Origin of the sequence: Paenibacillus athensensis (genome assembly GCF_004514475.2) — a bacterium.
GTDB lineage: Bacteria > Bacillota > Bacilli > Paenibacillales > NBRC-103111 > Paenibacillus_AL > Paenibacillus_AL athensensis.
On the sequence record NZ_MYFO02000005.1, the window covers coordinates 346,029 to 461,371 of the forward strand.

Genomic DNA, 115,343 nt, shown 5'->3' on the forward strand with positions numbered 1-115,343 from the left:
TGCCACACACCACATCTTTGATCCGCAAATAGCCGCCAGCGAACGGCTTGGAATCCTTCAGCTCCTCCCACAAGCTGTGGTACGCGCACAGATCGTCCGTCAAGCAGACGACAAAATCCGTACAAGCCCCGCTGAACGCATCGGCATCAAAATACCGCACCTGCACCTTGCCCGCAGACCTCGCCACAGCAGCGTACATGCCGGCTGCATTCGCCCGCCGCTCCTCGCGCGACAACGCCAGCCAGGAGGCATCCACCTCCAGCAAAACCACAAAGCAAAACGTCATCGGAAAGCACCTCCTTATTAGTAGTTCTTTATAAGACTACTATAATTCCGGTTTCCATTTTTTGCAAACGTTTTTTTCTCTCGACACGTCGCTGTCAATTGCCAATCGCTCAGTTGTAACGCCACGGCCCCCGCACGTCGCCTTGGTCAAACCCCTGAATCGCGCTTTGCGTTCCCTTTCCTATCCGCCACAGCCCAAAACGCCCTTTGACGCAAAAATCCCCTCCTGCAAGATGGACTCCGCCACCCCTGCCGAAAGGGATTCCCGATACGTTTATTCCTCATCGATCAAATATTGATTCAAAATATCAACCAGCTCATGGACCGTCGTCGACGGATTTTGCATGCAGGGATCGTGCTTGCCATCGCGATGGAAATGAAATTTCCGCAGCTCCTTGGCCCAGCGAATCGCCAGATGCTGGTTTCCAAGCTCCGCCAGCAGCGCATAAATACCTGGGTCCGCCTTGCGGTATTCCTGACATAAATATTCGCTCAGCTTGTCTTTATATTGATCTCTGGACAACGCCGTATCGACAAAAGCAAAATGCAGCAAATACCACAGCTCAAACGCTTCATTCGTAAACGCGTAGCGAATTCGCTTGCGCTCGCACAGCGCGATCGCTTCATTAAACTGATCCTTGGAAAATGAATCGCGATCAAACACGCACCATACCTGCACATACGGCGTTCCCCGGTCCGCGGCCTGCTCCTGCAGCCTCACTGCTTCTTTAACGAGACTGAGCGTATTTTTCCCTTCCCCCTGAATATCCAGATCGATCACGTCGGTTTTGACCGGAAACGCCCGAAAATAATTCGGCTCCGTTTTTTCGCCCTCGCAGACGATCAGAAACCGTTCGCGCTTGGGCCGGCGATTGGCCCCGGAGCGGTCGTAGCCGTCTTCCTTTTGCCGCTTTCGCTTGTGATGCAAATCGTCCGTCCCCATAATCAGTACTCCTCCAAAAATCGATGCAGGTCGCCAATACGGGGAATACCGCCATATTTACCGAGCATGTAGTCCTTGCCGTAAGAGGCATCCTTACGGACCTTGCGGTCTTTTCTTTCCTGCGTTTCTTCTTCGTCCAGCTTGTAGTCGACGAGCGAATACAAATCGGTTGCGCCGTAACGGTCCTTTTCGGCAAACCATACTTGATCCCTGCGTAGCAGCTCCTTGGTCAGATTGGTCACATCGTGCGTAGCAAAAATCAACTGGGCATTTTTCGTATTCACATCGTAGGAGTGAAACATTTCAATGATTTTTCTTGTCAGCAAGGGGTGCAGCTTGGCATCAAATTCATCGACGACCAGCACGCCGCCCTCGGTCAGCTTCTCCAGAATCGGGCCGGCCATGCTCAAAAATTTCTTGGTGCCTTCCGATTCGCTGGCGTTCACATCAAAGATACTATGACCTACCGGCTGGTGATTGCCGTCAAATTTCGTGTGAGCGCTGACGAACATCTCTGCGGAAGACAACTGCTCCATCAGCTCTTTGGGAATTTCCATCCCCGTCGGCAGCCGCAGCTCGTCAACCTGCAGCTTCTCCATCTTCAATTCATCAATCGCAAAATCGGCAGCCTGAACAAAGCTGAGAATTTGACTGCGGTATTGAAGATTCTCCATCAATTTGAGCGTATACCCCATCGAATTATTCGAGGTGCCGGACAAAAAATTAAACTCGCGCATCCATTCCAGCAGGCTTGTCGCGATCGGACCGTTAAAATTCGCCACCACGGAAATAAACAGCGCGTTGCTGCGCGTTTTTCGCTCCATTCCCTTAGCTTCCTCGTAAAAAGGCGTGCGCGGCCGCACGGAAATGTCGTCGTTCTCGCGGACAAACAGCATCACTTCGCGATTTTTACTCAAATCCGGCCGGTAGAACAGCCACTCCTCATGGACGCGTTCCTTGTCGACCACAAAGCCATAGCGATACAAAACCTGATTCTGAATAAACACCATTTCAAAAAGGCTTGGCTTATGCTCCGTTTCCGTGCTCAGCCGGAAGGGCTCCACCTCCAGCTCTTCGCCTGCTTGCGAATCCTTCGAGGAATGAATCACCAGCCGTTTCATGCATGACATCGCCGCAAACAAATTACTTTTTCCACCGGCATTGGCGCCATACAGCACAGCGGATTTCAGCAGCCTGAACTTCCCCTGCCCAAACACATGCGTATCCTCGTGCTCGCTCACGGGGCCGGCCACCATGCTAAACGTCACTTTATCCTTGAAGGATAAAAAGTTTTCCGTACTGAATTGAAGGAACATGTATCAAGTCCATCCTTTATAACCGCCTATTTTAAAATCGAAATGTGGAACCTCTTAGTATAATTATAAGCCTCCGGATTAAAAAAATACAGTTTTGCGAGAAATTTTCTCACAAAACTGTACTTATTGCTGCGAAATCAGCGCTATAACCGAATCGCGCACAACCAGCTCATGCGCCAGCTCCGTCCGCAGCTCGCACGCTTCGCCGTCGAGCACCTTCAACAGCTTTTGCACCGCGCCATAGCCAATCCGAGCAATCGGCTGGCCCACCGTCGTCAGCGGCGGAATCGCCATCGACGCCATCCGGGTATTGTCGAAGCCAAGCACCGATACCTCAGCAGGTATCTTCACTCCGACTTCATGCAAATAGGACAGCGCGCCAAGCCCCATCTCGTCGCTCATGGCAAAAACCGCCGTCAGCTCGGGATAGCTGCGGTGCAGCCGCTTCATCGCCTCATAGCCGTGCTCGAACCGATAATCGCCGTACGCTACGCAGCGTTCGACATCCAGCTCCAGCCCGGCGTCGCGGAGCGCGCGGAGAAAGCCCTGCAGCCGCGGCAGCCCGGCTACCGTATCGGCAGGCCGGCCGCTGATCATCGCAATCCGCCGATGCCCTTGGCCAATCAGGTAGACCGCCCCGTCATACGCCGCCTGCTCGTCATTCACCTTGATCGAAGGAATGTCGTATTCCAGACTATGCGTTGCGGCCAGCACCAGCGGCAGCCCCGTGGCGCGCAGCAGCTCGTAATCCTCGGAGGATACCGGCTCACTCATGAAAATCAAGCCGTCTACCCGTTTTTCCGCCATGACCTGGAGCGAGTCTCCGAGCCGCTTTTTGTTTTTATCCGTATTGCTCAAAATGATGTTATGGCCCATCTCACGGGCCGCATCCTCCATGCCGCGAATCGCTTCGGCGTAATACGCGTTGGACACATCGGGCACAAGCACGCCGATCGTTTTCGTTTTTTTGAAAATCAGCCCGCGGGCCAGCGCATTGGGATGGTAGCGCAGCTGCTCGATCGCCTCCAGCACACGCTGCCGCTTCTCTGGGGCCACAATTTCCGGGCTGTTCATGACGCGGGAAATCGTACTGATCGAAACGTTCGCCAGCTTGGCTACATCCTTGATCGTCGTTTTCATGATTCACAATCCTAGCATTTAAAATGAAAGTCAGTCGTGCCGTACCGTCAGAATTGTCAAGTTTAGTAAAGTTATATCAATCATTCATCTGCATTCAGTCAAGTCTAGTCAACCACACCCTGCCTATACCGTCAAGGTTCCGGTTCGGCTTTTTTTAGGCGCTCCTGCGCGTCCTGCAAGCCGCCGTTGTCCCGATAAAGAAAAAACTGCCCAATGCTGGACAGTTCGGTAAGATAACAAATTCTGCGATGTCGGTTACCGTGAGCTCTTACTGGCTGACAAGCCGCGGAACGCTTGAACGATATCGGCCAAATCCTCCTGCTCCGCCAGCAGCATGGAATGGTGAAACACAATGCCGCATGCATGCGCCTCGTCGCAATGCGGCAGCTCCAGCTCGCCGGTTTGCAGCGCTTCGCGATAAAACGGCTCCAGCTCATGCACGCGCGGATGCGGCGCATACAGCGGATTTCGGTGCAGCGGAATGTATGGCGGATGGAGCATGAAATCCTCCATTTGCAGCAGCACCTTCAGTTGGGCAATCGCTTCCCCCGCGCTTTTGCCAAAACGGTCGGCATCGATCCGCACGACGTAGCCGTAGTACGTCTGCCGCTCGACACCCTCCCGGCGGCGCATCGTCAGCACGCCGGGAATGCTCCCGAGCTGCTCGTCCAGCCAGCGCGCGTTCCGTTCGCGCTTGAGATTCTGCGCGTCCAGCTTGCCGAGCTGGTCGAGCAGAATCGCCGCCTGGAACTCGGAGATGCAGCGATTCGTGGCGAAGCGCGAGCGCCCCGTCACGAGCTGCATCGCGCCAACAGGCGTCGCTTGCGGATCAAGCAGCGTGCGCGCGTTCCACGCCGACTGCTCGATCCGCTCCTTGAGCGTGGCGTCGTCGGTGAGCGCCGCGCCCCCTTCGCCGCAGGTCAGCACCTTGCCCTGCTGCATCGAAAACACGCCGATATGCCCCAGCGTTCCGGCATATCGGCCCTTATACACCGAGCCGTGGCTATGCGCGGTGTCTTCTACCACCGATAGCCCGTATTCGCCGGCAATCGCCATAATGGCGTCCATGTCGGCCATGCAGCCGTACATGTGCACGGGAATGATCGCCTTCGTGCGGGCGCTCAGCTTCTGCCGGATACTGTCCGGGCTGATGCAGAACGTATCCGGCTCGATATCGGCAATGACCGGAATCGCATTGACGGACAACACCGCAATCGCCGGGGCCACCCACGTGAAGCCCGGCACAATCACCTCGTCGCCGTAGCCGATGTCCAGCGCCTCCAGCGCCGCAATCAGCGCCGACGTGCCGTGGTCCAGCGTCACGCAATGCGCAGCGCCGTTATAATCGGCGAAAGCGCGGGCGAAGCGCTGCTCCATCGTCGCCTGGCCCATGAACGGGCCGCTGATCGCCCATCTGCCGCTGTCGAGCACCTCTTGCAGCTTGGCCAGCGTTCCTTGATCGGCTTCCGGCCAGCGGGGCCATGTTCGGATCGTTTTCATGTTCCCATCACCGCACTTTTCGTAGCGACTAGCTGCTCTTCGATGACTTCCAGAATCAGCTTGTTGTCGACCAGCGTCACATATGCTTCGCCGTCGCGCGCCAGCTCCCCGAGTCCGCTCAGCAGTATGAGCGCGGTTTTGCCCGACTCGGCTTGACGGTAGCCGCGTTTATTGTCTTTTTTCATATACGCCTCAATGCCCGGAAGCAGCTCGGCCGACGGCCGAATATCGACACCGATCGCGTCAATCAGACGGTCGTGCTGCTCGACCTCGGCGGGTGCGAGCAGGCCGATGCGGCGGGCAATTCGCGCTGCGCAGCGCATGCCGAACGCCACGCATTCGCCATGTACGAATTCGCCGTCGCTAACCAGCTCCAGGGCATGGCCGATCGTATGGCCGTATTCCAGCACGAGCGCTTCCTTTTTCTCATAAGGATCGTCGCGCATGACCGCCGTTTTGGCATCGATGCAGAAATCGATAAACGTCTGCAGCTCCTCGGCCGAATAGACATTGTCAGTACGCAGCAGCGGCTGCAGCGCCGGAATATGCCCCGGCTTGATCGTCAGCAGGTTCTTCACCAGCTCGCACATGCCCGCCCGCACCTCGCGCGCCGGCAGCGCTTCAAGGAAGCTTAGTTCGACGCAGACGAGCTGCGGCGTATAATAGAAGCCGGCAAGATTTTTGCCCGCTTGCAGATTCACCGCTTGCTTGAGCGACAGCACCGAATCGGAAGCCGCCATCAGCGTCGTCGGAATGTGCAGCAGCGGCAGCCCGCGGAACAGCAGGCCGGCGACAATCCCGGCCACATTGCCGGTCACGCCTCCGCCCAAAGCGACAATCGCCGTGCGCCGGTCCGCTCCCAGCGCAATCGTCTGCTCGGCCAGCTCCTGCACCGTCGTCAGATTTTTGCAGCTCTCGCCTGGCGCAAACCGCAGCACATCGGCAGGGGCCACAGCAGCGAATACCGCCTTCGTTCGCGCCACGATCCAGTCGGGAATGCCGGTATCGGCAATCAGGACAAAGCGGTCATACGGCTTGTCCGCGAGCCAGCCCGGCAGCGCGTCCAAGCTGCCCTCCCCGGAAACAAAATCATAGGCAAACGGTCCGAATTGCACCTTTCTGGATTTCATCATCCATCTCCTTTGCTTGTCCGTTTTTCGAGCGTTCGTCCCTCTAGCGTCCATGAGGCGCAGGCTGCGGCTCTGAATGCTGCTGCGCTTGCTCAGCCAGCCGAATCTCAAGCTCCGCTCCGACCTGCTCCAGCACGGTTGCCTCCAGGGAAATCAGCTTTTCATACTCCTCCAGCAGCCGCTCGTATTCCGCAGCCGAACGGCGGCCGACCGTCATCGGAACCATCATATTCACCAAATCCCAACGGGCAACCAGCGACTGCAGCGCCTCCAGCGCGTCCGGCTTCAGCCCGGCCTGTCCGGCCCACTCGGCGAATTGCTGACGGCTTTTGGTAATCAGGATTTGATGCCCCATAATTTTATAGATCTCGTCATGCAGATTCATCCCCGGCGCAGGCTCCAGATACAGCTCCTGCATCCGTGCAGCAAACGCCCGGCCAACCCGCAAGCTGATCTGCGGATCATAAGCGCGGATTGCAGCCAGCGCCAGCGCCGGCAAATGATCGCGGTCCAAAGCGGCTTGCGCCTCTTGCGGATCAGCGACGGGAATGACCAAAAACGGCGTAAAACGCCCCTGCTGCCGGTAATTAAATGCCGTGTCGATCATTTGACCAAGATAGCTGTCTTCCACCTTGTACAATTCCCCGTGATACTGGTCGTACATGACGAAACGATCCTCGGCCCAGTCCACGATCAGTTGGAAGTTCCAGTAATCGTTATCGAAATTCGTCGGGTCCAGCACCGAATAACGCAAATTAATCGCGGCCGGCAGCACTCCCTGCTCCCGCACGAAGCGTTTGGCGAACGCCACCGCGCCCTCCCGGCCGTCCATAGCCGGAAACGCCATGTCCGTTCCGATTCGCGTCAGAAATTGCCGCGCCGCCCCTTCGGGATGCAAGCCGACCAGCTTGCCGTCGAAATGACCGAGCTCAAAATAATTCGGTGCCATAAACACCGCTTCCGGCGCAAAACGCAGCCCGTGCACGTCGGCCAGCGTGTTATAGACACTTGCCAGCACGCAATTGAAGGCCGGCTTCAAGGTCTCTTTGCTCATCGGGCTCCTTCTCCTTCCAGCGCCGCGTTCCGCGCGGATAAGCTGCGCAGCAGCGTGTTTTCATTATTGATCAGCTGCGTATAAGCCAGCTCCAGACGGTCGAACTCGTCAGCCGTGCGGCGCGCCAAGGCCATGCCAAGCTGGTGGCGGTACGTTTCCCACAGCTCGCGCAGCTGCTGCACAGGCTGCACATCGGCCCAGCCCGCTTCCTCCAGCGCCGTCTGGAACATATCCCGACATTTGATGATGACATGATGATAGTTCATCAGCCGGTACATCTCGGTTTCATTCGGACGGCTTCCCGTGTAGCGGTGCAGCCCGCGGATAAACGAAACGCCGGCCTGCAGATTGTCCTCCAGCGGATAGTCGGCGGCAAATGCCGCCAGCTCCGCCCCGCTTCGCCGCTTGCTCTGCGCCTTGCGCCGCACCTCGGCTTCCGGCTCGATGCAATCGGCCAGCAAATACGGCGTAAACTTGCCCTCAAAGCGATAATTGAACGGCGTATCGATCGCCAGTCCCAGCTGCTGCTCGGGCATGAAATAATATTCATTTTCGAATTGGTCGAACATCCGAAAGCCGCCGGGCTCACGCGCAACAATCAGATGGAAATGCCAATAATCGTTATCGAACGGCAGCGGGTCCAGAATATCGTAGCGCAAATTGATGCTTACCGGCAGCACGCCGCGATGGGCCAAATGCCAATCGATATAAGCAAAAGCTTCCGGCAAGCCGGCAAATGGCGGATAGACGAAGCCTGCACCCACGTCATGCAAAAATTCCAGCGACACCTCCTCCGGCGACACGGTCATCAAGCAGCCGTCGGCGTGAATGACCTTGAAATAGGAGCGATTGAAGCTAACCGAACCGACATCGGCGGGAATGCCGTGTATCGTTTCGAGGTAATTGCAGACGGTCGCGATGACGCAGTTGAAGCCTCCCTTGAGCGGCGGCGTGTTCATACGGGCAGCTCCCTCCTTCCGGCGAAAATCCGCTCCATCAGCGCGAGCACGGCACGAGCCCCGCCGCGTCCCTGAAGATCGTCCAGCAGCGCCTTGCGGCGCGGTTCACCCTCCGTGGCGTGAAAACGGGCGATCGTCTCGCGGGCCAGCCGCTCAATCGTCTCCGGCGTCAGATCGGCTTCGCCGCCAACCGTTGCGAAGCCCGCTTCGGCCATCCGGGCCGCATTGTAGCTGCGCTCGAACATATCGGGAAACAGCAGGCACGGCACATTATGGCTTAACGCCGACATCAGCATGTTATGCGAAGCCGGAAAAATCGCCAGCTGCGCCTTCGCCATCACCGCTTCGCCCGGCACAAACCGCTCGAAGCGAATCCGTTCGCTCTGCGTCGGCAGCTCCAGCGAATCGGCAATTTCATTAAACTTACCCAATGCGAAAATGACCCGGAAGCCCGTCGCCTCAAGTCCCCGGTACAGCGCTTCGAACGCTTCCTTCGTGTTGATGCCGATCGGCAGCGAGGACAAATAGACGTAGACCGTCGGTGTGCCCTCCGGCTCCTTGCACCAGGCGTCGAGCCAGCTCGGCGTCTCGGCGAACAGCCCCTTGGGAGCGATCTGACCGACATAATGAACGCCGGTTCCGTTCGGGCCGGTTATGCCGCTCAGCTCCGCCTGTTTGCCTTGACCGGCCAACTGCGGCCGACCTGCTGGCTCGGACAATCCCACCGGACCAGCGGGACTGGCCTGACCGGACATTTCCACCGGACCAGCGGGACTGGCTTGACCGGACATCCCCGCCGGATCAGCGGGACTGGCCTGACCGGACAATCCCACCGGGCTGGCTGGACTGGCTTGACCGGACGTCCCCACCTGGCTGGCTGGACTGGCTTGACCGGACGTCCCTACCGGGCTGGCGGGATTAGCTTGACCGGACATCCCCACCGGGCCGGCCAGATCGGCATGCTTAGCCAGCTCGGCCAGCTCCGCCAGCTCCGGCTCCAGCAGCGGGCTCGTTGGCGCAACGCGCGCCTGGCTGCGGTCAAACAACAGCTCGCCCAGATGGCCGACCGGCGGCAAGCCGTAGCTCGTCAGCACGCGATTCCATGCGCTGCGCATGCGGCGCAACACCAGATTGCGTTGCGGCAACTCTTTTTCCACCTGCTTGTTAAAATCCGGATGCAGCGGCCACGTCACGAGCGAAACAACCTCAACCTGCTCCAGCGCTGCAGAAGCGCCAATCGTGTACTGCTCGTCGTTCCAGATCAGATCGGGACGGAATTCGCGAATCACCTCGCGCTCCCGCTCAATGGTCTCACGAATCGGCTTGTCGTCCCCGTAGCCGGAGACATACATGACGTCTTCATACGTATGAAAGCCGAAAAACAACTGCGTCTCGCTAATAAAATCCGGCTTCGGCGTCGTCGCGTAACAGGTTACGCCGGCAGGAGCCCATTCGTGGTACGAAGCGGGCGCGAGAAACGCAACCTCATGTCCGGCCGCCAAAGCTTGCTCGGCGACGGCAATCGAGCGCACCGCATGGCCAAGCGTTTCCGTCCAGCTGCTGGCAGCGAGCAAAATTCTCATCACGCGCCCTCCTTTGGCGAAAACACGACCAATTCCTCGATCTTGACCACCGTTTTACCGTTTACCGACGCTTCGGCCCGGCCTTTCGTAAACGGTCCTTTGCAAACCGTAATCTCAAAATACAAATCCAGACGATCTCCCGGCACGACCGGCGCGGAGAACTTGATCTCCTTGATCGATGCGATCATCCCTTTGCGGGGACCGCCGTCCCCGATCTCGGCAGGTGCGCCCGCAAACGCCCCCAGCTGCGCCAGCGCCTCCACAATCAGCACCCCGGGCATGATCGGATCGCCGGGAAAATGTCCGGTGAAAAACCATTCGTTATGGCTGACGTGCTTATAGCCCTTCGCCCACTGTCCCGGCTCGCGTTCCGTCACCCGGTCGACCAGCAGAAACGGATACCGATGCGGAAGCACGGAAAATATGTCGGTCATGATGCCGTCGCTCCTCCTTTTTTCACAAGCTGTTCATTCAGAAAACCGATCTCCTCGCGGAAATGGCGGACGGACGGCAGGCCGAACCATTCCAATGTTACCGCCCCGTCATAGCCGCGTTCCTGCAGCAGCGCCACCACAGGCTCCACATCGACGACGCCCTCCGCCAGCGGCGCCAAATCGCTGTACACACCCATTGGATGATAAACATTGGCCATCGCGAACTGCTCGGTGACGTTCATCGCATTTTTCAAATGGACATGCTTGACGTGCGGGAACCAGCGCTGCAAGCATTCCAGCGGTACGCCGAACTCCCAGACGTGAAACACGTCAAAGTTGAGGCCGATCTGCCGCCAGCGGTTGGAGGCAATCGCCTGTACGAAGCGGTCAACCGCTTCGGCGCGGTCGAGCAGCGTCCCCGGATGCGTTTCGAACGCAATCTGCACGCCGTACTCCTGCGCGAGCGTTTCGCTTTGACCGAGACGCTCCAACCAGCGCCGCCACGTCTGTTCATCCGCTTCCGCGCTGGACATCGTCCCGGTGAACAGCCGCAGTACCGGCACGCCCAGCTTGCGGCAATGGTTCAGCTTAACGCCAAGGTCGCGAGCCCATTTGTCCGCACTGATCGTAAAATCGGTGCCGTTCAAATACGCGCTCAGCACGTGCACCGGCAAGGCTCCAGCCGCCGGTTCCGCCGCTTGACGGTAAATCTCCGCTTCATGCCGCAGAAGATGCGGCTCCCACAGCTCGATGCCTTGGAATCCGCTCTGGGCGGCCAGCTCCAGCAGCTCCGTATACGAAAGCAAATGATAGCGAAACGACACCGTCGTCATCGTCCATTTCATAGCTGGACCTCTTTCGCCAGCCCGTCGACAAACTCGTACACCGTGCGGATCGTGCGAAAATGCTGCAAATCGACTACGCGGTAATCGATGCTGATCCTGTACAGCTCCTCCAGCTCCGAGATGAGCCACATGAGCGACATCGAATCCAGATTCAGCTCCTCGTCAACGCCCAGCTCCTGATCGAGCGAGACGAACAAGCTGGATTCCAGCACTTTTCGCTTAATATCATCGATGTGAACCATGCAAACACTCCTTTATCAGTTCCCCCTTATTGATCTTGCCTGCCGGAGAGACGGGAATCTGCTCAAGCGCCCGGAATCTCCGGGGCACCTTGTAGTCGGCCATCCGCTCGCGCAGCCATTGTCCCAGCTCGGAGAATTCGCCCGGCCGTTCCGGCTCCCGCCAAACGACGAACGCTTCCAGCACCGAACCGGCTACAGCATGCTCGTAAGCGACAACGCAGCTTTCCTTCACCAGCGGATGGTTGTTCAGCTCCCCCTCCACCTCCTTCAAATTGACCTTCAAGCCGCCGATGCTCACCTGATCGTTGCTGCGGCCCTGAATATATAAATAACCGTCTTCATCCAGACGAACGATGTCCTGTGTAAGCAGGGTCCCGGAAGGGCCAGTGCCAGTATCAATGCCGAAGGGGCCAGTTCCAGTGCCTGCTCCTGTCTCAACGCCAGCACCTTCGCACCAGTTTAACTGCTCAGTCGCATAGGGCGACTGCGGCAAACTGATCGCAAGTTGATTGTCCTCCAGACGCGCTGCGGCGATGTGCGGCGCTATGCGTCCCACGCTGCCGGGACGGCTGCCGGCAAAATCGACGGCGATATAGCCGACCTCGCTCATGCCATACTGCTGGCCAAGCGGCAAGCCGATCGTCTCGCTGTATTTGGCCGTCAGCTCGGCCGGCAACGGTCCTCCTGACGATAGCAGCAGCGGCTTCGCCGAAAGCGTCGGCTTGCTGCGCTCCAGCTCGCGGGCCAGCAGCTGGTAGTGGAACGCAACGCCGTACACGTGCGTGACCGCTTCGTGTTCCATCAAAGCGACGAGCTGCTGCGGCTTAGGGTCTTCGGCATACAACACGAGCCCGCCCTGGCGCAGCGTCGCCGCCGTTGCCGACAGCATGCCGAACGAATGGCTGACCGGCACGAGACACAGCACTCGGCTGTCCGCGCCCGGCGCCCCGTCCTCCAGCTGATAATGCGCCCATTCCCGCTCCAGCGAAGCGAAGGTGCGCACGATCATCTTGGGCAGGCCGGTCGAGCCGGAGCTGAACAGCACCAGCGCCGGCTGCGCCGTCACAGCGCCCTGTGCGGGCCGATCCGGCGACGTTCCGGCTGCGGGCCCCGCAGCGCCGGCCATAGCGCCGGTTGCCGCTGAGGCGCGCTCGTTCAGCGCCGGCACGTCGCCGCCCGCTGCCGCCACGTCGGCGTCAACAGCCGCGGTCTCCGCAGCCGCCGACGCCTCGCGCCGGAACGCCGCGTAGTCCGCGGTTGCCGGCGCCCAAGCAGCGACGCGATCCGCCACCTCGTGGCGGAACAGCGCCAGCAGCCCGCCGGCCGGCGGCTCCGCCGCTTGCACGAGCGTGTCCGGCGCAAACGCCGCCAGCCGCAGCTCCTTCTCGCTCGCTGTCAAACGCTGGTCGAGAACCAGGACGCACACTTCCAGCGTCCAAGCCGCCAGCGCCCATTCCAGCAGCGTAAACGAATCCGGCAGGTCGATGGCCAGCCGGGAAGCCCCGGCCGCTTCGCGCTCCAGCCGGCTGCGCTTCTCCGCGACCCGTCCGGCCAGCTCGCCATAGCTGACCGTGACGCCGCCGCAGCGCAGCGCCGGGCGCTCGGGTTGTCGGTTGTCGATGATCATCGCCATCGTCCTACCTCAACCCGCTCGCCATGCCGTGGTACGCCGGCTTGTCCCGCCCATCGGCGGCTCCGCCGTCCATCCAGGCCGCGAACGCTTCCAGCGTCATCAGCGGCTCGCAGCCGCGCCCGGCTGCCAAAGCTGCCGGCTCCAGTACGGCCGTGACCACACCGCCGCCGAAGCTGGCCCCCTCGCGGCCGCCGAACTGCTCAACCCACGCCTGAGCGCGCCATGAAGGCACGTCGCAGAACGTCACGGCCACAGCGTCGGCATCGCCGTCGATCAGCCAGTCGGCAGCTTGCTGCAGCGCCAGCTTGACGCCGTTGCGGCTTCCGCCGAGGCAAGTCATCGGCCCGTGAATATTCAGCTCCTTGGCGAGAAAGCCGATGATCGCGCTCGGCACCGACTGCGGGAACATGATCGGGCTGATCTTTTTGCCATTGATCATATCGGTCCATGTCTCCTGCTGCGTCACGGCATCGGTAAACATGCTGGCCAGCATGATGCCCCGGCGGTCGGTCGGCAGCGATTCGCGCGTCAAAGCCGCCTGCTCGGCCGCCATCTTCACGCTGTGATAGATCAGCGGATTAAACGGCGAACGCACAAACCCTCTCACATTCGGAGCAGGCTCCCCCGCACCCTGCTGGTGAAGTCCTGTTACCACGATTTGCCCAACCTCCGTCATTACGCCTCCTCCCTTCTGAACAGCAGCGTGCAGTTATTGCCGCCAAACGCGCTGGAATTGGACATGACCGTGCGCAGCCGCTGACGTCGCGCCCCGTCTACCACATAATCCAGATCAAGCTCGTCCTCCGGTCCCAAATAGTTGGCCGTTGGCGGTATCGTTTGCTCCAGCAGCGCCAAAATGCTGATCACCGCTTCCACGCCGCCCGTCGCTTCGAGCATATGGCCGGTTACCGATTTCGTCGAGCTGATCGGCACCACACTCGCATGATCACCAAATACCTGCTTATACGCCTTCGTTTCACTTCGGTCGTTGAGCGGCGTACCCGTACCGTGCGCATTGATATAGTCGATCTCTTCGATCGCGCAGCCCGACTTGCGCAACGCCATGCGCATCGAGCGCGCCAGCCCGTTACCGTTCGGCTCCGGCTGCGAGACGTGAAACCCGTCGGAGCTGACGCCCCAGCCGAGCATCTCGGCCAGCACCGTCGCCCCGCGGCGTTCCGCGCTTTCCAACGACTCCAGCACAAGTATCGCCGCTCCGTCGCCAATCAAAAGACCCGTGCGGCCCTCCGAGAACGGCCGGACCACATCGTCGGCCATCGCCCGGCTTGAATCGAAGTTGAAAAACACCTGCGGATGCAGCACGTTCAACCCGCCAACCAGCGCGCAATCCACACGTCCCTTGCTGATTTGGTCAAACCCGTAGCCGATGGCATTAGCCGAAGCAATACAGGCGTTCGTAAACGCCAGCTGCGGTCCTTCGGAACCGATATATTCGGCGATAGCCTCCGCATGCGCAAACGGATTGGCATCATGAATCGGCAGCATCTCTCCGTCCGCCGTAGCGAACGTCTTACGGCTCGCCGTCGCCTCGGCAGCAGCCGTGCCGTCCGCCGGACTCGTCTGCAGCACGGGCTGGAACTGCTCGTAGAACTCGCGCAGAATGGCCCCTTCGCCAAGATTCCCGACAGCCACCGCCGCCTGCCGCAGCACCTCAGCATCCCGCGTTACATCGAGTCCGGCCATCGCCAGCGCCTGCTCCGTGCAGTACTTGGCAAATGACCGATACGATCGCGGACTGACCGGCGCTTCTCCTCCCCGCTTGGCCACCGCCGTCGACGTGTCAAAGCTGCTGATCGGTTTAAAGCCGTGAATGCCTTGGAACGCGTTTTCTTTAATGACCTCTGGGCCGTATCCGAATGGCGTAATGACGCCAAAGCCCGTTACGACAACCCGTTTACTCATGTCCGACCGTCTGCCCCGTCAAATAGGCGCACAGCTCGGCGACGTTCATCTTGCCAATTTTCTCGATATCCGCATCCGGCACCTTGAGTCCGTATTTCTCCTCCAGATTGACGATCAGCTCGAACATGGAAATCGAATCGAGATTGTAAGCCGCTTCCACCGCCGCCGTTTCATCGATCTCGCCCGGCGCGTCCATATTCATCTTCTCCGTGCACACCTGCACAATAAATTGTTTAAGCTCCTGAATCTTCTCCATCTTCATTAATCTCCTCTCATGATTTGGATGTTGTTGAAAAGCTTTTCAAACCTGGTTGTCATCCTTCCCGACCGGAGCCCGTCTTGCTCACTGAAGCTGAAAAGCTTTTCAAAAAACGATTTCGCATATAGCATACACGAAAAACCGTAGCGCTTCCAGCAGCTCCCGGGCCAGCCTCTCTCTCCCAATCTAGGAAACTATTTTTCGAAGTCATTTTACCATTCATTTCCGCATAATTCAACAAATTATTAGAATTATCGAGTCATCGTCCAAAATCAAAAAAATTCGGCAAAATCCCCTTTAAATAGACAAAATACCAAGGTATCTGGATGTAGCCAAACGATAATTTGTTGATTATTAAAAATCGAGATTGCTTTTAATTTGCGGAATGTTGCAAAAAAACGCACAAAATGCGCAAGAAGGTTTGCGCGCTATTTTTTATTTTTAGCTGTATGATAAATTGTGGATAAGTTTTTATTAGGTAAGGAGTTGTGACAACATGATCAGAATCAAAATAATATCAATTTTGGCTGTAGCGAGTAGCGTAATTGTTTTTGTATTTGCGCTTAATTGCTCCTTGTACGGTACGCCTCGGGAAAAAGAGGAATTTCAAAATAGAGTAAGCACGTTTCTTAAACAAAAGTACCCTGAAATAAATATCACTACAAATTCTGTCAGCTATAGCTTTAAAGAGATGAACTATTATTCAACTGTTACTACCGGATCTGGACTTACTATTCATACAACCACTTACAATGATGTTTTGGAGGATGACTACTATGTTGCTCTCTGGGAACAACGATTGACTGACAACTTTCAAGACTATCTTCAACGGAACTCACTCCTGACCCCAAACGTTCGGGTAACAATCAACGCTAGCAACAAGGAAATGGAGAAATACAAAAATTATACTTCTTATAGCGAATTTAGTAAGGAAATTTCTGATAAAACTACAGCATACCTTAGCTTCGTTCAGCCACTAGAAACGAATGGGGCAATTCTACAACAGTGTTCTCAAGTTATACAGTGGATTAAAATGGAAAATTATAATCTTAATTTAACGTTTGTATTCGGGGATAACACGGTTCGTGGCATTTCCAATGCTGATATGTCAAGCATTGCTACTTTACAAGATGTGAAAGAACAGCTTGTAAAGTAAAAAAGAGCGAGCATGTACAGTTCCATGCACGGCAGGGCGTGCCGGCGGCTTGCCGATCTCGATTGAACAAGGCTGCGGCACGTGGCGCACAAAAAAAACCAGCCGCCGAATGATGTTCGGTGACTGGTTTTTTAATGCTATATTTTTCAAGCTCACATCACTCGTTAATCAAATCCGCCTCAATCAACAAACGGCGAACCATCACAGCCGTCTGCGCCCGCGTAATTTGCTGGGCCGGGGACAGCTTGCCGTCTGCGCCTTGCACAATGCCGAGCTTGATCGTCGAAGCCACTGCGGCTTGCGCCCAGCCGCCTACGCTCGCACTATCGCTGAAGCCGCTCAACAGAGCGGCCCGCTCGTCGGCAGACGCCTGCTCAAGCTGCGCCAGACCGGCAGCGCGATTGATCATCACCATCGCCTCGGCGCGCGTAATCGAAGCATTCGGCTGGAACGTGCCGTCCTCGTAGCCGTTAATCAATCCGTACGACGCCGCTGCCGTGACGGAAGAACGGAACCAGTCTCCGGTCCCTACGTCGCTGAAGCTTACCTGCGTGCCAGCTTTGTCGCTGTGCAAACCAAGCGCGCGCAGCAGAATCGCCGTAAACTCGGCGCGGGTAATCGTCCGTTCCGGCGCAAACGTATCGTCAGTCGCCCCTTGAAGGATCAGCCGCGAAGCCAGATCGTTCACCTCGCGCTTCGCCCAGTGCTGCTCAACGTCCGCGAACGTCTTGGGATGCCAGACGACGGCGTAGGTGCTGTTGGTCAAGCTTTTGATTTGCGCGTAATATCGGCCGTCCTTCTGCGTGATTTTCGTCGGCACGTGAACAAGATTGCCGCTTTCGTCCGCTACGACGCCGGTTGTGATTTGCGACGGGTCCACCCCGTCGGGAATGGCGATTTCCCGTTCCACGTAGCTGTTGAACTGGCTGACCTCCACTTTTTTATCCCCATAGCTGGCCTGCAATTCAAAATCGACCGGCGACGCGACCACGCTCATGCTGCCGCCCTTGGCCGAAGCCTGCACCTGCTGCGCCTTATCTGCCGATGCTTCGGAGATCGTGATACTGACCTTGATGTCCTGCAACGCCACTTCCTTGCCGATTTGGCCGGATACGTCGTCGATTTTGATTTGCGCTGCGGGCAGCGTATAGCTGGCCCGAGCCGTCTGAATCGCCAGCACCGCTTCCTGGCCTTCCATCGTTTTGACAAGTTGGCCGTTCAATTCGCCGACAACCACGTCGCTTTCGTCGCTAAACGGCAGCAGGAGCGTTTTCAGCTTGTTCTGATTCAACTGCTCGATCACCTTGTCCGTATCGACCTTTAACGTCGTGACGGTTTTGTTATCTTTCTTGACGGTTGTGCTCGTCGCCGAATTTTCCTGCTCCTTGCCGTTGACGACGACCTTAACCTTCTTCTCCTCGGTCCCGGTGATCAGCGGCGCGCTGGATGGCTGCATCACCGCCACCTTGCCGGGCGTCAGCGCAACCGACAGCGCGTGCATATCGCCGTCCGTGAACGTCAGACTCTCGGGATCGGACGTATTGATCGACAAATCCTTGCTGCCCGGCTTTGTCGCGCTTTTGGCCTGGATCTGGAGACGGAACAGCTGCTGCGTGTTGGCAATCAGATGATCGCCGCCTGAGGAGTCCACCCAAATGACGCGTACCCAGCCGTTCGTATTGTCCACATACGATTTGAAGCACCCTTGGGGCGACGTTGCGCAAGCCGTATCGTCCTCGACGCCATAGGTCGGCTTGACAGCCACAACCTGCAATGCCGTTGGATCAAAATCCACCTGCATATTGTACGATCCGACCGGCGTCGCAGGCTGCTGCAGCGTCACCGGGACGTAGGTCGCCTGGCCTGTCGTGACCGTCACGTTGCCAATCGTCACCTGAATGCCCGGCATCGGCGTGGCCCATGCCGTTGCGCTTGCGGCCTGTGCCGCTGACACCGTCAGCAGCAGCGCCAGCGACGCCCGTCGCAGGGATTTCATAAGCTTCCTTGTTTCAAGCATAGTGAGCCTCCATCTGTTTATTAGGTCTGCAAAAGGGTGCCGGAGGAACTCGCCTACGGCGTATGATTTCCGATTTTGTTAAAGGTATCGACCGGGAATACGTTCCATTGGGTCGGATCGTACGTAGACGTGTCGCCGACAACGCCGGACTTGCGCACCAGCGTCCCGCCGCTGGCAAGGAAGCTTCCTGGCCCCGTGGCATTCGGATCACCGATTACGTCGAGTACCTGGCTGCCTTTTTTCAGCACGAGCGCCTTGAGAACCCGCGGCGACATATCGTAAATCACGTCGTCTTGATTGAAATATTGATAGCCGGCAGAAAACTGCCCACTTGTCGTTATGTCCATGAAATCATAGAACGCTCCGTCGATGATAATCAGCGGCACGCCCTTATAGGCTTCCGCATTGATTTTGATTTCCGAAATCTCCATGCTCGACGTCGTGGTATTGTACTGATAAACAAATACCGAATACGTCTTGGACGGTGCCGGGTTTGGCAAGGAGCTTGTCGGATAATACAGCTCGATGGCTACCTGATGACTGCCCGAGCCGCGCAGGAATTCCGAGAAATACATATCCGTCGTCGCCGATGTCGTAAAGCTCCAGGCAGTCGAGGATGTAATCGGCTCACTGCCAAGGCCGTTGCCGTCGACAAATGCCCCCTGCTGCACCAGCACATAGTAGTTCGTGCCGCCGTTAAAAGCATTGTGCTGCACGGTAACGGTCGATCCGCTGACCGTCACCTTGCTCGTGTCGTTGGCGTTGATCGTCTGGATCACGGCATTGTCCGACTTGCGGTAGATCGTAATCGTTTTGCCGGCAACCGCCGTTACGTTGCGGTCAAAGGTCATCGACAGATTGGCCGATTTGTCAATGCCCGTAGCGTTGTTCGCAGGCGTTGTATTGACTGCGTAAGGCTCGGCCAGAGCCGCAATCGTCGCTACATCGGTCGTGAGCGTACCGCCGCCGGTCAGGGCCGAAGCTTTGGCCGTCACTGTGAAGTTGGTTACGTCCACATCGAAATCGGTGCTGTCAAAAGCCAGCGTAATCGTTGCATGGGTGCCATCGGTCCGTGCAACCGAGCCGATCGTCAATCCGGAAGGCGCATTGTCCAGTTGGAAGTCGGATGCGCCCAGCGAGCCGGAGAACGTATCTCCCGTCAACTCCAGCGTAATGACAGCTCCGTTCAAATTGCTTTCCGACAGCGGCGCTGCCGTCGTCATGTCAATGATCCGCGAGTCCGCCGCCTGGAAGTTCCAGACCGTGGTTCCGCTAACGCCGGTAAAGGCGTTGCCGGCTGCATCCACTACGGCTCCCGCTTCAATTTCCACATAGTAGTGGGTCAAGCCGATAAAGTCCGCGTGCTGAATAGTCAGCGTATTGCCGCTGAAGCTCACTTCAGGATCGGTGCCTATCGTGTATGTGGCAAAGGCCGAATCGTCTGCGGCGTTGCGGATGACAACGGTTTTGCCGTTGACAGCCGTCACTGGTTCGCTGAACGTTACGGTCAGATCGGCAGTGCGGTTTACCCGCGTGGCATTGTCCAGCGGCGTTGTGCTGCTGATCGTCGGCGCAATCGTATCCGGCGTCGTAAAGCTCCAGGCCGTCGTGCCGCTAATGCCGGCAAAAGCGTTGCCCGTCGGATCGGTGAAGGCCCCGGCGTCCACCTCCACGTAGAAGCTGCCGCCGTCGTCGAGATTCGGACTCAGCAGCGTAACCGTTGCGCCGGATATCGACACGCCGGTCGTATCATTCGCCGTGTATTGCTTCATAATGCTGTTGTCGCCCGCGCGGCGGATGGTTACATACTTGCCGCTTGCCGCGACTACCGGCTCGCTGAATTCGAGCGTCAAATCGGCCGTCCGCGTCACGCCCGTCGCATCGTCAAGCGGCGTTGTCGACACCAGCGTCGGCGCAATCGAGTCCGGCGTCGTGAACGTCCAAGCCGAGCTGCCGCTGAGGCCCGTATATTCATTGCCCGACATGTCGGTGAAAGCGCCCGCTTCAATCTCTACATAATACGAGCTGACTTCGTCCAGGCCCGGATTATGAATCGTGACCGTACTGCCGCTGATCGTCACCTTCGTGGTATCGTCGGCGGTGTACGAAACTTTTTCCGTATCGTCGGCTTTGTTGAAAATTTTCACCGTCTTGCCCGCTACCGCTTTAACCGGCTCGCTGAAGGCAAGCGTCAAATCGGCCGACTTGCTGGCTGTGGTTGCAAATCTGGCCGGACCGTACGTCCCCACGGTCGGCGCGATCGTATCCGGCGTCGTAAAGCCCCAGGCTGCGCTGCCGCTAAGACCGGCAAAGCCGTTGCCTGACGAGTCTGTAAACGCGCCCGCTTCAATCTCCACGTAATACGACGTTTCGTCAACAAGACCCGGATTCTCGAACGAAACCGTCGCCCCGCTGACCGTTACCTTGCTCGTATCCGTCACCGAATAGCTGACAATTTCGCTATTGTCAGACTGCTTGCGCAGCTTGATTGTATGTCCGGCTACAGCTGTAACCGGCTCGCTGAATGTGATTGACAGTGGCGTCGACAGCGACACGCCCGTCGCATCGTCGGCTGGTGTCGTCGAGCTGACTGTTGGCGCCGTCGTATCCGGTGTATCGAAGTGCCAGGCCGCATTGCCGCTCACGCCCGCAAAGCTGTTGCCCGCTGCGTCGGTAAACGCACCGGCCTCGATTTCCACGTAATAGCCGACGACCTCGTCCAGACCCGGATTGTGAATCGTCACCAACGCTCCGCTGATCGAAACGTTTGTCGTATCGTTGGCCGAATAAGAGGCTACGACGCTGTCGTCGCCCGTCTTGCGGATTTTCACCGTTTTACCGGCCGCCGCCACCACATTTTCGCTGAATGTAACGGACAAATCGGCCGATTTGCTGGCGTTGGTGACACCGTTGACCGGCGAATACGTCAACGCCGTCGGCGCAATCGTGTCCGGCGTAGCAAAGCTCCAGCCCGTTCCGCCGCTGAAGCCCGCAAACGGATTGCCCACCAGATCGGTAAATGCGCCGGCTTCCACTTCCACATAATAACCCGTACCGTCGTCCAGACCCGGATTCACGATCGTTACGGTTTTGCCGCTGACCGTCACCTTCGAGGTATCGTTCGCAGAATAGGAAGCCGCTACGGAATTATCGGAGGCATAGCGGATTTTGATCATTTTACCTGCCGCCGCCAGCACATCCTCGTTGAAGGTAGCCACGAGCGCGTCTGTGAAGCTGGCATTGGAAGCGCCAGATTGCGGTACGGTGACGCTCAGTTGCGGCGGCGTCGTATCCGGCACCATGTTGTCCGTATGGACGCGCATCGGCGTTCCGGCTTCACCCTCGGCGTCGACCGGCGTCACTTCAAAAAACACATAATGATCCACATCGTCGTCCTGCAGCGTGTAGGTTGTCGCTGTCGCGCCGGCGATTGCCGTGCGGTCGGAGCCGTCCTCCTGCAAACCGCGGTACCACTGGTACAGCGAAACGCCTTCGGCGTCGTTCTCGGCATCGAGGTAGCGATAGTCGCCCGTTACGGTCAGCCCCGTATGAGCCGTGCCGACAATCGTGCCCTGATCCGCTACCGGCGCATCATTGCTGCCCTTCAGCGCAACGATAAACGCCACGCCGCCGGTGACCGGCGTCTTGCCGACGTAGCTGCTCATGAGCAGGCTGGCGTCTGCGCTTGTGACCTGCCCGTCCCGGTTGATATCCAGCCGGTTTTTCACCTCATCGGTTAACGGCAGCTTGCTGTTGACCACCTTGGTAATGTAAAGCACATCGGTTGAATTCAGGACGCCGTCGCCGTTCGTGTCGCCCAGCAGCGTAACCGTAACATCGAGATTGTCCGTCAGCGCGGTAGCGCTTTGATCCGTTCCCTTCACGGCCAGACGGAATGTCCCTGGCGATTTGACCTGCACCTGCACAACGCCGCTCGTCGCGGAGGCGTCAGCGACAGCGCTGCTGCTGGAGCTGGCGCTGATCGCAACCGGCGTATTCGTCAACTGTGGGAAATGCCCGCTTGCATCAAACGAGAACGTATCATTGGCTACCGTAATCGGCGAGGCGATCCAGCCCAGATCACTGGACACCGGCGTCATCACCTTATTGGGCAGCGTTGCGCTGACCGTAGGAGACATGACCATCGGGACCGCCATCAGCAGCGCAGTAAGCGCACTGACCGTTCTGATCCTTTGACCGGCGTTGATCTGCTTCAAGCTTTTTTTCATGCTGCCTTCCCTTCCTTTGCCCTCAAGTTAGCTTTCGCTCTTACATCGATCGTATCGACGGCTTTCTTTCCGCCGAGCTCGCAAATGTACATAAGGATAGGTTTCGACAGCTTTTTTTAAATTCCTTGAAAAATGGTGATAATCGAAGTGATTTTTAGGCCTTTAGTATTAATCCCCTTTCAGATTTATCATACAAGCAACCAAACATCACGCTGTACGCACAAAAAAACCGTTGCTTTTCGTTAGCCCGAGGCACTTTCTCCTCCTAACAAAAATAACGGCTTGCCCGCTTTCAAATGCGGAAGCGATAGCCCGCTCCCCAAATCGTCTCGATATATTGCGGATTGGACGGGTCCTGCTCGACCTTTTCGCGCAGCTTGCGGATGTGCACGGTGACCGTAGCGATATCGCCCATCGAATCCATCCCCCAAATATGGTCGAACAGCTGATCCTTGCTGAACACCCGGTTCGGATTCACCGCCAAATACGTCAACAGATCGAATTCCTTGGTCGTAAAAACAACCTCGCGCTCGTTGACAAACACGCGCCGCGCCGTTCGGTCGATCAGCAAGCCGCGGATGCGCACCTCGTCGCTTTTCGTTTCTTTGCGTCCCATCAGCCGCTCGTAGCGCGACAGATGCGCCTTCACGCGGGCGACAAGCTCGCCCGGACTGAACGGCTTGATGATGTAATCGTCAGCGCCCAGGCCGAGCCCGCGAATCTTATCAATATCTTCCTTTTTCGCCGAAACCATGAGAATCGGAATATCCTTCTCGCTGCGAATCCGCCGGCAGATTTCGAAGCCGTCCACCTTGGGCAGCATTAAATCGAGAATAATCAGATCGTACGCCTGGGCAAGCGCCCGCTGCAAGCCGGTGTCGCCACTTCCCTCAATATCCGCCGTATAGCCGGCGATTTCCAGATAATCGCGCTCCAGCTCGGCGATGCTGCGCTCGTCTTCAATGATCAGTATGCGGCTGCTCATCGGTCTTGTCCCCTTCCCGTCCGCCGGCCAGCGGCAGTGCAATAAATACGGTCGTCCCTTGACCGGCCGTGCTGTCCGCCCAGATCAGGCCGCCGTGCTCGGCCACGATCTGCTTGGCGATCGCAAGCCCCAGCCCGCTGCCTCCGGTCGCGGAATTGCGCGACGGATCCGCGCGATAGAAGCGGTCGAAAATATGCGGCAGCGCCTCCGCTGGAATCCCTTGGCCGTTGTCTTCGACCTGAATGACCGCTTGGCCGTCGATCCGTTGCACGCTCAAGCGGATGCGGCTTTCCGCCTTGGCGTCATCGCGGTATTTGACCGCATTGCCGATGACGTTCAGCAACACGCGCTTGAGCTTCTCGCGGTCGGCTGTGACGTTCAGCGCCGCAGCCGGCAGCTCGGCCAGCTCAAAACGGATGTCCGAAGCCTCCATATCGTATTGCAGCTCCTGCGCGCAATCGGCAATATAGCGATCGAGCGCCACAGTCTCGAACTGGAACGGCAGCCGTCCCAGATCCAGCTTGGAAAACAAAAACAGCTCGTCAATCATCCGGTCCATATCGACCGCCTTCGTGTAAATCGTTCGCACATAGCGGTCCAGCTTATCCGGGGAGTTGGTCACGCCGTCCATAATCCCCTCCACATACCCTTTGATCGCCGTCACCGGCGTCTTCAGGTCGTGCGAGATATTGGAGATCAGCTCCTTGCGGTTCTCCTCGTATTGCAGCTGCAGCTCGACGGAATGCTTGAGCTTGCGGCGCATCTCCTCAAACGCCCTGCTCAGCTCGCCGATTTCGTCGCGCGACCGCGGCACAACCTCCATATCCAGATTGCCTTCCTTGATCGCTTCCGTAGCCCGCTGCAACGCGCGAAGCGGACGAATGATGCTGCGCGACACCAGATACGTCAGTGCCCCGTTCGTCAGCACCAGAATGACCACAAACGCAATCAGCACCGACCGGGCGAAGCCGGCCAAATACCCTTGCAGCGGCGAACCGTCCATCGCAATAAAAACCGTGCCCTGACTGCCGTCACTCGTCTGAAAATCCAGCTTGTGCGTCAGCCACAGCCCTTCCCCATGCTGGTATTCCGGCGAATCCAGCTCCTGGCCGTACACCGGCAGCCCGATTCCGGCCTTCGACAGCGCCGGCAAAATCGACGATTCATACACCACGTCCTGGCCGCTGCGCACAATGAGCCCCATATTGAACTTGCTCAGCGCCTCGTCCCACTCCGTCAGCGTCGCTCCGTCCAGCAGCGAATCCGGCTGCACCTCCGCCCGCTCCTTGATCGCGGCATAGACGACCGCTTCCTGCTGCATAATATGCTTCACGGGATTTCCCTTGAAATCCACCTTGTACAAGCTCCCGATATGACCGAGAAAAACAAGACTGAGCGCCGCCAAGGCCAGCCCGAACAGCACCAGCGGCACCAGCAGCATGGCGATATAGGAAAGCACCAGCCTCAGACGAATGGACATCCTCAAATCTCCTTTCTCTCGAACAACGCGTAACCCGCTGTAAAAAACAATATACTACACGCCGCCAAAAACATAAAGACGCCAGCGATATGTCCCGCCCCGGCCCCGCTGCCGATCCACAGCAGATGCCAATCGGTATACGCCGTAGGCGAATACGTGAGCGCTTGCGGAAAAAAGAACCCCGCCGCCTTCAGCGCGATATAGGCCAGCAAGCTGACCGTCAGCGCTCCGCTGCCGCTGGCGAACAGCTGCGCCAGCAGCGCAGCGCCCAGGCTCAGCGTCAGCAGCGGCGCAAACGCAGCGGCATAGGCGAGCAAGCTCTCCGCCAAGCCGCCGCCAAGCCCGGCTGCGCCGTTCAGCCACAGCCCTGCCAGCGCGGAAGCGGCGAGTCCCGCCGCCAGCAGCAGGGCGATAAAGAGCGCCAGCGCGAGCAGCTTGCCGGCGTAAACCTTGAGGCGCGTGATCGGCCGGGTCAGCGCCAGCTTCATCGTGCGGTCGCCGATTTCGCCCGCAAACTGATCCGCTGCTCCCATGAAGATGAACAGCGGAAAAAACAGCGTCGTGAACAAGCCCAGCATCACGACGGGGAAATCGCCGGCGCCGACGGACGCGATGCCGATGCCGCTTTGCAGCCGGCCCAGCAGCAGGCCGGCCGCCACCGGCAGCAGCAGCGTAACGCCGAGGAACCACAGCATCTTTTTGCGCAGCGTCAGCTTCATCGTTTCGTTCCAAAAGCTCGCATACAAGCTAGCCATGCGCCGCCAGCCCCCTCATCTGTCCGATTTCCCGCAAATACGCCGCTTCCAGCGTGCTGCCGTCCGCCTTCAGCTCGGCAACCTCCGCCTCGCGGATCAGACGCCCCTGGTGCATGATCCCGATCCGATTGCACATCAGCTCCATCTCATGGATCAGATGACTGGAGATCAGGAACGTAATCCGCTGCTCGCGCGCCAGCCGCACAATCAGCTCGCGGATTTGCACCATGCCTTCTATATCCAGCCCGTTCGTCGGCTCGTCGAGAATCAGCAGCCGCGGTCGGGACAGCAGTGCTGCGGCAATCCCCAGCCGCTGCTTCATCCCGAGCGAATACTGCTTCACCTTCTCGTCCGCAAACGGGGCCAATCCGACCAGCTCCAGCACCTCATCGATCCGTTTGCCGTCCGTCTGCGGATAAAACCGCGCTGCCAGCTCCAGATTGCGCCTTGCGCTCATATACGCGTAGGCTTCCGCCGTTTCAATCAGCGCTCCCGTCTGCGCCATCGCCTGCTCGTAATGCGTATCTATCGCCTGACCGAACAGCTTGACACTGCCGCGCTGAGCCCGGCTCAGTCCAGTCATGATCTTCATCACCGTTGTTTTTCCCGCCCCATTCGGTCCGAAAAATCCGTAAATATCGCCTTCCCGAACCGTCATCGTCACCTCATGAATCCCCCGGCCGTTGCGGTACACCTTGGTCAAGCCCTCTACTGCCGCAATCACGTCCATTCGCCTTTTCGCCTCTCCTTCGCCGGAATGCCGAAGAGCGGATCGCTCCGCTCCCGGTTCCGTTCTCTTTCACTCAGCCTATTCGTGATGCTTCCAGCCGCGGCTCTCTGGCAGCTCGACCTGTTCCACCTGCTTGCCGCTCAGATCCACCTTATCCGGCACCGTTGCATTCAGGCTCGACAAGCTCATGTCCATGCTCACGATAACAGCGTGGCCGCGGCCGTCGGCGTCTTTGCCGGAAATTTCGATTTGCGCCGTCTGGTTCGTAATGTGGTCGTCGGCATCCACCGTCGCATTCAGCTTCACTTCGTCGATCTTCACGTCCTGCGTCAAATGCGGCATCGCCTCGCGCAAGCTCGCCGTATCGAAGCCGAGCGTGTCGGACGGCGTCAGCTGATGCCCGCCTTGCGCCGCGGCGCCGTGCTTGATCAGCAGCGAGCCGATCGTGTTCACGACTGCCGGAATCTGGCTGCCGGACAATTGCACGCGGATGTCCTTCGTGCTGCCCGGTCCTTCGTCGAGCACGACGTAATTTTTCAGATTGCCGACCAGCGCGTCAAATACCTGCTCCGCTTCGTGTCCCGCCTGCGGATCGGCCGGTCCATTCCACTGAGGACGGTGGTCCCGTCCGCGCCCTTCGTCACCCGGCAGCAGCTTGTAAACGTCGGAACCGTCCGTTTTGACAATGTGCTGACCGTCCTGGCTGTAGAACGCCACCGTCTGCTCCACGCCTCCGCTCGTTACCGCCACCGCGGCGCTACCGGCGTCGCTTGCCCGGTCCATCTTGATCGTGGAGCGCACGTCGAGCAGCGATTGCCCGTTATCCTGCACCGACACGTTCACCTGACGCGTTACATTGTCGACAGCCGCCGTCTTGCGCACCGCTGTTTTCAACGCCTCGTAGCCCGGCGCGTCGCCTACGCCCGCATAAACCGACGATGCCAGCAGCATCGTGCCCACAACCGCTCCGATTCCGACCATTGCCAACTTTTTATTCATCTTCATTTCCTCCTCCGTATGTAGGGACGTTGTTCGCCTCCATGTATTCATCATAGCCCCCGCTCCTAAACTGCCGCTAAATCACTTCTAAACCCCCGCTAAAACCTTTCTTAAAATTTTCTAAACTCATCTGCCAACTCGCGCCGGCCGACGATACAATCTCCACCCGCCGCTCCAATGAACTTTCGAAACCGGCAAAAAAAAGACGCCAGGAGCTTTCGCCCCTCGCGCCTATTCGCTGTAATATTTGCTTTTGACAAAACGCTCGATCGCCTGCACCCGGTTTTTCACGCCGAATTTCTCGTAAATCCGCCGGACATAATTGTCGACCGACCTGCGGCTGGCATGGATTTGCTCGGCAATCACATCGTGCGTAGCGCCCTTGACGATCATCGACATAATCGTGACCTCGTCGTCGGTCAGCACGACCTCCAGAATAGGCGTCTCGCCGCCGATGCGCATCTGCCGGTACATCGCCAGCGGCACCATCGTGTAATTGTCCAGAATACAGTTGATCAGGTTACGGATCGTCTTCTCGCTCGCTTCCTTGGACATAATGCCGCTAATGCCAATCTCCAGCAACTGATTGTACACCTCGGATACATCGATTCCCGTAAAAATCACAATGTGCATATACGGAAACTTTTCCTTTAATCGCACCGCCACCCGACTGCCGAAATCGTCGGGCAGATGATAGTCCAGAAACACAATGTCCGGCTCGAATTCGTCCGCCATCTCCACAGCCTGCTGGCCGCTGTAGGCCGTCCCGACCACTACGATGCGATCCACCTGCTCCAGAATGTGCTTCGTCGCATTGGCCATCAAAGGGTGGTCTTCGACAATAAGCGCCTTCACCGGATTCATGCGGATAATCCCTCCCTGATCGGTATCGTAATCTGTATGCGAACCCCTTGTCCGCGCGCCGTATCCAGCTTGAAGCTGCCGTTCAAATACAACGTGCGGGTTTTGATCTGCTCCATGCCCATCCCCGAACCGCCGATTTCATGCACAACCGTGCGCTCGGAATCAAAGCCGACGCCATTGTCCCGATAATCGAGCGTAAACCTCCCGCCGCTGACCGACAAGCGGATGCTGACCTTGCTGGCGCGGGAATGCTTTTTGGCGTTATTGATCAGCTCCTGCACCATGCGGAACAAATGCCGCTTCGTGTCCAGATCCCGGCCTTCAATCGCCTTGGCCTGCTGACCGTTAAATTCCAGATCGAACGTGCTTTCATAGGATTCGCGTTCCACCAGCTTGCTAATCGTTTGAATCAAGCCGATTTCCTGCAGCAAATGCGGATGCAGATCAAAACAGCTTTGCCGCAAATTCGTATTGATGATCTCAATAAATTCAATTATACTCCGAAATTGATCGGAAATCTCCTTTTTGGGCTCCAGCCGGTCCACAAACGACGCAAACCGCTTTTTCAAAAAGAACAAATCCTGCATCGTCGTATCGTGCAGATCGGTCGCAATCCGCACCCGTTCCTTCTCCTGCAGCTCGAACATCAGCTTCCGGAACCAGATCAAATCTTGCCCGGCTTCTTCATTCGGCAGCTGCGCGGCCAATTCCTGCATTTTCAGCGTCAGCTTGCGAATCAAGTGAATGTTCTCCAGACTGACCGCCAAATACGAAATAATCAGACTCAGCCACTGGCTGTCCTCCAGCCCCAGCATCGTATTCGTCCGCTTGCGCGTCATCACCAGGTAGCTGCTGAACTCCTCGTGTCGGTTCACAATCATGCAGGTGTAAGAAGGATGATCTTCATGCCACTCCATCTTCACCACGCGCTCGACCTCTTCATGGTCAATATCGCCTTCACTAATAATCTCCACATGCTCCGGATAGCGGAACACAATCGCCCCGCCGTATACCTGCAGCGTCTGCACAATGTCTACGAGAATAATCTCCTTCATCTCGCGAAAGCTCGTGATCGATCCGAGATTTTTGGAAATCTGCCGCAGCGCCTTCTGCAGCTTGTGCTTGCGCGGAAACATCACCGGCTCGAATTTGGAGGTGAAGTATTCCAGGAAGTAGAGGACGAGAGATAAGACGACAAGTATAGTGAGAAATAAATAAACGGATTCTTTTAACGGTACATGCCCTTGCAAAATAGCTTCAGCTATACCGACGAGTGCTGCGCTTGGGAGAATGGAGATAACACCCGTCAAGAAAAAACGTCGAAGAAGAATATCAATATCGTACAGTTGCTTGGAGATGATTAAATATGCAAATGAAAGTGGGAAAAATAAAATAAACCACCCTGAGTAATACGGGTCGAGCCATGCAGCTTGTTTTAAAAGCAAAGGCAAAAAAGAAAAACAAGCAAACGGTAAAAAGGAAATCAGTAGGCATATCCAGATAGTTTTAGTCAAAATTGAAAAATACCCGCTACGCTGGCGGTACCTAATCGAAACAACAGCAAGATAAGAAAAAATCACTAACATGCCCAACAAAAAGAAGAAAATCGTAATTATATTTGTAGTTTGGGAGACCCTATACGCAACAGATGGAATAAAGTAGAGGATCTTGGTAATTGTTGCTACAACGACAACTCCTTGCATAAAGCGAACGAATTTAAATGAAAATTCCAGTTCCCCTTTTTCTTTGAAAAAAACAACTAAAAAATGAATAAACATAACTGGTAAAAACATTAGCGAAGTTCGATTTATAATGGAGCCGAAAATATTTCCTCGACTAGAGGCCCCTAAACTCATAAATACTGCTGCAATCGTCAGAAACACAAATCCTAATAGTTTGGCAGAGGGAGAGCGTTTAAGCTTTAACAACAAAGCAATTGACAAACCTAAACAAAGAATCCCCCCGAAAAATGGAAATAGATCAAGTTTATTAAGTTTGTTTTCAACTACAGAAACATCGATTACTTCACCTTGGGGGTGCATGATTCTAATGACAGCAGCCTGTTCAATGACTCTACCTGTTTTCAAAATAAAATTTTCTTCCGGAGATAGCCCGTCAATAGCAAGTATACGATCTCCCGGCTTTACTTGATTGAGAATAATAGGACTAGCCTGCTCAAGTTCGGAAACAAACCATGCTCCTGATACATTTTTCACATGAATTCCTATGTATGGATGAACCATTGTAATATATGAAAACCATAGCTGAAAAATTATAAATATTATAAACAAAAACTTAGATTTCATATCTATCACCACATTCATTTTTTTGATATATTAAAACTAAGATCAGAATACTAAAAGAAAAGGTGGTTGTTAAAATGAATAATTTAACTTGGTCTTCTGAAATTGCACCGGCGGTCCGCACAATTAAAAAATTACTAAAACAAAAAAATGTAAACCCTTACATTTCGGGTGAAAAGGTTGAAAATCTGGAACTTTCTTCATCAATCTTGGACACGATAACAAATGAACGCGTAAATGAGCGACCAAAACCTCTAAGACTCTGGTAATAATTCTACCAAACAGCATTCAAAATGTATATGTAAACTACTGCCGTTAAAACCTCGTGGAAAGTAATCTTATTTCACTCTATGCTATTCATAAAAACTCTAAAATATCAAATTAAATTAATTGTAAAAAAAGCTGTCATCCCAATTATGGATGACAGCTTTTTTACAATTATCTGTGCTTCCTACTATTCTTAATCAACGTCATCCGCCGCGAATGCCGCAGCCACGAGTAGTAGGAGCGCAGGTCGCGCAGTTCCATCGTCTCGGACATTTTGCCGAGGAAGGTGACAATGATCATTTTATGCAGCGGGTTACCCGCGATATCGGTTTTATTTTCCAGCGGACTGAATTCGGCAACAACGACGAGATCTTCGTCGATCAAGTATACATCCTGCTCGTTCCGGTAGTAGGAACGGATTTTGTTCGTTTTCAGCTTCTCCCACATGAAGGCGCTGATGTCGGCATAGGTCTCTTGTTGTTTGGCGATACGATCATTCCAGCGGAGGCATGCGTGATTGGTAACAACGATATCGGCGACTTTTTTATCACCGAGGGGTACATTGAACATCTCGTACGTACTCCATCTTTCCATCACTTTATCTTTCATGATTGCCAACCCCTCTCATGTGTTTGCTTAATTGTTAGGCAGATGGAAGATCGGGCTCCTGTTAGGGGGCTTTTTTCTTGTTTGCTGCTCCTAAGAATATAGTACTATTGTTTCGGAGGAATTTCAGTACACATTTGTTGCAATTTGTCGCAAACATTTTTGCATTCGGACGCAAGTTTTTTTACATTAACTTGAATTTCTGATTAGTCACTTGAAATACAACCATTTTACTTGGATTTAATTGACCATTGTAAAGCACTTGATAAACGTGCTATTACTCCTTTTCTCCAAAAGATGACCATTGTATACTTGATTCAGGCCGTTATGCCCGAAATTCTTTCGTTATTTGGCGTCTTTCCCCCATGCTCCTGACAATGTTTTCCTCTTTATCATACTTTGGACCTAACCAAACGGTGCACCTGCAAACCTGAACATAACCAAACAAATTTTGTGAGTTTCTCCAGAATCCTTTGTCGATCCTTGTGCGTATATAAAGGTTGCGTCGATTATTGCCGAAATTATATACATGACTTTGCAGGTCTTTTGGAGGAGCAGGATGAAAGTAAGATGGGTACAAGCTGTTCTGATTTTAGCTATAGTTGCGGTACAGGTGTGGTGTTCCAGCGTAAATTTTCGATATCCCTATGTGGGTATCTATCTCACTCCTACCGAACAGCAGGGCTGGGTTATCCAGGAAATTGATCAGGAAAGCCTCAGCGGAGCTTTTGATCTTCAGGCGGGCGACACGATTACACTCATCAATGGATTGCCTCCCGCGTTACATACACCAGTCCTTCAATGGCATGCATTGGAGCAAGTGCAGCAATTCAACGTTATACATCATGGACAGCTCCATCAATTTTCTATAAACAACCATAGCGCGGTAACCTTTGATTTACTTCCCTTGTTTCAGGAATTATTTTGGATGGCGATGGCCGTTCTGCTTTTTGTCAAAATGGGAGGATCAGCAGCGGCACGCAGTCTGGCTGCTGTCTTTGCAAGTGGGGGCATCATCTGGATGTCCTATGGAGCCTCGTTACGTGGAGACGCTACCGGAAAAATCCTGATCACGACATTTATGATGCTACTGCCTGTCGTTTTTGCACATTTCTTGATCGCTTTCTTTCGAGAAAAAGCACATGTTGATTTACCGAGTAAAGCGCTCAAATACGCCTATAGCTTTATCTGGCTATCCGCGTTGAGTAAGCTCTTTTATTACTACCCTCCTACGGCTTATAGCGTGTATCAATCCAGCACAATCATTACGCTCACGTTTTTCTGTCTTGGCTTTATGGCCAATATTGTGTTACTGGCCTATGTGTACGTGAAGTATCGAAAAAGCAATTCCTATATCTCCAGCGTCATCAGGAGTATTGTGACCGTACTTTGCATTTCCATTATTCCCATGATCGTATTTTCTTTTGTTCCGCAAATTATTAATAGTAGTTATGTTACGCCTGCCTTTTACTTAAATATCCTTGCCCTGCTCTTCCCCACATACTTCGCCTACCTGCTCAGCTCGAACCAGATCTTCAACATCGGGCTCGTGCTGCGGCGGTTCGCTTTTGCGACGGTTGTCGCCGTGGTGCCCAGCGCCGCGCTGGCGGCGGTGTACGCGTTTGTGTTTCAGAGCGAGGACAATCTGCGCCATTTGCTGTTTATTTTTTTCGGCAGCGTGTTCCTGATTTCGTTGATCCTTTACAGCATTGAGTATGTGACGACCCGGCTGGAGAGCTTTTTTTTCCCGAAAAAGTTCCTGCTCAACGCCGCGCTCAAAAACATCGCCAAAAAGCTCGGCGCCATCTCCAGCTTTCGCGAGCTGAAGGAGCTGGTCCTGATCGATATTGTCGAGACGCTGGAGACGGTCGGCGGAGCGATTATTTTCAAATACAACGACGGAATGAGGGAAATTATTCAGACGGGCGACATGGACGAAACCGGGCTGCTCGATGCGCCGGATTCGCTGGCTGCTTTTCCGCTGTACAGCTGTTTGCCTATCCATCATCATGAAGAATATCGCAGCTTTCTTGTACTTGGGCCCAAAAAAACCAACGCCCTGCTCGGCAAGGAGGAGCGTCAGTGGCTGCAGCTGATCATCTCGTACCTAGCGGTCAGTCTGGAGAACCTGCACCTGATCCGCAAGCAGGCCGCCAAGCTCAAGGAGTTGTCCGCCCAACTGCCGGACGAGCAGTCCGCGCAGGACATCCAGTGGTTTCGCAAGCTGATGTTCGAGCTGCAGGAGGAAGAGCGCGCACGTATTGCCTCCGATTTGCACGATACGACGATGCAGGATTTGTTTTTCCTCAAGCAGCGGTTCAGCACCATCGCCGATAAGTACGCGTGGAGCGCCGACGACCGGCGGCAGATCAAGAGCATCATCAACTTTGTGGAAATGATCAATGTCGGCTTGCGGCAGAGCTGCTTCGATCTGCATCCGTATTTGCTCAAGGAATGCGGACTGGTGCAGACGGTCGATTTGTTCGTGGAAAAAGAAAGCGTCGACAGCCCGTTCGCGATTGATTTTGCGGCTGAGCATATCGATGCGATTGAAGCGCTGGAGCTGGGCGCAAAGACGCATCTGTTCCGCATCGTGCAGGAGCTGCTGAACAACGCGCGCAAGCACTCGCAAGCAACGGCAGTCCGGCTGCGACTGGATGTGGCTGAGAGCTACTGCCGGCTCAGCTACGAAGACGATGGCGTTGGCTTTGCCGAGCCTGACGTCGACGCAGCGGCTGAAGCCGCCAAAGGCATCCGCTTGTCCGGGCAGGGACTGGCCCAGATGAAAACCCGCGTGCTGCATGTGAACGGGCGGTTTGAGTTGAGCTCAGCGGAGCAATCAGGCATGCGGCTGGATATTTGGATTCCGATGAGAGAGGTTGTCACTTTATGATTCCGAACTTGAAATACCGCATACTGGATGCTGTAGTCGTTGCTTTGTTTATAACTGCTCAATTGTGGTGTATATCCATCACCATGAAGTATCCTTTTGTGGGAGCCTATCTGCAAATGAATCAACAGCACCAGTGGTTTATTGAGGAGTTGACCGCTGGATCGGCTGGCGAACAAGTAGGTCTTCGGGTCGGAGATATGATCAAAGAGGTGAATCATACTGCGCCTGAGCGATTCGAACAGATTCAAAAATGGGCTGGCCTTGAGCAAACCCGGCAGTTATCGATTATTCGCGATGGTGTGGAGCATCATTTTGATATCAATAAGCCCGGATCGGTGAATTTCGATATTACGCCGTTTATTCAAGAAACGCTTTGGATGCTGATGGCTTTACTGCTCTACGTCAAATTGGGCCGTTCCCCGTCTGCCCGGCTATTGTCCTTTGTTTTTGCCAGCGGCGGTTGGGTATGGATGTCCATTGGCGCCTCAATCCGCGGAGACGTGGTAGGCAAAGGGCTGATTGCCACGTTCATGATGCTGATGCCCGTTATCATTTATCATTTTTTAGTCACGTTTTTTAAAGAAAAGCATGGTTTGGTCTTTCCTAAAATCTTTCTTCCCTATGTATACACGGGCGTTTTAACCGTTTCATTCCTCGAGTTCCTGATTACCTTATCACCGTGGGCGCATCGTTTTTATCGTATCAACGGCAATACGATTTTGATTGTGTTTACACTGGGCTTTCTCGGCAATCTTGTTTTTTTGATCGGACTGTTTATCAAATATCGGCGCGAGCAATCCCAACTGGCTTCTACCGTCAGGAACATTTGGCTGGTTATATTGTGCTCGATGATGCCAACCATCGTTTTTTCGTTTTTACCACAAATCCTATGGGGCACATCTAGCGCTTTCCACAATCATACCAGCGCTTTTCTGCTGCTCTTCCCGCTCTACTTCGCCTACCTGCTCAGCTCGAACCAGATCTTTAACATCGGGCTCGTGCTGCGGCGGTTCGCCTTTGCGACGGTTGTCGCCGTGGTGCCAAGCGCCGCGCTGGCGGCGGTATATGCGTTTGTCTTTCAGAGCGAGGACAATTTGCGCCATTTGCTGTTTATTTTTTTCGGCAGCGTGTTTCTGATTTCGTTGATCCTTTACAGCATTGAGTATGTGACGACGCGGCTGGAGAGCTTTTTTTTCCCGAAAAAGTTCCTGCTCAACGCCGCGCTCAAAAACATCGCCAAAAAGCTCGGCGCCATCTCCAGCTTTCGCGAGCTGAAGGAGCTTGTCCTGATCGATATTGTCGAGACGCTGGAGACGGTCGGCGGAGCGATTATTTTCAAATACAACGACGGAATGAGGGAAATTATTCAGACGGGCGACATGGACGAAACCGGGCTGCTCGATGCGCCGGATTCGCTGGCTGCTTTTCCGCTGTACAGCTGTTTGCCTATCCATCATCACGAAGAATACCGCAGCTTTCTTGTACTTGGGCCCAAAAAAACCAACGCTCTGCTCGGCAAGGAGGAGCGCCAGTGGCTACAGTTGATCATCTCGTACCTAGCGGTCAGTCTGGAGAACCTGCACCTGATCCGCAAGCAGGCCGCCAAGCTCAAGGAGCTGTCTGCCCAATTGCCGGACGAGCAGTCCGCGCAGGACATCCAGTGGTTTCGCAAGCTGATGTTCGAGCTGCAGGAGGAAGAGCGCGCACGTATTGCCTCCGATTTGCACGATACGACGATGCAGGATTTGTTTTTCCTCAAGCAGCGGTTCAGCACCATCGCCGATAAATATGCGTGGAGCGCCGACGACCGGCGGCAGATCAAGAGCATCATCAACTTTGTGGAGATGATCAATGTCGGCTTGCGGCAGAGCTGCTTCGATCTGCATCCGTATTTGCTCAAGGAATGCGGGCTGGTGCAGACGGTCGATTTGTTCGTGGAAAAGGAAAGCGTCGATAGCCCGTTCGCGATTGATTTTGCGGCTGAGCATATCGATGCGATTGAAGCGCTGGAGCTGGGCGCAAAGACGCATCTGTTCCGCATCGTTCAGGAGCTGCTGAACAACGCGCGCAAGCACTCGCAAGCAACGGCAGTCCGGCTGCGACTGGATGTGGCTGAGAGCTACTGTCGGCTCAGCTACGAAGACGATGGCGTTGGCTTTGCCGAGCCTGACGCCGACGCAGCGGCTGAAGCCGCCAAAGGCATCCGCTTGTCCGGGCAGGGACTGGCCCAGATGAAAACCCGCGTGCTGCATGTGAACGGGCAGTTTGAGCTGAGCTCACAGGCAGGCTCGGGCACAACGCTGACGATCAGCATTCCGCTGAAAACAGACCGGCATGCCGCCAATGCTGCGGCGTCCGTCTAAGACGAACCAGACGATTGTCACAACCGCATATACAGCAAAAGCCGCAACCTGAGCCGAAGGATGAACCGGATGGTCCATACCAGAAGCTGAGTGAGCGGCTTTTCTATTTGTAGCAATGGCCTGTCGGGCTGGCGTGTCTTCATTATGCAAGCTTGACGCGCTCCGTAAGCTCCTGCATCATTTTTCCGGCCAGTGACCGGACCCGGTACGAACGGCTGTTCAACTGCTCGCGAATGGCTTGCAGCGAAGCCCGATCGCCGAGCAAATACAAGCCGCGGTAGAGGTGCACCTTGACCCACAGCACCTTTTCGCGCTCCAGCGCCCGTTTCATCAGCAGCCGCATTTCGGCGCTCCGGGCCTCATCGCGCCTTGCGATATCGGCGGCAGCCGACGCCGCATGGCCCCGCACGAGACTGCTTTTATCGCGCAGCAGCTTGCCTTGAAGCAGCCGCAGCACCTCAGGCGAATGGCTATTTCTCAATGATTCGCAAGCGTTGGCGCGAACCTGCTCCGACTCGTCCTCCAGCAGCTTGAGCAGCAACCGTTCGGCACGTTCCGAAGCCGACACGATCAACACCTCCGCCACGCCCGACCGAAGCCGTTCATCTACCCCTGTCGCCAGCAAATCCAGCACTTTAAACACATCGTCCTGCAAAGTAAACACGGCCGTTGCCCTCGGCATTTCGCTCACATTCAGCTCCATCGTTTCCATTAATACCCCTCCAAACCGGACTGCACATGCAAGGAAAACGATCAGCTCCATGCATGATTGCAATAATTTGGGATTCCTAATAATTACCATACCACAGGTTGAACCAAATATTGACGCAAACTTCATTGCGCGGACATGCAGAAAAAATCCCAAAATTCTCTAAAAGTTTGCGTCCCTATCCATCTATTTGCTCTTGACAAGTGTAAACGTTCCCACAAATTTCCTGCATCTGCGTTCACGCATCCTTCTTTTCGAAAAAAATTTGAAATTTAGCATAAAAAGTTGTGTTTTTTCACAAAAATTTATTATCATGACGTGTATAATATATCTGAAAGTTATCAACAACCGATAGATTTGGAGAATTTATATGATGAAAAAATCAGGCACCGCGCTGGTGCTGGTCGTCGTTCTGCTTGCGCAAATATGGTGTTTGTATGTGATGATGCGTGATCCTTTTATCGGGATTAACGTCATACAAAATGAACAGCAGCAATGGGTCATTAAAGAATTGGATCAAGAAGGAATAGGCCAAAATCTGAGTGTTAAAAATGGTGATATTTTGAAGAAAATCGATGGTGTTCCTGCTGACGAGTTTCCTACCGTCCGTAAATGGCATTCTGTCGAGCGAGCACAAACTATGGTCGTCTCTCGCGACGGACATGAATTCACCGTGCTAATTAATAGTAAGAGTAGTGTAACGTTTGATTTGCTTCCCCTATTTCAAGAACTGATCTGGCTGCTTATGGCCGGCTTGCTGCATTTTAAAATGAACCGTACTGCTTCAGCCCGCCTGCTAGCGCTCGTTTTCCTATGCGGCAGTTTGATCTGGGTATCACTCGGCGGTTCCATTCGTGGTGAAGCGATAAGCAAAATCATCATAACCACTTGTATGCTGGCGCTTCCAGTTGTGTTTACACATTTCTTGATCGTCTTTTTTCGTGAAAGAAGTAGTGTTCGATTGCCTGTCCGTTGGCTGCCTTATGCGTACACCTTTATGTTGTTAATGGCTCTCTCCAAGGTAGTTTATTTCATCCCTTCTTATGCTTTCTTCGTATATCAGTTTAGCAATAAATCAACTTTGTTTTTTTTCAGCTCAGGCTTCGCCTATTGTATCACCCTGCTAATCGTGGTATACAGCAAATATCGCCATAAAGATGCTTATATAAAGCATGTCGTTCGCAACCTGGGATTGGTGCTCCTGCTCTCCTTCATACCTATGATTGGATTTTCGTTCATTCCGCAAATAATTACTGGGCACGGTATCAAAACCCTCTACACAAGCCTGCTCGCGCTCGTGTTCCCGATGTATTTTGCCTACTTGATCAGTTCCAATCAAATCTATAACATAGGTCTTGTGCTGCGCCGCTTCGCTTTTGCCGCTCTGGTGGCGATCGTGCCGAGCGCGGCGCTGACCGGCTTGTACGCGTTGCTGTTTCGCAGCGATAACGATTTGAAGCATCTGCTGTTTATTTTCGTCAGCTCGGGCTTTTTGATCTCTCTGATTCTCTATGGCGTTGAATATGTAACTACAAGATTGGAAAGCTTCTTTTTCCCGAAAAAATATCTGCTCAATACCGCGCTCAAGCAGCTGGCCGATAAGCTCGGGGCGATTTCCAGCTACCGCGATTTGAAGGAGCACGTCTTGACGGACATTGTGGAGATGCTGGAGCTCGAAGGCGCAGCAATTGTGTTTCAATACTCGCCCGACCTGTCGGAATCGATCCGCTGGGGACATCTGGACGAAGAAGCTTATCTCGCCCCGCTGCACTCGCCGCTGCGACATACGGCTTACAGCGTTTTTGACATTCAGCGTCAGGCGGAATACAGCAGCTTTCTGGTGCTGGGCGCGAAAAAAAACAACGCTACGCTCGCCAAGGAGGAGCGGCAATGGCTGCGGCTGGTCGTCTCGTATTTGGCCGTCAGTCTGGAGAATTTGCACCTGATCCGCAAGCAGGCCGCCAAGCTCAAGCAGCTGTCGGCGCAGCTGCCCGAGGCGCACGCCGCCGAAGACATGCACTGGTTCCGCAAGCTGATGTTCGAGCTGCAGGAGGAGGAGCGGCTGCGGATCGCGTCCGATCTGCACGATACGACGATGCAGGATTTGTTTTTTCTCAAGCAGCGGTTTTCGGCAATTGCCGATAAATATGCGTGGAATACAGAGGATCGGGGGCAGATCCGCAGCATCGTCAATTTTGTGGAAATGATCAATGTGGGCTTGCGGCAAAGCTGCTTTGACCTGAATCCGTATTTGCTCAAGGAAAGCGGGCTGGTGGAGACGCTGGAGCTGTACGTGGACAAGGAGCAGCAGACCGGGCCGTTTACGATTGCCTTTGCGGCGCACCAGCGAAGCGTGATCGAGAATCAATTGGAGCTTCCGGTCAAAAAACACCTGTTCCGCATCGTGCAGGAGCTGATCCAGCATGCGCGCAAGCATACGCCGGCTACCGAGGTCCGGCTAGGGCTATCGGCGGAAGGCGGGGCATGCCGCCTCGTCTACGAGGACGACGGCACGGAAGCCGACGGCTTGCTGGCTCTGGCGGCGGGTGGAGCCCGCCCTGACGGAACCGCGCCCGAGCGGATCGTCCGGGGCGAGGATTGGGCCACGCGCGACGGCTTGGCCGAAGCCGCTGACGGGGCAGCAGCAGCGAACGCCCAGGCTGCCGGAAACGGCGGAGCAGGCGAGGATGCGGGAGCAGGCGGCCACGGGCTGGCGCAGCTGCAAAGCCGGGTGCTGCATCTGGGCGGGCGGCTTGAGGTGCGCCCGGCGGCGGGCGGCGGCGTGACGATGACCGTGTTAATCCCAATGAAAGAGGCGGCGGCTGGATGAATAGAACGTATAAAGCGATCGTCGTTGACGATCATCCTTTGATTGCGCAAGCGACCAAAGGCTTATTGGAAAAAATCGAAGGCGTGCAGGTCATTGGCGTCGCTGCTACGGGTCAGGACTGTCTGACGCTGGTCGGCGAGCAGCAGCCCGATCTGATTATGCTCGACTATCACCTGCCCGATATGACCGGCACAGACGTCGCCGAGCAGCTCAGGCAATTGGCGCCGAATGCGCACATCATTGTGTTTACCGGCATTGAGGTGGCCAAGCTGTACAACAAATTCGTCTCGCTGAAGGTCAGCGGCGTCTTGAGCAAGGAATCGAGCGAGCGCACGATTCGGAATATGGTGAATTGCGTGCTGGACGGGCATACGATGCTGCCGCTGCATTTTTTCCACCATACCCAGCTTAGCGCCAACCTGATGGAAGCTTTGCAGCTTGATGAGGAAGAAGTGCAAATTCTGACCTTGCTCGTCGGCGGTCATACACATGAGAAAATGGCCGAAACGCTGTTCATGAGCCGGCGGACGTTCGAGAATTATTTGCGCAAAATTTACGACAAGCTGGGCGCAAAAACCAAAACGGAAGCGATTGAGAAATTTTTGCAAAGCGATAAATTCCGGACCTGACGCGCCCCCCGTCAGCCGAACCACAGACAAAAGCCCCGCGCAAGAAAGCGTCGGGGCTTTTGTCTTGCACAACTCTTTATCAGAATGTGCGAAGAATGATCACAAGCAGTACGTAAAGCACCAGAATCAACGCTGCATTCGAGTACCATCCGCCGGCATAAGACATGGTCATTCCTCCTTCCCAGGGAGCAGATCGCTGCTCTTCCTGCTTTATCGTATGCAGGGTTCGGGAAAGGGTATGGACGTTCGTCTACTGCTGAGGCAAAAACGGGGTCAGGCTCCCTGTATAAAACACATCGAGATGATGCAGCGCCCGGGTGCAAGCCGTGTAGAGCAGCTTCCGCTCGCGTTCCTCGGCGTAGACGGCTTCACTGGCGTCGTAGATCAGTACGGCGTCGAATTCCAGCCCTTTGGCCAGATACACGGGCAAAATCATCACGCCCGCCTCATAGCGCAGCGTGGCGGCAGTAATCAGCTGCAGGCCCGGCACGAGCGCCTGCAGCTGCACATAGGCGCGCTCGGTCTCGCGCGCCGTCTTGCACAGGACGGCGACCGATGCGGCACCGTCGTTCCGGCGGCTCAGCGCAGCAGCCGCCACCAGGCGGACGAGCTCCCCGCCGTCCGCCGCCGCCACGAGCCGCGGCGTTTCGCCGCTGCGGCTGAACGGCTCCGCGGGCTCGCCCTGCGGAAGCACGCGTGCGGCGAGCTCCATGATCTCGCGCGTGGAGCGGTAGCTTTTGCCGAGTCGGATCGTCTCGGCATGCGGCTCGCGCAGCAGATCGCCGATCGAGGCGTAGCCGCCCTGCCCAGCAGTAGCATGGGAGAAGATGCCCTGATTCCAATCGCCCAGCAGCGTAAAGCGCGCGCGCGGAAACAGCTTTTGCAAATAGGCGTAATGAAACGGCGTGTAGTCCTGCGCTTCATCGACCAGCACGTAACGGATCGTGCGGACGGTCATCTGTCCTTCGACCAGCCCTTTCAAATACACGAGCGGCGTCGCATCCTCGTAGTTGAGCGCGCCTGCATCCAGCCGCTCCAGCGTGTGTGCCGCGAGCGCCGCCAGCTGCTGCGGCGCGGGCAGCGTTTGCCCAGCCGCTTGCGCCAATTCGGCGTGCAACTCCAGGTTCGCAAACAGCTCGCGGTACATGCCTGGCACGTCGATATAGCCAAGCTGGCGGGCCCGCTCCTTGAGCGGCGCAACCGTCTTGTGCGCCCGGCGGCGGCTAAGCCGCTTCAGCTCCTGCTCGGCGCCGACATACGTCGTCTCCCGGGAGAGCTTGCGGTACCAGCGCCGCTCCGCTTCGGCCTCCAGCTCGTCGAGCCGCTCCAGCACCCATGCCGTCAGCTGCTCCATCCGGTCGCCGAGCGACCGGCCGACCGGACGGCTGTAGAACCGCTCGGCGATTGCTTCCGCCGACAGCAGCACGCGCTCGCCGACCTGAAAGCCGGTGAAGCGCAGCCCTGCGCAGGCGAGACGCTCGCCGTAGGCTTCGATCACCTGCAAGAACGCAGTCGAAGCCTTGTAGGCGATGCCAGCCAGCCGCGCCGCAGCGTCCGGGTCACGGCTCGGGTCGCTGACCAGCACAAATTCCAGCTGATCGTATGGGTCCTCCAGCGCGAGGCCCGTGTGCTCAAGCCGGAAGCGCAGATGCTCCTGAAACGTCGTCTGCTGCATGTTCGCTTCGCCCAGCTCCGGCAGCACGCGCGAGACGTAATCGCTGAACAGCGAGTTGGGCGAGAACAGCACCATCTGATCGGCGTTCAGCGTCAAGCGATGCTTGTACAGCAAATAGGCGATGCGCTGCAGAGCGACCGACGTTTTGCCGCTGCCGGCCGCGCCCTGAACCACCAGCACCTTGTGGGCGTCGTCGCGGATGATTTGATTTTGCTCGCGCTGGATCGTCGTCACAATGTTGTGCATCTTATCGTCGGCGCTGCGGCCCAGCATCGTCTGGAGCATTTCGTCGCCGATGCTCAGGCCCGTATCAAACATATCCTCCAGCTCGCCGTTTTTGACGATATACTGCCGCTTGAGCAGCAGCTCGCCGCTGACGTCGGCTTCAGGCGTCCGGTACGTCGCCGGTCCGGGCGGATAATCGTAGAACAGGCTGGCAATCGGCGCGCGCCAATCGTACACGAGAATCTCGTCGGACTGCGGATCCATAAAAGAAGCCAAGCCGATATAAATCCGCTCGATCTCTCCGCGCGCTTCTTCATCGGCAAAATCGATCCGGCTGAAATACGGCGCATCGACGATCCGCTCAAGCCGGCGCAGCGCGTCCTGCGCCAGCTGGAGGCTGCGCTCCTGAATGCTCAGTACCTGCGCCTGCTGCGTAATGCTGGCTGCCGTCTCGATCAAATCGTCTTCATTGTCGGTATTGACGGAAATATCCGACCAGAAGCTACGATTGATCGCCAGCACATCCGCACGCCGGTCGTCTGCCGTGCGGCCCAGCTCGCCGAGCCGCTTGCGAATCCGCCTGCGCACATCGGCCAGACGCTCCTTTTCCTGACGCCATTCCTCTTGGGTGATCTCCATAGCCCCCGCTCCTTCCAACGTTCATGTTCCGGTTATGCTTTTATTGTACCCGATCCAGCCACGACGACCAAACTGCCGTCAGGTCGGCACGTCACGTAAAGCGCGCAGGTGACTCGTTGGGGCGGGTAGCCTATGTGGCTGCTGCACAGACCGTTGACTGCTGTACAGCCCGTTAGCCAACAGATTGCCCTCCTGACTGTCGCACAGACCGTTGCCAGTGACGGCTCCCTAACGGCTGCTGCACAATTCGTTAGCCGGCAGACGGCCCTCGATGGCCACCGCACGGCCCCTTGTCGGTATACAGCGGGCTTCTTCAGCCGGCAATTCGCCCGGCCGCGCGGCCCGCCGACGCTATGGCCGCCGGAGCCGCACCTACGTCAATACACACGGTGTATGACGTCTTCGAAAGCCGGCTCCTCCATATGCACGTCGTCGGCCTCGCCCCAGGCGCTGACGATGCGCAGCATCTCCAGCGCCGTCAGCTCGCGGCGGTTCCACGCCAGCGTCAGCGCGCCGGGCGCGCGCTCGACGATGGTCAGCGGCAGCCCCGCCGCTTCAACCCCTGACGGCACCACGCAGCCGGAGCGGAACGTCACCCGGGCCACCGTCGGCAGCCCGATCCGTTCGCGCAGGTCGGCAATCGTGCCGTCATACCCGAGCTGACCGTGATTGATGACCATCACCCGGCTGCACAGCCGTTCGATGTCATCCATATCATGCGTGGTCAGCAGAATCGTTGTCCCTTTCTCGCGGTTCAACGTATGCAAAAAGCTGCGGATGCTGCGCTTGGCGCTCACATCCAGACCAATCGTCGGCTCGTCGAGGAACAGCACGTCCGGGTCGTGCAGCAGCGCCGCCGCCAGATCGGCCCGCATCCGCTGGCCGAGCGACAGCTTGCGGACCGGCGTGTCGAGAAACTCGCCCAGCCCCAGCAGCTCGCTCAGCTCGCCGAGCCGCAGCCGGGCGGCGCGCTGCTCCAGCCGGTACATCGCCGCCAGAATGTCGTAGGAATCCCGCACCGGCAAATCCCACCACAGCTGGCTGCGCTGGCCGAACACGACCCCGAGCCGTCCCACGACGCGCCGGCGGTGCAGCTGCGGGCTGAGCCCGTCGATCTCCACGCTGCCGGAGGTCGGGTGCAGGATGCCCGTGAGCATTTTGATCGTCGTCGATTTGCCCGCGCCGTTCGGCCCGATATAGCCGACGAACTCGCCGCGCTTTATCGTAAAGCTGATGTCTCTGACGGCTTCCTTCAAGCGGTGTTCCCTGGACAGCAGGCTGCGCAGGGCGGCAAACCGGCCTGTGCGGACGACGGGCAGACGGAACGTTTTGCCTAAACGGTTTACAGTAATCATCTCGCACCCCCCTAGCTTCCCGTACTTTGATAGCGCGACACGCCAACCGCCCACAGCCGCAGCGCCAGCAGCAAAAACACGGCCGCAGCTCCCGCAGCCGCTAAGGGCAGCCACGGGCCGTACGAACCGCGTACAATGTACAACGCCGGCACATAGCTGACGAACCCGACGGGCAGCGCCACCAGCAGCAGCGTCCGCATCCATTGCGGATACAGCGTCAGCGGATATTGCGCAGCGCTGCGGGCCGCGTCTTCGGTCATGTTCTGCAGCGCTTCGATGCGCGTCAGCCAGAATCCGCACGACGCTGTCGCCAGCCCGATCGCAAACAGCAGCACCGCGCCGGAAACAACGGCCAGCAGCGTAAACGGAACTGCCGTCCAGTCAGCCCGACCGTCGGCAAGCAGCTCGCGCAAGCACAATGTCACCAGCAACGCGCCTTGAGCCAAATCGCCGGCCAGCAGCCGAACGTTTTGCGTCATGAGGGCCAGCAACAGCGGCACGGGGCGCAGCAGCAACGGATCAAGGTCTCCGGTGACAAGGTATTTTTCCAGATAATGAACATCGGAGGCCACCGAGCGGTACAGCGCCCGGGCCAGCGTCATCACACCGCACAAATAGCCGATTTCGTACCAGCTCCAACCGTCGACGCTTCCGAACTTGACCAGCACGAGCGCCACCATCAGAAATTCGCTGAACTGCACCAGCGCCGACACGATCGCCGAGCCGATAAAATTGAATTTGTGCTGCATCGCTCCGCGCACACTGGCGCGAAGCAGCAACGTATAAAGCCGCAGATTCGCTCTCATCCGCCCTGCACCTCCAGCTTGCGCCGCGCCAGCCGGGTGGCCAGCAAGCCAAGCGCCGTCAGCGCGCACGCCCAGCCCGCAGCGCCCAGCAGCGCTCCCGGGCCGTCAAGCCCCATATATTGCCGCGTCGGCACATACAGCAAATACGGATACGGCGAGCAAAAGCTGAGCACGCGCAGCCAGCCGGGTACCCACGACAGCGGAATAAAGAAGCCGGCAAGCAGCATGCCAAACGCATAATTCAGCCAAAAAAACCACCGGGATTCCGTCGTCCACAACGCGGCGATGCCAATGAGATACTGGATGCAAATCGAGAGATAAGCGGCAAAAACGATAGCGACGGCTGTCCAGACGAAGACAAGCGCATGGGCGGGCAAAGGAAGCGAAAACAAGAAGAAGATGAGGATGTAGATCGGGAGAGATTTGTACAAAAACTGGTAAGCGATCTGTCCCCACTCGCGGCTGACCGCCTGATAGAACAGATGCGCCGGACGCAGCAAATCCAGAGCAATTTGCCCTGTGCGCACCGATTGCTCCAGACCGAGCCCGTTCGTAACAAACAGGGTGATCCACAGCAGGCATTGATTAAAAGCAATGTACGCGACCATCCCCTGACTTCCGTACTCGCCAAGCGGGCTGTCTGCGCCCAGACCGGACCAAATACGAATGTAAATGAAGCCGAAAGCCAGACTGACCGCGTTGTGCAGCAAATGCGAAGCGCGATATTGCCTATTGCGCGCGTACGCTTTTTTCGCCAGCACCATGAATAGCATAGCAAACACCTCCTGATCGAATCGATGTGAGGAGGAACCAAGGCGGTGAATCTTTCTCGCAGCCGCTACGTAGAGAGAGCGTTGTCTATCTTACCAAAATTTCTCTGCCGCTGGCAACAACTTTTCTTGTATAATAATGACATATCGCCCAAAAGGGAAAATGGCTGTAACCGGCGGAAATTCCATGCGACTTCTATGCAACGGAAGCGAACAGCCGCCGTGCAGCGGGCGCTCCGCTCCGGGAGTCACACGCGGCACTGAACAAAGGAGGCGCAAACGTGGCTGAATATGTCATCAACTGTATCACAGCGGTAGTCGCCGCTCTAATTGACGATAAGCTGAAAGCCAGTCTGCTCGGCAGGCGGATAGCAAAAATCCTGCTGAGCGCCTTTATGCTCCTCGGAGTGATTGTCGTGAGCATTGTCCTGATCTGGCTGCAAAGCTAGAGCACGTTGCCATCAGCTGCTGTATACCAACAACCGCGTTCGGCACAGACGAAACGGCAAAAGCATAAGCCGGCGCTCCAAGCCGCAGAGCGACTGCTCTGGGTCGGAAGCGCTGCTTATGCTTGCTTCTGAGAAAGTTTGGATCAAACAAGACGCTGCGCCCTTATCTCGCGCGCAGTTGCCTTCACGTTACACTGGCCGGATTTCCAGCCATTCCAGACGGACCGAGCCGCTTTTTGCCTGAAGAATCAGCTTATGAGGCCCCTGTGCCAGCTCTCGGCCCGCCCACAAAGAAATCGATTTCCAAACGGTCGGAACTTCACCTTGCAAAACGAGCGTTTCCCCGTCCATCACCGCCGCCAGCTCCGCCCCGTCTTCGGCCGCCGACAGTCGCAGCTCCGCTGCATAAGCGCCGTCCGCGCCCGCTACGAATTCGTATGCGGCCCAATCGCCCGCCGCCAGCTGCAAGTACATACGCTCATCGTCCTGCCAAAGCTGACCTTGGCCGTGCTCGAACGTTGCCTGCTCGCGCTCGCCGGTGACAAAGCGGATATCGGTGCCGTCTGCGACGCGGAAGCCAACATTGCTTTCGGCGGGCTTGCCGACATGGAAGCTTTCTTCCGCTCCCTTGTAGCCGTAGAAAATCGCCGGAATGCGCACCGGCGGCCGGCGCAGCAAGGCGTTCACGACATCGGCGTGATACACGCAGTTCTCGAAACGCAGGTTGTCGAGATACTGCCACAAGATCCGCTCCGCTTCTGCCGCATCCGGCTTGACGCCGCCTTGCAAATACGCGACAAGCGAGTCCCAGCCGTCGGGGATGCGGACCTCGCAGGGCGAGTTGTCTTTGCCCATTTTTTTCCACGTCCAGAAATTCCACGATATATCGTGATCCTCGAACAAGCGGAACGCTCCGGCATACCAGTCCTTGTTGTTCTCGCCGCCTTCACCCATATAAAGCGGCGCGTCCCATTCGTCGCGCTTGTCCAGGTATTTCTGGAGGCTCGCGGTGTCCGGGTTGTTCCAGTACTTGTGAAATTGCAGCAGCACATTATCGTCGAAGCGTTCGTCAAAAATCGTCCAGTCCGTCGCCCAATGCGCGCCTTCGAGAATGATCATATGCCGCTCGTCGACCTCGCGAATTGCGGCTGTGATCCGCTTGTACAGCGGCATAATCCGGTCGTTGTATTGCGCAAACCAGTTGGGCAGCGGCTCGTTCAGCAGATCGTAGCCGGCGACGATCCATTCGTCCTTGTAACGGTCGGCCAGCATGCGCCACAGCTCAATCGTTTGCCGTTGATAACGTTCCTTCAGAAACAGCTCCGGCTGATCGTTCGCCGAATCGTCAATGTTCGCTCCCGTCTGTCCGCCCGGCGCGCCGTGCAGATCGAGCACCACATACAGCTTATAGTCGCGGCACCAGTCGATCACCCGGTCGAGCAGCGCGATTCGCTTTTCACGGAAGACGACCTCGTCGCCCTCCTCCATAAGCCAGCGGGCATTGATCGGGATGCGTACCGAATTCATCCCTTCGGCGGCAATTTGCCGGATATCCGCTTCCGCGGTGTGAATGTCATAGTAGATGTCCCAAAAGCGCCCGGCCTGCTCCTCACCGACCAGCTCGCGCACCATCGCTTCGATGCGCCGCGGGCGGTCGCCCTGCTCAGGGAATCTCCACATATAGCCTTCGGGCAGCATCCAGCTCCCGAAGCCGACGCCGCGCAGCAGCAGCTCCTGACCATCCCCGTTGATCAGCTTTTTGCCCTTCGTGCGGATGAACCCGCTCACTTCAGGGTTAAACGTTTTCCTCACCATCCAGTCCTCCTTCTCTCCTGCAAGGCGCAGCTAGATTATCCTTTGATAGCGCCTTCTGCAATCCCTTTCATAATATACCGCTGGAGCAATAAATAAAACAGAATAACTGGCAGCATTGCCAAAATAAGCGAAGAAAGGATCGCCGACCAGTCATTGTTGCCGTATTGTCCAAACAGCATGTTGGTGGAAAGCAGCAGGGTGTAGCTCTTGTAGTCGGTTAACATCAGCAGCGGCAGCAGGAAATCGTTCCACACCCACAGCAGGTTCAAAATGGCAATCGTCGCCGTAATCGGCAGCAGCAGCGGGAACATGACAACGGCAAACAATCTCAGCTCGCCGCAGCCGTCGATGACCGCCGCTTCGTCAAGGTCGCGCGGAATCGTTTTCACAAAGCCGTGGTACATGAAAATCGCCAGCGCTACGCCCAAGCCGATATAGATGAGCCCAAGCCCTGTCGCCGAGCCTTGCACAGCCAGCGTTTTGGCAATTTTCGTTAAGGTGATCATCACCGAATGAAACGGAATCAGCGTCGACATGACGAACAGGAAAAACAGGAAGCCGCTCAGCTTGCCCGGCGTGCGCGACAGCTTGTAGCCGGCCAGTGAAGCACAGCCAATAATCCCGGTCAGACTGATGGCGGCGACATACGCGGTATTGCCCAGACTGCGCATAAAATTCGTTTTATGAAACGCCCCGACATAGTTGGCCAGCTCCAGATGTCTCGGCAGTGCCAAGATGTTATTCATCATTTCGCCTTCGGTTTTGAGGGAGTTAAGCAGCCCCATGTAAATCGGGAACAACGTCACCAGTGCGGCAAGCAGCAGGACCAGATGAACCAGCCAGGCGCCTGGAGAACGGGCAGCCCTACGGCCGGAATGGCTGCGAGGCGAAGCTGCGCCCGGTACGGCAGAGGCCGTTGACGCTGCGGAAGATGGGTTGACGGGCTTCATGACTCCACCTCTCTTCGCTTCATGATCCAGAGCTGAATCAGGGTAATCACCAGCACGGCTGCGAATAAAATAACCGCTTTGGCGTTAGCGTAGCCATACCGATTGGACGATTTGAACGCCTCTTCGAAAATATTCAGGGCAATCACCTGCGTCGCCCGCCCCGGACCGCCCCCCGTCAGCGCATACACGGCGTCAAACGCCTTGAACGAGCTGCTTAGCGTCAAGAAGACGCCGATCGTCAGCGCCGGATAAATCATCGGCAGCGTAATATGGCGAAACGTCTGCCAGCCGTTCGCTCCGTCAATCGCGGCCGCTTCCTTGAGCTGCGCCGGCACGCCTTGCAAAGCGGCCATGTAAATGACCATCAAATAGCCGACGCCCCCCCACAACGAGACGATGAGAATCGCCAGAAAGGAAAAGCGCGCGTCGCCGATCCAGGACTGGTCCAACATTTTCAGTACCGAATGCTCGGCCATGTAAGGCAACACCTTGGTAAAAATATACAGCCACATAAATCCGCCGATGATCAGGCTGATCATATTCGGCATGAAAAAAATCGTGCGGTACCACGCCTTGCTGCGCCGCCGCGACTCGACGAGCACAGCCAGCGCAATCGCCAGCGCATTTTGCAAAATCACCATCGCCGCCACATATTTCAACGTAAACCCGACGGCGTTCAGGAAATAGGGGTCGTCCGTCAGCGCCTCAACGTAATTGGCCGCGCCTACAAATTGATACGACGGGTTAAGCCCGTTCCAATTCGTCAAGCTGTACCCGACGCCCCCGATGGCGGGGGCGAGTACGAATACAGCGTAGAACAGCAGCGCGGGAAATACGAAGGCCAGCAGAACGGCCGCTTGCTTGCCGGTGCGGCTTGTCATTGTCCTTCACTCCCTTATGCGCCTCGCTTAGTTCTGTCCCTTGATCGCGGCGGCCCATTTTTTATCAAGCGCTTTGATGATGTCTTCCTTGGTCACCTGCTTGGCGTAGTAGCTTTGCAGCAGCTTGGCCTGCTCGTCCGTCACGCCGTTCGGCAGCGACAAATCCTGATACGCCTTGCCCTGCGACACATAGGTCATCGCTTCGTCAATCCACGGGAACGACTTGTACGTATGCACCTTGGATACCGGATTGAACTTCAGCTCTTGGAACAAAGCCGAGGAATCCTGCGGATCGAGCAGGTAGTTGAGCAGGTCCATCGCTACTTCCTTGTTTTTGCTCGTCGGCGAAACGGCCAGCGAGGTCGAGGTCGACAGGTTGATCATCGCGCCCTTGGGATCGTTGCTGACCGGCAGCGGAGCTACGCCGAATTCCATATTAGGATTGACCTTCTGAATCGCTTCGGCCTGCCACGGTCCCTGGACCCACATCGCCGCCTTGCCGTTGGCGAAATCGGTCGAGCCCTGCGCGCCGCCGACTTCGAACGGCTTGTCGGTGCCATTTTGCATAATGATGTCGATGATGTTAAATACGTCGGCCACGTCGCTGTAGGACGCTTCGCCCTTGTTCATCTTGTCGATCCAGTCGGGATGCTGCGAGTTGACAATGCCGCCCAGCGACAGCGCCATCATGAGCTGCGGAATCCACGCTTCCTGGAACGCCAGCTCGAACGGCGTAATCTGGTTGGCTTTCAGCTTGTCCACGACGGCCTTCATCTCGTCGATCGTTTGCGGCGGCTGGAGGCCAAGGTCGCTGAACATTTTTTTATTGTACAAATAGCCCCATTCCAGACTCTCCAGCGGCAGCGCCATCACCTTGCCGTCGTAAGTGACCGTTTTCTTCACGTTATCGAACAGCTGACCGGCAAACGGCTGATCGGACAAGTCGGTCAAATAGCCGGCTTTGTAGTAGGTCGGCAGATCGGCTACGGCGTGCAAGGTGAACAAGTCGGGCGCGTCGTTGGACGAAAGCCGGGTTTGCAGCAGCTGCTTGGCCTGATCGGGATTCGGCATTTCGAGACTGATCGTCACGTCGATATTTTTCTCGGCCTTTTCCTTGGCCTGGAACTGCTCGAAATAGCGGTCGAATTGATCCTTGAAGCGCGGGAAGCCCATGAATACCTTGAGCTCGACCTTTTTGGCCGCCGCTGCCGTCGGTGCGGCTTGGCTGTCCGCAGTTGGCGTGGCGCCGCTCTGCTCCGTGCCCGACGATCCGCAGCCGGCAAGTACGGCCAGCAATGCTGCACTGACTCCAATATGAAGCGCTTTCCTCATGATTTGTTTCCCCCATAGTTTGTATTGAACTGCACCTTTATCATAAGGCGAAGCGAGAACGGAAACATTCGAGGATATTAGCTTTTGCAGCTGTAAAATATTGATGCGCCGCCCGGACGGCTCCGCCAATCCGGCAAGTTCGCGGGAGCAGCGCGCGGTCGGGGAGCGCGTGCCGGGCGTCCCGCAGCGCTTCGTCCGGCATGGCGGCTGGCGCTTCGCCCGGCGTGGCGGCGGCGCTTCGTACGGCGTACCCGCATTCGCCTGAAATGGCGTGCCGAAGGCGCTTCGCCGGGCACACCTAATGGCGGCCGCTCCCGGCAGCTATTCACGGCTGCGCAGCTCGCCCGGCGTCATGCCGAAATAGCTTTTGAACACCTTGTAGAAATAGGTCGGATCGGCGTAACCGACGAGTTGGGCGATGTGCTTGAAGGGAATTTGCCGGTCGGCTACGAGCTCGCGGGCTTTATCCATGCGTTTGCGCGTAATGCAGTCGGACACGGTCTGCGCAAACTCCGCTTTGAACGCCCGGCTCAAATGCTCCTTGCTGATAAAAAAATGCAGCGCAATCGACTCCAGCGATATCGGATCGGCATAATGCCGCTCGATGTACGCCATCACTTCCGTAAGGTCAAGCCGCTGCTTCGTTCGGCGGGCCGCTTCCACAGCCGCGATCGTCTCGGCGAACAGCCGCTCCAAGCCGACGACCGCTTCGGCAATCGTCGCCCACGGCCCGGCCGCGGCGCGCCCGCGAACCGCAGCCAGCAGGCCCGGATCGGCTTGCTCGGCGGCGAGCCACGTCTCCAGCAGCGCGATGCAATCGTGCGCCAGCCGGTCCGGCACGTGGCCGTCCTCCGGCCGCTCGCCGTAATGCCGCTGCAGGAGCGCGCCCAGCTGGCGCAGCACCGAAGCGGCAGCCTCGGCGTTCAGCGCCAGCGCTTGCTCGTAGAGCTGCTGGCGGAACGCCACATACGCGTCGAGCACGTCGCGGTCGGCGAACAAGTGGACGACGCCGGTCGGCGACGCTCCCGCCGCCGCGTCGGCAGCAGCCTGACGCGCGTCCAGCTCGCGCACGCACAAGGCCAGCGCCGCGTTGAGCTCCTCGGGACTGATCGGCTTGAGCAAATATTCTACAGCCCGCGAGCGGATCGCTTGCTTGAGGTAAAGGAAATCGTCATAGCCGCTCATGACGATAATTTTCAGCTCGGGGTAGCGCTCGTTCAGCTCGCGCAGCAGCTCGATCCCGTCCAGACCGGGCATCCGCATGTCCGTCAGGACGATCTGCGGCGCAAGCGCCGCGATCAGCTCCAGCCCTTCGCGGCCGTCCTCCGCTTCGCCGGCAATCGTCAGACCGAGCTCGGTCCACGCCCCCAGCGATTTCACGACTTGTCTCGACCACGGCTCGTCGTCGATGATCAGAATGCTATACATGGGGCTCCTCCTTCGTCTCGGTCATCGGAATCACGGCGGCGACCGCTGTGCCTGCGCCCAAGCTGCTGAACAGCCGGATGCCGCTGCGGCGGCCGTAATGCAGGCGCAGCCGGGCATGCACGTTTTGCAGCCCGATGCTGCGGCGGCTGCCCGGCGGCCCGGTATCGGCCCGCCCGAAGCCGGTATGGCGCAACGCCAGCCGGAGCTGCTGCAGCCGGCCGGCCTCCATGCCGACGCCGTCGTCGCACATCCACAGCAGCGCCCGGTCGCCGACGCGGCTCACGCTGACCGTGAGCCGCCACTTGCCCTCCTTGCGCTGCAAACCGTGCTCAAAGGCGTTCTCGACCAGCGGCTGCAGCGTGAATCGCGGCAGCCGCGCCGCCAGCGCTTCCGGCTGCACCTTCACTTCAATCGTGCAGCGTCCGAGAAACCGCTGCTCCTGAATAAACAAATAGTTGCGCGTATGCTGCAGCTCCCGCTCCAGCGGCACCAGCTCCTCGTCCGTACTGATCGCATAGCGCAGCAGCTCGCCGATCACCCGGGTGATGCGGTAAATTTCCGGCGCGTCCTTGACCAGCGCCATGCCGCCGATCATGTGCAGCGTGTTGTTGAGAAAATGCGGATTGATCTGCGCCTGCAGCGCCTGCAGCTGCGCGTTCTTCAAATCGATCTCCTGCTGATATTCGACCTCAATCAGCTCCTTGATCCGCTGCATCATCGAATTATAGCCGCTTTCCAGCAGGCCGATTTCATCCGTGCTTTGCACCTCCTGCAGCTGAAACTGGGTGACGCGTGTTGTCTTCATCAGGCGGGCCAGCTTGACGATGGGCCGGCTGATCCGCAACGAGAAGAGAATCGACAGCAGGATCGAAGCCAGCGCGAACAAGCTGCCGGTTACGATACCGGCGCGAATCGTCGGCCGGGCGCTGGCGGCGACCGTGCCCAGCGGAATCGTCTTGAGCAGGGTGAGCTGGCCATCACCGATTGTTTTGAGAAACATCAGCTGATCCTCGGTCTTGCGGTAATGAATATCGTCGTCGCCGGCCGCCATTTCCCGCAGCGCGGCTTGCAGCGCCGCTGAACGCTCAGGCTCGGTCGAGCCGCTCAGCAGCTCGCCCTCGTCGTTCAGCACGTAGACGGAGCTGGACGGCTCCGACTTGAGGATGCTGCCGATTTCGCGCCACACCTTAGGGTTGATCTGGGCCGAGATGCCGCCGAGCAACCTGCGGTCCTCGAACTGGTTCATACTGTGATAGGCATAAATGGCGCTGCCCGATTGCTTGAAATACAAATGGATCGGGCCGCTAAGCATCCGGCTCCAGTTGCCCTTGGCGATTTGCAAAGAGGTGATCGAGCCGCTGTTCGAGTAGCTGACCGAGAACATCCGGGTCGTCGGATGCACGTACAGATTCAATTCGTCGATTTTGCGGCTGTTGGCGTGAAAGGCAGAAGTCAGCGTGCCGCGGATATAGTTCTGTGTGCTGAACTGCGTGCCGATATCCGGAGTGTCGATCTGATTGACCGCCGTCATCAGCGATTCATTGATTTGCAGCGAATAAAACAAGCTGTCCAGCTGCTGGATCAGCTCGCCCAGATATTGATCCGCCCAGAGCATCCGCGAGTAGTTCGCGTTGACCGTTTCCTGCTCGACGGAAGCACGCGTATTGCCCGTGGCGATCCAGGTGACGGTCAGCACCGGCAGCGTCGTCAAGCCGATCATCAATAGCATCAAGCGCAAACGGATACTGATTCGTTTCATCGGATTATCCTCCCGGCAGACGGCTCATGTATTGTTGAAAATTGTATCAGCCCGCTCCGGCTCCCGCAAGCCGGCCTATCCGCAACGAAAAAAGCCCGGACAGAAGTCTCCTTCTGCCGGGCTGGGTACCGTCTATTCTTTCACCGCGCCGCCGCTTGAATCGCCGTTGACCGGCTCGGCCTGCTGCGAGGTTCCCGACGCGCCGTTAAACATCTCGTTGTAATTGGCCAGCGCCGGCTTCGTCAAGTAATCCTTGTCGATATAATTGGCCAAATACTGCTTGCCAAACAGCATATCGTATTGCATCTCGCGATATTTCTCCACCGTGGCTGCGGTGTCATCCGGCACGACCGGATGCAGCTGCTGGCTGGCGTCAATCGCCAGATTGCTGAGCAAGCCCGGCAGCTGGGCCGATACCTGGGCGTCCATTGCAAAGGTCGCCGGCTTTTGCATATTCAGCGTATCGAGCATTTTCGCCCCGAGGAAGGACGGGCTCAGCACCGGAATATCCTGCTTGGGCAGCTCGAAGTTCGACCAGGTGACGAACGGCACGCTGTGCATTTTTTTAATTTCCTCAAGCGACCATTTCTCGGAATCGCCTGTACTGATGAAGCCGCCCTCGGCGTACACCTGATAGTCGAAGCCAAGCATCGGCAGATGGTCGCCGTAGAATACGATCACCGTCGGCTCGTCGGATTTTTCGAAATGGTCAATCAGCATTTGCAGGCTTTGGTCGGCGTCATGCGCCCCTTGCGTATACGTCTCAAGAATCGATTTGGCGTCCGGCGACAGCGGTCCGGTGGTCGTGATCGAATTCGTTCCGTAACGGTTGTCGTCGAACGGTCCGTGATTTTGCATCGTAATCGCATAAATGAACATCGGCTTGTCGGTCTGATCGACCTCTTGGATAATGCTCTTCGATACCTCGGAGTCAGCGATGAAATTGCCGCGGATTTCCGGATTGTCGAAGTTCGCCTTGCTTTTGAACGCCTCGAAGCCCAGCTCCTGATAGACGGTCTGCCGATTCCAGAACCAGCCCTCGTAGGAGTGAATGCCCATACTTTTGTAGCCCTGATCTTCAAAATAGCTCGCCAGGCTCGGCACCGGCTTGCGCACGTACTGCTGGTACGGCACGGAGCCGCCTGGCAGGAAGCTCATCGAATACCCGGTCAGCACCTCGAATTCGACGTTGCTCGTACCGCCTCCGAACTGCGGCGACAGCAGGTAACCGGAGGTCGTTTCCTTTTGCAAACGATGCACGGTTTTCAAAGGGTCCTCGCTGAACTTCACGTCCGGCAGCAGCGTCGGGTCCCAGAACGCTTCGTTCATAATAAAAATAACGTTCGGCTGCTTGCCGTTCAGCGGATCGGAAGCCTTCTTGGCGGCTTGCTGCTGCCGCGAGCCGTCGATTTGCGCGGCCAGATCGGCCATCGCCGTTTCGCTGTAGCCGTCGGGCTTGGATACAACGGCGTTTTTCATATTAAGCGTAAACGCTACGGACAGCCCGTTCCCGCTATAATTTTGCTGCTGGTCCCAGATGATTTCGCTGACGCCCGCGCTGTCCAGCAGCTTGCCGGCCAACGCCGTTTTGGTGCCCATCGCATACAAGGCGTACAACGAAAACAGCCCCAGCGCTATCCGCCCGTAATAAGGCATGCGCAGCCGCGGCAGCACCAAGCGCAGCAGCACGATCACGACCACGGCAATCAGCACCGTGGCGATGCGAAGCATGGCGGCTTTGCCGGTGACGAGCGGCAATATGTTAAAGCTCTCCTTATCGAGCAAGACGTCCCACGGAAAAAAAGGCTCCCCGATCAGCTTGACCTTGAAATAGCTGACCAGCCCAACCATACTGACCAGCAGCACGGTAAAAGCGACGGAAAAAACTAACGATCCCAATATCGCATAAATCACTCCGAACACGGCAAACTGAATCAGCGCGTTCAAAGCGAACAGCTCCCGATGTCCCCAAGCCCAGGTCCACGCTTCGCCCAGCGAGCCGCGGACAATCGTTTCTACGCCGAGCGCCAGCAAGAATGGCAACACGATCAAAGTAACCGTAATAAATACCGGGGCAAAATAGCGAGATTGCTTGATAGTTGACCAACGCACGTAATTTCACGCTCCTTCTGCCCTAGAGTATACAGGCCATTTGTGAAGAAAATGTATCGATAAGTGAAAATTCTTGAAAAACAGACGTTCACGTCAGGTTTATTTCGCGACAAAACAACCGCCCTTCGGCGCAAGCGCGCCGGGCACGGCTTCGGCAAACGGCGTTCAGCAGCCGCGAAGCCAGCCGCACCGCCTGGAACGTTCGGCAGCGCATGCTGGCCCGGGAATCCGTCTGCTTATTTCATCGCAGCCAGCCACTGCGCCAGCGTCTGGATATCTTCTTGCCGGATGCTCACCTTAAACGACGGCATCCCGCCCCCGCCCTGGGTGATTTGCCGGACAATCTGCTCTTCGGACAACCGGCTGCCGACATGCTCCAGATTCGGCCCTTGCACATCCTGCAGCCCGCCGCCGTGGCAGGAGATGCAATAATTGCGGTACAGCGCCGGACCGTCGGCTTGCGGCTTGGAGCCCGACGCTCCTCCGTCTTTGGAACCGCATGCGGACAGCAGCAGGATCACGACGCCCAGCGCTGCGGCAGCGAATACTTGTTTACTTCTCATCGGACAACCTCCCTGCATTCCTCTACACATGATAACAAAGCAAGCCCGCAAGCTTCAATCTTAAAAAGTCCGAAAGCCCGCAATGTTGCAAAATAGAGGATTTGCGCCGCCGCTGAATAATTGCATACATACCGGAACTTCCCTCTATCTATGCCGGACGCGCGAACAGGAGACCGACTTATGCGAAATAAAAATTCGATGGACAGCATAAGCTACTGGTATCGCAAAATACTGAATGCTTACTGGATTGTGCTGCTCGTAGCCGTTGTGGCGGAAATCGCCGCTTTGATTGTCACGGTTGAAGTTTATCCGCAATACCTTCGCTTTTATCTCATCCATATCAGCGGCATTCCGACGCTGCTGATGCTGGTAATCATGCTGGTCAATGAGGCGTTCTACCGCTATCTGCGGGTCGAACAGCCCGCCGTTATTATCGGCACAGGCGTCGCCTTTGCGTGTATCCTGATCGCCGCCAATCCGCTTGTGCCTTGCGTCAAATCGATACTCATGCTACCGATGGTTATCGCCTTGTTTTTTTTCGACCGGAAAATTCTCCTGCTGACCCTGCTCGCCAACCTGACGGCGCTCGGACTGCTATATACGCTCAACGATGCTTTGCGTTTCAACACCAGCCTGTACGATTTGCTGGCCAATGTGTTTATTTTGTGCGGGGGCTACTTCGTCGAGCGCGGCATCGTCAGCCGCGGCGTGGCGCTGGTCAATCATCTGACCAAAACGATTCAGTCCGAGCAGGAGCTGCTCGTCAAAACCGTCGTTATGGACAAGCTGTCCAAAACCGACGCGTTAACGGAGCTATACAACCATAAAACCTTCCACGAATATCTGGACAAGCTGGTCGAGCACAACGCCGAGAGCCCGTTTCCGCTGCATCTCGCCGTGATGGACATCGACAATTTCAAAACGATCAACGATACTTGGGGGCATGCCGTCGGCGACATCGTGCTGCGGCGCGTCGCCCAGCAGATCAGCGAGCTGATCTCGCCCAGCGAAATTATCGCCCGTTATGGCGGCGAGGAATTCGCTCTGATTTTTACGGAAAAACCGCTGGAGGAAGCGTTCGCGACGGTCGAAAAGATCCGTCTGGCGATTCACGGCATCGCGCATCCCGAAATGGACGGACGGCAGGTATCGGTCAGCATCGGCTTGACCAGCTACGTTCAGGGGCAAAGCAAATCCGATCTGTTCGCCGAGTCGGATGCCCTGCTCTACACGGCCAAACGCTGCGGCAAAAACCAGACGAAAATGCAGCGCAAGCCCTGACAATAAAAAAAGCTGGTCATCTTGCAGAGATCTGCGATGATCAGCTTTTATCGTTTAGATGAAGTGCAGCTTCTGTTTCTCGGGCTGCTTCACGGCGTGTTCAATTCGGGCATGCGCGTCGCTGCGGCGGAGGAAGGCCCGCAAGCTGTTCAGCGCTTCTTCGGCTTCCTGCAAATACTGCTTGTCCCCGAACATTTCATAGAGCTTCAAGTAGTCATTATACTCGTCCAGCCACTCATTTACGTTAAAAGAGATCATTGGCATCACTCCTTCAACTCCATGATACCTGATATATATTAAATCTACATGAAAAATAGCTGAAATAGAATCGGAAAATCTATGAAATGAACGAAATCTGGCGAAAAATAGCGGCAGCTAGCCGCTAGATTCGCGCCGGGCCGCAGCAGCCGTCAAGCGCTCCAGCAGCGAGCGCAGCAACGCGGCCAGCCCGTCGTCGGCCAGCCGGCCTGCGGCGTCCAGCTTGAGCGATACGAACGGCACCTGCAGCTCGTGCGCTTCGCCGATCAGACGCGCGTCGAGCATGCCCAGCGTCAGCCGCAGCGACTCGTGCGCCCGGCTGCCGCCAAGCGGCGTCGGCGAAGCGCTGACGACGGCTGTCGGCTTGTGCAGCAGCTCGCCGGAGGAGACGAGCCAGTCCAGCGCGTTTTTGAGCGCGCCCGGCACGCCAGCGGCGTATTCCGGCGTGCAGATGAGCAGTCCGTCCGCCGAGCGGACGGCAGCGCGCCACGCTTCAACGGCAGCGAACGCGCCTTCCCGGTCGAGATCGGGATTAAACAGCGGCAGATCGACCAGTCCGCGGAACGGAATTAGCCGCGCCGGAGCAGGCGCAAGCAACGCGGCGGCTTCCAGCAGCGCGCTGTTCGACGAGCGGGCCCGCAGACTTCCGGATATGGCTAATAAATCGGGCATAGGCAGATCACCTCTTTCACAAGCTTCATAGCTGTAGCTTACAGCATGACGCTAATGTCAGAGTCAAGCTGCCCAGACCCAGATTTGGGCTTCGGGCATGCCCGCCCGCAGGACGGGTTACACGCGCAAGACGCGCAAAATGCCAGCCGCTTACTCGTGCGACACGATCAGCTCCAGCCGTCCGTCCAGCGTAAAAGCGCCGAAGCCGAGCGGCAGGATGAAATGCTCGCCTTTGCGCAGGCTGTACCCTTTGCCGTCAGCCTGCAGCTCGCCTTCGCCGTCCAGCACGCTGACGATCAGATAGCGCTCCGGGGCGGGGAAGGCGGTTGGCCCGGAGACCTGCCATTCTTGCACGGTAAAAAAGCGGTTGGACACATAGGTCGTCAGCTCCGTCCCCTCGCGCCGTTCCACGCGGTAATCCTGACTGGACGCTTCATGCGGCACCGTCGTGACGTCAATCGCCTTCTCCAAATGCAGCTCGCGCCGGTTTCCCTGCGCGTCCGTGCGGTCGTAATCGTACACGCGGTACGTCGTATCCGAGCTTTGCTGCGTCTCCAATACCACGACGCCCTTGCCCAAGGCATGCAGCGTACCGCTTGGCACATAAAAGAAATCGCCTGCCTGCACCGGCACGTAGCTCAGCAGCTCGTCCCAGCGCCCCGCCTCGATCATCGCCGCATATTGCTCCCGCGTCCGGGCCTGATGGCCAAAAATAATTTGCGCGCCCGGATCGGCCGCGACAATGTACCAGCATTCCGTTTTGCCCAGCTCGCCGCCCTCATGCCGCCGGGCGTAATCGTCTGCGGGATGCACCTGCACCGACAAATCGTCGGAGGCATCGAGCAGCTTCGTAAGCAGCGGGAACCGCTCCGCCTGCGAGCCGAACAATTGCGGCTGCGTCGTCCACAGCTCGCCCAGCGTCTGCCCGGCGAACGGGCCGTTCTGCACGATGCTTGGCCCGTTCGGATGAGCCGACACCGCCCAGCATTCGCCTGTATGCGCCGAAGGAAGCTCGTAGCCGAACATCGTCTTCAGCTTGACCCCGCCCCAAATTCGTTCCTGAAATACCGGCTGTAAAAAGATGGCTTCCATGTCTCCAGCTCCCCTTCCATGTTCTGTTCAATACGGCACGTGAACGAGCGCCGCTGCGCCGATCAAGCCCGCTTCCGTCTTCAGCCCGGCCGGCACAATCGGCGTCTGCCGCCCGCGCGGGCCAAGCGCATGCGCCGACACATACGCGGCTACCGCAGCGAACAGCGGCTCGCCAATCTGCGCGACGCCGCCGCCCAGCACAATCAGCTCCGGATCGAGCAGATTGATCAGCGAGACGCAGCCCATGCCGATGTAGCGATACACCCGCTCCACCAACGGCTGCATCAGCGCATCGCCTGCGGCGGCCAGCTCGAATGCTTCCTTGGCCGTGGTCGCAATGCCGCGCAGCTCGGTCGCCTGGCGGGCAATCGCCGTGCCGGAAGCGACCCATTCCCAGCAGCCGAGCTGTCCGCAAGCGCAGCGGCCCGCGGCCGGATCGATCACGATATGCCCGGCGTCGCCGGCATTGCCGCTCGCTCCGGTCAGCAGCCGGCCATGCGCGTACAGCCCCGCGCCGATGCCGGTGCTGATCGTCACGAAGGCGAAATGCTCGCTGGCTTGAGCCGCGCCAAGCCATTTCTCGGCCAGCGCCGCAGCCGTGGCGTCATTCTCCATCCGGATCGGCACGTCGAAATGACGGCGCAGCTCCGCGACAAGCGCAAAGCCCTGCCAGCCGGGCAGATTGGGTGGACAATCGATCAGCCCCGCGCGCGTATCCAGCGGCCCGGGCGCGCCGATGCCGATGCCGGCAATTTCGCTTGACGAAATGCTTGATTCGTCAAGCATCGCTTGCACGACAGCAGCCATTCGCGCCACCATTTGCGCCGGACTGATGCCAAGATCGGTTGGCAGCGATTGTTTATTTCGAATGTGTCCTTGTTCGTCAATCAAGCCGATCGCTGTTTTCGTCCCGCCGACGTCGATGCCTATTGCAATTGTCAAGGTACTCCCCTCCATAAGCGGAAATTAACTTGACAAAACTTTACTTTATCGATTATTGTCAAGTTAAGACGATTGTAGCATACGGGAGGGCAAAACACTATGAGCAGGCCCAAAAAAATTTCCATGCAAGATATTGCCGACCGGCTCGGCATCTCCAAGAACGCCGTGTCGCTGGCGCTGGCGGGCAAGAAGGGCGTCGGCGAACAGCTCAAGGCGCAGGTGCGCCGCATGGCCGAGGAGCTCGGCTACCCCCTTCCGCAAGAAGCCGCGGCAGCGGACGGAGCGGCCGAAGCCGCCCGCTCCGCCGTACTGGTGCTGGTGCCCGAGCGGGTGATGAGCTATGAGGACAATGAGCATTTCCTGTTTTATCATGATTTGATCTGGGGCTTGGAGGAGAAGCTGCGCGCCCGCGGCTTCAGTGCAGTCATTTTACGGATCGGCAGCGAGATGGAGCTCAGCCTCAAGCTGCCGGAGCTGGCCGAGACGATGGCCTGCCGGGGGGTGATCCTGTTCGGCATTGTTAGCGAGGCGTATGCGCAGATGGTGTGCGGGCGGTTTCCCGCCGCGCTGCTGTTCGACTCGTTTCACCGCAGCGTGAACGCGCCGGCAGTCACCTCAGCGAACGTGGAAGGCGCAGCTGCAGCCGCTCGCTATTTGCTCGCTTGCGGGCACCGGCGCATCGGCTTCATCGGGCCGGCCAACCTGACGTCCAGCCACGAGGAGCGCTGGTTCGGCTATTGGCTGGCGATGCAGCAGGCCAAAGCCGACATCCTGCCGCAGTGGCTGCTGCTGGAGTCGGCCGGCTTCGCCTCCAGCCCGGCGGAAATCGAAGCGTTCGCAGACCGCCTGCAGGTAGCCCCTCCCGCGCTCCGGCCGACAGCGCTGCTCTGCGGCAACGACCGGCTGGCGCTGCTGCTGCTGGACGCGCTGGAGCGCCGCGGCCTCCGCGTGCCCGCCGACCTGTCGCTGATGGGCTTCGACGGCTTGCCGCAAGCTGCTGCTGCCCAGCCGCCGCTGGCGACGATGAAGGTCGACAAGCTCGGCCTGTGCGACGCCGTCGTCGAGTGGCTGCTGCTGCCCGAACGCCAACAACCCGCCGGGCGCGCGCGGCTCCATTGGACGGTGCCGGCGTCGCTGCACCCGGGCGGGTCGGTCGCGAAGCTTGAAGACGGGAGCTTGCTCTAGTCCTCGCAGTATTTTTTTTCAGTAGGCACAAACGATCGCTCCACGATCAGCCCTCCGGGCTCGCCCGGGTCTCCGTAGGCATAGACGAATTCTTCGCCGGGCTCAATCTGCCGGCCCAGCACCTGAACAGGTCTCAGCGCCTTGTAAATCGACGGGAACGGGCAGCAGTACCACCAGCCGTGCTCTTCGATCTCCTCCCGCTCCAGATAAGCTTCGACCGTAATTTCATACGCCCGCTCCTCCTCGGTCACGACGTGCTCTTGCCAATGCTCCTGCAAGTCCGCCTCAGCCTGGTCCCATTCGCCATCGCGGCGAATCGCCGAGACGGCATAACGGGACGTGACCTTCCAGATGCTGTCTCCGTCCAGCTTGCACGGCTGATTCAGCTTGGCTGCAGCTTGGCTCAGCGCTTCAGGCGCTTTTAATCCCTGCACGACCAGCAGGTAGGCCGACAACGCCTGGGCATACTGCGCCTCCGCATCCTCGTGCGCCTCCGCGGACATCTGCCGCTCGCGGCTGCGAATGCCGGCGATCGCATCGGCCGCTTCCTTGCGCGTCCGCGCCTCCTGGTAGCGCAAAATCGCGCTGCGGAACGTCTCCGTTCCCGGCGGAATCAGCCCCATATCCAGCTCGACCAGCCGTTCCAGTTCCTCGGCCGCCCGCCGCAGCCCCCAGATGTGCTCGATCGGACTGCGTCCCCCCGGCTCCTCCAGCAGCGCGTCCAGCTTCACCGGCAGCGCCAGCCGGGACGAGCCCGCGAACGCCGCTTCCTGCCGCGCAGCGATGACCAGCTCGGGAATCGTCTCGTACCATACATCCGCCTGCCGGTGTGAAATCGCCGGAATGGCCCGGGCCTGCCCATCCAGGCCGCAGAACGCCTCGCCGAGCAGCGCGTCGGCCATTTTTTGTAGCGCCGTAGCCGCTTCCATATAGGCCAAAGCCCGCGGCTGCCGGCTGCCGCTCAGCTCCTCGCGCAGCCGGTACACCTGCTCGCCCAGTCGCCGATAGCTCTCCAGCTTCTCAACCGGACATACGTATTCCTCCTCTTGACTGCCGAACAGCCAATCCATCCATCCCATCGTAATACCCTCCGCTGCGTTTCGAGTTCTTCATCTGTAATTTGTACGCAGAGAACGGCGCATGGTTGCTGTATAGGTTGAACATGCTGTACATGTAGATCCCCCCTTGTACATGCCCTTTCTTTACCGCTGCCGGCAATGGAAAAAAGCCCCTCTCCAGCACAATTTTCGATTTACATATAATGTAAATTTATCTGAAAATCAGAAAACGCTTTCCGTAATACTGGCTTCCCTCTTTACTTTTGTAATATTCTTTAAAATAATTAGTTTAATTTTCCAATTTGTTTCGTTAATTTTCGTTCTTTTCCTTTTCATTAACAAGCATTTCTTTGCATAATTTTCCGACCAAAATTTGTATTTTCGTGTTTTTCCCGCGCATTAACGGTGTTATTATCTGTAATTCGGGCATTTTCTCTCAGAAAACAACAATTTTACGCAACAAAAAATTTCGTTAATTTTCGTTAACGTTTTCCGTTGACAACTAAAAATTTTCGAAATATGATGATCGTAGGCGCTGGAATTAAAGCGCTTACAAGAAAGGAGGCAGCTTCATTTCAAGCGATTTTATCAACCATTTCAGAAGCTTTACAAAGGAGGTCGTTCTTCTACTTCAAGGTGTCAATCCTGTTTGCTTTACTGTTTTAGAGAGAAAAAAACACGATATTAAAATTGGGGGTAATTCTATTGTTTACTAATTGGTTGCCGGCGCATCGTCGCGGTCCCGTACAGTTGTTTCTCTGCGCCCTGCTTATTCTGGCGCTGGTCGTTACCTTGCTGATCCCAACATTCCAGAACCCGCTAGTCGCTCACGCTTCGGCTCCATCCGTTCCATCGGGTTGGACGAATGTGTTTACAGATGATTTCAGCGGCGCTTCCGGAAGCGGCGTAAATACTTCCAATTGGTTATATGATACCGGTTACGGCTATCCCGGCGGCGCCTACAATTGGGGCACGGGTGAAATCGAGAATATGACCAACAGCACAGCGAACGTCTATCAGGACGGCAACGGGTACCTGAACATCAAGCCGATCCGCGCCTCGAACGGAACCTGGACATCGGGACGTATCGAAACGCAAAACTCCAGCTTCCAGCCTCCAAGTGGCGGCATCATGCACGTAGAAGCCCGCATTCAACTGCCGAACGTAACCGGCTCGGCCGCCCAGGGTTATTGGCCGGCATTCTGGATGCTCGGCGCCCCATTCCGCGGTAACTACACGAACTGGCCAAGTGTAGGCGAAATCGACATTATGGAAAACGTCAACGGCGTGAATACGGTTTACTCCACTCTGCATTGCGGCTACAATCCAGGTGGTCCATGCAATGAAACCAACGGCATCGGCGGCAACAAAAGCGGCGCGTCTCCATCCCTTCAGTCCGACTTCCACGTCTATGCGATGGAATTTGACAAAAGCGTTTCTCCTCAGCAAATTCGCTACTATCTGGACGGCGTAAACTTTTTCACGGTCTACTCGAACCAGGTCGACTCCACAACTTGGAACAACGCTACCAATCACGGCTTCTTTATCATTTTGAACGTAGCCATCGGCGGCAGCTGGCCAGGAAACCCGACCTCTTCCACCGTATCCGGCGCAGCGATGAAAGTCGACTACGTACAAGTTCGCACGAAATCCGGCGGTTCATCTTCGACACCAACGCCTACGCCTACCCCTACGCCTACCGGTACAGCAACACCGACACCAACGCCTACCCCTAATTCAAGCAGCGACTACGCTGTAACCGTTACGAAATCGGGCAGCAGCGCAACCATCAAGTTTACGCCAAAAGCGTCCGGCGTTGCCACAACCGCACCGATTATGAGCTACCAATGCTCTGCCCTTTTTGGCGGCAATCAGCAAAACGTCTATATGACCTCAAGCTCGGGCTCCTGGACGTATACGATCAACGGACTCAGTACAGGCAAAGTCGTCAATTACTACTTTACCTATACGAAAAACGGCGTCCAGCAACCACCAACCTCCACGCAAAGCTTCACGTTCTGAGCAGATAGTCGGAAAGCGCCTGATCCTGTGAGCGCGCTAGTCGGATTGTCACAGAACTGAGCAATCGTTGTACCGCTCCGGTCCAGTTCTCTGGATCGGGGCTTCTTGTAAAAAAAAAGCATCCGGAGCGACGACAACGTCCGGATGCTTCTTCTATATTAACGGGACAGCAGCTGATACAGAATTTGCGCGCTTTCCGCGCGGGTTGCCAAGCCGCGAGGCTGGAATAGGCCCGCGCCGACTCCGTGAATCAAACCGGCTGCATAAGCTTGCTGAATATCAGCGATTGCCCAAGCGCCAATCGTGGCCTGATCGGCAAATGCCGAGCCCGCAGCCGTGATTTCGACGCCCGGATGCTGCAAGCGGTAAGCCCGCATCACCATGACAGCCATCTCTTCGCGCGTCACCTGCTCATTCGGCGCAAAGGCGCTTGCCGTCCGGCCTTGAATCAGACCGCTGGCTGCAGCAGCGGACACATACGGAGCATACCAAGTCTGTTCGGCAACGTCGGCGAAAGCCGCGGAGCCGTTCGCTTCAAGCCCCAGACTCCGCACGAGCATGGCGGCAAATTGCGCTCGGGTCACTTTATCCTGCGGCGCAAAAGCGATCTCGCTCACGCCGTCGATCACGTGCTTGGCCGCCATCGCCTGAATGACGCTATACGCCCAGAACGTTGGTGGGACATCGGCAAACGCCCGGTCGTATTCCAAGACGGCATATTTGCTGAAATGATGCACTTGCGCGTCGATGCCCGTTTCGCTCACACGTCCGCCGCTGTAAGATAAACTCCCGTCATCGGCGATATGGTAGACCCCCAGCAAATCGCGGTTAGCCGTTGCAGCGTAAGCGAAGTGCAGCACTAGCGGCTGCTCGAAGGCATCTAACCGATAAGCCTGACCGTCTTGATCGGTCACCGATAATGCAAATTCATAAACGGCTCCTGCAAGTCTGACAGCAGCGGTACCCGGCTGCTTGCCGGCCGACAGTAGCTTGGCCGCAGCTGCAGGTCCCACCTCACCTATCTCCAGCACAATCGTTGCGGAATCGGTTTTGCCGGCAGGCAGCAGCCGGATGAGCCCGGCGAGCACGCTCTGCGGAATTTGCACGCCGACCTGACCGCGGGTTACTTCAAGCTGGAGGTTGGCGGCCAGACGGAGTATATCGGCCGGCAGCTGAATGCCCGCTTCATTGGCCTCAAGTCGCAGGACGGTTGTGCCCTGCGCGTCCGTTGCCGACGGCAGCAGCTTCCTGAGCTCCTCCAGCGTTACTTGCTTGGGTCGGTCCGTTGGTGCTGGCGTCGGGGTTGGTGTTGGTGTTGGCGTTGCTCCTGCGCCCGGCTTGGGCTTCGACGTTGGCGTCGGTGTCGGTGTCGGTGTCGGTGTCGGTGTCGGTGTCGGTGTCGGTGTATTGCCGCCGGCCGCTTGCACGACAAAGGTCGTCGATACCGCTTGCGCGCCGCTGCCGGCCAGCACGGTATACGTGCCAGGCGCGGCATCGGACGGCAACGTATAGCTTTGTCCGTTTGCCATCTGTTCCTTGGTCAACAGGTCTGTCAACATCAAGGATTGATTCGGACGGAAAATTTGAATCAGAACCGCATCCGTCGGCAGCGCCGCTTTGACAACAAAGCTTGCGCCTGCGGTTTGGTTACCGATGGGTTCTATGACCGCCGCGTTCGCGGCCACTTTCGCCGGCGCTCCGGCGGTCAGCAGCATCGTCAGCGCTATCAGGCCGATCATTAGCTTGTTTCGCACATCTACCCCTCGCATTTCATGTTCTGGATTGGCTATTGCATGCTCAGCTTGTCAGACAGCGGGTTTGGCAGCGTAATAATGTCTTTGGTCAACGTATCCAGCACAAACGCATAGAGACGGTACTCGCTGTTATTGGGATCGGCAACGTCAAAGTGCACCGTGATTGACTCCGCATTGGCGATATCTTTCGACACGGCTACGTAGCTCACCGGCGTAGCGCCTTTCATCAGCTGCACATACAGCACCTCGTCCCCGGCATGATCAGGCGTATTGGCCACATGCGAGACGGCCACAGTGGCGCTCAGTCCTCCGATGCGATCCATGCCTCCCACGGCTTCCACCCGATAAGGAAGAACGATATCCCCGGTGCGCACGAGTTCCACATCGTCAACGGCAATCCAGTGATCGCCTTGGTCCTTCGAATGGAACGCCACCGTCATTTTACCGCCGCGCACCTCCAAATCGGAAATTTTGATGTACGCCCACGTGCCGGTGCCGGTAGGGATGTTTTTCCTGATCGGCGCTTGACCTTCAACCGTAGCGATCATCTCGGCCGCTTCCTGCCCGCCCTTGGACTTGGTCCATGCCCGCAGCTCATACAGCCCGTCGGGAAGATTCTCCACCTGCTGCGCGGTAGTCACTTCATAAGGCGTATCGTTCCAATGAATCAGACCGTATGCGCCGGTACGGGCATTGCCTGCCTCCAGCTTCACGATGCCGTTCGTTACGCTCTCGCCGCTTGCATTCATATTCGTCCATTGCTGCGGCAGAAGCGGCCAGGCGCCCGCATCCATCACGTTGTCAAAGCTGGCGTTCAGCAGGTAATTTTGCTGCATTCCGCCTTGTCCGTCCTGATACGGATTATTGGCCACGTCGACGGCAAAGGTCTGATGATCCGATGTCACCACGGTTCCATTATAAAGCTCGATCGCCGCTTCGATGTCAATCGGCCCGTTGGCCAGCTTCGAGGTAGAATAGCTCCAGGTACCGTCTTGTTGAACGGGGGCGTAGAACATCTGTGAGCCCGCCTTCAGCCTTACGAACTTGCCGTTCACCGCCGTTCCATGCAGCGTGTAGGGCAGCGTTGTCACCGTACCCGCGGAAGGAGCCAAAGTGACCTGCGCCGTTTGCAGGCTGGTGCGGAAAGAAGCGCCGTTAATATCGTCAATATACAAGGTGCCGGAAGACGAATTTGAATCATTGGAGCCACCCATATAAAAGGAAACGGCTGTAATATTGACAGCGGGATTCGGCCTTGCCGTCGTATCGCTGCTGTACCAGCTTGGCAAGCGGAAATCATCGAACGGAACCATCATCAGCCTCGGGTCGCTGCCCCTGACCACGGCCTTGGTCTCCCAGAACTTGCCTTCGGCATCCGTGAACTGGATCGCCAGCTCATTGTTGGAGCCGTCCGGCTGCAGCCAGAACGTAAAGCCGTCATAACCGGCAAGATTGAGGAAATCCGGGTTGAAGCTGCCTCCGGCATAGCCGGGACCGGAGAAATTATAGTCGACCTTGAGCCCGAAGCCACCCTCGGATTTATGGGTCGCGTCGAGAGCGACATCAAACGAACCGCCGCCTGTGTTGCGGGTGAACGCTTTTTGAATCAGCGCATCGTACCCCCCATAGCCCTCAAAATCGTCGAGCTTGGTTGCATTGGCCATCTTGATATCGTCCAGATATACAGCGCCTGCCTGAGCGATCGAGCCGTCCATCGAGCTGACATATATCGAAAACTCGGTGACATCAGACATGTTCATTGTTGAGCCCGGATAAGCGTCTTTGTTCCATTGCGGCTGTATGAAATCACTGTAGCGCAGCTCGATCGTTTTGCCCGTTGTTCCCGTTAACGGAACCTTTGCTTCCCACACCCGGTCATCCGCCGTGCGGAACTGGAAGGACAAACCGTTAGCCGAACCGTCCGGCTTGACCCAGGCATGCAGCGCGTCAAAATGTGACAAATCGACATGCGGCAACGCTTTGGTCAGCCCGGCATACCATTGGCTGCTGAACGCATAGTCCACTTTGACGCCATAGCTGCCGTGATTTTTATTGGCCGAATCCAGTGAAATTGAAATGGCATCGCCGGACGGATTACGCGTATAGCCGCTCTTGAGATTGGCGTCAACACCGTAGTTGTATTCACCGTCCTCAAATACGTTGGCGGGCGGCTTATCGGTCAGCGGAATCAGATTCACGCCATAACCGATCTCGACTCGCGCCAGCGCCGGCGCCGCACCACTGCCCGTTGCCGGATAAACCGCTTTGATAAATCGCGTGGAGGCCGGCAGGGCAAAATCGGTGTAAATCACCTTGCTCCAGCCTTGCGCGGTCGGCGACTTGCTTACTGCCGGATGAATCGCTGTATAAGTCATTCCGTCAATCGAGGACAAGAAGGTCATTTCGTCCGTTACATTCGAATAGGTCGTAAAACGGTAGGAGCTCAGGTCACCGTCAGCTTTATAAACGATGGAGCCGGAATTGCCATTGCTTCGGCTTAATGCCGCATCCCCGTTCGTTCCCGTTTGACCGGCGGCTACTTGCAAATTGGCCGTTCGTTCGGCATCCTGACCGCTGAATTCGCTATCGACGATAAAACCGTTACGGACAAGCGTTGGCGGAGCTGCATAGCCGCTGCCTGTGTAGACATATTCCAGCTGCACCTTATCCACTTGGACGGCGTTGCTTCCCGGAATACTGAATTTGACATACCGCGTATTGGCAGGCAAGCTGCTTGCCGTATATTCATCGCCGTTTTTATTCGGCTGGATCTCTTGATAGTTACTGTTGGTCGACGACACGTACCATTTCATTACACCGGTGCCTGTCGCCGTGACGCTGACCCGGCTGAGCGCTACCGGAGACGCGTAGGTTAGAAAGCCGGCATTGGCCGTCGATACGTACGCCTTGTAGCCTATCCCCAACTCGTTATCCGACGAGGAGCTGGTCGTCAGATTCGACGAATGATCGTAAGCGTATACCTTGCGTTTTTCATTGTCCTTGTACAGCAAGCTCATTTCGTCGGTAATGACATGCGCCGCTACCGTTGTGACCTCATTGGACCACGGAGAAACACCGCTTTCGTTAACACCGCGCACCCGGTACGTATACGTCACGCCGGTCAGCGCCGTCTCGTCATGGAAAGCCGGGGTACCCGCCCGTCCGCCATCGGAGAAATCCGAAGCGACCGTGGTCCACGTCTGGCCGTCCTCTGAACGCTGGACTTCATAGCCGGCTGCGCCTACGGAGCCTTGCCATCTCATATTGGCTACCGAGTCGATATCAAACAGTACGGGCGCATGGGCCGGGGCCGGAATCGCAGGCACTGCCGTTGATTTGGTCACGTCATTCACGGCCATATAATGAGCGTATTTGTAGACGGTACGGATGATTTCTTTTTCCCCGTAGTAGCTGCCTGAAGAAAAGCCCGGCCAGTGATAGGAAGCCCAGTTGCCCGGGTCCTCATCATGCCAGTAGAAGCCGCCGTCCTCTTTATGCGGACGCAAGGACCAGATCATGATTCCGTCCGTCCCGTTCTGCAGCGCCGCATTGTACAGCGCTTCTACGGGCGCAGCCGAGGTATACAAGCCGAATTCGCCGAGAATATACGGCTTCTTGCCGTTAGCGAGCGCCGCATCCGCCGTTAATTTATCCATGAAATTGCCGGTATAAAAATGATTCCCGACGATGTCAATATGAGGATCGTTCAGCGACTCCGCCTGGACGGCAAAACGGCCGTCGAGCAGAAGCTGGCTTGGCTGTTCGTCCTCCTTGATGTAACGGGCGATTTCCGTCGTCCAGGCTTGCGGGAATTTATCCTGATTGTAGCCGCCCAGCTCGTTGCCCGTTTCCCAGGCGAGAATCGCTTTATCGTCTTTGTAAGCAACGCCCGTATACGTGTTCACACGGTTCATCATGTAGTGGATCACTTGCTTGAAATCGGAAATAATGAGCGGATCGGTATAAAACTTCCACGCATCGTCATCATGAGCCGCATCGTTGCTGATCGTACCGGGATAACGGAAATTCACATAGCTTTCAATTCCGCCGACCCACTGCCACTGGTCAACAAAGGGGATGATGACGCGAATCCCGTATTGATTGGCCAGCGCGAGAAATTTGTCCAGCTTCTTGAAGCCATCTTCACTGAATTGCATCTGTCCGTTGGCGTCGGGCCCCAGAATCAGCGCGCTTGACGCGTTGGCGTTATCGTATCGCTTGACCGGCGGCACGTAGGTCCGGGTTACCTGGCCCCCCATCGCGGCGAGTGTGCGCAGCGCATCTTCTTTCGAAAAATCCGGGTCCAGGATAGCGCCTGGATAATTCAAGGACGCAAACCTGAAGTCGGCTGCGCCGTCTTTCAAATGATCTCCCTCGACCGTTATGAAATTCGTAAACACCGACTCATATACATCGCCGGTTACACTGCCATATACCGAATCCGAGACCGAATCGCCCGAGCTGTCTTCGGCCAGCGCCGTCGAAGCGCCTGCAAACGAAAACAATACGCCGGCAATCAGTTCAACAGCTACCAGCAAGCTCAGCATTCTTTTACTTCTTCCTAACATGCTTTCACCAACCCCCGCTCATTTAATGAAAAAGAAGCGCCACATTCATTTTTGTAACGCTTACATGTATAGATTTTAAATTAATTTTAATAAAATTTCAATAATATAATTATAATAATTTAAATTTATTTTTAAAAATTTAAAATTTGAAATACAAAAAAGACCCCCGAATTCCCACCTTCAGGGGCCTTGCGATCAACCTAACCGCCCATAAAACGTTTTACTGCGCAATCGAAGAAGCAGCCCTGGACTCGGCTGCCAGCTTCGCCGACGTCAAGCGTCCCGCTTTAGCCTGAGCGGTCCGGCTTTGAAAGCAATGAAAGGCAATGACGGGTTCGGCTACAGAGCCGCACAATTTCGCTTCGCGGGCCTGACGCTCGCCGAACAGCTCGCCCGATCTGACCGTGCAAGTGATTTCGATCTCTTGCGATTCCCCCGGAAACAAAATCTCGTAGGCCTCGTCGGCCACCATCACATACCTGTCGGTTTGTTCCTCCGCATGCACGAACAAAGCGGCGGCGGCTCCCGCGTTATGTACCCGGAACCGCTTCACCAGCACCTCGTCGCCGCCGTGAAGACCGCCAGCCCCATCCGGCCGCCAGCCGCTCAGCTCTTGAATGTCGAGCTTCGCCGGGCCCAGATCGAGCGCGCCTCCATACAGAGGCTGCTCGGCGGGAACGGTCGAGAAAATGTACACATTCTCTACCTTCCGCGCAGCGTCTGCTTGAAGCTTTAAACGCACGAAGACCAGCCCGTCCGCTGTCTCCGGCACCTCAAAGCTCAGATTCCCCGCAAGTGACGAGCCGTTTTCGAGAGCGGCCGCTCGCAGCGTTTGCGTATACAGGACCGCGCCGTGGCTGTCCAGAACCTGCGCCTGAACTTCGGCTTGCGTCGGTCCGCCGTTTCGATGCACGTAGACAGGGGCATGAAACAAGTCGCCTGCAGCATAATTCAGCTTCCTGTAGTCCAGCGATACGTGATCGGGCGCAAACGCTTTTTTCACCCAATAGTAGGCCATCTTGGTTTCCTTGTAATAATCGATCAGGTTCGTGCAGCTGGCGTTCGGCCACGGCTCGTTAAGCTGCCAGACGATGCTCCCGCTGTTGTGAAACTGCCTGCGTCGGTTGGCTTCGAGAATGAACCGCAGCCCCTCCGCCTGAATCCACTGGCTGCAGTCGACAAACGCGGCCAGCTCCTCCAGCCGTCCGAACAGCTGCAAGTCGCGGTCGTACGTATCCCACCACTCGCCGTGATGACGCCAGACCAGGCTGTCTGTCATCGAAGTCGGCCGCAGGTGGCCGGGACTGAGGAATTTACGCAGGCTTTTGAGCGAGCTGACGCCATCCACGCCAAATTCGCTGTGAAACAAATGATCCGCTTCACCGTAAATTTCATAATGCTGTGGATTCCCCTGGTATTTCCAGTGACCGTGTACATCGTGGCTGACGCCCTTCTCGGCAGTAATATACTGAACGGGCCCTGACGCCGAGGTCGGTAAAAACATCCGCAAAGGGTCCCACTTTGCCGTCAGCTCCTTGAGCATAGCCAGATTCTCGTCTTCATAGGTAGAAGGTGTATTGGGCGCGCTCATCAGCTCATTTCCCCCGCTCCAGACGCTCAGCGAGACATGATTGCGGCGCGTCCGCAGCGCCTCGACCGCCGTCCGGGCCAGCAGCTCCAGATATTCGGGCCGCTTGGAAGGAATATTGTCGACGCCGGAGCTCGATTGCACAAACTCCTGCCAAATCAGAATGCCGTGACGGTCGCACAGTTCATAAAAATACGATTTCTCGATGATGCCTCCGCCCCATACGCGAATCATGTTCACGTGTGCTTTTTGGGCCAAATGTACGATCCATTCGTAGCGGCTTTCGGCGACATTGCCGTACAGATGATCCAGCGGGGTCATGTTCACACCCCGGATATAAATGTTGACACCGTTGATCACAAAGGTATAAGGAAGCGCCCCTTCCGGGCTATCGGGATTGACTGCATAGGCCAGCTTGCGGATGCCTGTCTGACAGGTATAACGGTCCAGCTCGCAGGAACCCTGGAGCAATTGGACTTCGATGCTGTATAACGGCTGATCGCCGTAGCCGTTAGGGTACCATAACCGCGGCGCAGCAAGCTGAAAGCGGAATTCTACAGGCTGCTCCAGCGTATGCAACGGCTCCATTGCCGTCGCAACGACCTGCCCGTCAGGATCAAGCACCCGCGCGGCGAGCTGCAAGCCGGCCGCTTCGTCTGCGGAAGCCGACTGCCGGACCACACCGGCTGATAGATACACAAGTCCGGTTCCCTGCTCGACATCGGTGCGCACATGCACGTTCTCCAGCGAATACGCTTGATGCACGCGCAGCACGACATCGTCCCAAATCCCGACGTTCACAAGCCGTGTGGAAAAATCCCACTTGTAGTTAAACCGACTTTTCTGCGTGAACGTTTCCGAGGTTTTGCCGATTTGCGCCATCTCGTCCGGAGCCTGCTTCAGCACCACCAGCAGCTCAAAGCTGTCGTGCCGCTCGATCCATTCGGTAATATCGAATACAGCTGGATGATACATCCCTTTATGCTCACCCAGCAGCTCGTGATTCAAATAAATCATCGCTTCGTAATCCAGTCCCTTGAACACCAGCTCGACCTTGGAGCCGGAAACGGCGGGCCGTTCGAATAACGTCTTGTAGACCCACCAGCGATTCTCCACCCACTCACACTTCAAGCTGTTCATATCGTGATACGGATGATCGATCAAGCCGGCTTGATGCAAATCCTGATGCACGCCTCCAGGCACCGTAGCCGGCAGCCATTCCGTGACGCCCATCAGTTCATTGCCAATCTCCATACTGCTTCCTTTGACGGGTACCCAGGGCCAGAACCCTTTCACGAACCATTGATACTCTCTAAATGACAGCTCCATCGGATTCCCTCCACCCTCTCTTACACTTCAGCTGCGCTTCTTCGGGATCAAGACTTGACGGCCCCGCTGGTTACGCCGGAAAAAATAAATTTTTGCAAAAACAGATACAACACCACCGTAGGAATCATAATAATGAGGATGGCTGCGCAAATCGCGCCCCATTCCGCTTGATTCACCCCGGCAAAACGCATGATCGAGGTCGAAACCACGACCAGATCTTTTTTAGGCATATACAAAAAGGGAATGTACATTTCATTATAAATATTAATCGTTTTTAAAATGACCAGCGTAGCTGTCGCCGGACCGAGCAGCGGAAAAATAATCGAGCGGTAAATCCGGAACAGCGAGGCGCCGTCCATCATCGCGCTTTCATCCAGCTCGTAAGGGATGTTCGTAATGAACTGCAAATAGATGTAGATTTGAATGATATCCGCGCCAATGAACAATAGAATCGGAGCCCCGAGCGTATTGAACAAGCCCAGCGATTTGATCAGCGAGAACACGACGACCTGCGTCGTAATCGTCGGCACGATCGTGGCGCTTAGAAAACCAAGCATGATCAGCTTTTTGCCGCGAAACTCAAACCGCCCGAGCGCGTAGGCGCTCATCGTGCCCAGCACAACGTTGCCGAGGATTGAAACTGCGATAATGATCACCGTATTCAGGAACGCCGTGCCCATGTTCGCTTTGGCAAAAACGTCAATGAAATTATCGAGATGGAGGAAGGACTTGGGCAGCGCAAACGGATTCGTGCTTTCGTTTTTGCCCTTGAAGGCGTTCACCCATACGACATACGGAGGAAACAACACGACCGCCGTAGCGATTAGCAGCAGCACATATTTGAAATAATGGACGGCATCAAATTTTCTCATTGCTGTTTCCCCCTCCGTTGAATGGCCAGGTTCTGCGCGCCCAGAATCAGTGCCGTCATAATCAGCAGCACGATGCTCATCGCTGAAGCGAGTCCAAAGTTATTGAACTGGAACGCCGTTTCCACTGTCTTGAGCAAAAAGGTTTCGCTGGACCCCGCCGGACCGCCCTTGGTCAGCACGAAAGGTAAATCAAAAATCGCCAGCGCCCCGCTAATCGTCAAAAACATATTCAATTGAATGATTTTCGTCAGATTGGGCAGCGTCAAGCTCCATAACGTCTGAAAGCGATTGGCACCGTCAATCTTGGCCGCTTCGTACATATCCCCTGGAATCGCCTGCAGCGCCCCCAGATAGATCACCATGTTATAGCCCATGAATTTCCAGAAGCCGATGGAAGCCAAGGAGAAGTTAACCAGCGATTGATTGCCGAGCCAACTGATCTTGCCGATTCCAAAAAAACCAAGCAACGCGTTCAACGAGCCGTTTTGCGTATCAAACACGTATTGAAACATAAAAGCGACAGCTACGGCGTTCATGATAAAGGGAAGAAACAAAATGACGCGAAAGCCGTTTCTTCCTCGAAGTTTCGAATTTAAAATAACGGCAAAGACGATAGCGGCTGCGTTCTGGACAATGCCGACCAGCACATAAGGCAGATGGTGAACAAATACGCCAAACAATTCGGAATTGGTGAAAATCTCTTTGTAGTTCGCGATCCCGATCCAGACGAGCTTGTCGCTGTAGCCGTCCCAGCTCGTGAAGCTGATATACATCATTTTGACAGCAGGGTAATACGTAAACAGGCATAGCAGGACGACCGGAACGATTAAAAAACAAAACACGATGATAAACTTCTGGATTCTATAAGAAATACCGTTCATGCTCCCACTCCGCTCTTTCCTGGAAAGTTTCTGATCAGGAAGCAAAATGGATTACCGGCGTACACCCGAATAATCCATTTTGCCTGCTCCTGCTAAATCGGCTTATTTACCTAACGCTTTCTTCGCAGCGGCCCATTTCTCATTCAATTTATCCAGATACGCTTTCGGATCTTTTTGCAGAACGAAATCCTGTACAACCGCCTCTTTCACGAATTGAGCCTTGTTGATGATTTGCGTGGTATCGTCATTGTCGGAAATGCCTTCCAGGTACGTGGCCCCGAAGCTGTTGAACTCGGACAATTGCGCCATCTTCGGCTGCTTATCCTTCAATACCGGAATGAAGCCGGCAAAATCATCGAAGCCGGAGTCTTCCAGCATCCACTTGACGAACGCCTTCGCCGTGTCGAGGTTTTTGCTGTCCTTGTTGACGCCGTAAGCCCAGTCGGGAGACAGCGGAGCATTCAGCTTGCCGGAGTTATCGTAAGGGAACGGGAAGAAGCCGACGTTATCCGAAGTCGTACCGCTGTCGATGACTTGCGGAATCACCCAGTTGCCAAGCAAATACATCGCGAATTTGCCGCTGGCGACATCCTTCTTCGATTGCTCCCAGTTGGTGGAGTTGATATCCGGCTCCAGATAGCCTTTCTCATACATCGTTCTGAGAATGCCCATCGATTTGCCGTAAGCATTGTCCATCGTATACGGCGTGTCGGTTTTGGCCCGATCATTATTCAGGTTGGCGTTACCGGACATGACCGTTGGAATCTCCGAGCCCCACGGATACAGCGTCCACTGATCCTTGAAGTTGGAAGCCAGCGGCACGATGCCCTTCGCTTTCAGCTTCTCGCTTGCTGCATAGAACTCATCCAGCGTCTTGGGAACGGCGGTGATGCCTGCATCTGCAAACGCTTTCTTGTTATACACGATACCTACTGTCGCGCCGCCTGCAGCAATCCCGTACACCTTGCCGCCAGTCGATTTGAAATCTTTGAAATAAATGTTGTCGTTCAGTCCGAGGTCATCGAGCGGAGCAAAATATTTCGGTAAATCGGTGTTGGCGATGGTCGGAATGAGCAAAACATCCGGCAAATCGCCCGTGGACAAGCGAACCTTCGTCGTTTTATCCAGATCGGTAATCGCTTCAAATTCAACCTCGGCATTCGGGTATTTCTCTTTGAAGCGTTTGGCGTACTCGACATATTCCTTGCCGACCATATCCGTGCGGTTCGTCAGGAAAGTAATCTTGCCTTTAATCTTGTCGGCATCGCTGTCAGCCGGCTTCGCTGTTGCCGTTGGTTGATCTGTCGCCTTGGTTGCCGAATCACCGCTTGCGTTTTCTGTTTTGCTGCCGCATGCGGCCAGAAGCGTAACCGACATTGTAAGTGCTACCGCTACCGACAAATACTTTTTCATCTAAAATGACCCCTCTCAAGTAGTTGATATCGTTTACATGAATAAAGATATCACGGATTTCATAAAAATTCAACTATTATTCAAAATTTTAATTATAATTTTAATGTTTTATTTTGAAAAATACATTCAAAATACGTTTTCCGATTTTCGCGCAAAAAAACAGCATACCCGTCATTCTCACGTAGTATGCTGCATCTTCGGCAAATTCATTTAAAAGCCATCCGGATCATGGCGCTTCTGCCGGAGAAATCGCCTTGACCGAATCACGCTCCACCAGAAAGGTGGATAGCAGGACCAGTTTGGGCCAAGCCTCCGGCTCATTGATCCGCTGCAAAATCAGTTCTACCGCGCCCTTCCCCATCTCGCTCTTGGGCACCTTCACCGTCGTCAGCTTGGGCTGGGTCAGCGCACTGATCGATAAATCGTCAAAGCCGACAATCGACACCTCCTGCGGACACAAGACGCCCATGTCGGCAAAGGTCGACTGCGTTTCAATCGCCAGCATGTCATTGGCGCAAAAATACGCCGTCACCGGATCGTCGCGATGCACGTAGCGGCTTAACGCATTGGAAAACTCAGGCGATGTATAGTTGCCGTCGCCGCTGACGCCAGCGCCTTCGATTTGCACCGTTTCGATGCCCTCGATGCCGGCCTCCTGCGCCGCTTGGACCGCTTGTTTGAAGCCGCGGTACCTCTCAGCAAAGCTCCAGGCCGAGTTAACATCGCCTACAAACGCCAGCTTGCGGTGCCCGGCCTCCAGCAGCAGCCGGGTAGCCTGCTGCGCCCCTTGGCTGTTGTTGGATAGAATATGGTCAACCTGCGGGTCTTGTACGTTGGAATCGACCATGACGAACGGATAATTTTTCTCCTTTAAAGTGTTCATATAATTATCCGGGATGTGGCCCAGCACAATGACGCCGTCCACATGGCCTTCATGCATTCTGGCGGGCAGCCAGTCTCTGGCGTCGGCATTTGATGTATCGATGCTGGACAGCAGCATACTAAAGCTATGCTTGGACAGTTCCTCGTCAATGCCCCCCAATATTTTGCCCCAATATTGAAAATCCTGCATGTATCCGCGCGGCATCACCACAGCCAACGTGCCTGTTTTGGAAGCCGGTACGGTTTTACGGGTAGCCTTCATCCGATAGCCCATTTCCTTGGCCGTCGTCCAGATTAATTCCTTTGTGACATCGCTGACTGCCGAATCATTGGACAACGCCTTGGAAACCAGTGCCTGGGAAACATTCAAATGCTCGGCAATGGTCTGCAGCGTAATTTTCTTCATGAATCCCTCATCCCACTCTTCGTTGAATTTTGTTTCTTTAACAATACTCAATTTTTCAACTTATTTCAATTTTTTTCTTAGAAAATCGCGCAAATCCAAGAAACACATCGAGAGAGAGGCGGACGCATGAAGCAGGAAGCAACCGGGAGGCGTGGTCGCTGCGCGAAACAGGGGGGAGACACAAGCAAACAGCCAGCCGCCGGTTGGTATCCGACGACTGGCCGCTGCTGGCTCCTTATTTCAATTTGGGCAATTCATCTCTGGTAATGACATTCGAGGCATTGTACACCGCGCGAATTTCATTGTCGGTGTTGTATTCGACGCCGTTGATCGGATCAAACACCCATTCCGCCCACCCCATCGCAAATGCCCATTTCGGCTGGGCCGCCAGCACGCTTGGACTCGGCAGCTTGGCGCATTCGCCAATCGCAATCGGCTTGCCGCCGGCTACGGTAAGTGCCGCATTGTATTTGGCCGTCGTGAAATAATCGCCATTGTAAATGTCGAGGGCAAAAATATCCCAATAGGCGTTACCCGGGTTGTAAGAGCTCCATGACGAAACAAAGTTGTTCGCGCTCTCCAGGTCCTGCATATCCCACACCCACACGATATTGGTCAAGCCCTTCGTATTCACCATGTAGTCGCGAGTCAGGCGATACAGCGCAGCCGTACCGTTCGTACCCGGTCTGCCGGCCCACCAGAACACGCCTTGATTCATCTCATGAAAAGGACGGAACAACACGGTGACGTTGCTGTCCTTCAATTGCTGGATATAAGAGGCGTATGTATCCAGACGTTTTTTCCAAGCGACATTCAGCGTTCCGCCGTTTGTAATCAGCGATGTCCATTGGGAATCCGACAGCTTGCTGACTACACCGCCGTCCCAATTTCCGGGCTCAGACTGCGTGGGCGGAGTGACGTGCATCATTAATTGAACAATCGCGCCATTGGCCCATTGTTTCTTCGCTTCATTGATCATCGTTTGACGATTGCTCACATCGCTGGCCGAGAACAGGAAATCGCCGCTCCAGAGCGCTGGCGTTTTGCCGGTAATCCCGATAATCGTATTGGTGTATTTGGCCGGATCGGAGTTCGGCTCCCGGTTATGTTCACCGATGACGGTCCCGCTGCGTCCCGTGCCCTTCAAATAATCGAGCACGCCTACCGTAGTCGTGGTTGTAGCACTACCATATACCTCAAACTCCCAAATGGAAAAGCCGTAGGCTGTCGCCCGTTTGATGCCGTACATTTTCACATATCTGGCGCTCACTGCTGCAAAGTTGATCGTGCTGGTTCCTCCTGTTGCGCTGTAGTTTTCATATCGGGTCGTCCAGGTGACATTATCTGTCGAGGTTTGAATCTGAAATTGCGTCGCATAGGCCGCTTCCCACTTGATCAATACGCTGGACACCGTCTGAGCGGATCCCAGATCGACGACAAAATTCTGGTTATCGGCATAGGCGGAGGACCAGCGTGTATTGCCATTGGCGTCCACGGCGTTCGAGCCCGGGTACCCCGACTCTGTCGACGATACCGTCACGGGTCGGCCATAGGCCAGGTTGACGCCGGCCGCCGAAGCCGGGGCAGACTCCGAGGAAAACAACACGATCATTCCCATAAGCAAGGAAAGAATGACCATAACGTGAATGGCTTGTTTCTTGGTTTTTGTGATGAGCATAAATAACCTCCATTTGGATTCAAATTTATTGAATGCGCTTTCAACAAGCTAAATGTAAAACATTTTTTGCCACTTGTAAATACTTTTTCTTAAATTTTTATTTAATATTTATTAATAATTTCTCTTAAAAATCGGTTTTTATTAATTAAACTTAGATAAATTCCACTTATTTTGGGTGAAATACGCAGTTTCGGCTATGCGATATTCATTTCGGCAATAAATCAGCGATTAATCATTTTTCAAAATAATTCACTTTATTCCCCTCACATTAAATTTCACTTTTTCTTAAAATTTGTTTCATTTTTTCGAAAAATTCGTAATATAACTCATCGTCATCTCTAAAAACCCTTAGGTATAATTTAGGTAATCTTAGGCAGAGGGCAGCATGGACATGCCGGATTGGAAAGGAGAACAGCACTGTATTTTAAAATTAATCAAGGGGGTATCCAACACATGATGTTTTACAGATTGTCCCGCAAAGCCTATTCATTGGTCCTTTGTTTTCTGGCATTCCTATTATTTTTCGCTTCTTTATTGCTTGTCCCCGCCGACTCCCAAGCGGCCACCAATCTGGCTGTTGGCAAAGCAACGACAGAAAGCGGCCATGCGGATGTCTACAGCTCGGGCAACGTAACCGACGGCAATTCGGGCACTTATTGGGAAAGCGTCAATAACGCTTTTCCACAATGGATTCGCGTCGATCTTGGAAGCGCTAACATCGTGAATCAGGTCGTTTTAAAATTGCCCAGCGCGTGGAACAATCGCAGCCAAACGTTGTCCGTGCTGGGCAGCGCAAACGATTCCGCGTATACCACATTGGCGGCTTCCCAAGCATACGCCTTCACATCAGGCAGCAACACGGTCACGATCACGTTCACCGCGGCCAGCGTGCGTTATGTCAAAATCAGCTTTACCGCCAATTCAAGCTGGCCGGCCGGTCAATTGTCGGAGCTGGAAGTCTACAATACGGCGTCGGCAACACCTAGTCCAGCACCCGTCGGCTTGTACGAAGCCGAAGCCGCGGCATTGTCTGGCGGTGCCAAAATCAACACGGATCACGTCGGTTACACAGGCAGCGGTTTTGTTGACGGCTACTGGACACAGGGCGCAGCCACTGCTTTTACCGTGAATGTTGCAACAGCCGGCAGCTACAATGCGGCGCTGAGCTTCGGCAATGCCAGCGGCAGTGCAAAAACGCTGAGCATCTATGTAAACGGCACGAAAGTGAAGCAAACCACTCTGGCCAACCAGGCGAACTGGGATAGCTGGTCCACGCAAGATGAGACGCTGGCCTTGAATGCGGGAAGCAATGTGATCGCCTACAAATACGACCCGACCGATTCAGCCAACGTCAATCTGGACAATCTCCAGCTTACATTCACAGGCACAACGCCTACATCGACGCCAACACCAACACCAACACCAACACCAACACCAACACCAACACCAACACCAACACCAACACCGACACCAACACCGACACCGACACCAACTCCCGTGGCTACGCCGGGAACGAATCTGGCCTTGAACAAAGCGATCACCGCCAGCAGCTACACCCAGACCTATGCAGCCGGCAACGCCAATGACGGCAATCCGAATACGTATTGGGAAGGGGCTGCGAACGCCTACCCGAACTGGATACGCGTGGATCTGGGCGGCAATAACAGCGTTAGCGCTGTAACCGTGAAGCTCCCGGCGAGCTGGGGGACCCGAACGCAAACGCTAACGGTATTGGGAAGCACCGACGATGCAACTTATACAACGCTTGCCGCAGCAGCGACCTACACGTTTGCTTCCGGCACCAATACCGTCACGGTGAATTTCGGCTCCGCAGCAGTTCGTTATGTCAAACTGAACGTGACCGCCAACAGTGGTGCGACCGGGGCGCAGGTTGGCGAGCTTGAAGTGTACGGTTCCGCCATCCAGACTCCGATGCCAAGCCCGACACCTACCACTTCGCCGGCCCCAACCAACCTCAATCTGGCCTTGAACAAGCCGACGATCGTTTCGTCCAGCGAAGCGGCCAGCTACACGGGAAGCAGCGCAGTCGACGGCAGCACGACGACTCGCTGGTCCTCCGCTTATGCCGATCCGCAATATCTGATCGTGGACCTTGGCGCCGCGCAAACAGTAGCCAGCGTAGTGCTGAAGTGGGAGACGGCATATGCCCGCCAATTCCAGATTCAGACCTCGACGGACAATGTATCGTGGACGACGGTGTATGCCAACTATAACGGCTTTGGCGGCATCAATACGATTAACTTCAACGCCACGACGGCACGATATGTAAAAATGTACGGCATCCAGCGAGCCACAGCCTACGGCTACTCCTTGTACGAGTTCGAAGTGTATGCCGGCAGCACGGCAAGCAGCACCTCAACCGCAGCAAAAAAACAACAAATTCTGAATTACCTTAGCAGTATTTCCGGGAATCACACGCTGGTGGGCATCGAAAATAAAGACGCCTCCAATCCGACCAGCCATACCGACCAGATTACCGCCATGACCGGAAAGGTGTCTTCCTTCTGGGGAGGGGACTTTGGATTCGGCAGCGGTGCCGTTAACAATCGCAGCAACCTGATCGCCGAAGCGAAGCGGCAATATAACAAAGGGGCATTGGTTTCACTCATGTATCATGCCTGTGCGCCTAATCGCGATGAATATTGCAGTTGGGACGATATTGGCGGCAGCAATCCGGCGAAGCTGAGCGACGCTCAATTCGTCGAGCTGACTACACCGGGCACCGGCTTGTATAATGCCTGGATCAATCGTTTGAATACCTTGTCCGTTTATTTGCAGGATCTGAAGGATGCCGGTGTCGTCGTCGTTTTCCGGCCTTTTCATGAAATGAATCAATGCGTGTTCTGGTGGTCGTGTCACAAAGGACCCAACGGCAGCGCCAAGCTGTACCAGATTACCCACGATTACTTGGCCTATACCAAAGGGCTTGATAACCTCATCTGGAACTGGAACGTGCAAGACTTCTCCAATCTCAGTACCGAGGTCGATGCGTATAACCCCGGCACGGCGTATTTCGATATGGCCACGCTGGATGTGTACAATACCGGATATACGCAAAACAATTACAACACCATGCAACGCGTCTCCGGCGGCAAGCTGATTGGCGTTGGCGAATGCCAGTTCATGCCGTCGGCTTCCCTGCTGGCCCAGCAAAACAAATGGCTGTACGTCATGTTATGGCCGGACTTCATCAGTCAAAACCAGAGCACCTTGCCGGCTTTATATAACGCCTCTAACGTGCTGACGCTTGATGAAATGCCGGGCTGGTCCTTTCAGCCGTAAACGGCAGCGGCATTTTATAGCCACCCGGCTCCCCAGCAGCAAAAAGCAAAGTCCCTGTTGCGGGACTTTGCTTTTTGTTCACTGACAGAAACCTGTACGCCTTCGCTATGTATATGTATCCTACCGCAAGCAATGCAACCGCAAGGCCGGCAGGGCTGTCGGTTCCGCAGACTGACGACCGCCGTACAACGGAATCCGCACTTCAAAAGCGCTGCCGCGACCCAGCTCGCTGCGCACGCAAATGCTCCCCTTGTGAAGCTCAACCAGCTCGCGCACAATGGCCAGTCCGAGACCGGAGGAGCCTTTATGCTTCACAGGTCGGCCTCGCTCCACTTTAAAGAAACGCTCCCAGATCAGCCCTTGATCCTCCGGCGAGATGCCGATGCCCGTGTCCGTCACTGTAATCAGGACGCACCCTTCCGACGGAACCGCCCTGGCCTGCAATTCAATCGTGCCGTTTTCGGTGAATTTCACAGCATTTTTGATCAAATTGTTCAAGATTTGTTCCAGCCGGTCCGGGTCGGCATGGGCCTGCGGCGCATGCTCATCGGTCAGGCAATGAATGACCGTCCCGCGCAGCTCCGCTTCCGGTTGAAATTTGAAGCTCAGCTTGGCCAGCATCGCCTGCACATCGACCGCCAGCCACACCAGATCGATTTCCTTATTTTCCAGCTTCATCAGATCGGTAATATCGTCGACCAGCCGGTTCATATGTAACGTTTCGTTATACATAATCTCGTAGTATTTGTCCCGCGCTCCCTCTTCAATCAAGCCGTCCTGCAGCGCCTCCAGAAACCCTTGCATCGCCGTAAGCGGCGTTCGCAGCTCATGGGACACATTGGCCAAAAAATCATGCCGCAGCTGATTGAGCTGCTTTTTCTCCAAATCCACGCGCTCCAGCTGCTCAACCATATGATTGATCGTCGTCGCCAGCTCGCCGATTTCGTCCTTGGCATCGGTCTGGATGCGCTCGCTGTAATCGCCAACGGCGATTTTGGCGGCGGCTTTGTCGATCTGCTGGATCGGCCGGGTAATCGACCACGACAAATACGAGGAGACGATAATGGAAAAGAAAATACCGAACAGCGTCACCCACAGAATCGTCTCCCGCAGCTGGGCGATCGTCTCGTCCATTCCTTTCAGCGGCGAATGCAGGACAATGCCGCCGTAGACGTCGTTGTCCTTGCCCCAAGGAACGGCAATCGACAGCATGCCTTCCTTAAAGCCCTCGGATTGATTCCAGATGGCGGGTTCGCCGTTCAGAACCTGATTGACCACATCCGTGCTGATGATTTTGCCTATATTCACCTCGTCCTTGGAAGAAGTCGCCACGATGTTGCCATGCAGGTCGAAGATCCAGACGCGCGAATCATAGGCTTGATCGAAAAAACGCAGCTGCTCCTTGAAGCTGTCGGTGGGCTCCGTCTGATTTTGAATCGCCAGATTCACCTGCTTGGCTTGGCGGATCATCTCACTGCTTTTGGAATTGACGATATACGATTTGGCGAACAAGGAGATGACGAGCCCCACCGCGCACAAGCCGAGAAGCACCGTCACGATGGAGCTGGTCAGCATTTTGCGGAGAATGCTTGTGTTCGGATTCAGGTACATGCCGCTACCTCGAATTTATAGCCCACTCCCCAAACCGTATGGATGCACACCTGCTGACACGGGCTTAATTTCTCGCGAAGTTTTTTAATATGGACGTCCACCGTTCGCATATCGCCCAAAAAATCATAGCCCCACACCTGCTCCAGCAGTTGTTCTCTCGTAAACACATTGCCCGGTGATTTGGCGAAAAAAGCCAGCAGCTCGAACTCCTTGGGGCGCATCTCGATCTTGAGACTTCCCGCAAGCACCTCGCGGCGGGTCACATGAATCACCAGATCGTCAAACTCGAATTGGGAAGCCGCATCGGCTTCAGCCGCCGGCTGCCCCTTCTGCATTCTGCGAAAGATCGCTTTGATACGGGCAACCAGCTCACGCGGACTGAAGGGCTTGGTCATATAATCATCGGCGCCTAGCTCAAGGCCCAGCACCCGATCAAATTCATCGTTCTTGGCCGTCAGCATAATGATCGGCACGTCATAGCGTTTGGTGATCTCCCGGCACGTTTCAAAGCCGTCGAGTCCGGGCATCATCACATCGAGTATCACAATATCGGGCTTAACTTCCGCTAACAGGGTCAGAGCCGAGACGCCGTCAGGGGCTTCGATGACCTCGATAAGCTGCTGACGGAAATAGAGCCGGATGATCTCTCTCACATTCGGATCGTCATCGGCAATCAACACTTTCCAAGGCACAAGTCTTCACACCTTTCTAGAATCCTCTCATAGATTTCTCACTTCCTTTCCATTTTAAGGGGGTAACAGGGAAATTTTTATTTATATTACACGCTGTTTACCATGCAGATAACGCCGCTCTTTTCCACGTATCGGGGGCTACGCAAATATAAATATACCCGTTATCCCAAGCCATCTCTCCCACTTCGCCGGGGGCTGTCGATGAGGCCGGCGTCAGCGATTGCCGGATGCGGATGCTGTCGTCGCTAATATCCAGCTTCGTCTTGGCGTCGGCGTTGCCGATCCCGACATTGCCGCTGCTGCGGTTAATCGCCAGCGGGCTGTCCAGCGCTTGGCCGTCATCAGCATAGCGGATAATTTGCAGATTGGAGCCGGTATTGCTCCCTTTTTCCGCCGAGGAATCGGCCCGCATCGCCCAGCGCGGCGTCGTCACATTCCCGTCGTCCGAGTGGGCCCAGACCAGATCGCGATTGACCCCGCCGGTTCCCGCCACCCGCAAAATCCCGTCCATGACATTAAAATTGGCGGAATGCGTGCGAATCTCGGCCACATCCTGATCGAACGGAATTTCCAGACGCGTAAACAGTTCATTGGCGTTTTTGCCGTCAGGCGCCATCGTTGTTTCGAACGACATATGATTATGATCGTGCTGCTCCGGGTCATTGGCTTTGGCATGCGCGACAATCGCCGCCTTGTCCTTCCCGTTCTCGTCCAGCCAGGAGAGGGCCGGCTTGGCCCGGTCCTTCGTCCACTGCAGCCGGATGAGGTCCGACAAGTGGCCCTCCGAGGCGATCCACTGCTGATCGGTCGACAGATGAATCCGCTCGTTAGGCGGAACCTCCAGACCTCCCCCCGGTAAAGACGATTGTTGAAAAGCACCGGCCGTCGTCTCATGGCCTTGGGCCAGCGCCATTCCCGACACCCCGATCGCTGCGCCAGCCAACAGCACAAGTATCCAACGCGTTATTTTCATCGTGTTTCCTCCTCCTTCTCGTCCGGCGAACCCGCTCCGCGCCCGGCGTTCATCAGGGCGATCCAGCGCACGTAATCATGGACAGCGATGCCGGCGTAGCTCGGATAAGGGGAAAGCGTCTCCTTGACCTGCCTCAATTCGGCATCCATAAGTGAAGCCTTCGAGTTATAAAAGGTCGTGTAATCCGCTTCCGTGCTCGGCAGCGTATCCACGGCCACGATCGCCTGCTTGTTCAGCTTGCCGGCTTCGAGCATAATCGCCTTGGCGCTGGCAATAATGCCGTTGCCGCCCATCGCCGTATTGCGATACGCCATAATGACGACTTGATCGGCCTTCTCCAGCAGCCAGGCGCTAAAGGAATAGTTCGAGCCGGCAATAGCGCATTTGTTCAGCCAGAAAGGAATATCAAAGGCCATCGTCATGCTGCGGTCTGCTTTTCTCACTTCCGATTCGATAAGTCGAATGGTCTCCATCCACATCTGGAGCACCGCCGGCTGATCCGTCTGCCACATGTCCAGCGTGTACGGCTCCACATCAACATGGAAGCCCTGAAAACGTTCGGTCGCTTCCGCCGCAGCGTTATATCGGGTAACCGCAGCAATCCATTGCTGAATACGGCTATGGTTCCGGCTGTAGATCCAATCCGATCGGCCAGCCAGCGCTTCCACCCGAATGCCCAACTTATTCGCTTTGCCGATAAAATTCCGGTAAACGTCCTGTGCGGGAAACGTCTCATAGGGCAAATAAAGGGCCGTCAGCTTGTGGTTGACTGCAAATTCGAGGATGCTGTCGCCCTCCGTTTCAATCAGCCGGCTGTTCCAGATCCAGGTCGATTTGTGCGCTTTGTCCGCCGAAGTGATCAATATCACGTTGCGTTCCCCCACCCAGTCCACATCGGCCCCTAGGCTTTCGCCCACCGCTCTGAGCGGCACCAGCGTCCGGTTATGGTCAAGACCAGCCGGAGCATCCAGCGCCACCTGCTTGCCGTTCAACGAAATCACTTGCTGGCCAATGATAAAAGAAGCTATCGTTTGCTGATGGCGAAACGTTACCTGCTTCAGCGCGCGATCCCACTCGACCGCAGCGCCCAATCGTTCGGCGATCTCCCGCGCCGGCACCATCGCAGCGCCTGTCTGTTCGTCAATGTAGGGCTGGACATCGGTAAAATTCAGGGGTTCCCCGTTGACCTTCACCGTAAGCTCGGTGATTTGGGAGTAAACCGGGAGAAATAAAGGAATGCTGAACACGATCAGGCACAGGATCAAGCGGACCATCGCTCTGACGCCATTCGTTCCCCAACTCACTCCCATACCGGAGACTCCTCCCTGTCGCTGTTTACGAAAAAATACCTATATGGGCATAAAAAGCCCGATTCGCCGCCTCCAGCTGCTCGGGGGTGTTAATCCCCATCACCTCGGTCGGATCGTCGAGTATCAACGCCGCGAAGCGCTTGCGGCTGCCGGACTCTCCCCCTTGCCGCATCACCTTCACGATGTCGGTCAAGTAATACTCCCGCTGCGCATTGTGATTGGCAATGCCGGGCAGCGCTTGAAACAGGCTTTCGTTATCGAAGCAGAAAATGCCCGTGTTGATTTCGTGAATCCGCTTTTGCTCGGGCGTGGCGTCCTTATCCTCGACGATATCGATGACCTCGCCACTGACAGGATCGCGAATAATTCGGCCATAGCCGGCAGGGTCCTGCACGAGCGCTGTCAATACAACGCCCGCGCTGTCCTGCGTCCGCTGGGCCGCCAGCAGTTGCTCCAATGTCGACGAGCGGATCAGCGGCGTATCGCCGGTAAGCACCAGCGTCGATCCGCTGCGGCGGCTGAGCAGACGCTCAGCCTGGAGAACGGCATGCGCCGTCCCCAGCTGAGCTTCCTGCTGCACATACGTCACTCGCGTGCCGAGATACGCTCTCACGAGATCGCTGCGATGCCCGACTACCGCCACAATCCGCGTGATCGGCATCGCTTCCAGCTTGTCCACTAACCGGCCGATCATCGGCGTGCCCCCAACCGGGTGCAGCACCTTGGGCAGCTCCGACTTCATCCGCGTCCCTTTCCCTGCAGCCAGCAAAATAGCGAATACTTCCATGCTAGTAGTCAGCTCCTTCCCGCTCGTTATTCGACCGTCACGCTTTTGGCCAGATTACGCGGCTTATCGATATCGTTCCCCAGTGCCAAAGAGGCGTAATAGGAGATGAGCTGCAGCGGCACAACGGCCAGAATCGGAGCCAGCAGTTGCGGGGACGGCGGAATGAAGCAGATTTCATCGACCGCATTCAGCAGCTCCACCTTGCCTTCGACCGTAATGCCCATCACATGGGCCCCGCGCGCTTTAATCTCTTTGATATTGCTGACGGTTTTTTCGTACAAATCCATATGCGTAGCCAGCGCAATCACCGGCGTATCCTGTTCGATCAAAGCCAGGGTGCCGTGCTTCAGCTCCCCGGCTGCATAAGCCTCCGAATGGATGTACGAGATTTCCTTCAATTTGAGCGAGCCCTCCAGCGCCACGGCGTAGTCCAGCCCCCGGCCGATGAAGAACAAGCTGTGCGCATCCTTGATCGATTCGGCGAACAGCTTCACCTCGTTGGCGTTCTCCAGCACCTTCTCCACCTGAACGGGCAGCGACTTCAAGCCCTTGACCAGCTCGGCGTGAAGCTCGGCCGACAACGACTGTCTTTCCTGAGCCAAATACATGCCGAACAGATAGAAGGCCAGCAGCTGAGCGGTATAGGCTTTGGTCGAAGCCACGGCAATTTCCGGGCCGGCCTTGGTGGCGATCACATAGTCCGCATCGCGGGCAATCGAGCTGGTGGGCACGTTTGTAATCGCCAACACTTTGGCGCCTTGTCTGCGGCTCTCTTGCAAAGCGGCCAGCGTATCCGCTGTTTCCCCGGACTGGCTGACGACAATCACCAGCGTCCGCTCCGTCATGATCGGGTCGCGATATCTGAATTCCGAGGCGATATCGCATTGCACCGGGATGCGCGTCAGCTTCTCCAGCACCGTGCTGCCGACCAGTCCGGCATGAAAAGCCGTGCCGCAAGCGACGATAAAGATTTTATCCACCTGTTGAAAATCGCCTGCTGCATGCGCCAATTCCGGGAAAATGACCTCGCTTCGCTCGTTGATGCGACCGAGCATCGTATTGCGCAGCGTTAGCGGCTGCTCGTGAATTTCCTTGAGCATGAAATGCTCGAACGGCCCCTTTTCCACCTGGTCGGCGCTCCAATCGATATGCAGCAGCTTGCAGGCCGCCGGCTCGCCGGTCTCCACGTTCGTGATGCAGATGCTCTCTTGGGTCAGCACGGCTAAATCGCCGTCCTCCAGAATATAGACGTCGCGGGTATGCTCGATCAGCGCCGAGATGTCTGAGGCCAGGAAGTATTCGCCCTCACCCGCGCCGATCACCAGCGGACTCGCTTGGCGGAACGCAACGAGCTTATCCGGCTCATATTCCGTCATCACGCCGAGGGAATAAGCGCCCTGCAATCTTTGAATCACCTCGCGCATCGCGGTGACGATGTCGCCATCGTAATGCTCGGCCAGCAGATGAGCGATGACTTCGGTGTCGGTTTCGGAGGCAAAGGCGACCCCGCTTTGCTCCAGCTCTTTTTTCAGCTCCATATAATTCTCTACGATCCCGTTGTGCACGACCGTGAATTTCCCCGACATATCCGTATGCGGATGGGAGTTCACATCCGACGGCTTGCCATGCGTAGCCCAGCGCGTATGCCCGATCCCGGCCGTTCCCTTCAACGGCTGCTTGTCCAGTTGCCCCGACAGGTTGGCCAGACGCCCTTCCGCTTTGCTGATCTTGACCCGATCCTGCACCAGCACCGCGATGCCCGCGGAATCATAGCCTCTGTACTCCAGCTTGCTCAATCCGTTCAGCAAAATCGGCTGCACGTCTCTTCGTCCGATATACCCGATAATTCCACACATCGTTGTTTCTCCTCTCTATGGGAAAATAAGGTTATACGCCTACGGCGAATTTCACTTCCTGCTTGCGGATGCCCGTACCCAATTTATAAATATTGTCGGCTTGAATGTCGGCAAAAGCGTTGCGCGTATCGATGATCGGCACACCCAGCCCGGCCAGCTCACGATTGTTGAAGGCGTGGTGATTCGTAATCAGGACCATGCAGTCATAGCTAGCGAAAGCAGACAAATCGTAATCCACAGATTGCACCGTGCGCTCCTCTTTATCGCGGTACGAGACGGCATGCGGATCATAGTAGTCCACATACGCGCCGCTTTCGCTCAGCAGCTCGTACAGCTCCAGCCCCGGCGATTCGCGGAGATCGTCCACATCGGGCTTATAAGCCATACCCAGAATCAGAATCCTGGAATTGCGGATCGATTTGGCATACATATTGAGCACCTGCGAAGCTTTGTAGCGCACATACTCCGGCATGTTATCGTTGATCGACTGCGCCAGCTCGATAAACTTGCTGTAGAAGCGGAATTCCTTCGCTTTCCACGATAAGTACATCGGATCGAGCGGAATGCAATGGCCGCCGATGCCGGGCCCCGGATGGAACGGCATGAAGCCGAACGGCTTCGTCGAAGCCGCCTTGATGACCTCCCAGACGTCAATTTCCATTTTGTCGCACATCATCGCCATTTCGTTAATGAAGGCAATGTTGATGCTGCGGAACGTATTCTCCAGCAGCTTGGACATTTCCGCCACCTTCGGCGACGAGACAGGGACCACTTCCTTGACGACGTGGCTGTACAAGGTCACACCGAGGTCGATGCACGCTTCGGTCGTACCGCCGATCACCTTGGGCGTATTGAAGGTGTTGAAGTTCGGATTGCCCGGATCGACCCGCTCCGGCGAGAAGCACAGGAAGAAATCCTTGCCGACCTTGAGCCCTTGCACCTCCAGCTCAAGCTGGATCAGCTCCTCCGTCGTGCCCGGATAGGTGGTGCTTTCGAGAATGATCAAGGCTCCCCGCTTGAGGTTCTTTTTGATTTCCCGCACGACACTTTGAATATACGAGGTATCCGGGTCCTGATTCTCGCTAAGCGGCGTCGGCACGCAAATGCTGATCGCATCCAGCCTTTGCACAGTATGGTAGTCATCGGTCGGAATAAACCGGCCGGATGCCATCGCTGCGGCCACCTCCTCTTGCGGCACGTCCTGAATGTACGATTGGCCGTTTTGCAGCGCCTCGACCTTGCGGAAATCAAGATCGATGCCGTAGACCGTAAACCCGCCCTTCACCATCTCCATGCATAAAGGCAATCCGACGTAGCCGAGACCGATGACCCCGATTTCGGCCGTTTGGGTCTGAATTTTGTATTTTAAATGGTTATATGCGTTCATGTTATTTTCGCCCTCCCTGTTTTCACGTTGATTGGCTAACCTAACCCAGACGGGAGCCGAGTTTCTTGATTCTCCACTCCAGCTCCGACATCGAAAAGGGCTTCGTCACATAATCGGCTGCGCCCAATTCAAACGCACGGTCCATGCTTTTGGGCAGCTGCTTGTCCGTCAGCACGATGACTTGCCCTTCGCCGCCATAATCCCGCTTGATTTTGTCGATCAATTGATAGCCGTCGAGCACAGGCAGGTTCAGCTCGGTGATCACCAACTGGGGCATCGTTTTGTCGAATTTCTCAAGCGCTTCGCTGCCGTCCTTGGCTTCTTCCACTTGGTAGCCGTTCATTTCCAGCCGCAGCTTGACGAACTCTCTGCTGACCTCGTCCGGATCGGCGATCAGAATCGAGGTAATTGCCTGCTGCGCGCCGTGATGCATGAACAGATGAATGTCCCGGCTCTCGCCTTTGCCTTGCTGCGTCATATGGAGCATGTGCGACAACGCTTGCTCCGTCCATTTCCCGCTTTCCGGGAAGCTGGCGACGACCACTTGCCCTTCGAGCAAAGCTTGCTGCTCCAGAAATTCCTTCAGCACAAGCGACGCATAGTGGGCGTTGATCAGCTTTTGCCCGGCCAGCACGATGCCGAGAAAGCCGCTTGGCTCCAAGTAGAAGCCATGAAGTTTCAAATCCGGCGCAAAGCCGTTCATATAGATTTGCATCTGTTCCAGCACCGTCTGATTGACGGCAGCGCACGGCGCAAGGATCATCCCGCACGGGACGCCTTTTTCATAGAAAACTTGAACGCGCTCCGCTGCTTGCAAGGTTGCTTCTTGGATCGGATCATGAGCTAATACGGCCATCTTCTCCACTCCTCTTGTCTTTGTTATTTATTAAAATGAGTACGGACCATCGTGCCCCACGAGTTGTTATTGCGCAGGAATTGGATATGCCCGTTGAGCCTCCACCAGACGCCGATTTGCCGGTAGCCTGCAAACATCAGCAGCGAGTACAGGAGCATTTTGTTCAAATCGCCAAGCTTGGGATAGCGGCTGAAGGCCCATTCTTCAATAAACAGGGCCCCCAGACTCAGAGCGAAGCAAGAAAACAAATTGACGAGCGAAAAAATCACGACGGTGTACCAGTCCGTCATATTCAGCAGCCAGTAGCCCAATAGGGCGAGCAGGCCGCTGAGCCGGAAATACGGATTCAGCGTTTCAAACAGGATGTTATAGGGAAGGGTCAGCATGCCGAACACCTTGTATTTCGGACGCAGCGCCATGTAGATGCCTTCTTCAATCATGTTTTTCAGATTTCCCCGCCCCCAGCGCTTGCGCTGGCTGCTCAGAATCCGGTACGAATCCGGGGCTTGCGTCCAGCAAACGGCATCCGGGCAAAACGCGACCCGGTAGGGGATTTTATGCTCCAGACAGTAGCGGTGCAGCTTGATCACGATGTTCATATCTTCACCGGGATAACCGCCGCGATAGCCGCCGACGGCGATGACCTTCTCCTTCTGAAACACGCCGAACGCGCCCGAGATAATAATGAGGCCGTTCGCAGCACTCCAGCCGATTCGCCCGCCGAGGAACGCTTTCGTATACTCGACGAGCTGCAGAGCGGGCAGCAGCTTGCGCGGAAAGCGCACATCCTTGACAATCCCGTCCTCCACGGTGCAGCTGTTCACGATACGCACATTGCCGCCGACGGCGACGGTTTCCTCGGGATTTTCCATATAGACCCGGGCAATTCTCGTCAAAGCGTCCTTTTCCAGCAAGGAGTCGGCATCAATCGTCGCAATTAAGGCATGGTGGGAAAGGTTAATGCCGGCGTTTAACGAATCCGCCTTGCCGCCATTTTCTTTATCCACCAAATATAGATTGGGATACTCGGAATTATAGTAAACGCCTCTGATTTTTCCGGTCTTGATGCTGCTGGAGAGCACCGGATGGATCCGCTCCAGCTTGAATTCGGCAATCATGTGCTGCAAGGTCTGGTCCTGCGAACCGTCGTTGACGACGATCACCTCATATTCGGCATAATGGAGCGCCAGCAGCGACCTTACGTTCTCAATAATGGTCAGCTCCTCGTTATAGGCCGGTACCAGCAGCGAAACCGGCGGCAACTGGCCGGAGCCAGACAGCTTCTGAATCCGATTGTAGCGGATGCCCCGCTTGAGCGAGAAAATATGGCGGATGGAAAACCCAAAAATAAAGTAATAAAGCACGGTAACGAGCACGACGTAAAAGATTGCGGCATAGCTGTAATAAAACAAAAACGTCCTTAACCCGTGCAAAAAGGAATCCCACGCCGTTTGATACCCGAAAACCCACATGTTTACGCACCCCTCCTATACGACTCGATAGATACGTTTCGATTTGCGAAATAGTTTGTCATAGGTATACGTCAGTGTGTTGTATTGCATCAGCTTGTCCCAATGGTGCAGCTGCATCGACAGCTGCTTGATTTCATCATCAATGATTTGCAGGATGAACTGTCCGCGCTCCGTTCCTTGCGCCGCTGCCGCCCGCTCGCACAGCGCCGTCATGCCAAGCTCGCCCATGCGCAGCAGACCTTTGGCCGAGGCGTGTACGATCCGCTGATCGGCGTCGCCCAAAGCGGCTTTCAGCATCTCGACATATACCGGACTCTTGAGCTCGGCCAACGCTTCGATCGTCAAGCGGCGAATGTCCAGATGCGGATGGCTCAGCAGCTTGCTCACCACATTACCGGGCAAAAGACGTGAGCTTTGCAGATACAAATCGACCGCTTTGCATTGAATATCTTCATGCCGGGAATCCAGCAACCGGAAGACCGCGGAAGCCACAGCCGGGTCGGTGTAGCCCGTGAGCCCGATCAGTCCGACCCGAACGTAAGCCGGTTGCTCGTGACCCAGATAGTCGGTGTACAACGGACCTGCATCGACATCCGAATCGGCGATCATATCTACGATCAGCGCGTAGCCCATCTTGTCGCGCTCCAGCAGCGTCTGCACGAGCGCTTCCAGCTCCTGCCGGCTGCCGGCGCACTTGGCGGCAGCGCGGGCGACGACATACCGCGCCGAATTGAGCGGATGCTCCTTGAGCATGGCCAGTAAACCCGGCGCCGCCTCTTTCACCCGCATACAGCCCAAATGATACGCGGCATCCAGCTTGACCCGGTACATGCGGCTGTTAAAGCGCTCCAGCTGCCGCTGCACCAGCCCGAGGTCCCGGCAAAGCCGGGCCAGCTTGTGCCGCTGTTCGCCCGAGAACATTTCGATCATATCGTTCAGCTTCTCCTGCATTGCCTCCCTTTCCACCGGATTCATCGTCCAGGGCGGGACTCTGAGCGGCTCCGCCCCCTCCAGATTGGCCTGCACATACGTCAAGTAAATCTTAAACTTCGTTTGAAACCGTTCGTTCAGCTTGCTCCTGCGGATATTACGCAGCTTGACGGCATAAATGACCGCCATAAACAGCAGATTAAAAGCCACAATCACATATAACGCTTGTACGGCTGCTTGAATATGGGTGTACACGCCTGCACGCTCCTTATCGTCATTTGCCCGAGGGCTCGGGGTGGGTACCAGTAACGGGGCCGCTCAGCTTGTGCAGCGCCTCTTTCATGATGTAGTAGCTTTGTTTGGGCCGTTCCACATACTCGACTTGATCCTCCCAGCCCTGCCATTCATACAGCGGCATCGCCGACACCGCCACCGGCTGCGCCGCTGTCGAGCCGCCGTCCCGGCCCACGACTTGATCGTTCTTCACGATCCACGGCACGAAACGAACGCCCTTGACCTTGGTCACGGCAAATGAGTTCCGGCTCGGCGGATCGTAGTTGATGACGCTCAGCGAGCTGGGATCGCTGAATCCGAGCAGCATCCACGGAATGCGCAGTTCCAGCACCTGCCCTTGAACCTGCCACATCGCCTTCGAATTGTAATCGGGACGCGTCGGATCGCTGTAGCCCCGCTCCAAAATGCCAACCTCGACATCGCCGAACGGATGATTCACCCTGGCGTCGGGATATTCCAGCAAATAGTTGACGGCCAGCTTCCAGGGCTTGAATATCCCCGAATCGTCCTGCTTCTCCTGCGGATCGATCTCCGGCAGTCCGGCATGCTCGTACAAGCGGGCATGGATATCGTAATTGGCCGCGATCGTGAGGCGTCCCTGTCCCTCCTGTTCGCCCGACAGCTCAATTAATGTCTCCAAACCTTCATCCAAGGTCATCCCATGCAGCTGAGGTCCATGCCGATTGCCGCCAGGCAGCGTATCGGCCCCGAAGTAGATGCTTTCCTGCGTCGGATCGAACGGCTCGGACAGCTTGGCCATCACGTACAGATAACCTTCGTCATGCGTCGCCCAGATTTCCGCAAAGCCGGGAGCCTGCACATCGAGCCGTTTCTTATCGTCTCCCAGCTTGTCCCAGTCGGCAGCGTCGCCATCGATGCGGATCGCTTCGTCCTTGCCCGGAAACATCCCCAATACTCCGAAGAAGGACTCGTTGGTCAGCGTATTGTACCAATACGCCCGGCGGTCGGCTTCGTCATAGCGCTGGGTGTTCCACGTCTTTTTGAACCATTCGTCCTGCCAGGTGAACAAAATCGCTCCCGCATAGCCGGCCCCGTGAATGTGCTGCAGCAAATCGGCATCGATCTCTCCCTGCTGCTTCTCGCTATGGCCGCCTTGATTGCGGCCGAGCATACCCAAATGGGCTACACCGAGCGAAGCCGGCACGCCGTATTCGGTCACCATCACCGGCATGCCGGGATGGGCGGCTTTTAATTTATTCAGATAGGTCGTGTAGCTATCCGCTTGGCCCTGACTGTTGGTCATCTCCTGAAATGACTTATCAAAAGTAAAGAAATCGGGATAGTAGGGATAAACGTGGTACGAGGCGAAATATCCCGCTTCCCAGTCAACTGCTTCAATATGCGTCGGATCGACACTGACCATATCCTCTTCCACCAGCGGCTCGCCCGGGTGGGTCAACGGGTCCGTCGTTACCCAATTGGCGAAAGCAACGGGATGCTGCCAGCCGTATTGGATTTCCGATTGCGCCGCCGTATCGACCATCAAGGCCAGCCACTTTTCAAAAGCGTTCGCTCCCGGCTTGCTGCGGAAATGGGTTCCCGCATAGTCGGGGGTATCGGCGTGCAAATCGTTGGTTCCCTTCACCATCTTGGGGTCCCATTCCGTACCGACAAGCCAGCCCATCAGATAGGGGCCGGCATTGTACTTGTAGGTGCCCCCCGCTTTGCCCGAATGCGGCTCGGGCGTCAGCGTCGTCTTGCCGTACACCGCAGCAACCGCGTCCTTGATTTCCTGCTCGAATTTCGTCTTGATCTTGGGATCAAAGGCGTCCTGCCCTTCGATCAACTGCTCCTCGGGGCTCCAGATGCCCTGAATATAATACAGTGGATCCTTTTGGTGCTTCATGTTGTACTTGACCAGCGCCTCGTAAAACTCCGGCATCATGATCGTATACACGCGGATCACATTCGCCCCCATATCCTGAATCATCCCGAACCATCGCTCGTATTCATCCTCGGAAATGGCCAATTCGCCGGGAAAATGTCCGGGGATCGTCGCCCCCATATTGATTCCTTTGGCAAAATAGGGCTGCCAGGCTTGATGGCTGTAAGTCTCCACATTCGTTCCCACGGTCCTGAACTTCACATGGATCCCGCTAGCCAGCGTCGTGCTTTCAATCCTGACAAAAAGCGGGCGCAGCCCGTAATACAAACCACCGGCTGCAAGTACTGCCACAAGCCCCATCGTTAACAACCGTTTGCGCCACTTGTGCATCGTCTTCACCTTCGATAGTTTTTCTGTTTGGTAGACCGTCTGTTGCCATGTTACGACATGCGGGGAGGGTTTGTCTGTTTTCTAAGTATTAAACATTATGATCCTTTCGAAAACATTGTGTCCCTTGTTTAACATTTGTTATCAAAGCTTGAACAGACTGTGAGCAAACGATGAAAAGGCTCTAATCTTTCGTTATTGATATGCCGGTTAATAACTTGGTATAGAGTTCATAGCCCGCGCTCGCTAGTATGAAGAGGTACCGACAAATTACCATTTTAAAGGAGGAAGTTAGTATGAAAAAAAGCAAGCTCTGGCTCATCGGGTTAACGGCAATTCTCAGTGTGGTGCTGATTCTTTCATCGGCATCGGCAGCAACCGTATTTTCGGAACCGCTTACTTATTTCAACGGGGCAACGTGGCAAAAAGCGGACGGCTACTCCAACGGAAGCATGTTCAATTGTACCTGGAGAGCCAACAACGTCAGCTTCACCAGCGGCGGCCAGCTGCGCTTGGGCTTGACCAGCTCGGCCTACAACGTATTTGATTGCGCCGAATACCGCACCGTCAACAAGTACAGCTACGGCAAATACGAGGTCAATATGAAGCCGGCCAAAAACATCGGGATCGTCTCTTCGTTCTTCACCTACACCGGCCCGTCCGACGGTCAGCCTTGGGATGAAATCGACATCGAATTCCTCGGCAAAAACACGAACCAGGTCCAGTTCAACTACTACGTAAACGGCGTCGGGGGACACGAAAAGGTCATCGACCTCGGGTTCGACGCTTCGCAGGGCTATCACACCTATGCCTTCGACTGGCAGCCGACATATATCAAATGGTACGTGGACGGCGTCCTCAAGCACACCGTTACCGGCAACAGCTCGACGCTGCCTTCACACGCCAGCAAAATTATGATGAACATCTGGAACGGCAAAGGCGTTGACAGTTGGCTGGGCTCCTACAACGGTGCGAACCCGCTTTACGCCTATTACGATTGGATCAAATATACAAGCAACTAAGCCACCTTCAGCCCACCTTTGCTCCACATCAAAATGAGACCGCTTTCGCGGCCTCATTTTGTCATTTGTTTTCCGCCGCAGCCCGCGACGCATACCACTCGTTGGCTTCGTGCGTGATCTGCACGCCGCCGTACCGCAGCCAATCGCTGACGAAATCGTCGAACCGGGCGGGGTTGTCGGCAAACAGTTGGCTGCGCATGCTCTCCAGCTCCAGACTGCGCAGCAGCTCGCCTTGCGCCTTCATCGTCGGCCCCAACGGTCCGCGGAACTCATCCGGCCGCGAAGCCGCTTGCTGGGACAATAGCACACGGGCGACAGCGTCGGGAATGGTTGCAAGCATCTTCGACGGAATCCGTGCGCCGTCGTAGGTCAGCGTATAAGAGGCTACGCGCACCAGACCGCCCGGAATCTGCGCCGGGTCCGTGGTCGGGCCCATCTCCGTCTCGGCCCAGTCGTAGTCCTTGGCCAGCCCGTTGGCAAATTCGCCTTGAGAAGTCGCATAGTAGTCGAACAAATAGTTCTGATAGGTGAAAAAAATATCCGGCCGCTTCATGTTCTTGTTAATCAGAATCGCCCCGTTCACCGGGATCGTGCCCCTGCGCTGCACGCTGCCCTGCGGGCCGGCCGGCAGCGGGATCGGACGCACGACCGCGCCCGGATTAGCGGCCGTCAGCTCGCCCAGCGGCCAGCCGTACATCCAGACAGGCCCGGCGACGATGCCCGCCTTGCCGGCAACGAACAGCTCGGCAGCCTTCGTCTCGTCGTACCATTCGCTGGCGCGCGAGATGTAGCCTTCGTCGATCCAGCGGCGCATCAGCTTCAGCGCCTCGCCCGCTCCCGGCTGCACCGAGCCATAGGCCAGCTTGCCGTCCGCTTCCTTGTTCCACTGCATCGGCACGGTGCCAAATGCGCCGAAAATCCAGCTGGAGTCGCCCATCCACGTGCTCGTGCCGTTGCGCAGCCCAATCGACAAGCCGAACGTGTCGTCAAGGCCGTTGCCGTCCGGGTCGTCGCGCGTGAACGCAGCCAGCACCGTCTCCAGCTCCTGCATCGTGCGCGGGATCTGCAGCTTCAGCTTGTCCAGCCAGTCCTGGCGCACCCACAGCACCGGATCGGTAATGTATTGATAATCGAGAATCGGAATCGCCATCTTGCGACCGCCGCGGATATAGGAATCCCAGGCTTCAGGGTCCTCCTGCATCGCCTGCTTCCACGTCTGCGACGCGTATTGCTCGAACAGGCTACCGGCCTCGCGGAACTGGCCCGAATCGATCAGCTCCTGGGTAACGGCGCGGTCGCGCGTCGTCACAATATCGGGCAAATTGCCCTTGGCCGCCTCCAGCCGGAGCTTGTTGTCATAGCCGCCGTTCGCTTTGGGAGCCGTCCAGGCGTACCGGATGCGAATGCCGAGCCGTTCCTCAGCCCAGCGGATATGAACGTTATGCTCCAGATTCTCGCCGTATTTGAATTGCAGATCGGGATTGATTGAACCGACGGTAGTTAGGGTGACGGGCGGAGAATAGCGGCCTGTTGCGGTATCGAAATGTACAGCATCCTCCGGGGCCGACCCGGTCTTGCTGCCTCCTTCCGGCCCTGCGTTTCCGCAGCCGGATGCCAGCGTCAGCAAGCCTGCCGCCAGCAGCATAAATGGAATCCGTTTCATCTGCAGCCCTGCCTTTCCGGGCGATTTTCATTTCCTCCATTTTACCACGAACCGGCAGCGATTTTGCTATACTGAGAAGAAACAGCCGCCCGTACCGGCAAGGAGGATGACGTTTGAAAATCCGCACCAATTTATTTATCAAAATCATGCTTGTACTCAGCTCGATGATCGCCGCCACGCTGATTTTCTACGGCATCTCCTTTCAGAAAAACGTCGCGGTCATCACCGGCCAGATTACTTCGTCGGAGCTGAATCATCTGGATTTCTTCACCCGGCAAATGGAAAGCAACATCAATCAGCTGGCCGGCAACGCGTATACGCTGCAGCACGATCCGACGATCCGCAGCTATGTGCAGATGAAGGAGCTCGGCCGGCTGGTCGATCCGAACAAAATCACGCTGACCGCGTTGGAGAAGCTCGCGCTGCAGACCAGCTCCAGCACCTGGAGCAGCCGGATTACCGTCTTCAACGTCCATACGCGCGAAGCGATGTCCTCCGACTCCACCGTTTCGTTCCAGTCGGGCCTGCTGCAAAAGCCGCTGCCCCAAGGCTGGACCTATGAAGCGCCCGAGACCGCAAACGGCGAGGGCAGCTTTCACTTGCTGCTGGCCGACCCTGTGGATTATGCCGATACACCGGAGCGCGCCAACATGATCATTGAGGTCAGCTTTCCCGTCTCCAATTTGCAAAAGCTGATGGCCGACTACCAGCATGAGGGCGGAACGTTTCTCTACCATGCCGGTCTGGCCCCGATCGAAAGCCAGCAAAGCGCAAGCTCCACAGTTCGCGGCATCGTATCGGGCCTGCCCGCTTCCATTGGCACCGCGCCATCGTCATTTACGGCAATCGTCGATGACAAGCCTTATCTGGTCAGCCAGATTCCGTCTGCGACGCTGGGATGGAGCATGATGCACTACACGCCGCTGGAGCAGATTTTGTCGCCGATTCGCGCGGTCAAGCTCTATTTTATCGTCGCCTGCCTCGCCCTGCTCGCCTTTGCTTCCGTGTTCTCGCTGCTCTTGTTCCGGCAGGTGCAGCACCCGATCAGCCGTCTGCTGAGCGCCGTCAATCAGTTGAAGCACGGACGCTGGTCGACGCGCGTGCATTCCACAAGCCGCGACGAATTCTCCGTCCTCAACCGCGGATTCAATGAAATGGCTGAACAAGTGCAGGATTTGATCGAACGGGTTTATCTGGAGGAGCTGCGCACGAAGGACGCGTACCTCAAGCAGCTGCAGGCGCAAATCAATCCGCATTTTCTGTATAACTGTCTGTTTTTCATGAAAAGCAAAGCCAAGGTCGGCGACACCGACGCCGTTGAAGCGATGGCGCTGAATCTCGGCGAATATTACCGCTATATGACCCGGATCGACCGTTCGCTGACGACCGTCCGGCAGGAGCTGAAGCTGCTGGACAACTATTTGTCGATTCAAAATTTGCGCAAGCAGCGCATCGAATATACGGTGGACATCTCGCCTGAGCTGCTCGATATCCAGATTCCGAATCTGCTGATCCAGCCACTCGTCGAGAACAGCATCGTACACGGCATCGAGCGGAAAAATGGACTGGGCCGCATTCACATCAGCGGCCGGCCAACCGGCGACGGCTTTCTGCTGGCCGTGGAAGACAACGGTGCCGGCATGGATGCCGACGGGATGGACAAGCTGTGCGCCAGACTCGCGCTGCCGGCGCGGGCCGAAGGCGAAGGCGGCTACGGCCTGTGGAACGTGCACCAACGGCTCAAGCATCATTACGGCGGAGCTTCCGGCCTGTCAGTTGCGCCATCCGCACTGGGCGGCATGCGCATAACGCTGGATATCCATATGAAGGATATGAAGGAGAGTTGAACCATGCTGCAAATTTTGCTTGTCGACGACGAGCCCTTTGTCGTTGACGATTTATCGATCACCGTGCCGTGGTCCGATCTGGGCTACGAGCAGGTCCACGTCGCCTATTCCGGCCAAATGGCGCTCGATATTCTCCAGATCAACCCGATCGATGTCGTGCTGAGCGATATCAGCATGCCGGAAATGAACGGCCTGCAGCTGATCGGGCACATTCGCAGCCGCTGGAAGCATATCAAATGCGTGCTGCTGACCGGCTACGCCGAATTCGATTACGCCCGCAAAGCGATTGAGCTGCAGGCCAGCCGCTACCTGCTCAAGCCGCTCAGCGACGAAGAGCTGGTCGAGGTGCTCGGCGAGCTGCGCGAGGAAATCCGCCGCGAGTGGGACACGCTCGCTTCCTACCAGCTCACGATGCAGACGCTGCGCGAGCATTTGCCGCTGCTGCGCGACAAGCTGCTGAACGGCTTGCTGCAAGGACGCCGGTTCGCGCACAGCCAGCTGGCCGAGCAGCTGAGCAAATACCAGTTGGCGTTCAAGACCGATGCGCCGGCCGCGCTGATGATCGTGCGTCTGGAGGATTACTTCCAGAAGCACGATACGGACAGCCTGCTGCTGTTCGAATACGCCATCGTCAACATTGCCGGCGAGCTGTTCGGCCAGCATTTTCAGCTATGGAGCTGCAAGGATGCGCACGACTATATCGTCTTTCTGCTGCAGCCCAAAGCCGATGAAAGGGGCGGCGCGGCGTTCGGCGGCGAAGCGGATGAGGCCCAGATGTGGCTGATTCAGACGGCCTGTCAATTACAGCGCAACGTCAACGCGCTGCTCAAGGGCGAAATTTCGGTCGTTACGACCGAATGGGGGCTGTTCCCGGCCGCTGTCGGCGACATGTATCAGACCGCGATTGCCACGATCCGCCAATACATCGGCCAGGAAACGAGCGTGTTCCTGACTGCGGGGCAAGCGCCACCCGCGCACAAGGTTCCGGCGCTGCTGGCGCTGTATGAGCCGCCGACGCTGCTGCATCTGTTTGAAGCGAGCCGGTGGGACGCCATCCACGACAAGCTGCAGGCTGTTTTTGAGGAGCTGAAGGAACGCAACGCCCACTCTGCCGAGCATCTGCGGGAAGCGCGCAGCAGCCTGGAGACGGCTTTTTATTATATCGCCCACAAAAACAACAAGCTGCTCGCCGAAATCGTCGGCGACGCGCTGGAAGAAGGGAAAATCTTCCATTCGCCGGACAGGCTGGCGGACTGGGCGGCCCATATCGTGGGCAAGCTCAAGGAGCATTTCGAGACGGAACGCAAGGATTTGCGCGCCGGGCTGATCGAACAGGTACACGCTTATGTCGACAGCCACCTCAGCTACATTTCCCTGCAAGCGATTGCCGACCACGTCGGGCTGCATCCGGTCTATTTGTCCAAGGTCTACAAAACGATGACCGGCAAAAGCATCGGAGACTATTTGTTCCAGCTCAAAATGGAAAAAGCCGCACACCTGCTGACCAGCAGCGAGCTGAAAATTTATGAAATCGCCGCCGAGCTCGGCTATTCCAGCGCCCATTACTTCATCAAGCTGTTCAAGGATTACAGCCGGATGACTCCGCAGGAGTACAGAGACCGGGCCGCCCCCCACAAATCAACCAAATCAAACAACCCTTAACCGGCGCGGAGAGCGAATCTCCGCGTCTTTGCCAAGGGTGCCCGGTGTCGGGTTACGTGCTCAGACCATGCGCTCCCCTCCCATCTCAGGATTTGACGGCTCCCGTCATCGCGCCTTCAATAATGTAACGCTGCAGGAACAAATACAGGAGGATCAACGGACTGGCCACGATCACCAGCGCCGCCGCCAACAGCGTCCACTGATTGCCGAATTGCCCGTAGAACTTGTACAAGCCCATCACCACCGGGAACAGCCGCTGATCCGAAAAATAAATGTTCGCGCCGATAATGTTATTCCACACCCCGATCGCCTGCAAAATCGCGCTTGTCGCCAGCACCGGCTTGATCAGCGGCAGCATCAGCGCCAGAACGAACCGCGAATACGTGCAGCCGTCCATACTCGCCGCTTCATCCAGCTCGCGCGGAATCGACTTCATGTAGCCGGTCATCAGCATAAACCCGAGGCCAATCCCCATATTGACCAAAATAAACCCCGTCCGCGTATTGTACAGCCCCATAGCGTGAATCAGATTCCACTGCGGAATCATATTGTTCGGCAAAAAAATCCCCATCATGAAAAAAACATAAATCAAGCCGCTCCAGCGGACATACCCGCGCGACACCGGAAAAGCCGCCATCGCCGAAATCAGCACCGAGCCGGCCACCGCGACGCCCGTGTACAGCAGGCTGTTCCAGATGTACGTGCCGAAGCTGGCCTTTTCCCAAGCTGCCACATAGTTGGCAAATTGAACGTGCCGCACCCAGCCCACCGGATCCAGGGCAAACTCCGCATCGGCCTTGAGCGAAACGTTAAACAAATACAGTAGCGGATACACATACACCACCACCGTCAGCAGCATGATCGCATAGCCGAGCGGGCGCGGTACCAGATGAGCCTTCATCAGATTTGCACCTCTCTTCGACGCAAGTAAAATTGCGCGATGACCGCAGCAATCAGCACGATGCCGAACTGCAGCACCGCCACCGACGACGCAAAGCCCTGCCGCAAATTGCCCGCATTCCCGCCAAAAGCCGAACGGTACACCTCATAGCCGAGAATGCTCGTATTGAAATGCCCGCCCGTCAAAACAAACACGATATCGAACGTTTGCAAAGAACCGATAATCGCCAGCAGTACGTTGACTGTCACCGTCGGAGCCAGCATAGGCCACGTAATATGGGCAAAAGAGGACCACGACCGCGCGCCGTCGATATACCCCGCTTCGTAAAGCTCGCCGGGAATCGTCTGCAAACCGGCCAGAAAAATCACCGTCGTATAGCCCATCGCCCCCCACATCTGTACGAAAATCACAATCGGGAACGCCATCGTATACGAGCCAAGGAACGTCGACGAGCTGTCGAACAGCCCCCACAGCTTCTGCATCGGGCCGTCCATCGGGTTGAACATCAGCGTCCAGACCAGCCCGAACACCGTCACGCCAAGAACCACCGGCATAAACACGAGCGAACGGTAGAACAGATGCCCCCGCAGCTTGGAGTTGATCACAATCGCCAGCAGCAAGCCGATGGCCGTTTGCAGCAGCGTAACCGACAGCGAAAAGACGACCGTGCGCTTCATCGAAGCCACATATACGGGCGTCCTTGCCGAATGAAACAACTCCTTGTAGTTGTCCAGACCGATCCAATGCCAGCCTACCCCCGACACCCCGGAAATATCCGTAAACGAATATACGATCGTAAACATCGAAGGACCAAAAGCGAACAGCAAATAAATCAGCAGCGCCGGCAGCAAAAACCCGTAAGGCGCCAGCCTGCGCCATCTTCTTCCAAAGGTGTACATGTATCGCAGCTCCTGTCTATATAGAAGATTGGAGGCAGGTGATGCCTGCCTCCAACAAAGGGTCGAGCTATTTACTTGGCGTTTTTCATTTCCATTTCCCATTCCTGCTGCATCTTTTGCACGATTTCCTGCGGCGATTCGAGACCCGCCGGCTTGAGGAAATGTACCGGAGCCGTGCTGCCGCCATAGTCGCCGGAGCCCTGAGGCGCCTGCCAAATATTTTCCATCGACAATTGCATGCCGCTGACGGCCGGAGCCATCTCCTGCAGGAACGGGTTCGTGAAGGTCACATTCGGCTGCGTGGCCAGCAGCCCTGCGGTATTGATAAATTCGTTGTAGTTCTCCGGCTGCGAGATGAACGCCAGATACTTGATCGCGGCTTCCTTGTTCGGCGACTTGGCCGCCACCAGCAGCGACATGTCGTATTTGCCGAAGAACGTCTGATTGTTTTCCGGCTTATCGCTGGCCGGCATCGGGAAGTAGCCGAATTTCAGATCCGGGTTGGCCTTCTGAATCGATGAAGCGTTCCAGATGCCGTCAGGCAGCATCGCCGCTTTGCCGGAAGCGAAGCGACCGACAACGGAGGCGTAATCGACGCCCATGAAATCTTTTTCCGTAAAATTGAGCATTTGCTGGTATTTCGTCAGCACTTCCGTAAACAGCGGATCGGTGAATTTCACTTCGCCCGCCCAGAGCTTTTTATCCAGACCTTCGACATCCGGCTCAATCGCTTGCAGGAAGCCCCCGGCTACCATGTTCAGCGGCCATACGTCCTTGCCGGCCAGCGTAAACGGCGCTACACCGCTGTCCTGCAGCTTTTGGGCCACCGTCAGCATCTCGTTCCACGTCTTGGGCACCTGCAGGCCGTTTTTATCAAACATTTCCTTGTTGTAAAACACGCCCGTGTACGTCACCTTGCCCAGATTGACGCCCCACACCTTGTCCTTGTAGGTCATCGAATCCTTTAACGCGGCCGGATCGTAGTTTTTCAGAAAATTCTGGCCCGTCAAATCCTCAATCAGCCCGGCGTCGATGTACTGCTGCAGGCTCGGCACGGCTGCGCCCTTGTGCCAGTCCTTCTTGGCGTTGATCGCAAAATCAGTCACGATGTCGGCATCGTTCGCATTCAGCCGCGTTTGCAGCAGCGTCTGATAGGCCGCGTCCGGCTTCGACGTATCGAACGTAATCGTAATGTTCGGATACTTCTCGTGAAATTTTTCGTTGATCTTGGTCAAGGCGGCCAGATTGGTCGGCTGCTCCCATGTCGCCAGCTTCAGTGTAATCGGCTTTTCGCTGCCCGCCGTCGCTGCAGCGGACGGCTGAGTCGAGCTGCCCGCCTCCGGGCTTGTGCTGCTGCCGCAAGCGGTAAATACCAGCGCCATCGAACAGGATAGCCATACCGCTAATGCTTGCTTGTTCAGTAACCGTTTCATTGTGAGATTCCCCCAGCTCTATGTTTGGCAGATCGGCTCATGCGCGTGGCCTGACGCTGCCTGATTTCAGTATAAAATTGTCTTCAAAACCACTAAATAACAAATCGCAAGCTTGCATATCAAAAAAACAACATGGCTTGGCGTGGCATCGGAAAATGTTTTACGAATGCGGTAAAAGCAAGGCGCCGGGGCTGGTTGCCCCGCGCACCTTTGTTTTGACCGCATGATTGGACGAGGCCCGCGACTCGCGAGTACGGCTCGCGGACGTGCTGTGCGGCTCGCCGACGACGCACAGCTTGCAGGCGCACGCTGCGGCTCGCCGACGGCGCACAGCTTGCGGGCGCTCGGCACAGCTCGCCGATGGTCGCACAGCCTGCGGGCGCTCGGCTCGGCTCGCCGATGGCGCACAGCCTGCGACCGTCGGCTCGGCTCGCCGACGGTCGCACAGCCAAGCGGGCGCTCGGCTCGACTCGCCGATGGCGCACAGCTTGCGACCGTCGGCTCGGCTCGCCGTCGGTCGCACAGCCAAGCGGGCGCTCGGCTCGGCTCGCCGATGGTCGCACAGCCAAGCGGGCGCTCGGCTCGACTCGCCGACGACGCACAGCTTGCAGGCGCACGCTGCGACTCGCCGATGGCGCACAGCTTGCGGGCGCTCGGCGCGGCTCGCCGATGGCGCACAGCTTGCGGGCGCATGGCGCGGCTCGGGCTGCGGCGCACAGCTCGCAGGTGTGTCCACACCCGCAAACCGTTGCGATTATGGCGTCGGTCCGTCATTCACCAGCCGGATATCGTCGATCCACACGCTGACATTGCCCGCATTGCCGCCCGAAATGTTGCCCAGCTCCAGACTGACGCGGCCGATCGCTGTCGTATCAACGGTATCGTCGAACGTAAACGTATAGATTTGATCGCTCGTTCCCACATCGACAATCTGGCTGCCATACCCGGTCCACGCATACGTCTGCGGGTCCGACCAGCCGACACTGATGTTCATTTTGCGCGGCGTCGTCGCCCGTGCCTTGAACGTCAGCGTGTAGCGATGGCCTTGCGTATAGCTGATGCCGCCCAGATACACCTGACGGTCCCATGAATTGCCGCCCACGCTGCCGACATCGATTTTCAGCGCGCCGTTATCGTGAGCGATAGCCAACTGGCCGCCATCGGCGCTGTAGTAGGTCCAGCCGGTAATGCCGGCGTTGAAATCGCCGTTTTCCAGCATATTGCTTTGCGCCGATTGCGTTTGCACCAGCGATACATGGTCCAGATACACGTCATGCGCTACTGAAATATCGCCGATCTTGCCAAGGCTGAACTGCAGCACCGTATCCGGATTCGTTTCAGACATCGTGAATAATTGCTCGACATGCTGCTTGTCGCCGGTCAGGCTGACAATCCGTTCCATATACGTCGTATACGGCGCGCCGTTGAATTGCACCAGCGCCTTGATGTCGCGCGGCGTCGAGGCATAGGCGTCGAAGCTCAGCCGGTACGTTTTGCCGGCCTCCAGTGGCTTACCTGCCTCCTGCTTGACCTGCACGTCGTATTCCTGCGCGCCCGGCCCGCCCAAGGCAACGCGCAGCTCGCCGTAAACCGCGTCCATCACCGTCGTCTGCACACCGCTATCCGCGGAATTGCGCAGCAGCGTCCAGCCTTCAGTCGAAACGGCGGCGAAGTCGCCGTTGTCCACCAGCTCGCGCGACAGGTCCAGCCAGCCGAGATTGTAGCCGTGGCCGGTCAGCCGTACATAATACGCTCCCGCTGTCAGCTCCGCCGAATCGGCGAACAGCGTCTTGTACGTTTGCGTATCGCCGGTCGAGCCAACGGCCAGCGTAGACGCCAGCTGCGGCTGGCGAGCCGCGTCAAGCAGCGTCAGCTTCAGTTCGGCGTCAGAGGCGGCGCTGGAAACGCGCACGGCAGGCACGAACCGGCCAGGTTGATCGACAATGACCTTATACTCCGCATAGTCGCCTTCGTCCATGCCGGTCAGGTCCTTGCCGTTTTCGCCGCTCGCCGTCAGCGTCACACCTTGCGCACCCCAGATCTGCGCCGCGCCAAGATGCAGATAGCTGCCGACGTTCAGCGGATCGTTGCGCTTGATCAAGCTGACATTATCGATCGACACGGTGCCCGTCTCGCCGCCCAGCAGCAGCCGTAGTGCGCCCAGCTGATCAGCGCCCGTCGCCGTCACCTCAATGTCCCGCGTATACGTGGTCATCTCATCGGTCAGCGCGATCTCCGCGCCTTGCGGATAAACCGCTCCTCCGGCATCGCCCGTATCGAGCGCAATCGCCATTTGACGGCTGCGGTCGGCTTTGGCGTCGAACTTCAACTGATAAACCGACCCGGCGTTGAGCTTGAGTGCAGCCTGCGTCATCGCCACCTGCTGCAGCCCGGCTCCCCCGTTCGTCACGGCCACCTGAAGCTTGCGATCCATCATGTAAGCAGCCGGCAGCAAATCGTTGCTGACCCGTGCCGTCGCTGCCGTCCCGTCAGCCTTGTCGAGCTGCCAGTACGCCATCCGGTCTGCACCCAGATCAAAGCTGCCGTTATAAATCAAATTGCCGTCGGCCAACGGCTGGCGCACCTGCAGAATCCAGTCCGTCTCCGTCACCCGAACATTGGTGAAATACGCCGCCGTCGCATCCTTGCCAAGATTGAACTCGAACCGCGCGTTGTTATCGCTCGCCTTGGTCATGTTGAACACATACTCGTAAGACTGCCAATCGGTCGTCAGCGGCTTCGTCACCTCGCCCGAATAAGCCGTCCATCCGCCCTGAAACTCGGTCAGCTTGGACATGACCGAACGCGGCGCATCCGCTTTGGCGTCGAATGTCACCTTGTACGCCTTGCCCTGCTCCAGCAAAAACGGCATCTGCGTCAGCTGCAGCGAATATAGCTGATCCCCGGCTTGATCAACTGTAACCTTGGCTGCCTTTCCCTTGTCGGGATCATCGACGACCTGCACGCTGCCTGCGCCATTGGCGTTCAGCAGGAATTGCCAATCAGTCGGAACGCCGCCTGCACCCGCACCGCCCGCAAACTGCCCATTGTACACCTGATTGCCGTCAGGAAGCGGATCGCGCTGCGCGGTCACGCCGGACTTCTGCGGACGTTTGCCCGTCACGTCAGGCAACTTCGACATCTGCGTATACTTGTAAACACGAACGTAATCGACGTACATATGATCGGATACAAAATCGGCCTTCGGGCTGCCCGGCATATCGCCGCCTACCGCGAGGTTCAGAATCATATAGAACGGTCGGTCAAAAGGAGCCGGGTACGTGTAATACTCGGGCTGCCCGTCCTTTTTCGTCCCCCAATCGCCGGTTTCAAAATATTTGTGCCCGTCGACATACATCCGAATGACGCCTGGCAGCCACTCCAGCGCAAACTCGTGATAAGCGTCGGCAAACGTCTGCCCGGCCGGCAGCATATATGAATCCGACTTCGATGCATGCGGCATGTCGAAATGCAAGGTGCCGTGCACCGTGCGCGGGTACTGATCGGCATGATCCGGGTCGCTCGCCACCGGCCCCGTCAGCTCCATAATGTCGATTTCCCCGGAGCCCGGCCACGGACCGTATTGCTCAAACTCGTCCGTCGGCATCATCCAGATCGCTGGCCACATGCCCTGCTGCACCGGCAGCTTGGCCCGCACGACATATTTGCCGTAGGTCCAGTCGCCCTTGGTTTTGCTGGTCAGCTTGCCGGACGAGTAGTTGCGGCCCTGAATGCTTTCACTCCGGGCGTTCAGCTCCAGCGCGCTGATCGTTCCATCCTTGATAATTCGCGCATTATTCGGGCTGTAATACTCCAATTCATTGTTGTATACCACGCCCGTATCCTCGACATTCCACTTGCTCGTATCAATCGTTTCTCCGTTAAATTCGTCGCTCCAGACGAGCTGCCACGGATTTTGCGCGCCTCCCGCCGCCTGCGACGGGCCCGACGGCTGCGTTCCCGGCGTCGCCGAAGGCGCTGGCGTGGGCGACGCCCCCAGCTCCAGCTCTGTGCCGGGAGCAACCGGCTGTCCATTCACCTGCACGCCATCGGCCAAAACATGCAGACGCCCGATCGCGCCTTTGCTGCGGATGACCGTGCCACGCGCTTGCGGCTCGACCTGCACGTCGCCGATGACAGCGCCAGCCGCGACATCCAGCTCCGCCGGGCGTTTGACCATGACCGCATCGGCGGACGACTTGCCGTCGAGCGCCAGCCGCACGGGGCCGCTTCGCTTATCGATCATCACGCGGCCCAACTGCGAACCGTTCGCCTCAACCGAATGCGTTCCGCCGCCGCTAATGATCGTTTCGCCGCTCACGCGCACGTTGTCCAGCCCGGCTTCGCCTTCGCCGACGCCCTCGGTGACATACAGCCTGCCCGTCACCGTCACATCCTTCAGCGCCGCGCCCGGCCGGTTCAGAATCGCGTTGCCGCTAATGTCTTCGGCGGGAGCCGCTGCGCCCGGCGAGCTGATCCAGCCGATCAGCTTCGCCAGCAGCGTCGCCGTCTCGGCGCGCGTAATTGCCCGCTGCGGCAGCAGGCGCTGCCCGTCGTAGCCGCTGATGGCGCCTTCGGCCAGCAGCGCCTCCAGCGCCGGCTTCGCGTAAGCGGCGATCTCGCTGGCGTCGACGAAGGCGGCCGCGCCGCCCGGCCCCGACGGGCTTAGCCGGAACGCGCGGGCCAGCAGCACCGCCGCATCCTGGCGCGTGACTGGCTGCTGCGGCTCAAACCGCCCGTCGGCATAGCCGTCGGCGATGCCCGCTGCGCGAGCGCGCGCCAGCGCGTCCGCGTACCAAGCGCCGTCCTGCACGTCGGTGAACGCAGCCGCATCCCCCTTCGCGTAGCCGAACACCCGATCCAGCAGCGCGATCCATTCCGCGCGCGTGACCGGCTGATCGGGATGGAACGCGCCGTCGGCGTATCCGTTCACCAGCCCTGCCGCCGCCAGACGGCTAACGTCGGCCGCGGCCCAGTGGCGGCTCATATCGGCAAAGCCGGAAGCCGCGCCAGCCGTGTCTACGGCTTTTGCCCCCGATTCGCCCGGCAGCTCCTGCGCATGCGCCAGCGGCAGATCAGATACAAACAAAGAGACCAAACAAACATAAGCTGCAATACGGACAAGTTTGCGGTACACAAGATTTCCTCCTACAAAATGGGGTAAATGCATCGGTCGTGTCCCCATTATAGATTCGAACCCCCAAGCCTTAAATAACAAAGCTGCAACACGCATATCAAAAAAACAAGATCGGCCGGGACAGCCCCTGCCCAGGCCACAGCCACAGCCGCAAATGCAGCCGCAGGCCCTGCTTCAGCCTCCCCAGCGCTCCCGGCGCCCGCCGCCGCAAGCGTCGCTTCCGCTCCCCAACACCCGAAACTGCTCTCCTGCACGCAACAAAGCCCGCTTCCATCAAATTTCGATAGAAACGGGCTCTTGCGCCGATTGCCCTTGGGCTATGAATTACGCCTCTTCTTGCTGCAATTCTCTTAAAATGTCGGAGATGAGCGCAGATTTGCCCACCGGCGTCAGCTCGTGGCTTAGCCACCGGATATACGTCTCGGAGGGTCGATCGTTCACTCGTTTTACAAAACCATCCACCCAAGCGAAAACCTGACCCGCCTTGACGATTCCCAAATAAAACATCGGACGAATGGCAATTTTCAGCAACACACGCTCCAAGTGGGGACGGTCGGCAATGAGCACGGGAACCACCTGCAAAAAACCGCCGGCCGCATCCTCGCAATTATGACTAGGCACCCATTGGCCGACCATCTCGACGATCTCTTCGTCGGTCAGACGACAGCAACCGCTCTGCACATCATCCAGCAGCCGAGCCACGTCGGCATGTGTTATTTTTCTCATCGTCATCCTCTGGAAATGAAGTATAGGTATAACCTATTATACCGGAAATAATATCGAAAAAATTCTTCTGCGCATGTGTTTCCCACACATTTCCCCTATTTGATCGTTGTCCGCCGGTCTAACCACACCGTTCCCAAACAAAAAACGCCCCGAAACCGGGGCGCTTCTGTCCTTCTATGGCTGCAAAAGATTCAGCAGCACTTGCGCGCTTTCCGCGCGCGTCGCGTTATCCTGCGGCGCAAACGCCAGCTCGCTGCGGCCATGCAGCAGCGAAAGCTGCACGCCTGCGGAGACATAGGCCTGCGCCCAGCCGCTGATTTGCGCGGCATCGGCAAAGCGCTGCGCATTCAACGCGCCGTCGCCGGTTGCCTTCTGCCCGCTTCGCGACTCATACGCGCGCACAATCATCGCCGCCATCTCTTCGCGGGTGATGTTGTCGCCGGGCGCGAACTGCGTTGCGCTTTTGCCGTTGACGAGGCCGAGGCGGTAAGCCGCCGCCACTTCACCGGCGTACCATGCGCCGCTGTCCACGTCGGCAAATACGCTGTCGCCAGCCGCAGGCTCGGCTTTCACACCAAGCGCGCGAACGAGCATGGCGGCAAATTCAGCGCGCGTCACGTTGCGCTCCGGCGCAAAATCCGTATCGCT

85 protein-coding genes (2 of these 85 cut by a window edge) are annotated in these 115,343 nt (G+C 56.3%); 14 read left to right on the forward strand and 71 right to left on the reverse strand.

Annotated features, from left to right (window positions below; all coding sequences use genetic code 11):
• The 16 genes from B5M42_RS12205 to B5M42_RS12280 all read right to left on the reverse strand — a co-directional run.
• Positions 1-286, reverse strand: the 5' portion of a protein-coding gene (locus tag B5M42_RS12205; protein WP_134751260.1) for a darcynin family protein. The gene continues 68 nt to the left of window position 1, outside the view; 286 of the gene's 354 nt are visible here — the first part of the coding sequence; its start codon is at positions 284-286; its stop codon lies off the left edge, out of view.
• Positions 287-559: 273 nt separating this feature from the next.
• On the reverse strand, positions 560-1,228 hold the full coding sequence (locus tag B5M42_RS12210) for an RloB family protein (RefSeq protein ID WP_134751257.1): 669 nt from the start codon (positions 1,226-1,228) through the stop codon (positions 560-562).
• Between the two features lie 2 nt (positions 1,229-1,230).
• The gene (locus B5M42_RS12215) at positions 1,231-2,544 is read right to left on the reverse strand and encodes an AAA family ATPase (protein ID WP_134751254.1); all 1,314 of its coding nucleotides are present in this window, start codon (positions 2,542-2,544) and stop codon (positions 1,231-1,233) included.
• A gap of 123 nt (positions 2,545-2,667) precedes the next feature.
• Entirely contained in the window at positions 2,668-3,684 is a 1,017-nt protein-coding gene (locus B5M42_RS12220) for a LacI family DNA-binding transcriptional regulator (RefSeq protein ID WP_134751252.1), read from the reverse strand.
• A 255-nt stretch (positions 3,685-3,939) separates the two neighbouring features.
• A complete protein-coding gene (locus tag B5M42_RS12225) occupies positions 3,940-5,184 on the reverse strand; it encodes a DegT/DnrJ/EryC1/StrS family aminotransferase (RefSeq protein WP_134751250.1) in 1,245 nt (414 codons plus the stop codon).
• Positions 5,181-6,317 carry a 2-deoxy-scyllo-inosose synthase gene (locus B5M42_RS12230; RefSeq protein ID WP_167689728.1) on the reverse strand — a complete coding sequence of 379 codons (1,137 nt, stop codon included), beginning with the start codon at positions 6,315-6,317 and terminating at the stop codon, positions 5,181-5,183. Before B5M42_RS12230 ends, B5M42_RS12225 begins: the two co-directional genes overlap by 4 nt.
• 40 nt (positions 6,318-6,357) lie before the next feature.
• Positions 6,358-7,368 (reverse strand): hypothetical protein, encoded by a 1,011-nt coding sequence (locus tag B5M42_RS12235; RefSeq protein ID WP_134751246.1) that lies wholly within the window; start codon positions 7,366-7,368, stop codon positions 6,358-6,360.
• On the reverse strand, positions 7,365-8,327 hold the full coding sequence (locus tag B5M42_RS12240; protein WP_134751244.1) for a hypothetical protein: 963 nt from the start codon (positions 8,325-8,327) through the stop codon (positions 7,365-7,367). Before B5M42_RS12240 ends, B5M42_RS12235 begins: the two co-directional genes overlap by 4 nt.
• Entirely contained in the window at positions 8,324-9,910 is a 1,587-nt protein-coding gene (locus B5M42_RS12245; protein ID WP_134751242.1) for a hypothetical protein, read from the reverse strand. Before B5M42_RS12245 ends, B5M42_RS12240 begins: the two co-directional genes overlap by 4 nt.
• Positions 9,910-10,344, reverse strand: coding sequence for a 3-hydroxyacyl-ACP dehydratase FabZ (fabZ, locus tag B5M42_RS12250; RefSeq protein ID WP_134751241.1), 435 nt, complete (start codon positions 10,342-10,344; stop codon positions 9,910-9,912). Before fabZ ends, B5M42_RS12245 begins: the two co-directional genes overlap by 1 nt.
• Entirely contained in the window at positions 10,341-11,189 is an 849-nt protein-coding gene (locus tag B5M42_RS12255; protein ID WP_134751239.1) for a sugar phosphate isomerase/epimerase family protein, read from the reverse strand. The genes fabZ and B5M42_RS12255 overlap by 4 nt, the downstream gene beginning before the upstream one ends.
• Positions 11,186-11,431 carry a hypothetical protein gene (locus B5M42_RS12260; RefSeq protein ID WP_134751237.1) on the reverse strand — a complete coding sequence of 82 codons (246 nt, stop codon included), beginning with the start codon at positions 11,429-11,431 and terminating at the stop codon, positions 11,186-11,188. The genes B5M42_RS12255 and B5M42_RS12260 overlap by 4 nt, the downstream gene beginning before the upstream one ends.
• The gene (locus B5M42_RS12265; protein WP_134751235.1) at positions 11,415-13,064 is read right to left on the reverse strand and encodes an ANL family adenylate-forming protein; all 1,650 of its coding nucleotides are present in this window, start codon (positions 13,062-13,064) and stop codon (positions 11,415-11,417) included. Before B5M42_RS12265 ends, B5M42_RS12260 begins: the two co-directional genes overlap by 17 nt.
• Before the next feature lie 4 nt (positions 13,065-13,068).
• Positions 13,069-13,740, reverse strand: a complete 672-nt coding sequence (locus tag B5M42_RS12270; RefSeq protein ID WP_134751233.1) for a beta-ketoacyl synthase chain length factor — start codon at positions 13,738-13,740, stop codon at positions 13,069-13,071.
• A complete protein-coding gene (locus B5M42_RS12275; protein WP_134751231.1) occupies positions 13,740-14,987 on the reverse strand; it encodes a beta-ketoacyl-[acyl-carrier-protein] synthase family protein in 1,248 nt (415 codons plus the stop codon). Before B5M42_RS12275 ends, B5M42_RS12270 begins: the two co-directional genes overlap by 1 nt.
• On the reverse strand, positions 14,980-15,243 hold the full coding sequence (locus tag B5M42_RS12280) for an acyl carrier protein (protein WP_209280671.1): 264 nt from the start codon (positions 15,241-15,243) through the stop codon (positions 14,980-14,982). Before B5M42_RS12280 ends, B5M42_RS12275 begins: the two co-directional genes overlap by 8 nt.
• Before the next feature lie 499 nt (positions 15,244-15,742).
• Here B5M42_RS12280 and B5M42_RS12285 point away from each other — a divergent pair, with 499 nt between their 5' ends.
• Positions 15,743-16,402 (forward strand): YfjL-like protein, encoded by a 660-nt coding sequence (locus B5M42_RS12285; RefSeq protein ID WP_134751229.1) that lies wholly within the window; start codon positions 15,743-15,745, stop codon positions 16,400-16,402.
• 157 nt (positions 16,403-16,559) lie between these two features.
• Here the strand turns inward: B5M42_RS12285 and B5M42_RS12290 are convergent, their stop codons facing one another.
• The 9 genes from B5M42_RS12290 to B5M42_RS12330 form a co-directional block, all read right to left on the reverse strand.
• Positions 16,560-18,398, reverse strand: coding sequence for an S-layer homology domain-containing protein (locus B5M42_RS12290; RefSeq protein WP_167689726.1), 1,839 nt, complete (start codon positions 18,396-18,398; stop codon positions 16,560-16,562).
• A gap of 74 nt (positions 18,399-18,472) precedes the next feature.
• A complete protein-coding gene (locus tag B5M42_RS12295) occupies positions 18,473-22,648 on the reverse strand; it encodes an Ig-like domain-containing protein (protein ID WP_134751225.1) in 4,176 nt (1,391 codons plus the stop codon).
• A gap of 292 nt (positions 22,649-22,940) precedes the next feature.
• On the reverse strand, positions 22,941-23,633 hold the full coding sequence (locus tag B5M42_RS12300) for a response regulator transcription factor (protein WP_134751223.1): 693 nt from the start codon (positions 23,631-23,633) through the stop codon (positions 22,941-22,943).
• The gene (locus B5M42_RS12305) at positions 23,608-25,113 is read right to left on the reverse strand and encodes a sensor histidine kinase (RefSeq protein ID WP_134751221.1); all 1,506 of its coding nucleotides are present in this window, start codon (positions 25,111-25,113) and stop codon (positions 23,608-23,610) included. The genes B5M42_RS12300 and B5M42_RS12305 overlap by 26 nt, the downstream gene beginning before the upstream one ends.
• Positions 25,114-25,115: 2 nt before the next feature.
• Positions 25,116-25,868, reverse strand: coding sequence for an ABC transporter permease (locus tag B5M42_RS12310; RefSeq protein ID WP_134751219.1), 753 nt, complete (start codon positions 25,866-25,868; stop codon positions 25,116-25,118).
• Positions 25,861-26,598, reverse strand: coding sequence for an ABC transporter ATP-binding protein (locus tag B5M42_RS12315; RefSeq protein WP_134751217.1), 738 nt, complete (start codon positions 26,596-26,598; stop codon positions 25,861-25,863). The genes B5M42_RS12310 and B5M42_RS12315 overlap by 8 nt, the downstream gene beginning before the upstream one ends.
• A 78-nt stretch (positions 26,599-26,676) precedes the next feature.
• On the reverse strand, positions 26,677-27,597 hold the full coding sequence (locus tag B5M42_RS12320) for a hypothetical protein (RefSeq protein WP_134751215.1): 921 nt from the start codon (positions 27,595-27,597) through the stop codon (positions 26,677-26,679).
• Between the two features lie 231 nt (positions 27,598-27,828).
• Positions 27,829-28,461 carry a response regulator transcription factor gene (locus B5M42_RS12325; protein WP_134751214.1) on the reverse strand — a complete coding sequence of 211 codons (633 nt, stop codon included), beginning with the start codon at positions 28,459-28,461 and terminating at the stop codon, positions 27,829-27,831.
• The gene (locus B5M42_RS12330) at positions 28,458-29,711 is read right to left on the reverse strand and encodes a sensor histidine kinase (protein WP_167689724.1); all 1,254 of its coding nucleotides are present in this window, start codon (positions 29,709-29,711) and stop codon (positions 28,458-28,460) included. The genes B5M42_RS12325 and B5M42_RS12330 overlap by 4 nt, the downstream gene beginning before the upstream one ends.
• A 1,130-nt stretch (positions 29,712-30,841) precedes the next feature.
• Between B5M42_RS12330 and B5M42_RS12335 the strand changes: the two genes are divergently transcribed.
• The gene (locus B5M42_RS12335) at positions 30,842-31,033 is read left to right on the forward strand and encodes a hypothetical protein (protein WP_134751210.1); all 192 of its coding nucleotides are present in this window, start codon (positions 30,842-30,844) and stop codon (positions 31,031-31,033) included.
• Between the two features lie 169 nt (positions 31,034-31,202).
• Here the strand turns inward: B5M42_RS12335 and B5M42_RS12340 are convergent, their stop codons facing one another.
• On the reverse strand, positions 31,203-31,640 hold the full coding sequence (locus B5M42_RS12340) for a hypothetical protein (RefSeq protein ID WP_134751208.1): 438 nt from the start codon (positions 31,638-31,640) through the stop codon (positions 31,203-31,205).
• Between the two features lie 1,198 nt (positions 31,641-32,838).
• Here B5M42_RS12340 and B5M42_RS12345 point away from each other — a divergent pair.
• Entirely contained in the window at positions 32,839-34,530 is a 1,692-nt protein-coding gene (locus B5M42_RS12345; RefSeq protein ID WP_230632871.1) for a sensor histidine kinase, read from the forward strand.
• A gap of 116 nt (positions 34,531-34,646) precedes the next feature.
• The gene (locus B5M42_RS12350; RefSeq protein ID WP_230632872.1) at positions 34,647-36,893 is read left to right on the forward strand and encodes an ATP-binding protein; all 2,247 of its coding nucleotides are present in this window, start codon (positions 34,647-34,649) and stop codon (positions 36,891-36,893) included.
• A gap of 142 nt (positions 36,894-37,035) precedes the next feature.
• Here the strand turns inward: B5M42_RS12350 and B5M42_RS12355 are convergent, their stop codons facing one another.
• The gene (locus tag B5M42_RS12355) at positions 37,036-37,605 is read right to left on the reverse strand and encodes a HEAT repeat domain-containing protein (protein ID WP_167690373.1); all 570 of its coding nucleotides are present in this window, start codon (positions 37,603-37,605) and stop codon (positions 37,036-37,038) included.
• Between the two features lie 1,318 nt (positions 37,606-38,923).
• Between B5M42_RS12355 and B5M42_RS12360 the strand changes: the two genes are divergently transcribed.
• Together B5M42_RS12360 and B5M42_RS12365 are read left to right on the forward strand one after the other, a co-directional pair.
• Positions 38,924-40,432 carry a sensor histidine kinase gene (locus B5M42_RS12360; protein WP_167690376.1) on the forward strand — a complete coding sequence of 503 codons (1,509 nt, stop codon included), beginning with the start codon at positions 38,924-38,926 and terminating at the stop codon, positions 40,430-40,432.
• Positions 40,429-41,061 (forward strand): response regulator transcription factor, encoded by a 633-nt coding sequence (locus tag B5M42_RS12365; protein ID WP_134757788.1) that lies wholly within the window; start codon positions 40,429-40,431, stop codon positions 41,059-41,061. The genes B5M42_RS12360 and B5M42_RS12365 overlap by 4 nt, the downstream gene beginning before the upstream one ends.
• A gap of 250 nt (positions 41,062-41,311) precedes the next feature.
• Here B5M42_RS12365 and helD read toward each other — a convergent pair whose 3' ends face one another.
• The 4 genes from helD to B5M42_RS12385 form a co-directional block, all read right to left on the reverse strand.
• On the reverse strand, positions 41,312-43,600 hold the full coding sequence (gene helD / locus B5M42_RS12370; protein WP_230632873.1) for an RNA polymerase recycling motor HelD: 2,289 nt from the start codon (positions 43,598-43,600) through the stop codon (positions 41,312-41,314).
• Between the two features lie 377 nt (positions 43,601-43,977).
• Complete coding sequence (locus B5M42_RS12375; protein WP_230632874.1) at positions 43,978-44,955, reverse strand: ABC transporter ATP-binding protein; 978 nt, start codon at positions 44,953-44,955, stop codon at positions 43,978-43,980.
• Between the two features lie 11 nt (positions 44,956-44,966).
• Positions 44,967-45,761, reverse strand: a complete 795-nt coding sequence (locus B5M42_RS12380; RefSeq protein ID WP_134754296.1) for an ABC transporter permease — start codon at positions 45,759-45,761, stop codon at positions 44,967-44,969.
• Positions 45,758-46,534 (reverse strand): ABC transporter permease, encoded by a 777-nt coding sequence (locus B5M42_RS12385; protein ID WP_134754298.1) that lies wholly within the window; start codon positions 46,532-46,534, stop codon positions 45,758-45,760. The genes B5M42_RS12380 and B5M42_RS12385 overlap by 4 nt, the downstream gene beginning before the upstream one ends.
• 278 nt (positions 46,535-46,812) lie before the next feature.
• Here B5M42_RS12385 and B5M42_RS12390 point away from each other — a divergent pair, with 278 nt between their 5' ends.
• Positions 46,813-46,980, forward strand: a complete 168-nt coding sequence (locus B5M42_RS12390) for a hypothetical protein (RefSeq protein WP_167690021.1) — start codon at positions 46,813-46,815, stop codon at positions 46,978-46,980.
• Positions 46,981-47,169: 189 nt separating this feature from the next.
• Here B5M42_RS12390 and B5M42_RS12395 read toward each other — a convergent pair whose 3' ends face one another.
• The 8 genes from B5M42_RS12395 to B5M42_RS12430 all read right to left on the reverse strand — a co-directional run bounded on the left by B5M42_RS12395 (position 47,170) and on the right by B5M42_RS12430 (position 57,820).
• Positions 47,170-48,795 (reverse strand): cellulase family glycosylhydrolase, encoded by a 1,626-nt coding sequence (locus B5M42_RS12395; protein ID WP_134754299.1) that lies wholly within the window; start codon positions 48,793-48,795, stop codon positions 47,170-47,172.
• A gap of 35 nt (positions 48,796-48,830) precedes the next feature.
• On the reverse strand, positions 48,831-49,745 hold the full coding sequence (locus B5M42_RS12400; protein WP_134754301.1) for a carbohydrate ABC transporter permease: 915 nt from the start codon (positions 49,743-49,745) through the stop codon (positions 48,831-48,833).
• Positions 49,742-50,626, reverse strand: coding sequence for a carbohydrate ABC transporter permease (locus B5M42_RS12405; RefSeq protein WP_134754303.1), 885 nt, complete (start codon positions 50,624-50,626; stop codon positions 49,742-49,744). Before B5M42_RS12405 ends, B5M42_RS12400 begins: the two co-directional genes overlap by 4 nt.
• Before the next feature lie 27 nt (positions 50,627-50,653).
• Complete coding sequence (locus B5M42_RS12410; protein ID WP_134754305.1) at positions 50,654-51,958, reverse strand: ABC transporter substrate-binding protein; 1,305 nt, start codon at positions 51,956-51,958, stop codon at positions 50,654-50,656.
• Between the two features lie 321 nt (positions 51,959-52,279).
• Positions 52,280-53,386 carry a response regulator gene (locus tag B5M42_RS12415; RefSeq protein WP_134754307.1) on the reverse strand — a complete coding sequence of 369 codons (1,107 nt, stop codon included), beginning with the start codon at positions 53,384-53,386 and terminating at the stop codon, positions 52,280-52,282.
• Positions 53,379-55,145 (reverse strand): sensor histidine kinase, encoded by a 1,767-nt coding sequence (locus B5M42_RS12420; RefSeq protein WP_134754309.1) that lies wholly within the window; start codon positions 55,143-55,145, stop codon positions 53,379-53,381. Before B5M42_RS12420 ends, B5M42_RS12415 begins: the two co-directional genes overlap by 8 nt.
• A gap of 132 nt (positions 55,146-55,277) precedes the next feature.
• Positions 55,278-57,257, reverse strand: a complete 1,980-nt coding sequence (locus tag B5M42_RS12425) for an LTA synthase family protein (protein WP_134754311.1) — start codon at positions 57,255-57,257, stop codon at positions 55,278-55,280.
• A 236-nt stretch (positions 57,258-57,493) separates the two neighbouring features.
• On the reverse strand, positions 57,494-57,820 hold the full coding sequence (locus tag B5M42_RS12430) for a c-type cytochrome (protein WP_167690023.1): 327 nt from the start codon (positions 57,818-57,820) through the stop codon (positions 57,494-57,496).
• Positions 57,821-58,000: 180 nt separating this feature from the next.
• Between B5M42_RS12430 and B5M42_RS12435 the strand changes: the two genes are divergently transcribed.
• Positions 58,001-59,101 carry a GGDEF domain-containing protein gene (locus tag B5M42_RS12435; RefSeq protein WP_167690026.1) on the forward strand — a complete coding sequence of 367 codons (1,101 nt, stop codon included), beginning with the start codon at positions 58,001-58,003 and terminating at the stop codon, positions 59,099-59,101.
• Between the two features lie 54 nt (positions 59,102-59,155).
• Here the strand turns inward: B5M42_RS12435 and B5M42_RS12440 are convergent, their stop codons facing one another.
• The 4 genes from B5M42_RS12440 to B5M42_RS12455 form a co-directional block, all read right to left on the reverse strand.
• The gene (locus B5M42_RS12440; protein ID WP_167690019.1) at positions 59,156-59,359 is read right to left on the reverse strand and encodes a hypothetical protein; all 204 of its coding nucleotides are present in this window, start codon (positions 59,357-59,359) and stop codon (positions 59,156-59,158) included.
• A gap of 117 nt (positions 59,360-59,476) precedes the next feature.
• Positions 59,477-60,031: an NADPH-dependent FMN reductase gene (locus tag B5M42_RS12445; protein ID WP_134754319.1), complete on the reverse strand. Its 555-nt coding sequence runs from the start codon at positions 60,029-60,031 to the stop codon at positions 59,477-59,479.
• 150 nt (positions 60,032-60,181) lie between these two features.
• The gene (gene manA, locus B5M42_RS12450; protein ID WP_134754321.1) at positions 60,182-61,123 is read right to left on the reverse strand and encodes a mannose-6-phosphate isomerase, class I; all 942 of its coding nucleotides are present in this window, start codon (positions 61,121-61,123) and stop codon (positions 60,182-60,184) included.
• Between the two features lie 27 nt (positions 61,124-61,150).
• Positions 61,151-62,065, reverse strand: coding sequence for an ROK family protein (locus B5M42_RS12455; RefSeq protein WP_134754323.1), 915 nt, complete (start codon positions 62,063-62,065; stop codon positions 61,151-61,153).
• 99 nt (positions 62,066-62,164) lie between these two features.
• Here B5M42_RS12455 and B5M42_RS12460 point away from each other — a divergent pair, with 99 nt between their 5' ends.
• Positions 62,165-63,250 (forward strand): LacI family DNA-binding transcriptional regulator, encoded by a 1,086-nt coding sequence (locus B5M42_RS12460; protein WP_134754325.1) that lies wholly within the window; start codon positions 62,165-62,167, stop codon positions 63,248-63,250.
• Here the strand turns inward: B5M42_RS12460 and B5M42_RS12465 are convergent.
• Positions 63,247-64,329: a hypothetical protein gene (locus B5M42_RS12465; protein ID WP_134754327.1), complete on the reverse strand. Its 1,083-nt coding sequence runs from the start codon at positions 64,327-64,329 to the stop codon at positions 63,247-63,249. The genes B5M42_RS12460 and B5M42_RS12465 overlap by 4 nt on opposite strands.
• Positions 64,330-65,013: 684 nt before the next feature.
• Between B5M42_RS12465 and B5M42_RS12470 the strand changes: the two genes are divergently transcribed.
• Entirely contained in the window at positions 65,014-66,330 is a 1,317-nt protein-coding gene (locus tag B5M42_RS12470; RefSeq protein WP_209280738.1) for a glycoside hydrolase family 16 protein, read from the forward strand.
• A gap of 158 nt (positions 66,331-66,488) precedes the next feature.
• Here the strand turns inward: B5M42_RS12470 and B5M42_RS12475 are convergent, their stop codons facing one another.
• The 8 genes from B5M42_RS12475 to B5M42_RS12510 form a co-directional block, all read right to left on the reverse strand.
• The gene (locus B5M42_RS12475; protein ID WP_134754328.1) at positions 66,489-68,084 is read right to left on the reverse strand and encodes an S-layer homology domain-containing protein; all 1,596 of its coding nucleotides are present in this window, start codon (positions 68,082-68,084) and stop codon (positions 66,489-66,491) included.
• Between the two features lie 32 nt (positions 68,085-68,116).
• On the reverse strand, positions 68,117-72,631 hold the full coding sequence (locus B5M42_RS12480) for a carbohydrate binding domain-containing protein (protein ID WP_167690028.1): 4,515 nt from the start codon (positions 72,629-72,631) through the stop codon (positions 68,117-68,119).
• A 241-nt stretch (positions 72,632-72,872) separates the two neighbouring features.
• The gene (locus B5M42_RS12485; protein ID WP_134754332.1) at positions 72,873-75,569 is read right to left on the reverse strand and encodes a glycoside hydrolase family 2 protein; all 2,697 of its coding nucleotides are present in this window, start codon (positions 75,567-75,569) and stop codon (positions 72,873-72,875) included.
• 47 nt (positions 75,570-75,616) lie between these two features.
• Positions 75,617-76,441: a carbohydrate ABC transporter permease gene (locus B5M42_RS12490; protein ID WP_134754334.1), complete on the reverse strand. Its 825-nt coding sequence runs from the start codon at positions 76,439-76,441 to the stop codon at positions 75,617-75,619.
• Positions 76,438-77,322: a carbohydrate ABC transporter permease gene (locus B5M42_RS12495; protein WP_134754336.1), complete on the reverse strand. Its 885-nt coding sequence runs from the start codon at positions 77,320-77,322 to the stop codon at positions 76,438-76,440. Before B5M42_RS12495 ends, B5M42_RS12490 begins: the two co-directional genes overlap by 4 nt.
• Before the next feature lie 102 nt (positions 77,323-77,424).
• Positions 77,425-78,735 (reverse strand): ABC transporter substrate-binding protein, encoded by a 1,311-nt coding sequence (locus tag B5M42_RS12500; protein ID WP_134754338.1) that lies wholly within the window; start codon positions 78,733-78,735, stop codon positions 77,425-77,427.
• Between the two features lie 226 nt (positions 78,736-78,961).
• Positions 78,962-80,023: a LacI family DNA-binding transcriptional regulator gene (locus B5M42_RS12505; RefSeq protein ID WP_134754340.1), complete on the reverse strand. Its 1,062-nt coding sequence runs from the start codon at positions 80,021-80,023 to the stop codon at positions 78,962-78,964.
• A 235-nt stretch (positions 80,024-80,258) separates the two neighbouring features.
• A complete protein-coding gene (locus B5M42_RS12510; RefSeq protein ID WP_209280739.1) occupies positions 80,259-81,701 on the reverse strand; it encodes a glycosyl hydrolase in 1,443 nt (480 codons plus the stop codon).
• A 453-nt stretch (positions 81,702-82,154) separates the two neighbouring features.
• On the opposite strand from B5M42_RS12510, the gene B5M42_RS12515 reads away from it, so the two are divergent.
• Positions 82,155-85,004 carry a galactose-binding domain-containing protein gene (locus B5M42_RS12515; protein WP_134754342.1) on the forward strand — a complete coding sequence of 950 codons (2,850 nt, stop codon included), beginning with the start codon at positions 82,155-82,157 and terminating at the stop codon, positions 85,002-85,004.
• Between the two features lie 120 nt (positions 85,005-85,124).
• Here the strand turns inward: B5M42_RS12515 and B5M42_RS12520 are convergent, their stop codons facing one another.
• The 11 genes from B5M42_RS12520 to B5M42_RS12570 all read right to left on the reverse strand — a co-directional run bounded on the left by B5M42_RS12520 (position 85,125) and on the right by B5M42_RS12570 (position 99,408).
• The gene (locus B5M42_RS12520) at positions 85,125-86,615 is read right to left on the reverse strand and encodes a sensor histidine kinase (RefSeq protein WP_134754344.1); all 1,491 of its coding nucleotides are present in this window, start codon (positions 86,613-86,615) and stop codon (positions 85,125-85,127) included.
• On the reverse strand, positions 86,606-87,307 hold the full coding sequence (locus B5M42_RS12525) for a response regulator transcription factor (RefSeq protein WP_134754346.1): 702 nt from the start codon (positions 87,305-87,307) through the stop codon (positions 86,606-86,608). The genes B5M42_RS12520 and B5M42_RS12525 overlap by 10 nt, the downstream gene beginning before the upstream one ends.
• Positions 87,308-87,404: 97 nt before the next feature.
• The gene (locus B5M42_RS12530; protein WP_134754348.1) at positions 87,405-88,280 is read right to left on the reverse strand and encodes a hypothetical protein; all 876 of its coding nucleotides are present in this window, start codon (positions 88,278-88,280) and stop codon (positions 87,405-87,407) included.
• Positions 88,277-89,590, reverse strand: a complete 1,314-nt coding sequence (locus B5M42_RS12535; protein ID WP_134754350.1) for a stalk domain-containing protein — start codon at positions 89,588-89,590, stop codon at positions 88,277-88,279. Before B5M42_RS12535 ends, B5M42_RS12530 begins: the two co-directional genes overlap by 4 nt.
• 25 nt (positions 89,591-89,615) lie before the next feature.
• On the reverse strand, positions 89,616-90,377 hold the full coding sequence (locus B5M42_RS12540; protein ID WP_134754352.1) for a sugar phosphate nucleotidyltransferase: 762 nt from the start codon (positions 90,375-90,377) through the stop codon (positions 89,616-89,618).
• Positions 90,378-90,403: 26 nt separating this feature from the next.
• Positions 90,404-92,233, reverse strand: a complete 1,830-nt coding sequence (gene glmS, locus B5M42_RS12545) for a glutamine--fructose-6-phosphate transaminase (isomerizing) (protein ID WP_134754354.1) — start codon at positions 92,231-92,233, stop codon at positions 90,404-90,406.
• Positions 92,234-92,264: 31 nt separating this feature from the next.
• On the reverse strand, positions 92,265-93,620 hold the full coding sequence (locus B5M42_RS12550; protein ID WP_134754356.1) for a nucleotide sugar dehydrogenase: 1,356 nt from the start codon (positions 93,618-93,620) through the stop codon (positions 92,265-92,267).
• A gap of 40 nt (positions 93,621-93,660) precedes the next feature.
• The gene (locus B5M42_RS12555; RefSeq protein ID WP_134754358.1) at positions 93,661-94,476 is read right to left on the reverse strand and encodes a response regulator transcription factor; all 816 of its coding nucleotides are present in this window, start codon (positions 94,474-94,476) and stop codon (positions 93,661-93,663) included.
• 23 nt (positions 94,477-94,499) lie between these two features.
• Positions 94,500-95,948 carry a glycosyltransferase family 2 protein gene (locus B5M42_RS12560; RefSeq protein ID WP_134754360.1) on the reverse strand — a complete coding sequence of 483 codons (1,449 nt, stop codon included), beginning with the start codon at positions 95,946-95,948 and terminating at the stop codon, positions 94,500-94,502.
• A gap of 15 nt (positions 95,949-95,963) precedes the next feature.
• Entirely contained in the window at positions 95,964-97,133 is a 1,170-nt protein-coding gene (locus tag B5M42_RS12565) for a HEAT repeat domain-containing protein (RefSeq protein WP_134754362.1), read from the reverse strand.
• Positions 97,134-97,152: 19 nt separating this feature from the next.
• Positions 97,153-99,408: a hypothetical protein gene (locus B5M42_RS12570; protein ID WP_134754364.1), complete on the reverse strand. Its 2,256-nt coding sequence runs from the start codon at positions 99,406-99,408 to the stop codon at positions 97,153-97,155.
• Positions 99,409-99,701: 293 nt separating this feature from the next.
• On the opposite strand from B5M42_RS12570, the gene bglS reads away from it, so the two are divergent.
• Positions 99,702-100,427, forward strand: a complete 726-nt coding sequence (gene bglS, locus B5M42_RS12575; protein WP_134754366.1) for a beta-glucanase — start codon at positions 99,702-99,704, stop codon at positions 100,425-100,427.
• A gap of 61 nt (positions 100,428-100,488) precedes the next feature.
• Here the strand turns inward: bglS and B5M42_RS12580 are convergent, their stop codons facing one another.
• A complete protein-coding gene (locus B5M42_RS12580; RefSeq protein ID WP_134754368.1) occupies positions 100,489-102,090 on the reverse strand; it encodes an extracellular solute-binding protein in 1,602 nt (533 codons plus the stop codon).
• Between the two features lie 113 nt (positions 102,091-102,203).
• Between B5M42_RS12580 and B5M42_RS12585 the strand changes: the two genes are divergently transcribed.
• On the forward strand, positions 102,204-103,937 hold the full coding sequence (locus tag B5M42_RS12585; protein ID WP_134754370.1) for a sensor histidine kinase: 1,734 nt from the start codon (positions 102,204-102,206) through the stop codon (positions 103,935-103,937).
• Positions 103,938-103,940: 3 nt separating this feature from the next.
• Positions 103,941-105,599 carry a response regulator gene (locus tag B5M42_RS12590; protein WP_134754372.1) on the forward strand — a complete coding sequence of 553 codons (1,659 nt, stop codon included), beginning with the start codon at positions 103,941-103,943 and terminating at the stop codon, positions 105,597-105,599.
• Positions 105,600-105,684: 85 nt separating this feature from the next.
• Here the strand turns inward: B5M42_RS12590 and B5M42_RS12595 are convergent, their stop codons facing one another.
• The 7 genes from B5M42_RS12595 to B5M42_RS12625 all read right to left on the reverse strand — a co-directional run.
• The gene (locus B5M42_RS12595; protein ID WP_134754374.1) at positions 105,685-106,500 is read right to left on the reverse strand and encodes a carbohydrate ABC transporter permease; all 816 of its coding nucleotides are present in this window, start codon (positions 106,498-106,500) and stop codon (positions 105,685-105,687) included.
• The gene (locus B5M42_RS12600) at positions 106,500-107,399 is read right to left on the reverse strand and encodes a carbohydrate ABC transporter permease (RefSeq protein ID WP_134754376.1); all 900 of its coding nucleotides are present in this window, start codon (positions 107,397-107,399) and stop codon (positions 106,500-106,502) included. Before B5M42_RS12600 ends, B5M42_RS12595 begins: the two co-directional genes overlap by 1 nt.
• A 71-nt stretch (positions 107,400-107,470) precedes the next feature.
• Positions 107,471-108,832 (reverse strand): ABC transporter substrate-binding protein, encoded by a 1,362-nt coding sequence (locus tag B5M42_RS12605; RefSeq protein WP_134754378.1) that lies wholly within the window; start codon positions 108,830-108,832, stop codon positions 107,471-107,473.
• Between the two features lie 160 nt (positions 108,833-108,992).
• Positions 108,993-109,568, reverse strand: a complete 576-nt coding sequence (locus B5M42_RS12610) for a hypothetical protein (RefSeq protein ID WP_230632875.1) — start codon at positions 109,566-109,568, stop codon at positions 108,993-108,995.
• A gap of 18 nt (positions 109,569-109,586) precedes the next feature.
• Entirely contained in the window at positions 109,587-113,969 is a 4,383-nt protein-coding gene (locus B5M42_RS12615) for a carbohydrate binding domain-containing protein (protein WP_167690030.1), read from the reverse strand.
• Between the two features lie 324 nt (positions 113,970-114,293).
• Positions 114,294-114,695 (reverse strand): hypothetical protein, encoded by a 402-nt coding sequence (locus B5M42_RS12620; protein WP_134754383.1) that lies wholly within the window; start codon positions 114,693-114,695, stop codon positions 114,294-114,296.
• Positions 114,696-114,869: 174 nt separating this feature from the next.
• On the reverse strand, positions 114,870-115,343 hold the final stretch of the coding sequence (locus tag B5M42_RS12625; RefSeq protein WP_167690033.1) for an alpha-amylase family glycosyl hydrolase. The gene runs 5,718 nt beyond the window's last position; 474 of the gene's 6,192 nt are visible here — the last part of the coding sequence; its start codon lies off the right edge, out of view — the gene reads right to left on this strand; the stop codon is at positions 114,870-114,872.

Excerpts from the sequence above, each read along its gene's own strand:
- B5M42_RS12430 (WP_167690023.1), bottom strand. The coding sequence starts at position 57,820 with ATGAGAAGTAAACAAGTATTCGCTGCCGCAGCGCTGGGCGTCGTGATC.
- B5M42_RS12420 (WP_134754309.1), bottom strand. The coding sequence starts at position 55,145 with ATGAAACGAATCAGTATCCGTTTGCGCTTGATGCTATTGATGATCGGC.
- B5M42_RS12555 (WP_134754358.1), bottom strand. The coding sequence starts at position 94,476 with ATGGCCGTATTAGCTCATGATCCGATCCAAGAAGCAACCTTGCAAGCA.
- B5M42_RS12220 (WP_134751252.1), bottom strand. The coding sequence starts at position 3,684 with ATGAAAACGACGATCAAGGATGTAGCCAAGCTGGCGAACGTTTCGATC.
- B5M42_RS12550 (WP_134754356.1), bottom strand. The coding sequence starts at position 93,620 with ATGAACGCATATAACCATTTAAAATACAAAATTCAGACCCAAACGGCC.
- B5M42_RS12380 (WP_134754296.1), bottom strand. The coding sequence starts at position 45,761 with ATGAGAGCGAATCTGCGGCTTTATACGTTGCTGCTTCGCGCCAGTGTG.
- B5M42_RS12590 (WP_134754372.1), top strand. The coding sequence starts at position 103,941 with ATGCTGCAAATTTTGCTTGTCGACGACGAGCCCTTTGTCGTTGACGAT.
- B5M42_RS12280 (WP_209280671.1), bottom strand. The coding sequence starts at position 15,243 with ATGGAGAAGATTCAGGAGCTTAAACAATTTATTGTGCAGGTGTGCACG.
- B5M42_RS12350 (WP_230632872.1), top strand. The coding sequence starts at position 34,647 with ATGAATCAACAGCACCAGTGGTTTATTGAGGAGTTGACCGCTGGATCG.
- B5M42_RS12260 (WP_134751237.1), bottom strand. The coding sequence starts at position 11,431 with ATGGTTCACATCGATGATATTAAGCGAAAAGTGCTGGAATCCAGCTTG.
- B5M42_RS12315 (WP_134751217.1), bottom strand. The coding sequence starts at position 26,598 with ATGGACGTGATTGCGGCAGTAGAGGGCTTGACCAAGGTGTACCGCAAC.
- B5M42_RS12495 (WP_134754336.1), bottom strand. The coding sequence starts at position 77,322 with ATGAACGGTATTTCTTATAGAATCCAGAAGTTTATCATCGTGTTTTGT.
- B5M42_RS12310 (WP_134751219.1), bottom strand. The coding sequence starts at position 25,868 with ATGGCTAGCTTGTATGCGAGCTTTTGGAACGAAACGATGAAGCTGACG.
- B5M42_RS12540 (WP_134754352.1), bottom strand. The coding sequence starts at position 90,377 with ATGGAAGTATTCGCTATTTTGCTGGCTGCAGGGAAAGGGACGCGGATG.
- B5M42_RS12620 (WP_134754383.1), bottom strand. The coding sequence starts at position 114,695 with ATGAGAAAAATAACACATGCCGACGTGGCTCGGCTGCTGGATGATGTG.
- B5M42_RS12285 (WP_134751229.1), top strand. The coding sequence starts at position 15,743 with ATGATCAGAATCAAAATAATATCAATTTTGGCTGTAGCGAGTAGCGTA.
- B5M42_RS12355 (WP_167690373.1), bottom strand. The coding sequence starts at position 37,605 with ATGGAAACGATGGAGCTGAATGTGAGCGAAATGCCGAGGGCAACGGCC.
- B5M42_RS12485 (WP_134754332.1), bottom strand. The coding sequence starts at position 75,569 with ATGGAGCTGTCATTTAGAGAGTATCAATGGTTCGTGAAAGGGTTCTGG.
- B5M42_RS12465 (WP_134754327.1), bottom strand. The coding sequence starts at position 64,329 with ATGGGATGGATGGATTGGCTGTTCGGCAGTCAAGAGGAGGAATACGTA.
- B5M42_RS12530 (WP_134754348.1), bottom strand. The coding sequence starts at position 88,280 with ATGAAAATAACGCGTTGGATACTTGTGCTGTTGGCTGGCGCAGCGATC.
- B5M42_RS12435 (WP_167690026.1), top strand. The coding sequence starts at position 58,001 with ATGCGAAATAAAAATTCGATGGACAGCATAAGCTACTGGTATCGCAAA.
- B5M42_RS12270 (WP_134751233.1), bottom strand. The coding sequence starts at position 13,740 with ATGACGGAGGTTGGGCAAATCGTGGTAACAGGACTTCACCAGCAGGGT.
- B5M42_RS12230 (WP_167689728.1), bottom strand. The coding sequence starts at position 6,317 with ATGATGAAATCCAGAAAGGTGCAATTCGGACCGTTTGCCTATGATTTT.
- B5M42_RS12240 (WP_134751244.1), bottom strand. The coding sequence starts at position 8,327 with ATGAACACGCCGCCGCTCAAGGGAGGCTTCAACTGCGTCATCGCGACC.
- B5M42_RS12560 (WP_134754360.1), bottom strand. The coding sequence starts at position 95,948 with ATGTGGGTTTTCGGGTATCAAACGGCGTGGGATTCCTTTTTGCACGGG.
- B5M42_RS12400 (WP_134754301.1), bottom strand. The coding sequence starts at position 49,745 with ATGAAGCCCGTCAACCCATCTTCCGCAGCGTCAACGGCCTCTGCCGTA.
- B5M42_RS12505 (WP_134754340.1), bottom strand. The coding sequence starts at position 80,023 with ATGAAGAAAATTACGCTGCAGACCATTGCCGAGCATTTGAATGTTTCC.
- B5M42_RS12215 (WP_134751254.1), bottom strand. The coding sequence starts at position 2,544 with ATGTTCCTTCAATTCAGTACGGAAAACTTTTTATCCTTCAAGGATAAA.
- B5M42_RS12375 (WP_230632874.1), bottom strand. The coding sequence starts at position 44,955 with ATGATTACTGTAAACCGTTTAGGCAAAACGTTCCGTCTGCCCGTCGTC.
- helD (WP_230632873.1), bottom strand. The coding sequence starts at position 43,600 with ATGGAGATCACCCAAGAGGAATGGCGTCAGGAAAAGGAGCGTCTGGCC.
- fabZ (WP_134751241.1), bottom strand. The coding sequence starts at position 10,344 with ATGACCGACATATTTTCCGTGCTTCCGCATCGGTATCCGTTTCTGCTG.
- B5M42_RS12300 (WP_134751223.1), bottom strand. The coding sequence starts at position 23,633 with ATGAGCAGCCGCATACTGATCATTGAAGACGAGCGCAGCATCGCCGAG.
- glmS (WP_134754354.1), bottom strand. The coding sequence starts at position 92,233 with ATGTGTGGAATTATCGGGTATATCGGACGAAGAGACGTGCAGCCGATT.
- B5M42_RS12535 (WP_134754350.1), bottom strand. The coding sequence starts at position 89,590 with ATGGGAGTGAGTTGGGGAACGAATGGCGTCAGAGCGATGGTCCGCTTG.
- B5M42_RS12325 (WP_134751214.1), bottom strand. The coding sequence starts at position 28,461 with ATGAATCCGGTGAAGGCGCTTATTGTCGAAGACCACCCTTTGATGGCC.
- B5M42_RS12410 (WP_134754305.1), bottom strand. The coding sequence starts at position 51,958 with ATGAGGAAAGCGCTTCATATTGGAGTCAGTGCAGCATTGCTGGCCGTA.
- B5M42_RS12445 (WP_134754319.1), bottom strand. The coding sequence starts at position 60,031 with ATGCCCGATTTATTAGCCATATCCGGAAGTCTGCGGGCCCGCTCGTCG.
- B5M42_RS12235 (WP_134751246.1), bottom strand. The coding sequence starts at position 7,368 with ATGAGCAAAGAGACCTTGAAGCCGGCCTTCAATTGCGTGCTGGCAAGT.
- B5M42_RS12305 (WP_134751221.1), bottom strand. The coding sequence starts at position 25,113 with ATGTCCATTCGTCTGAGGCTGGTGCTTTCCTATATCGCCATGCTGCTG.
- B5M42_RS12405 (WP_134754303.1), bottom strand. The coding sequence starts at position 50,626 with ATGACAAGCCGCACCGGCAAGCAAGCGGCCGTTCTGCTGGCCTTCGTA.
- B5M42_RS12480 (WP_167690028.1), bottom strand. The coding sequence starts at position 72,631 with ATGCTGAGCTTGCTGGTAGCTGTTGAACTGATTGCCGGCGTATTGTTT.
- B5M42_RS12245 (WP_134751242.1), bottom strand. The coding sequence starts at position 9,910 with ATGAGAATTTTGCTCGCTGCCAGCAGCTGGACGGAAACGCTTGGCCAT.
- B5M42_RS12570 (WP_134754364.1), bottom strand. The coding sequence starts at position 99,408 with ATGCACAAGTGGCGCAAACGGTTGTTAACGATGGGGCTTGTGGCAGTA.
- bglS (WP_134754366.1), top strand. The coding sequence starts at position 99,702 with ATGAAAAAAAGCAAGCTCTGGCTCATCGGGTTAACGGCAATTCTCAGT.
- B5M42_RS12600 (WP_134754376.1), bottom strand. The coding sequence starts at position 107,399 with ATGTACACCTTTGGAAGAAGATGGCGCAGGCTGGCGCCTTACGGGTTT.
- B5M42_RS12595 (WP_134754374.1), bottom strand. The coding sequence starts at position 106,500 with ATGAAGGCTCATCTGGTACCGCGCCCGCTCGGCTATGCGATCATGCTG.
- B5M42_RS12500 (WP_134754338.1), bottom strand. The coding sequence starts at position 78,735 with ATGAAAAAGTATTTGTCGGTAGCGGTAGCACTTACAATGTCGGTTACG.
- B5M42_RS12520 (WP_134754344.1), bottom strand. The coding sequence starts at position 86,615 with ATGTACCTGAATCCGAACACAAGCATTCTCCGCAAAATGCTGACCAGC.
- B5M42_RS12490 (WP_134754334.1), bottom strand. The coding sequence starts at position 76,441 with ATGAGAAAATTTGATGCCGTCCATTATTTCAAATATGTGCTGCTGCTA.
- B5M42_RS12605 (WP_134754378.1), bottom strand. The coding sequence starts at position 108,832 with ATGAAACGGTTACTGAACAAGCAAGCATTAGCGGTATGGCTATCCTGT.
- B5M42_RS12275 (WP_134751231.1), bottom strand. The coding sequence starts at position 14,987 with ATGAGTAAACGGGTTGTCGTAACGGGCTTTGGCGTCATTACGCCATTC.
- B5M42_RS12320 (WP_134751215.1), bottom strand. The coding sequence starts at position 27,597 with ATGAATAAAAAGTTGGCAATGGTCGGAATCGGAGCGGTTGTGGGCACG.
- B5M42_RS12385 (WP_134754298.1), bottom strand. The coding sequence starts at position 46,534 with ATGCTATTCATGGTGCTGGCGAAAAAAGCGTACGCGCGCAATAGGCAA.
- B5M42_RS12460 (WP_134754325.1), top strand. The coding sequence starts at position 62,165 with ATGAGCAGGCCCAAAAAAATTTCCATGCAAGATATTGCCGACCGGCTC.
- B5M42_RS12265 (WP_134751235.1), bottom strand. The coding sequence starts at position 13,064 with ATGGCGATGATCATCGACAACCGACAACCCGAGCGCCCGGCGCTGCGC.
- B5M42_RS12415 (WP_134754307.1), bottom strand. The coding sequence starts at position 53,386 with ATGTATAGCATTCTGATCATCGACGACGAGCCGTGGTCGAGACAAGTC.
- B5M42_RS12395 (WP_134754299.1), bottom strand. The coding sequence starts at position 48,795 with ATGGTGAGGAAAACGTTTAACCCTGAAGTGAGCGGGTTCATCCGCACG.
- B5M42_RS12255 (WP_134751239.1), bottom strand. The coding sequence starts at position 11,189 with ATGAAATGGACGATGACGACGGTGTCGTTTCGCTATCATTTGCTTTCG.
- B5M42_RS12510 (WP_209280739.1), bottom strand. The coding sequence starts at position 81,701 with ATGCTCATCACAAAAACCAAGAAACAAGCCATTCACGTTATGGTCATT.
- B5M42_RS12210 (WP_134751257.1), bottom strand. The coding sequence starts at position 1,228 with ATGGGGACGGACGATTTGCATCACAAGCGAAAGCGGCAAAAGGAAGAC.
- B5M42_RS12295 (WP_134751225.1), bottom strand. The coding sequence starts at position 22,648 with ATGAAAAAAAGCTTGAAGCAGATCAACGCCGGTCAAAGGATCAGAACG.
- B5M42_RS12365 (WP_134757788.1), top strand. The coding sequence starts at position 40,429 with ATGAATAGAACGTATAAAGCGATCGTCGTTGACGATCATCCTTTGATT.
- manA (WP_134754321.1), bottom strand. The coding sequence starts at position 61,123 with ATGGAAGCCATCTTTTTACAGCCGGTATTTCAGGAACGAATTTGGGGC.
- B5M42_RS12580 (WP_134754368.1), bottom strand. The coding sequence starts at position 102,090 with ATGAAACGGATTCCATTTATGCTGCTGGCGGCAGGCTTGCTGACGCTG.
- B5M42_RS12335 (WP_134751210.1), top strand. The coding sequence starts at position 30,842 with ATGAATAATTTAACTTGGTCTTCTGAAATTGCACCGGCGGTCCGCACA.
- B5M42_RS12440 (WP_167690019.1), bottom strand. The coding sequence starts at position 59,359 with ATGATCTCTTTTAACGTAAATGAGTGGCTGGACGAGTATAATGACTAC.
- B5M42_RS12290 (WP_167689726.1), bottom strand. The coding sequence starts at position 18,398 with ATGAAATCCCTGCGACGGGCGTCGCTGGCGCTGCTGCTGACGGTGTCA.
- B5M42_RS12515 (WP_134754342.1), top strand. The coding sequence starts at position 82,155 with ATGATGTTTTACAGATTGTCCCGCAAAGCCTATTCATTGGTCCTTTGT.
- B5M42_RS12340 (WP_134751208.1), bottom strand. The coding sequence starts at position 31,640 with ATGAAAGATAAAGTGATGGAAAGATGGAGTACGTACGAGATGTTCAAT.
- B5M42_RS12225 (WP_134751250.1), bottom strand. The coding sequence starts at position 5,184 with ATGAAAACGATCCGAACATGGCCCCGCTGGCCGGAAGCCGATCAAGGA.